Genomic DNA, 115,343 nt, shown 5'->3' with positions numbered 1-115,343 from the left:
CGGACCGCCCTGGGTTTCAGTGGGCAGCAGGGCAACGCCCCAGTCGAACTTGGCATCGGCAGCCATGCGGCCCAGCTCCCACGGGCCGGAAATGGCCATGGCAGCGTTGCCGGCGTTGAAGGTACCGGTGGAATCCCACTGGCCCTGGCTCAATACGTCCTGCGAGGCGAGCTTTTCGTCGATCAGGGTCTTCCAGATCTCGAGCGCCTTGACCGCACCGGGCGTGTTCACTTCCTTGAACGAGCCGCCGCCCATCTGGACCCATGGCAGGAACTGGAACGTGCCTTCTTCGCCGGCGCGTGCCGAGAAGGTGATGCCGTAGACGTTGTTGGCCGGGTCGTTGAGCTTGCGCGCGTCTTCAAGCAGTTCGTCCCAGGTCTGGGGTGGCTCGGTGATGCCGGCCTTGGCGAAAAGGTCCTTGTTGTAGAACAGCGCGATGGTGTTGGTCGCCTTGGGCAGGCCGTACAGCTTGCCGTCCCACATCGCCGAAGCCAGCGGGCCTTCGTAGTAGACGCTGGTGTCGATCACGTCGGAGTTCGCGACGCGCTCGGTGATGTCGAGCATCGCCCCGCGTGACGAGAACAGCGCAAAATCCGGGTTGTCGAGCGAGATGATGTCAGGCGCCTGACCGGTGGCGAAGGCCTTGAGGGCCTCGTTCACCAGATCGTCGAACGCCAACAGCCGGCTCTCGATGACGACCTCGCTCTGGGAGGCGTTGAAGTCCTCCGCGAGCTTTGTGTAGAGCCCGTTATCGCCGTCAATCGACCACATCTTGACTGTGACCTGGGCGGCGGCGGGAAGTGTGAACATCGAAACGCTGGACAGTGCCAGCGTCGCGAGGAAGGCAAGTCTGGATAGGCTCATTTTGGTTTCCTCCCAACAGTGCGGACGATCCGCAAAACCATCGGCCTGCCCTCCCGGCGGGCCGTGGAATTCAGCTTAGTTCTGGCCGCGAGCGTGACTGCTCGCGGCGCCTGGTCAGTTGCGCGCCAGCGACGGGTCGCCGCCCGCGTAGAGTGAGTTGTGATCGACATAGTCGCCGCCCCGGCAGGTCTTGAGATAGTCGAGCGCGCGGACCTGGCCGGTCATTTCGAGATCGCCGCGATAGACCGGGTCGTGCCAGCCTTCGATGTCGATGGAGCCGCTATAGCCGGCCAGCCGGAGCTCGGAAATCACATCGGTCCAGTTGCTGTCGCCGAAGCCGGGCGTGCGCATCCAGACGAACGGCTCGCGGCCGAAAATGCCGTGTTCCTTGATGACTTCCCAGCGGATGGTCGCGTCCTTGCCATGCACGTGGAAGAATTTGTGCGCCCATTTGCGGATCTGCGGCAGCGGATCAATGAGGTAGACGAGCTGGTGGCAGGGTTCCCATTCAAGGCCGATATTGTCCTGCGGCGTCTCGTTGAACATCAGCTCCCAGGCGTCGGGATTGTGGGCGATGTTCCAGTCGCCGGTCTGCCAGTTGCCATCCATGGCGCAGTTTTCAAAAGCGATGCGGACGCCCTTGTCGGCGGCGCGCCTGGCGAGATCGGTCCAGACCTGCTTGTAGCGGGGCAGGCTGTCGGTCAGCGGCTTGTTGCGGACACGGCCGGTAAAGCCGGCGACGCAGGTCGCGCCGAAATGGTGCGCATTGTCGATACAGTCCTTCCAGCCCTGCAGGGTCTGGCGGTCCATCTCCTGGTCTTCCAGCGGATTGCCGAACATGCCGATGGTCGAGATGGTGATGTCGCGATCGCCGATGGCGTCGAGGCTGCGCTTGCCCAGTTCGGCCAGATCCTGCCCGTTGGTGGTCTGCCAGAAAAAGGGCTCGAAACTCTCGAAGCCCAGATCGGCGATGGCGGCGATATTCTCGGCGGCCTGGCCGGCGGTGGCCTGGATCATGGTGCCGATACGGATGGATTTGGCTGGGTTGCTCACGGGCAAATTCCTAAACTGCAATGAGGACGCGCTGGCGGGTTCGGGCGCTTTCGATCGCCGCGAACACCATGGCAAGGCTCTTGATATTGTCGTTGCTGGCCGTCTCGGGGGACCGACCCTCCTCGATGGCGTCGAGGAATTCGGCGATGACGCTGGCATGACCATGGGTCTGGTCGATATCGGCAGGGGCCGGGACCTCGATGGCCTGCAGGTCCCGGAAGAAGCCCGTATCGCCGACCACGGTGCGGGCCTCGAAAGCGTCTGCGCCATCCCAGGTCAGCGTGCCTTTGGTGCCGATGATGCGCCAGGCGCTTTCCCAGCTGGTATTGGCGCCTTCGGCACACCAGGAGCCGCGATAGTTGAAGACGATACCGTCGTCGAACTCGAAGATCGCATTGGCGGCAGCGCCGTGCGCGTACCATGAGCCGCGCGGATTGGTTTCGAGGCAATAGACTGCCCGGGGCGCCACACCGGCCATGAAGCGCGCTGCGTCGAGCGTATGGATGGCCATATCAAGCAGCAGCACGTGTTCCATCTCATCGCGGAAGCCGCCGAAATGGGCGCCGATGAAGAAGTCGCAATGCAGGGCCGTGATCTCGCCCAGCGCGCCGCTCTCGATCAGCCGACGGATGCGGCGAATTCCGGCAATGAAGCGCCGATTCTGCACCACGGCATGGACGCGTCCGGCGGCCTTGGCCTGGGCGATCAGGGCCTGCCCGGCCGCAAGGGTGGCGGCCATCGGCTTTTCGCTCAGCACATGGCACCCGTGCCGCAAGCCGGTCGTCACCACGCCCTCGCGGGCTGAAGGCACGACAACGTCAAACAGCAGGTCAGGCCTGATGGTGGCCAGCACATCATCGAGGTGCGTACCGATAGCGATCTCGCTTAGCCCGAATTCGGCGGCGCGCGCCTGGGCCGTCGGCAGGTGGAGATCCACCAGCCCGACAATGTCGACGCGGCCCTTGAGCAATGGATGTTCGGCAATCGCCGACAACCACCCTTTGGACATGCTTCCGCAACCCGCGAGTACGGCCCTGAATGGCAAAACGAATACCTCCCTGAGCAGGGCGCGGCGGCTTCATCTTTCGTGAAACCTGTCTGCACTTGCTCCGTAAACGTTTACGAAATTAGGTGCGGAAACGGAGTGGAGTCAATAGTCTCCGTAAACGTTTCTGGAGGTGCCCGTTGCTTGTGGACAAGTCCGCTTGCAATGGCGGCGATCGGAGTCCATTGAATGAGCCAGAACTGGCCCCAAAGGGGTGTCGCGAAGGGTGGCGGAATGTCGGTAACATGAAGGGCATTCGGCGCCTTGCCCAAGAGCTCGACATCTCGATCGGCACCGTGTCCCGCGCGCTTAACGGCAAGCCCGACGTCAACGAGCAGACCCGCCAGCGGGTGCTGGAAGCGGCCGCGGCGATGGGTTACATGCCCAACCAGGCTGGCCGTGCCCTGCGCAAGGGATCGACCGGCGTCGTCGGCTTCATGATGCAGTCGGGCTCCCAGATCACCGGGCAGGGCGACGTGTTTTTCATGAGCGTGTTCGATGGCGTGCAGACGGTGTGCGCCCGCCATCAACTCGATCTGGTGGTGCTGCTCTGCTCGTCGGAGGAAGATCCGGACGCCTATCTGCAGCGTGTCGTGGCGCGCGGCTTTGCCGATGCGCTGATCATTTCAGCCACCAAGCGGCACGATCACCGGATCGAGTTTCTCGCCAAGCGGAAAATCCCTTTCATCGCGCTGGGGCGGAGCCTGACCGATGTCGGCCATCCCTGGCTGGACCTCGATTTCGAGGGCATGGCGCAAACGGGTGTTGATCGGCTGGTGGCGCGGGGGCATAGCCGGATCGGGGTATTCGCGCCGAACGACGACACCAATCTTGGCTATGTCTTCATCGACAGCTATCGCGATGCCCTGCAGCGGCATGGCATCGCCTTCGACCCGGACCTGATCTTCCGCACCTATCCCAATGATCGCGGCGGGCACGAAATGGGCGAGCGGATCGCCGCCATGCCGGCAGGCCGCCGGCCGACCGGCTTCATCCTGACCAATGAGATGCTGACCGTGGGGCTTTATCGCGGGCTCTACGATTGCGGCATCAGGCCGGGCGCCGATTTTGCGGTGATCGGCCGGCACAGCACCCATGCACAGTATCTCAACCCCAAGCTGACCTGTTTTTACCTGTCGCTACGCGACCTTGGCATTCAGCTCGCGGAATCCCTGCTGGCCACCATGCCCGCCTATGCGGAGCAGTATCCGCTGGGCGTGGTGCGCAAGGTACTGCCGCTCGAGTTGATCGAGGGCGACAGCGACGGGCCAGCGCCACGCTAGCGCCGTTGCGGGCAGGGACGTCCCGCGGTGTCCCGGCAATTCAATTCAACTGCAAGAGATAATGTTGTCAGTGACAGCATGACCCGACAGCGATGGTGATCGTGGCAAGAATCCGTGGATAAACCGGCTGTTAAGGTAAACTGACCGATAATGCCCACCTGGAAACGGTGTCGTCCCCAAGGTGAGTTTCAGGTCTAATGCGTCTTATTATCGGCATCGTTCTGGTCTTTCTCAGCGTCTTCGGCGGTTATGCGGCGATGGGGGGGCATCTCGAGGTGCTGTGGCAGCCCTTCGAGTTCGTCATCATTCTGGGCGCTGCCATCGGCGCCTATGTCATCGCCAATTCGGGCGCGGTGCTGAAGCAGACGATTGCCATGTTCGGCACGCTGTTCAAGGGATCGCGCTACAACAAGGCTGCCTATGTCGAGCTGCTGGGCATGCAGTTCAGCCTCTACAAGCTGGTGCAGTCCAAGGGCATCCTGGCGCTGGAGCAGCATATCGAAAACCCAAGCGAATCGACGTTGTTCGCGCGGTTCCCGACCTTTGCCAACAACCACCACGCGGTCGAATTCGTCTGCGACTACCTGCGCATGGTGACGCTGGGTTCCAACAACGTCCATGAAATGGAAGCGTTGATGGATGAGGAGCTGGAAACCCATCACCAGGAAAACGAACGCATTGTCAGCGCCATGCAGGCGCTGGCCGACGGCACGCCCGCGCTGGGCATCGTGGCCGCCGTGCTGGGCGTGATCAAGACCATGGGCGCGATCAGCGAGCCGCCCGAAGTGCTCGGCCACCTGATCGGTGGCGCATTGGTGGGTACGTTCTTCGGCGTGTTCGTGGCCTATGGCTTCTTCGGCCCCTTCGCGCAGTCGCTGCGCAGCACCTATGAGGCCGAAGCGAAGTATTTCCTGTCGCTCAAGGTGGGCCTGCTGGCCCATATTTCCGGTCAGGTGCCGGTGATGGCGATCGAATTTGCCCGCAAGGCGCTGTTGTCGGAGGACCGCCCCAGCTTTGCCGAGATCGACGAGGCCACGGCAAACCTGCCGGCCGCGACGTAGTTCGAGCCCGCTCTTAAGACCCAGGAAGCCAGAATGGCGAACTACGACCAGCCGATCATCATCAAGAAGGTCAAGAAGAACAAGCATGCCCACCATGGTGGCGCTTGGAAGATCGCCTATGCCGACTTCGTGACCGCCATGATGGCCTTCTTCCTGCTGCTCTGGCTGATCAGCATGACGACGCCCGAGCAGAAGGAAGGCCTGGCCTCCTATTTCGCGCCGCCCAATATCGCGCCGACCACCAGTGGTTCGGGCGGGCTGATGGGAGGCACGGCGCTGGACAATTCGACCGATGCGCTGATGGCGGGCTCGTCGCCTGACGTGACGGTGGATGCCTCGGTGACGCCCAAGGGCAAGGAATTCGGCACCGTGGAGGGCGCCCTCAGCGGCCGCGACGAGAAGTCGGGCAGCGAGTTCGATGCCGCCAAGGCCTCGCAATATGACCTCAAGGCCACCGACGACCAGGGCTTCCACAGCGCCGCGGCCAGCATCCGCCAGGCATGGCAGGCCATGCCGGACATCACCGAGATCGCCGACAACCTCCTGGTCGAAGAGACCAGCGAGGGCCTCAATATCCGCATCATCGACCAGGAAGGCCGGCCGATGTTCCCCGAGGGGTCCAAGTACCCCAATGAGGTGACGCGGCAGGCCATCGCGGCGATCGCGCCCATCCTGCAGCGGCTGTCGAGCCCGGTGCGCATTGCCGGCCACACGGCGGCAGGCGGTGTCTATGCCAATCCGCGTTATGGCTCGTGGGAGCTGTCGGCAGACCGGGCCAATACGGTCCGGCAGATTCTGGGCGAGTTCGGCCTCAGTGATGACCGGGTCGACTCGGTGGTGGGGCGCTCGACCGTCCAGCCCTTCTTCCCCAACGACCCCTATATGGCGGCCAATGAGCGGATCGAGATCACGCTGCTCTATGAGACCCCCCCGGTCCCGGCGGATCTCAAGCCCTAGCCAGAGGCTCGCGTCTCACCTCTCCCGGCGCGGGAGAGGTTTGCTGTGGCCAAGCTGCTCGATGCATCTGGTATGGCAGGCGATGGCGGTGCATGGTCGGCAGCGAAAAATGCTGTCCGGAGTGTTGCCGTGCCCTTTCCCGATCTCATCCAGCCCGAACTTGGTGCCTATCAGAGCGCGGTGAAGACGCCGGGGGACTTCGCGGCGTTCTGGGAGGCGAGCCTTGCCGAGGCGAGATCGGTGGGCGGGGCCGTCAGCATCGTGCCGGCCGATACGACGCTGCGGGCCGTCGAGGCCTTCGACGTGACATTTCCCGGCTTTGGCGGGCATCCGATCAAGGGCTGGCTGGTCCTGCCGGTACATCGGAGCGGGCGGCTGCCGCTGGTGGTGCAGTATCTCGGCTATGGCGGGGGTCGCGGGTTCCCGCATGAGCAGTTGCACTGGGCGGCCTCCGGCTATGCCTATTTCCGCATGGATACGCGCGGGCAGGGCAGCGGCTGGGCCATGGGCGCGACAGCGGACCCGGTGGGGACGACGCCGTCCATCCCCGGCGTGATGACCAAGGGCGTGCTGGACAAGAACGACTACTATTACCGGCGGCTGTTCATCGACGCGGTTCGGGCCGTGGACATGCTGGTGGCACAGGACTTCGTGGATGCGGACAGGATCGCGGTCTGCGGCGGCAGCCAGGGTGGCGGCATTGCGCTGGCGGTGGCGGGCATCGACCCGCGCGTCAAGGCAGTGATGACCGACGTGCCCTTTCTCTGCGACTATCCGCGTGCCGTGCAGAAGGCCAGCCGCGACCCCTATCTCGAGATCGTGCGCTTCCTGGCGCAGCACCGGGACAAGAAGGCCATGGTCTTCGATACGCTGAACTATTTCGACGGCGTCAATTTCGCGCGACAGGCGAGGGCATCGGCCCTGTTCTCGGTCGCGGTGATGGACGAGACCTGCCCGCCATCCACCGTCTATGGCGCATTCAACGCCTATGCAGGTGGCGACAAGACCATGGTTGAATACGAGTTCAACAACCACGAGGGCGGCGGGGCCTTCCAGGACCGTGCGCAGATGCAATGGCTGGCTGAACGCTTCTGGTAAGGGGATAAGGCGCCTGACCTCTTGCTTTGCTCAAAAAACGCAAATATTGCGTAGATAGCAAAGCGAGGATTTCGTGGTCATCCAGAGACGTGCAAACCAGTCCGACATTGCGGAACGCCTGGGCGTTTCCGTGAGCACGGTATCACGCGCGCTGGCCAATGAAATCGGTATCAGCGATGCGGTGCGGCGCGATGTGCAACGCATGGCACGAACGCTGGGCTACAAGTCCAAGCACAGCACGGCGGCGGTGAGCGGGGACAAGCGGGCCGTGGCGCTGGTGCCGCTCGGGAGCGCGACGAGCGGATTGTCGGGCTTTTATTTCGGCATTCTCGAGGGCATCAAGGCGCAGGCGGCCGAGGCGGGCATGGTGCTCGATGTGCGCCTCGTCAACGAGGCCGTGGTGACGCTGGACATGATCCGCAAGCAGATCGCCCAGGCCGATGCCGGCGGGGTGCTGCTGGCGGGGATCGATGCCTGGGACGAGCTGGCGCAGTGGTGTGCGGCAGAGGAAATCCCGGCCGTACTGGTCAATGGCAGCGACCCCATGATGCGGATCAGCTCGGTATCGCCGGCCAATTTCTATGGCGCCTACCAGGCGACGCAGCGGCTGCTGGATGCCGGGCACCGCCGTATCCTGCACTATACCCACCGCTACCGACCGACGATTTTGCAACGGCAGCGGGGGTTTGAGGCGGCCATTGCCGCGACACCCGGCGCGACGGGCGTCATCGTCAACACGGCGGAGCGCGCTACCGGGGAATTGCTGGCAGACCTTTTGGCCGGCAAGCATGACGTGACGGCCATGTTCAGCTGGAACGATATTGCTGCGGTGGAGATGCTGGAAGGGCTCTATGGTCCGGAAAGCCCGCTGCCGCCCAGCTTTTCCATGATTGGGTTTGACGATCTGCCGATCGCCGGCATGGCGACGCCGCGGCTCAGCACCATTCGGGTGGATCGCGAGGCGATCGGGCGCGGGGCGGTGCGGCTGCTGGCCCAGCACATGGAGGGCGAAATGGCGGTGCAGCAGTTGGAAATCGGCGTGGCCATGGTCGAGGGCGAGACCATATTTGCCGCGAAATCGTCACAAGCCTGAACGGTTAATGAATGAGGCTTGCCGCCTGTTTCCCCGGCCTAGTTCATTGTTCTCACGACGCAATATGAACAAATTTGCGTAATTTGCGTAACTTGCGCAAAATACTTGCGATTGCGCAAAATGTGAACTAGCTTTCCTTCCACTGGCGAAGATCAAGAGACTGTCCTCGCGACAGCATGATCGACTGGCCCGGGAGGAACATTTGGAACTGCGGCGGTGGAATGTCCGGCATGTGCGCCAGGTGCTCGAAGCAGCACCGCATTTCGTGCCCTTCGCCCGCGGCGGGGATGCCGGCCTTGAGGCCATTCGCGCGCAGATCGGACCCGCCAGCATCGCCGACCTGCTGGACCGGGCCCGCGCCGATGCCGTGGCGCCGATCCCGGCGCTGCCGGCTAGCCTCTATCTCGAATTTGCCCGGACCGGACGGCGCGAAGGCTATGAAGATGCCCAGCGCGCGCGCCGCAACATGCTGTACCGACTGACGCTGGCGGAGTGGCTCGAAGGGCAGGGCAGGTTTGTCGATGCCATCGAGAACCTGGCCTTTGCCCGGCTGGAGGAGACCAACTGGGCCTGGCCCGCCCATGCCCGCATGCTCGACATGCCCGATCATCCGACGGTCGACCTGGCAGCCGCCATGACGGCGCTCGACCTGGCCGAGATGTATTACCTGATCGGCGACGCGCTTTCACCATCGCTGCGGGCACGGCTGCGCAGCGAGATCGACCGGCGGACCGTGGCGCCGTTTCTCGAGCGCAATGACCACTGGTGGCTGCATTCGACGCCGGACCGGCAGGTCAATAACTGGACAGCGGTCTGCGTTGCCGGGGTGGTGGGCGCGGCCTGCTATCTCGAAACCGATCCCGACCGGCTGGCCAATATCATCACGCGCGGGCTGCACAGCCTTGCCGACTATCTCGAAACCTTCGACAGCCAGGGCGGCTCGTCGGAAGGGCCGGACTACTGGTCCTATGGCTTTGGCAATTATGTCGTGCTGGCGCAGCTGCTGCACGCCCGGACCGGCGGGCAGATCGACCTGCTGGACGATCCGCAAATCCGCGAAATCGCGCAGTTCCCGGTGCGGACCGTCCTGACGCAGGGACTGTGGGCAAGCTTTTCGGATTCCGACAGCAATCCCACCTTCCATCCGGGCCTGCTGACCCATCTGGCCGAGCGGCTGGAGCTGCCGGCGCTGACCGAGCTGGGCATGCAGAATGACTTCCGCGTCGAGGTCTTCAACCAGTTTGCGTGGCCGCTGCGGCAGTTCGCCTGGCCGCTGCCGGAGCGCAATGTCGCCTTTGGCGGCACGCCGCATGACTGGTTTGCCGACATGGCCTGGATGATCAGCCGGCTCGATCCGGGCGATCCCCATTCGCTGCGGCTCGCCATCAAGGGCGGGCACAATGACGAGATGCACAACCAGAATGACGTCGGTTCGCTGATCGTGGTCAGCAAGGGCAAGGTCGTGCTGACCGATCCCGGGCGCGGGCGCTATTCCAAGGCCTATTTCGGACCCGAGCGCTACAGCAACATCATGGCCTCTTCGCGCGGGCATTCGGTGCCGGTGATCAATGGCCATGAGCAGGCCGAGGGCGGTCAGCATGCGGCAGCCGTGCTGGGCCACAGCCATGGCGAGGGCGCAGACCGGCTGACACTGGCGATGGCGGCGGTCTATCCCGCGGCGGCAGGCATCGCGGCGCTGGAGCGCGATGTGGTGTTCGACCGCGGCGTACCGGGCGGGCGGGTAACGCTCAGCGACAGCTTCAGCTTCACAACGGGTGAGGGCGCGTTCCAGTCCGTGCTGGTGACGCCGCTGGCGGTCGAGGCCGGGCCGGAAACGGTGCGCATCGGCGACGCCGCAGGCGGGGTGTCGGTGCGATTCGATCCGCGCGCGGTATCGGTCAGCACCGAGCGCCATGACGGCGTCGAGAAGCAATATGCCCCATCGGTGGACCTGACCCGCGTGCTGTTCACGACTGTGGAGCCGGCCGCCAAGGGGCAGGTGAATTTGGAAATCTCGCCGCTCTGAACGAGCGGGAGCGCCGGCCGCAATGGCCGGCACAGTGAGGGGCGCGGCGCCAGATCGGCATCCGCCAGAAATCAACCCCGGGCAGGGAGCGCCCGGAAAAGGGAGGACGACAATGAAGCATTCAAGTTTCGGTCTGAGCAGGGGCCAGGGTGGCCTCAGGCTCGCCGGTGCCGTGGCAGTGGCTGCCCTGATGGCAGCCGGGCAGGCGCTGGCAGCGGGCCAGGCGCCCATGCTCGACGCCTTGGTGGAAAGCGGCGAACTGCCGCCGCTGGAAGAGCGCCTGCCGGTCAATCCGATGGTGGTGGAAGCCGATGCCATCGGCACCTATGGCGGCACCTGGCGCATGGGCATGAATGGCGGCGGCGACAACGGGCTGATCGTCAAGACGGTCGCCTATGACAGTCTGGTTCGCTACGACCACGAATGGAAATCGGTGGTGCCGAACCTGGCCGAAAGCTGGGAGGCCAGCGAAGACGCCACGGAATATACCTTCAAGCTGCGCGAAGGCGTGAAGTGGAGCGACGGCACGCCGTTCACCACGGCTGATATCGCGTTCGCCGTCGAAATGTACCAGGACCCCGACTACGCGGCCGGCAGCTGGATCGACAACAAGAACAACCCGGTGACGCTCGAGGTCATCGACGACTACAATTTCAAGTTCATCTTCGGCACGCCCAACGGCATGTTCATGGAGACGCTGGCCGGCGTTGACGGCATCCACATCACCTCGCTGCAAAAGCAGTATTGCAGCCAGTTCCACCCCACCTATAACGAGAATGCCGCTGCTGAAGCGGAAGCCGCAGGCTTCTCGAGCTGGGCGCTCTACCTGCAGGATCGTTGCGCCTGGGGCTGGGAAACCATCCGCTTTGCCAATCCGGACCTGCCGTCCATCTATGCCTGGGTGATCGAAACGCCGCTGACGGCCAATGCCCAGCGCGTCACCTGGAAGCGCAATCCCTATTACTGGAAAACCGACGCCGAGGGGAACCAGCTGCCCTATATCGACGCGCTGGACATGCGCGTGAGCCAGGGCGGCGTCGAGGAGCTGACGCTTGCCGCGCTCAATGGCGAGATCGACTTCCAGGAACGCCATATCGCGACGACCACCAACAAGCCGCTATTCTTCGACGGGCAGGAAGCGGGCGGCTATCACCTGGGTGAAGTGATCCCGTCGGCATCCAACACCCTGGTGCTGCAGCTCAACCTCAACCACCTCGATCCGGTCAAGCGCGAGCTTTACCAGAACAAGGACTTCCGCATCGGCATTTCCCACGCCATCGACCGGCAGGAAATCATCGACGTGGTGTTTACCGGCCAGGGCGAACCCTTCCAGGTCGCGCCGCGCCCCGAGTCCAACTTCTATGACGAGGAGCTGGCCAAGCAGTATACCGAGTTCGACCCCGACCTCGCCGCCGAGCACTTTGCGGCCGCGGGCCTGACCGAGAAGAATGGCGACGGCATCTACCTCGCCAGCGACGGCAACCCGGTCAAGATTACCGTAGACGTGATTTCGGCGCTGCGTCCCGAGTGGATCGACATGCTCGAAATCATGCAGCTGCAGCTGGGCGCTGCCGGTGTCGAGATCGAGCTCAACAATATCGACCGCACGCTGTTCTACGAGAAGCGCCCGGCCGGTGAGTTCGACGCCCAGGTCTGGGCCGGCGACGGTGGCATCGAGGCCCTGCAGGAGCCGCGCTACTACTTCCCGTTCAGCGATGAATCGGTCTGGGCCTACCGCTGGGCACAGTGGTTCAACGGCACCCGCCCGGAAATCGCCGAAGAGCCGGCCGACTGGGCCAAGAAGCAGATGGACCTCTACAACCAGGTGCGTGCCGCTGGCAGCCCGGAAGCGCGTGCCGACCTGTTCAACCAGGTGCTCGCCATCACCAAGGAAGAGTTCCCGGTGATCGGGGTGAGCCTGATGCCGAATTCCTATTCGATCATCCGGGACAACCTCAAGAACGCTCCGGCGACCATGTTCAACGCCTGGCTCTTCCCGACCCCGGCCTCCATGGATCCGACGGTCTGGTACTTCGAATAAGCGGGAACCCTCCCCCCGCTTCGTCCCTCCGCGGCGCTTCAGCGCTGCGGGGGGAACCTAACCTCCCACGGGAACAGGCACCATGGTCGGCTATATCATCCAACGCTTCATCGCCATGCTCCTGACGCTGGTGGCTGTCTCGGTCGTGGCCTTCGCCATCATCCAGTTGCCGCCGGGCGATTACCTGACGAGCTATATCGCAGCCCTGTCCTCCACCGGGGACCAGGTCGACCCGCGCGTCATCGAGAACCTCCGCATCCAGTATGGCCTGGGCGAGCCCTTCTATGTGCAATACTGGAAGTGGATCACCGGGATCCTGCAGGGCAATTTCGGCCACAGCTTCGAGTGGAAGCGGCCCGTGTCCGAGCTGATCTGGGGAAGACTGGGCAATTCGGTCATGCTCGAGGGCCTTGCCGTGATCGTCATGTGGCTGATCGCGGTGCCGATCGGCATCTATGCGGCCGTGCGCAAATATTCGCTGGGCGACTATCTCGCCACCGTGGTTGGCTTCATCGGCCTCGCCGTACCCAATTTCTTCTTCGCGCTTATCGTCATGTACCTGGCCTTCATCTGGTTCGGCACGACGCTGGGCGGGCTGTTTTCACCCGAGTTCGAGAATGCGCGCTGGAGCCTGGCGCGGATCTGGGACTTCCTGACACATGCCTGGATCCCGGTCCTGGTACTGGCCACGGCCGGCACGGCCGAGCTGATCCGCATCCTGCGCGCCAACCTGCTCGACGAACTCAAGAAGCCCTATGTGACCACGGCGCGGGCCAAGGGCCTCACCGAGTTCCGTACCATCATGAAGTACCCCGTGCGGCTGGCGCTCAATCCGCTGATCTCGACCATCGGCTGGCTGCTGCCGGCGCTGGTTTCAGGCTCGGTGATCGTCTCGGTGGTGATGAACCTGCCGACGGCCGGGCCGATGCTGCTGCGCTCGCTGACCACCCAGGACATGTACCTGGCGGGCGCGATCATCCTGCTGCTCAGCGTGCTGACCGTGGTGGGAACACTGATTTCGGACATCCTGCTTGCCTGGATCGATCCGCGCATCCGCTACGGGGGCAAGTGATGACCGTGGATACGATGACACCCATTCGAGCAACGGCCGCGGCCATTGTGCCGGCAAAGCGGGAGAGCCAGTTCGGGCTGATGTGGCGCCGGTTCCGGCGGCACCGGCTGGCGCTGGTGAGCCTGTGGATCGTGGCGGCCTTCTACCTGGTGGCGATCCTGGCCGAGTTCCTGGCGCCCACCGATCCGTCGGCCTATAGCGCGCGCTATACATATGCGCCGCCGCAGGGCATCCAGCTGATCGCCACCGAGCCGGACGGATCGTGGTCGTTCCAGCTGCATGTGAATGGCTACAAGACCGAGATCGACCCGGTGGCGCTGCGCCGCACCTTCGTGATCGACCCCGAGGAGCGCATTCCCGTGCAGTTCTTCGTACCGAGCGAGCCGTACCTGCTGGCCGGGTTCATTCCCATGTCGGTCAAGTTCATGGGCGTGGCCGAGCCGCGGGCGCCATTCTATGTGCTGGGGGCCGACCGGCTGGGACGCGACCTGCTGAGCCGGCTGATCCATGGCACGCGGATTTCGCTCTCCATTGGCCTGGCCGGCGTGACGCTCAGCCTGTTCTTCGGCATCATCATCGGCGGCTTTGCGGGCTATTATGGCGGCACGTTCGACTCTGCGGTGATGCGGGTGGTGGAATTCATCCGCTCCATGCCGACCATCCCCCTCTGGCTGGGGCTGGCGGCAGCCATGCCCAAGGACTGGACGGCGCTGCAGACCTATTTCGCCATCACCGTCATCCTCAGCCTTATCGGCTGGACCGAGCTGGCGCGCGTGGTGCGGGGACGGTTCCTCTCGCTGCGGACCGAGGATTTCGTGACGGCCGCGCAGCTCGATGGGGCCAGCGACTGGCGCATCATCACGCGGCACATGGTGCCCAGCTTCATGAGCCACATCATCGCCGCGGCGACGCTGGCCATTCCCGGCATGATCCTCGCCGAAACCGCTCTGTCCTTCCTCGGGCTTGGCCTGCAGGCGCCGATCGTCAGCTGGGGCACGCTGCTGCAGGACGCGCAGAATATCCGGACACTGGCCACGGCGCCCTGGCTGCTGACGCCGGGCATCTGCGTGGTGATCATCATTCTTGCCATGAATTTCTTTGGCGACGGGCTGCGCGATGCGGCTGACCCCCATGGGCGGTGAGATAATGACCAATGGTGCGCCACTCCAACCAGACCCCTCACCCGTCTCGGCCTTGCGGCCGATCCACCCTCTCCCTCAAGGGGAGAGGGGTGACCCGGCGGAGGTTTGCACACTGAGCCCCCTTCTCCCCTTGAGGGAGAAGGTGCCCCCCCGGGTCGCGTCGCGCCCGAGGGCAGGCTCCGGGCGGATGAGGGGTCCCTTCTTGCAGGCGAAGGTAGCCGTGAAATGACCCAACCCATTCTTACCATTTCCGACATGTCCATCGTGTTCTCGTCGCCCGACGAGGCCGATATCGAGGCGGTGCGGCAGGTCGATCTCACCATGACGCCGGGCAAGACGCTGGCGCTGGTAGGCGAGAGCGGCTGTGGCAAGTCGGTGACCGCGCGCGCCATCCTGCGGCTGCTGGACCGCAATGCGAATATCCCCAGGGGGCGCATCCTGTTCGAGGCGCCGGGGGAGGCGCCGACCGATATCGCCCAGCTCAAGCATGACAGCCTGGCGCTGCGGCGCATCCGCGGCAACCAGATCGCGATGATCTTCCAGGAGCCGATGAGCTCGCTGTCGCCCGTGCATACGATCGGCGACCAGATCGACGAGATGATGACCACCCATGAGGGGCTGAGCCCCAAGGCGGCGCGCGAGCGCACCGTGGCCCTGCTCGACCAGGTGGGCATTCCCGGCGCGCGGGAGCGGGCGGACGCTTATCCGTTCCAGCTATCCGGCGGCTTGCGGCAGCGCGCGATGATCGCCATGGCGCTGGCCTGCACGCCGCAATTGCTGATTGCCGACGAGCCGACCACGGCGCTGGATGTGACGACGCAGGCGCAGATCCTCGACCTCTTGCGGCAATTGCAGGCCGATTTCGGCATGGCAATGCTGTTCATCACCCATGACCTGGGCGTGGTGGCGGAAATCGCCGACGAGGTGGCGGTAATGTATCTGGGCGATGTGGTGGAGCAGGGCAGCGTCTATGACGTGTTCCGGGCGCCCAAGCATCCCTATACGCAGGCGCTGATGAGCTCCATTCCCAAGATGGCGCGCAAGGCGGACCGGGTGCGGCTGTCGCCCATCAAGGGCACGGTGCCGGCGCCCAAGGACCGGCCGGTCGGCTGTGCCTTTACCAGCCGTTGCCCCCATGCCTTCGAGCCCTGCGCGACAGTGCGGCCGGAGCGGACCGATGTCGGCAATGGGCACCATGCGCGATGCCACCTGCTGACGCGCGTGGCCGTGGGAGAGCCGGCATGAGCACGCTGCTGACGGTCAAAAACCTTTCCAAGCACTATTCGCTGAGCGGCGGCTGGTTCGGGCCGGAGCGGCGGCTCGATGCGCTGACCGACATCAACCTGAGCGTGGAGGCCGGCGAGACGCTGGCCATTGTGGGCGAGAGCGGCTGCGGCAAGACCACGCTGGGGCGCTGCATCATCCAGGCGCAGCCGGTGAGCGAGGGGACGGTGACCTACCATCCCAAGTCGGGTGGCGAGGTGGAGCTGACCTCGCTCAACAAGCGGCAGATCAAGCCATGGCGGCAGGATATCCGCATGATCTTCCAGGATCCGATGAGTTCGCTGAACCCCAATATGCGGGTGTTCGACATTGTCGCCGAGCCGCTGCGCATCCACAAGATCTGCAAGGGCAAGGAACTGGAAGAGCGGGTCATCTCGACGCTGGAAAAGGTCGGCATTCCGGCCGAGGCCGTGGGGCGCTATCCGCATGCCTTTTCGGGCGGTCAGCGGCAGCGCATCGGCATTGCCCGGGCCCTGGTGCTCGACCCCAAGCTGGTGATTGCCGACGAGGCGGTCTCGGCGCTGGACGTGTCGATCCAGGCGCAGGTGCTCAACCTGCTCGAGGATCTCAAGGCCGAGTTCGGCCTGACCTATATCTTCATCAGCCACGATCTGGGCGTGGTGAACTACATCGCCGACCGGGTGGTGGTGATGTATCTCGGGCATGTGGTGGAGAATGCGCCCACCGAGATGCTGTTTGAGCGGCCGCGCCATCCCTATACCGAGCTGCTGCTGGAAGCGCTGCCGATCGCCGATCCGCTGCGGCGCAAGGGGCGCAAGACGGAAGTGCGGGGGGAAATCCCCTATCTAGGCAATCGCCCGGTGGGCTGCCCATTCCACACCCGCTGCAAATATGCCGAGGACCGCTGCCGGACCGACCGGCCCGAACTGCGACCGATCAACGGAACGGCGCAGCAGGCGGCGTGCCACTTGGCCGAAAAACTCGATTTGAAGGGCGCCTATGACGATGCGCCTGCGAAGGAATTTGCCTAGATGACCTATGATCCGGTGAGCGCCAATCCCCTGTCGGGCAATCCGCTCAAGACCCGCGCCGATGTGGAAAGGGCGCTGCATGACCTGTTCAACCCACTGCTGCCCTTCTTCTCGGAAGGCGGGGCACGGGTGCGGCTCGACGCGGCGGCGGCGCATTTCGACCGGGCCGCGGCCGACCTCGAAGGCTTTGCGCGGCCACTCTGGGGCCTGACGCCACTGGCTGCGGGTGGCGGGACGTTCGACCACTGGGCGCTCTACCGGCAGGGCCTCGCCAATGGCACCGACCCCGAGCATCCGGAATATTGGGGGCAGGTGAACTCTACCGACCAGCGCATGGTGGAGCTGGCGGCGATCGGCTTCACCATGCGGATGGTGCCGCAGCTGGTCTGGGAGCCATTGTCGCAGCAAGCCAAGAGCAACCTGGCAACATATCTCAAGCATGCTCGCAGCTTCGACTATGCCGACAACAACTGGAAGTTCTTCCGCATCCTGGTCGATCTGGGGCTGGAGGAATGCGGGGTCGAATTCGATCGCTCGCTCACCGAGAGGTATCTCGAGGAACTGGACGGCTTCTATCTGGGCGATGGCTGGTATCGCGACGGCAATATCCGGCGGATCGACCACTACATCCCCTTCGCCATGCACTTTTATGGCCTGATCTACGCCAAGCTGGCGCGGGGCGACGAGAAAAGGGTCGCTGCCTACAAGGAGCGGGCGAGGCTGTTCGCCAAGGATATCCGCCACTGGTTCGACGAGGACGGCGGCACGCTGGCCTTCGGGCGAAGCCTCACCTATCGTTTTGCCTGCGGCGGCTTCTGGGGCGCGTTGGCCTTTGCCGATGTCGAAGCGCTGCCCTGGGGAGAGATCAAGGGACAGTTCATGCGCCACCTGCGCTGGTGGGCGGACAAGCCGATGGCCAATCGCGACGGCATTCTCAGCATTGGCTACGGCTATCCGAACCTGTTCATGAGCGAGAGCTACAACTCGGCCGGATCACCCTATTGGGCGCTCAAGGCCTTCCTGCCGCTGGCGCTGCCGGACGACCATCCATTCTGGACGGCGGAGGAAACGCCGGCCGTAACCAGCAAGAAGCCGATACCCCTCAAGCATCCGGGCATGGTGATGATGCACACGCCGGGCAATGTGGTGGCGCTGTCGAGCGGCCAGCAGAACTGGCAGATGCGCCATGGCGCCGAGAAATACGCCAAGTTTGCCTATGCCAGCCGCTATGGCTTTTCGGTCGAGGTGGACGAGCGGGCCTACACGATGGGCGCCTTCGACGGGGCGCTGGCCTTTTCCGATGACGGGCGGCACTACCGGGTGCGCGAGACCAACGAGGTCGCGCAGATCGCGGAGAACACGCTGTTTGCCCGCTGGAAGCCCTGGAGCGATGTGACAGTGGAGACATGGCTGATTCCGGCCAATCTCTGGCATATCCGGGTCCACCGGATCACCACGTCGCGGGCACTGCACGCGACCGAGGGCGGGTTTGCGATTGGCCGCGCCGACCTCAATGCCGATACCTATATCGACGAGGCGGGCCGGGCCGTGGCCAAGAGCCGGACGGATGTGAGCGCCATTGTCGACCTTGCCGGCAAGCGCGAGGGGCGGGCGCACCGTGCCTATCCCAATACTAACCTCATCGTCGCCAAGACCATCGTGCCGCAATTGCGCGGCGAGATTCCGGCTGGGACGACGCTGCTGGTGACGGCCGCGATGGCGCTGCCGGCGGGAGCAGAGGCCGAGGCGGCACTGGGGCAGGTGCCCCACGCCCCCGACATGGCGGCGCTCGAGGCCCTGTTTGCCCGCGAGGGCGTTGATGTCAGCGCCATTCTGGTGCCGGAGCGGTTCTGATGCGACCCAAACTCGCCTTCGCCATGGCCGCAGACAAGACCAGGCACGTGTTCGACGCCGAGGCGCTGGCACGGCTGGCGCGCGGTTGCGACATCGTTCGGGCCGAGCCACTGGAAGAACTTTCCAGCCCCGAGGCCCGGGCGATACTGGGGCAGATCGACATTCTCGTCACCGGCTGGGGCTGCCCGATGGTGAGCGAGGAGGTGATCCGCTCGGCGCCGAACCTCAAGCTTATCGCCCATGCGGCCGGGACGGTGAAGTTCACCGTGGCGCCGGCGGTCTATGAGGCCGGCGTGCGCGTGACCCATGCGGCCGATGCCAATGCGGTGCCGGTGGCCGAGTTCACGCTGGCCTCGATCATCTTTGCCAACAAGCGCGTGTTCGAGCTGCGCGACCGCTATCGCGCCGACCCGGCGCGGCGCTCAAGCTACGCCTTGATGGATGAGCCGATCGGCAATTATCATCGGACCATCGGCCTGGTCGGAGCCTCGCGCATTGGCCGGAAGGTGGCGCGGATGCTGGAGGGTTTCGACTTCACCGTGCTGGTCAGCGACCCCTTCGTGCAAAAGGGCGATCCGATCACCGCCAATGCCGAACTGGTCGATCTTGACAGCCTGATGACGCGGTCGGACGTGGTGTCGATCCATGCACCATCGCTACCGTCGACGCGGGGGATGATCGGGGCAAGGCAATTGCGGCTGATGAAGGATGGTGCGGCCCTGATCAACACGGCGCGCGGCGCGCTGGTCGACGAGGCGGCCCTGATCGCAGAGCTGATGACGGGCCGCATCCACGCGGTGATCGACGTGACCGATCCCGAAATTCCCGCCAGCGGTTCGCCGCTCTACAGTCTGCCCAATGTGTTCCTGACGCCCCATGTCGCCGGGGCCGTGGGGGCGGAGCGGCTCAGGCTGGGGCAGATGGCGATCGAAGAAATCGAGCGGTTTGTCGCCGGGGAGAAGCTGGAATTCGAGATCGAGCCGGCATTGCTGGAGCGGTTGGCGTGATGAAAGGACATTCGCCGAATCTCCCTTCTCCCCTTGAGGGAGAAGGTGCCCCCCCGGGTCGCGTCGCGCCCGAGGGCAGGCTCCGGGCGGATGAGGGGTCTGTTCCCCAAATGCTGAAGCATGGGACGGCGCAGCACCCCTCACCCGGTTTTCCGCTGGACGCGGAAAGCCACCCTCTCCCTCAAGGGGCGAGGGTGGGCACCGAGAGCGTTGCCGCTACAGACGCCGATCACGAAGCGCGACTGCAGTTCCTCACGTGGGATCGTACGCAGGCAGATATCGATGCGCCCGAACATCGGGCGCGGCAAGCGCATTGGGCGCGCGTGGCCGGAGCGAGCTTTCACCCGACCGCCTATGTGGCGGCGGAGGCGGCGATTTTCACCAGCCACCTGGTGCTGGGCGAAGCGAGCTGGATTGCCGGGCATGCGCTGGTTCGCGGCGACGTGGAGTTCGGCGCCCATACCACGGTCAATCCCTATGCGATGATTTCGGGCAGGGTGCGCTGCGGCGACGGGGTGCGGATTGCCAGCCATGTATCGATCGTGGGGTTCAACCACGGCTTCGACGACCCCAGTGTCCCGATCCACCAGCAAAAGCATGAGAGCCTGGGCATCACCATCGCGGACGATGTGTGGATCGGGGCCAACGCGGTGGTGCTGGACGGGGTCACGGTGGGCAAGGGCGCAGTGATCGCGGCTGGGGCGGTGGTCAGCAAGGATGTGCCGCCGCTGGCCATTGTCGGCGGCGTGCCCGCCAAGGTGGTTCGCTATCGTGGGCAATCAACGACGCGGGACGCGGCAGCGGTACTGGGTCGGCTGGGCGGCGCGGCGCAGGCGCAATTGCCGGACGTGCTGGCGGCCTATCGCGACGGCGCGGACTATGTGTCGCGCGAGGCGGACGGGCAGGTGCGGCGCAGTGCGCGGCATCGCAATGATGCCATCGAGCTGGCGGCGGGCTTCGATGCCCTGCCCGAGGGGCTGGACGCGGCGGAAACGCTCAGGCAGCTCCGAGACCTGCAGGATCCGGAGACTGGATTGTTTCCCGATCCGTACCGGCCCCCGGCGCCGGGCCGGGCCATGCGGGATGACGGGTTGGCGCTCTATAATGTGCTGTCGGTTGGCTATGCCATCGAGGTGCTGGGCGGGCAGCCGAAATATCCGGTTGCGGCCGTGGAGCTGGGGGCGGGGGCGCTGTGTGACTGGCTGGAAAGCCTCACATGGCGCGAGCGGGCCTGGGGCGCGGGTGCAGCTGTCGACAGCATCGGCACGGCGCTCTATTTCAATGCGCGCTATTTTGCGACGGGGCGGACGCGGGAGACGCTGTTCGGCTGGCTGGCCATGAAGCAGGATCGGTCGAGCGGACTATGGGGTTCGACCACGGCGGATGAGGGTTTGCTGCAACCGGTAAACGGGTTCTATCGGCTGACGCGCGGAACCTATGCCCAGTTTGGCCTGCCCGTGCCCAATGCGGAGCGAGCAATCGACTCCGTGCTGCTCAACTATCGCAATTATGGCGGGTTTTCGGGCCCCACCTATACGGCGTGCAACCTGCTCGACACGATCCACCCACTCATGCTGTGCCTGCGGCAGACCGACTATCGGCGTCCTGAGGCCGAGACCATCGCCCGCGCGGTGATTGCGCGGGCGGGGGAGCGCTGGGTGGACGGCAAGGGGTTTGCCTTTGCCGATGGCCAGGCGCCGAGTCTGCAGGGTACCGAGATGTGGCTTTCGGTGGTGCATCTGGCAGCGGAGCTGCTGGGGATTGCCGGGACGTTTGCGTTCGTGCCCAAGGGCGTGCATCGGACACGGGCGGTGGGACTGGGGTTGTGAGCATGACCGGCAAGAAGGCCCTGGTCGTCTGGGGCGGGATGGAACTGCATACGCCCGAGCGGGGCGCACATGTGGTGCGCGAGCTGCTGGAGGCGGAGGGCTTCGCCGTCACCGTAACACCGGACTATGACGCGCTGGGCGCCGAGGATGTGGGCAGCAATGACCTGGTCGTGCCGGTGATCACCGACGGCACGCTCGCCCCCGAGAAGATGGCGAACCTGATTGCGGCGATCCGCGCCGGTACGGGGCTCGCGGGGTATCATATGGGACTTGCGACCAGCTTTCGCAGCTCGGTGCCGTTCCGCTATGCGGCGAGCTGCTACTGGGTGCAGCATCCGGGCAATACCATTACCTACAAGGTGGATGTGACGCGCAGCGACCACCCGATCATGGCAGGGATCGAGAGCTTCGAGCACACCTCCGAGCAATACTACCTCAACTACGATCCCGCAGTTGAGGTGCTGGCGACCACCGTGTTTTCAGGGGAATTCCACCCCTGGCGCAAGGATGTGGTGATGCCGGTGGTGTTCACCACGATGCATGACCAGGGGCGGGTGTTCTATTCGTCGCTGGGGCATACCGCCGATGAACTGGCTGGGGGGCCGGTGCGGGAAATCCTGCGGCGCGGCCTGGTCTGGGCCGCGCGGTAAATCTGGCGGTTGGCGCGTGTGGTCCCACCCCCTCCTACCTCCCCCATCGAGCGAAGGGGTGTGGGAAGCCGTGATGCCAGCGCCTATTGTTGCTGTGCGGCTTCGGCCTGCCGTCGCAGGACCTCCGATTCCGGCAGTGCGTTGGCGTATCTGAGTTCGCGGTTGGCGCGATCCCAGAATGCGGGGTGGACGCGATCCAGCAGAGCCGGATCGGTGGCGGCGAGGCCAAGGCGGGCGGCGGTTTGCGCGTCGAGATAGAGCACGACATTCTGCCGATACCAGGCGGGGATGGCCTCGTCGGTCCAGATTTGCGGACGGATGACATCATGGACGCCATAGCCGTGCGCAGCAAAGCGGGCGGCCCACCAGCTCTGCCATTGTTCGTTCAGATGCCCGACGCCGCCCTGGCCGGGAATGGCGGCGCTGAACAGGATGGCTGGCGCCAAGGCGACGAGGTCGGCGACGAAGCTCTCGGCGCGGTCGGGAGAGAGGTGTTCGGCGACCTCGAGCGACACGGCGAGATCGACGCGGGGGCCGGCGAAGCGCTGTTCGAGGTCCTGCGGAGAAAAAGTGATCGCCTTGTGGTCGAGCATGGCGGGGGTGACCCAATCACCCTCGATGCCGAAAGCGGTGTCGGCGCCGGCCTCGAGCGCGGCGGCGAGCCAGGTACCGGTGCCACAGCCGATATCGGCCACGGCGCGGCGGGAGAGGCCCGAGGGCAGGGCGCCAAGGATGCGCCGCGCCGCATGGGCGGTGTGGGCGCGGCGGTTTTCATAGAAGCCGGCGGGGTAGAGCGGGGCGGTCATGACGGGGCCGATCGGTGGATTCGCTTGGAGCCTATGCTGGCTACGCAGCGGTGGCCATATGGATCATTCGGCACGGAACCATGCGACAGTGGAGCCGTTCTTCGGACAGCGTCACCAAACAACCGGAGACAAAATCATGGCTAGCGAAAAGACCCTCGACGACCTGTTCCTCGATACCCTCAAGGACATCTACTATGCTGAACGCCAGATCCTGAAGGCCCTGCCCAAGATGGCCAAGGCCGCGACTTCGGCAGAGCTGAAGGCTGGTTTCGAGCAGCACCTTGCCGAGACCGAAGTTCAGGTCGAACGTCTCGAGCAGATCTTCGAACTGCTGGGCAAGGCGGCCCGCGGCAAGACCTGCGACGCGATCCTCGGCATTCTCGAGGAAGGCAAGTCGATCATTGAAGACTACAAGGACACCGTGGCGCTGGATGCCGGCCTCGTCGCCGCAGCCCAGGCGGTGGAACACTACGAGATCGCCCGTTATGGCACTCTGAAGACCTGGGCAGCCCAGCTCGGCATGAAGGACGCCGTGGCGTTGCTCGATGCGACGCTGCAGGAAGAAATGGCGACCGACAAGAAGCTCAGCCAGGTTGCCACCGCCAATGTGAACAAGAAGGCGGCCTGATCCGGTCGGCGCGGGCCCAGCCCCGCGCCTTTTCCCACGGTAACGGCAATGCGGAAGAATTCTGAACTGGCCGAGCGCATTCGGCAGACGGCCTATTTCCTCTGGGATCAGGATGGGCGGCCGGATGGTCGTTCATTCGATTACTGGCTCAGGGCCAAGGACATGCACCTGCGCGAGCTGGCCTATGACAAATGGCTGGCCGAGGGGGCGCCGATGGGCCGTGCTGAACTGCACTGGCGCGACGCTGCCGGTGAAATCGAGGGAAAATGAGAACGGGCCCGAAAGGGCCCGTTTTTTTGTTGTGCGCGATGAGAGCCTGGGCGGCCGGCGATCAGTCCTTGGCGCGTTCGACGTAGGAGTTGTCGTCGGTCAGGATAACGATGCGGGTGCCGGCGCCGATATGGGGCGGCACCATGACGCGCAGGCCATTGGTCAGCAGAGCGGGCTTGTAGGAGGAGGAGGCCGTCTGGCCCTTGACCACCGGCTCGGTCTCGACGATTTCGACGGTGACGCGCTGCGGCAGTTCCATGGAGAGCGCCGTGCCCTCGAAGGTCTTGAGATGCACCTTCATGCCGTCGGTGAGGTAGGCCTTCTGCTCGCCGATCACGTCATCGGCGACGGTGATCTGCTCGTAGCTCACCGGCTCCATGAAGTGGTGACCTTCGCCGTCGGAATAGAGGTAGTCATATTCGCGATCATCGACGTCGGCCTTTTCGACCATCTCGACAGTGCGCCAGCGGCCGACGACCTTCACGCCGTCGGAAATGCGGCGCATGTTGACGTTGGTGATGGAATTGCCCTTGCCGGGATGGACGTTTTCCGCCGTCAGGACGACATGCAGATTGCCGTCCTGCTCGACGACGTTGCCCTTGCGCAGCGAAGAGGCGATGACCTTGACCATTATTCTTCCTTGTTCAATCAGAAGACGCGTCGTAGAGGCAGACCTTATGGATACCGCTTCCGGGCGCCGGAATAGACTTTCGTGCGCCAACTACCCTATCTCGGCGAAAATCGCCAGCCCGGCCGTAGTAAAGGTCACATGAGCCAGCTTTCCCAACCATCGCCGTGGTGGTCGCCGTCGGTGCATGCGGACCGGCGGCCGATCCTTTTGGCGCGCGGCCGGATCGAGGCACGGGTGCGGGGATATCTGGCGGATAACGACTTCCTGATGGTCGACCCGCCGGGGCTGCAGCGCTCGCCGGGCAATGAGACGCATCTGCATGCCTTCGGCACCACCATGATCGGCAATGACGGGGAAGGACAGCAGATGTACCTGCATACCTCCCCGGAATTCAGCATGAAGAAGCTGCTGGCGGCGGGGGAGCGGCGTATTGCGAGCCTGGGCCATGTGTGGCGCAACCGCGAGCGCAGCGCGCTGCATCACCCCGAATTCACCATGCTGGAATGGTATCGGGCGGGTGAACCATATGATGCGGTGATCGGGGATTGCGTGGCCATTCTGCGGCTCGCCGCGCAGGCGACGGGGGTGGACAAGCTGGTGTTTCGCGACCGCAGCTGCGACCCGTTTGCGGCGCCGGAAAGGGTCAGCGTCGTGCAAGCATTCTTGCAGCATGCTGGCATTAATCTGCTGGATTGCATGGACTTTGCCGGCGTTCCGGATGGCGAAGCGCTGGCCGCGCAGATGATTGCGGTGGGCCTCGATGTGCCGGAGGATCGCAGCTGGAGTTATCTGTTCAGCCGTGTGCTGGTGGAGAAGGTTGAGCCGCAGCTGGGCATGGGGCGGATCACGATTCTCGACCGCTATCCGGCGGCCGAGGCTGCGCTGGCGCGGCGGGCCAAGGATGACCAGCGCGTGGCCGAGCGGTTCGAGCTTTATGCCTGCGGGGTAGAACTGGCCAATGGCTTTGGCGAATTGACCGATGCCGACGAGCAGCGCCGCAGGTTCGCCGCCGAGATGAACGAGAAACAACGGCTCTATGGCGAGCGCTATCCGCTGGATGAGGATTTTCTCGCTGCGCTCAGGCTGATGCCGGAGGCGAGCGGGGTGGCGCTGGGATTCGACCGGCTGGTGATGCTGGCAACGGCGGCGCCCCGGATCGAGGCGGTGCTGTGGGCGCCGGTGGCGGAATGACCCAGCATCGGCCAATCAAGACTGTGGGCGAGCTGGTCGAGGCAGGGCTGGTGGCGGACGTTGCCGGGCTTGAGGCCGTGGCCGCGAAATACGCCATCGGGATCACCCCGGCCGTGGCCGAGCTGATCGATCGCGAGGATCCCGATGATCCCATTGCGCGGCAGTTCGTGCCGCGGGTGGATGAGCTGGTGACGGCGCCGGAGGAGCGGGCAGACCCCATCGGGGACCTGGCGCATTCGCCGGTGACGGGCGTCGTGCATCGCTATCCCGACCGGGTGCTGCTCAAGGCGGTGCATGTCTGCCCGGTCTATTGCCGGTTCTGCTTCCGGCGGGAAATGGTGGGTCCGGCCGGGCTGGGGACGCTGACCGGGCCGGAACTGGATGCGGCCATCGGCTATATCGCGGACCACCACGACATCTGGGAAGTGATCCTGACCGGGGGTGATCCGCTGGTGCTGTCGCCCCGGCGGCTGCGCGAGATCATGACGCGGCTGGCGGGGATCGATCACGTCAAGATCGTGCGCTTTCACACACGGGTGCCGGTGGTGGAGCCGGAGCGGGTGGACGACGAGATGGTCGCGGCGCTCAAGGCCAGCGGCAAGACGACCTATCTGGCGGTGCATGCCAACCATCCCCGCGAGTTCACCGGCGCGGCGCGCGCGGCGCTGGCGCGGCTGGCCGATGGGGGCATCGTGCTGATCAGCCAGTCGGTGCTGCTCAAGGGCGTCAATGACGATGTCGAGACGCTGGCGAGCCTGATGAGGACTTTCGTCGAGAACCGCGTCAAACCCTATTACCTGCACCACCCCGACCTCGCGCCGGGGACTGGCCATTTCCGGGTGAGCATCGAGGAGGGGCAAAGGCTGGTGACGGCCCTGCGGGGACGGATCTCCGGGCTGGCGCAGCCGACCTATGTGCTGGATATCCCGGGTGGCCATGGCAAGGCAGATATCGGCGCCGCGTCGATTGCCGGTGGCGACGGGTGCTTTACCGTGCGGGACTGGCAGGGTGGCGAGCATCGCTATCCGCCATCCGGTGGAGGCGACTGAGGTGAAGCTGGGGCAGCGGCTGGGCGCCGGACTGGTGGCGGAGGTGTTCGAATGGGGCGCCGACGTCATCAAGCTCTATCAGCGCGGCCAGGGGAAGGAGCAGGTGTTTCGGGAGGCAGCGACGCTGGCCATGCTCGAGCAGGGCCCGCTGCCCGTGCCCAGGGTGCGTGGCGTGCTGGAGACCGACGGCCGCTGGGGCGTGGTGATGAGCCGTGCGCCGGGCCGGCCGATCGCCGCGGAGATGCTGGAGCATCCCGGCGAAGCGCCGGCCATGCTCGATGACGTAGTTCGATTGCAGCTGCGCATGCATGCCGAGCCAGGTCAATTCCTGCCTCGGTTGCGGGATCGCCTGCGCGGCGCGATCGCCCGGGCGGGGCAATTGTCGGCTGACGAAACCAGCGCCACGTTGCAGCTTCTGGCAGGCCTGCCGGATGGCGACCGGCTCTGCCATGGCGACTTCCACCCCTTCAATTTGATGGGGACGGCGGAGGCGCCGATGATCATCGACTGGCTGGATGCGACACAAGGCGCGCCGGAGGCGGATGCCTGCCGGAGCTACCTGCTCTTGCTACACACCGTGCCGGATGTCGCCGCGACCTATCTGGATGCCTATGTGCGGCTCAGCGGGCGGCCGCGCGAGGCGATACTGGCCTGGCTGCCGGTATTGGCGGCGGCGCGGCTGGTGGAACAGGTGCCGAGCGAACACGAAAGGCTGGCCGCCCTGGTTCGCTCGGCTCTTTGAGCAGAGATCAGTTCACGACGCGTGGATCGACGTCCTGGCTGTAGTCGACGCCGCCCACCGCAAAGCCGAAGAGCTTGAGGAATTCCTCGCGATATTTGGGCAGGTCGGCGAGGGCCGGCAGGGTTTCGGTCGTGAGGGCGGCCCAGCGCTTCTTGAGTTCGGCCTGCATCGCTTCGGACAGTTCCCAATCGTCGACGCGGATGCGCTTTTCATCGTCGAGCTTGAGGTTGGTCAGCTTCTCGCGGAACAGGCGGTCGATCTGCTGGATCGGGCCTTCGCCCAGGCCCAGCTCGTCCTCGACCTTGATCAGCAGCGTGCCATAAAGCGGCACGACGGGAATGGCCGAACTGGCCTGCGTGACCACGGCCTTGAGGGCCACGACATGGGCGGCCTCGGCGCCATGGGCGGCGCGGATGGCGGCAGCGGCGCGATCGAGATCGGCCTTGGCCTTGCCCAGGGTGCCCTTGTGGTAGATCGGCCAGGTCAACTCACTGCCCAGATAGGTGTAGTTGAGGGTGGTGAAGCCATCGGCCAGCACGCCGGCCTCTGCCAGTGCCGCGATCCAGAGTTCCCAATCCTCGCCGCCCATCACCTTGACGGTGGCCGCGGCTTCTTCCTCGGTCGCCGGTTCGACGGAAATCTCGGAGACCTCGCCGGTGGCGGTATTGAGGGTCTTGGACGTGACCGGAGCGCCATAGGGCTTGATCACGGAACGATAGGTGACGCCGTCCTTGGGGTCGGTGCGGACCGGAGAGGCGAGGGAATAGACGATGAGATCGACCTGGCCCAGATTGGCCTTGATGGCCTCGATGGTCTCGGCCTTGACCGCATCGGAGAAAGCGTCGCCCTCGATGGTCACGGCCTTTGCGCCGGCCGCGCGGGCGCGGTTTTCGAAGGCGCGGTTATTGTACCAGCCAGCCGAGGCAGGCTTGGCCTCGCCCGGCTCGCGCTCGAAAGACACGCCCACGGTGTCGGCGCCGCTGCCAAAGGTGGTAACGATGCGCGAGGCAAGGCCATAGCCCGTGGAACAGCCAAGGACCAGGACGCGCTTGCGATCGGACGGGATGGGTCCCTTGATCACCACATGATCGACCTGCCGCTGCACATTGGTGGCACAGCCAGTGGGATGGGCGGTGGTGCAGATGAAGCCGCGAATCTTGGGTTCGATGATCATGGGCGAAAGACTCCTCGATTTTGGTCAAGGCAATAGCGGGATTGTGGGCGGAGGGCTAGGGGCTGGCAGGATTGCCAACCGCGAACTGTCGTGAGGGGGAGGTTCGCCCGGTCGTGCCGGGGCCCCGGGTCGGACCCGGGGCAGGTTCTCTGACTGAGGGGAAAGTGGGGCGGGGTCTGCCCATGCCCGCCCTTGTCGGGCAGGCGAGTGGCCGGGGCGACAGCCCCGGCCGGGACGCCAGTGCACTCAGTGCATCGGGCTCTGGCCGTTGATGGGAATGCGCTTGAGCCGGGTCTCGGCTTCAGCGCTCCGCGGCAAGGTCACCGTGAGCAGGCCGTTCTTGAACTGGGCGTTGATCTTGTTCTGATCGACATCATAGCCCAGGGGAATGCGGCGCTCGAAACGGCCATAGTAGCGCTCGGAGAAGCGACGGTCCTTATCCTCGGTTTCGGAGCGCTTTTCGCCCCGCAGAACGAGGACGCCATCGTCGAACATCACCTCGACATCCTTCTCATCGAGGCCCGACATTTCCGCGGTTACCCGCATCTCGTTGCCCGTCTCGGTGATCTCGACGCTGGGCCAGCTGGTCATGGAAGACTGGCCAAGGCCCAAGGGCTGCCGGCCAAAATCGCGGAACACGTCGTCGAACAGCCGGTTCATCTCCCGGTGCAGCGACATGAAGGGGCTGTCGTCGCCACGGCCATAGGTCGCCGGGACATCGCCAGTGCTGCGACCACGAGGGATCAGATCACGAATACTCATTCATACGTCTCCTCTCATGCACTCGACCGGGGCCGGCACAAAATTCCGGCCCGGCCGATGGTTGATCCTGGCTCTCCAGGCTCGCGGCGAGGAAAACCAGTCCGATGCCGGACGGCAGGCGCATGGTTGAAAGGAGCCGAAGCGATGACGTCCGACGCCATTGATCTTGGTCTGCAATCGGGGCGCTTCAAGGGCCGCTGGAGGGTTTTTTCGTCTGCTACTCTGCCGCCCGACCTGCGGGGAAAACTCCCGACATGACCACGAAGCCTGGAATGCGGCGGACGCGGTCGGTCCAGCGGCGGAGGGCCGGATAATCCTGGCGGGAGATGCCGCCTTCCTCGCTCAGCATGACGTAGGGGAAGCAGGCAATATCGGCCGTGGTCGGGTGGGCGGGTGAGCAGAGCCAGTCGCGGCCTTCGCGCTCGCCGAACCAGAGGTGTTCGTCCATGAGGCGGAAAATGCGGTGGGCGCCCTGCTGGGCCCTGGCGATGTCGAAATCGTAGAAGAAGCCGAGGGCGAGACGGGCGGCGGAACTGGTGGCAGTGATGTCATCGGCTACGGCATGCCAGCGGAGCACTTCGGCGGTGATGGCCGGATCGTCGGGGAACCAGAGGCCGGTCGCGTCGTACTTTTTGGCCAGGTAGGCGAGGATGGCGCCGGAATCGGAGAGGACGAGGTCATCGTCCTTGAGGACGGGGAGCTGGCCGAAGGGATTGAGGCGCAGGAACCAGTCCGCCTTGTGCTGGCGGCCGGGATAGAAGTCGACCGGGATGATGTCATAGCGGAGCTTGAGGATGCTCATCAGCAGGCGGAGCTTGTAGCAGTTCCCGGAGAGCTCGAAGTCGTAGAGGGTGATCATTGATGGGTAATCCCCGGAGCGAACTCCCTCCCCCTTGTGGGGAGGGTTGGGGTGGGGGTGGGCCGAGAACGCGGCGCGTGGGGCTCACCCCCACCCTTGATCCCTCCCCACAAGGGGGAGGGAGACGACTGCGACATCCGGTCAGTGTTCATCATCATATATCCAAGACCAGCCGGGCCGACTTCGCCCGGCTAACGCAGGTCATCATGCAGGTGTTGGAGCGCTTTTCGCTGTCGTTGAGATAGACGTCCTGGTGATCGACCTCGCCTTCCATCACGGTGGTGAGGCAGGTGCCGCAGGCGCCCTGTTCGCAGGAGCTGGGGACGGTGAGGCCGGCCTCGCGCATCACCTCCATGATGGTCTTGCCCGAGGGGATGTGGAGCGTCATGGCGGAGCGGGCGAGTTCGACGTCAAAGGCCGAGCTGTCGTCGATGACCTTGTCGTTCTTGAAATATTCGAAATGGATGGCTTCGTCGGGCCAGCCCTGGGCGGCGGCAGTGGCGCGGACGGTTTCGAGCATGGCGCCGGGGCCGCAGACATAGACATGCTGGGCGCGGGACCACTGGCCGAGGGCGGTGGCTATGGTCGTGCCGATTTCGGCGCGGGGCAGGCCGGTGTGGAGCATCACCTTGCCGTGGAGCGCTTCAAGGTCGCCGCGGAAGGCGACCTGTTCGCCGGCGCGGGTGAAGTAATGCAGTTCGTAGGGCAGGTTCGACTTGTCGAGGAAGCGGGCCATGGAGAGCAGCGGCGTGATGCCGATGCCGCCGGCGATGAGCACGGTGCGGGTGGCGTCGCGGCGCAGCGGGAAGTTGTTGCGCGGCTCGGAAATGGCAAGGACGTCGCCCTCGCGTACCGTTTCGACCAGGACCTTGCTGCCGCCCTTGGAGGCGCTCTCCTGCTTGACGCCGATGATGTAGCTCATCAGCTCGCCGGGGCCATTGGTGATGGAATATTGGCGGATCAGGCCATTGGGCAGGTGCACATCGATATGGGCGCCGGGCTGGAAGGTGGGCAGATGCCCCTCGCGCGCGGCCAGCTCGAAGCCGATGACGCCATCGGCGCTGGTCCATTTGCGCCTGACCACGACAGGCAGGGTATTGCCGCGCGGAATGGGAATATCCGGCATGGTGGCGAGATCGGCCGAGACCTTGTCGAAGGCGGGCTGGAGCGGCTCGGGCGCCGGCTTGCGGGCGGCGGCGCGCTCGAGGCGGTCGCGGAGCTTGGTGAGGGTCTCGTTGTATTGGCGGAGCGTGGTGGTGTCGGGTTGGGCGGGCAGAAGGCCGCGGATCACGGCGCGGCCGGCATCGACGGGCTGGACGAAGTAGATGGTGCTGCCGGCGCGGATGGCGAGACCGGGGAGCAGATCGGCGGGCTGGTCATCGGGCGCGAGGCCGGCGAGGGCGGCGCGCACGTCTTCCGGCGCGGCATTGACCGGCATGGGGCGGAGCGGAAACCAGTCGCCGGCCTCGGCGCCGGGGAAGGGCGCGAAGGGCAGGTCGTCATTGGCGGCGGACCAGACGAGGCCAAAGGCCTCCTGGACCGGATAGGTCCGGTTCTCGATGCGGCGGGCGGGCGCGTCGGCGGGGTGGGCCGGAATATAGGTGCAGCCGGCAGAGCGATTGGCATAGCGCCAGCCGTGATACTGGCACTTGAGCTCGCCGCCTTCATTGACGCCGATGGAGAGGCGCACACCGCGATGCAGGCACCGGTTTTCCCAGACGTTGACATTGCCATCATCGGCGCGCCAGACGGCCAGTTCGCGGCCGAGCAGCTGGCCCTGATAGACGTGGCGGAAGGGGAGGTCTTCCGAGCTGGCGATGGGGTACCAGGTGGGGTCGGAAAGGGAGAGGGTCATGCGGTCATCCGAGGAGATTGGGATCGCGCCACGATCGGATGAGGTCGGAGTTGGCGAGCCTTGGCGTACGAGGCTCGCTCCATTTCGTCAGCTCGCCATCGGAATGGTGCCGTAGGTGATGCCCTTCTGGCTCAGCCAGCGGCGATAGGCGATGGCGGATTTGTCGGCGCGGATGGGCGTTTCGGCGCGCGGGTCCAGCGGCAGGCGCTTGGGATACTGGTTTTCGAGGATGGGCTTGTCCTGGCCGAAAATGGTCTGCTGGAAGCGGCGCAGGTCGGTGATGGTGGAGGTGCTGTCGATCATCGATTGCAGCAGGTGGGCGCGGCAGCGTTCCTCGGTCATGGGCTGGAGGAAGATGGCGATGACGTCGCGGCGGTCGGGGGCCTCGGGGGAGGACTTGTAGAGCACCGAGCAAAAGGGGTGGGGGACGCGATAGACATATTCGACCTCCATGCCCTCGGTGGCCGAGAGGGCGGCGCGGGGCTGGAAGAAGCGGCAGCGGGTGGCGAGGACCTCGTCGCGCTCCTCGGAGACCTCGACGTCGTATTCCTTGACCTCGGTATGAGGCTCGGCGCCGAGAATGTCGGTGTGGACGTAGGGGAAGTGGCCCATGTCGAGGAAGTTTTCGACGGCACGGGGGGCCGAGACGTGGATGCCGATCGAGCCGCAGCTCATGTTGACGCGGTCGGGCTCGGCATATTCGGGGATGGGGAAGAGCTCTTTGGGCGGGGTGCCCAGGCTGGTCCAGATATAGCCGTAGCCGGTGATGGCGGGGAGGCGGTCGAGGATGGTTTCGGGATCGATCTCGTCGCCCGGTTCCTCATTGGTGCGCAGCCAGACCACGGGATTGCCGGCGTCGTCGCGGGTGAGGGCGATGCGCCTGTCGAGCAGGATTGTGGTCTCGACCTGGCCGACGGGGATTTCGTCGGTGGCGGCGATGACGTGCCAGAGGTCGCGGGTGACGGGATCGATGGAGGGCATGGGCGGTCTCAACATTTGGGGTGAGCATAATCCGGCGCCGCGCGAGTGCCAGTGGAAAGTTGGCGCGGGGGATATGTGCCGCAGGCATTGCTGGCGGAATCTGGTATGGAACGCGGTGATTGGCGCAGTTGACCTGCCGGCTCATGGAGGAATTTGACGTGGAGAACATGGCTGAGCGGTTTGCGGCGGAGGTGCTGGAGGCAAAGGTGGCCGCGGCATTGCGCGAGGCGGGGGCGAGCGAGGCGTCGCTGCTGGCGGCGACGCGGGCCATGATGCATGCGTCGCTTCTGGGCGTCGACAGCCATGGCGTGCGGCTGACCGAGCACTATTGCAGCATGCTGGCGGGCGGGCGGCTCAACAGGGATCCGCAACTCAAGGTCGATATTCGCGCTGCGGGCAGCGCCATGGTGGATGGCGATGACGGGCTGGGGCACTACGCGGCCTATAAAGCCGTCGAGGTGGGTATCGCGCTGGCGCAGCAGGCGGGCGTGGGGGCGGTGGGGATTGCCCATTCGTCGCATCTGGGCGCGGCGGGGGCCTATGCACTGGCGGGGGCCGAGCAGGGCTTTGTCACCTTTGCCACGACCAATACCGATTCCATGGTGACGCTGTTCGACGGGGCGCAGCGCTTTCACGGCACCAATCCGCTGGCCTTCGCGGCGCCGGTGCCCGACAGCGAGCCGTGGCTGCTGGACATGGCGACGTCGTCGATCCCGATGAACCGGGTGCTGCTGCACCGCTCGCTGGGCGTGGAATTGCCCGAGGGCGTGGCGGCCGATGCGGATGGGCTGCCGGTCACCGACCCGGAGCAGGTGGACATGCTGCTGCCGCTGGGCGGGGCGCAATATGGCTATAAGGGTGCGGGGCTGGCCGGGGTGGCGACGCTGTTCTCGGCGCTGCTGACCGGGACGACGCTCGATACCGATTTCATCCCGATGTATGGCGGCGACGACATCTCGACGCCGCGCAATATGGGGCATTTCGTGCTGGTCATCGACCCGGACAAGTTCATCGGGCGCGACCTGTTCGGGGCCATGATCACGCGCTATCTGGCGGGCCTGCGCAGCGCGCCGCTGCGGCCGGGCGCCGAGCGCGTGATGGCGCCGGGCGACCGGGAATGGACGGAGCGGGCACGACGGCAGGCCGAAGGTGTGCTAGTCGACCCCGATACGGTGCGGTTCCTGGGGCTCTAGGGGAAGGCCGCTCATCCGCCCTTCGGGCACCTTCTCCCACGAGGGGAGAAGGGGAGCGGTGGCCGGATTATTTCTCGCGATGGATGTCGAAGGGGCTGAAGGCCTGCGTGGTCGCCATCAGCTGCAGGCGGTTGACGTTGACATGGGCGGGCAGGGAGGTCGTCCAGAAAATGGACTCGGCGATGTCGTCGGCATTCATCGCCTTGGTGCCTTCATACGGCCTGGCGGCCTTGCCTTCGTCGCCCTTGAAGCGGACCAGGGAAAACTCGGTCTCGGTGAGGCCCGGCTCGATATTGGTGACGCGCACATTCTTGCCCTGCACGTCGGAGCGCAGGTTGAGGGCGAACTGCTTCACGAAGGCCTTGGTGGCGCCATAGACCGAGCCGCCCGGATAGGGGTAGTCGCCGGCGACCGAGCCCATGGTGACGATGTGCCCGCCGCCGCGGGCGATAAGGCCGGGCAGCAAGGCGCGGACGGTATAGGCCAGGCCCGTGACATTGGTGGCGATCATCGTCTCCCAATCGGTGATGTCGGTTTCGGCGGCGGGCTGCAGGCCGAGCGCCAGGCCGGCATTGGCGAGGACGATGTTGATGGCGTTGAAGGGGGGCGGCAGGTCGGCGATGGCGGCATCGATGGCGGCGCGGTCGCGGATGTCGAGCTCGATGATGTGGCAGTTTTCGGCCCCCAGCTCGATCTGCAGGTCGATCAGGCGATCCTTGCGGCGGCCGGTGGCGATCACCTTGCCGCCCGCGCCCACATAGCGGCGCGCCGCCGCGGCGCCGAAGCCGGAGGTGGCGCCGGTGATGAAGACGACGAAGCGGCTGGGATCGAGCAGCTGATACATGGAAGAAATCCTGGGGGTCGCGGGAGTGCGGCAGGGTGGACCGGGGGTGATGCGGCGTCAACCGGTCGATCGGCAGGGATCTGCTGGATCGGGCAAGCATGGGATCGCCATTGGAGCTTAGCTCTCATGCCTTCCCGCCTCAAATCGCTCCAGTGGAGCGATGCGGGACGGCTCCAAGCTTTCCAAACTGTAACGTGATTACCAAGTCCTAACGTGAATGCGGTGACTCCGCGCCCTATGCTGGCGCGGATCAGAATCGGGATGTTGTGGCTTGAAGAGCTTGGCGAAGTGGCTGGCCGTGTTGGTGGTGCTGGGCGGCGCAGGGGGTGCGGCCTGGTGGTATTTCCTCGCGGCCCCGGAGGCCGCGGCGGTGCCCACCACGGTTGCCGTGGGGCGCGGCGATATCGAGCAGACCGTGCTGGCATCGGGTGTGCTGGAGGCCAATTCGCTGGTGAGCGTGGGGGCCGAGGTCAGCGGGCGGATCGAGGCCGTGCATGTGGCGCTTGGGCAGGATGTGCGAAAGGGCGACCTGATCGTCGAGATCGACAGCCTCGACCAGGAGAATGCCGTCAAGACGGCGCAGGCCGTGCTGGCCGGCATAAGGGCGCAGAGGGCCAGCCAGGAGGCCGCGCTGGCGCAGGCCGAGGCGGCACTGGCGCGCAATCAGCAGCTGAGCGCCAATAGCCTGGTGTCGCAGACGGCGCTGGAAACGGCGCAATCGGCGGTGGATTCGGTGCGGGCGCAGATCGACCAGCTCGACGCACAGATCGCGCAGGCGGAACTGAGCGTGGAATCGGCGGAACTGAACCTGGCGCGGACGCGGATCGTGGCGCCGAGCGATGGGACCATCGTGGCGCTGCTGGTGGAGGCGGGCCAGACGGTCAATGCCAACCAGACCATTCCCACCATCGTCAAGATTGCGGACCTCGACACGATGGTGATCAAGGCCGAGATCTCGGAAGCCGACGTGGTGCGGGTGGCCGCCGGGCAGCGGGTCTATTTCACCATCCTGGGCGAGCCGGACGTGCAGATCGACGCGACGCTGCGCGAGGTCGAGCCGGCGCCGACCTCGATCAGCTCGGATGCGGAGGCCACCGATGCCGCGGTCTATTACAACGGGCTGTTCGACGTGCCCAATCCGGACCACAAGCTGCGCATCTCGATGACGGCGCAGGTGACCATCGTGCTCGACGAGGTGGAAGATGCGCTGACGCTGCCCGCGGCACTGGTGACGCGCAAGGACCCGCAGGGCATTGTGATGGTGCCTGTCTATGACCCGGCGAGCCAGCAGGTGCAGCCGCGCCGGATCGAAGTCGGGCTGAACAACAATATCGTGGCGGAAATCCGCAGCGGGCTCAGCGAAGGCGAGCAGGTGGTCAGCGGCGGCGCGACGCTGGCGCGGCCGGCCGGCCAGCAAGGCGGGCCACGCCTGAGCGGACCTGGCGGCGCCGGCATGCTGATCAGGCCGTAACCAATGGCCGATCCGATCATTTCGCTGCGCGGGCTGACCCGGCAGTTCCAGACCGGCGCCGAGACGGTGACGGTGCTCAAGGATGTCGACCTCGATATTCACCAGGGCGAGCTGGTGGCCATCATGGGGCAGTCGGGGTCGGGCAAATCGACGCTGATGAACATTCTCGGCTGTCTCGATCGGGCGACATCAGGCACCTACCAGTTCGCGGGGCGCGAGGTGGGCAAGCTGGGGCCCGATGCGCTGGCGGAACTGCGGCGCGAGCATTTCGGCTTCATCTTCCAGCGCTATCAGCTGCTGCCCGATCTCGATGCGGTCGAGAATGTGGAGATTCCGGCGATCTATGCCGGGGTGGACGGGGCGGCGCGGCGGAAGCGGGCGATTGCGCTGCTGACCCGGCTGGGGCTGGGCGAGCGGCTGACGCACCGGCCCAATGCCCTCTCGGGCGGGCAGCAGCAACGCGTCAGCGTGGCGCGGGCGCTGATGAATGGCGGCGAGGTGATCCTGGCGGACGAGCCGACCGGGGCGCTGGATTCGCGCAGCGGCAAGGAGTTGATGGCGCTCCTGGCCGAGCTGCATCGCGACGGACACACAATCATCATCGTGACGCATGACCCGCTGATTGCGGCGCAGACCGAGCGGGTGATCGAAATATCGGATGGCGTGATCATCGCCGACCGGCGGACGGGCGCCGATACAAGGGTCGACCGGACCAAGGAAACCATCCGCCGGGCTGCCCGCTGGCGCGAGGGGATCGACCGCAGTCTCGAGGCGCTGCGCATGGCGCTGCGGGCGATGATCGCGCACAAGCTGCGCACCTTCCTCACCATGCTCGGCATCATCATCGGCATCGCCTCGGTGGTCAGCGTGGTGGCGCTGGGGCAGGGCAGCCAGGAGACGGTGCTGGCCAATATTTCCTCGATCGGCACCAATACGATCAATGTCTATCCCGGGACGGGATTTGGCGACCGGCGCTCGCAGCGCATCGAGACGCTGGTGCCATCCGATGCCGATGCGCTGGGGCAGCAGGCCTATGCCAACAGCGTCTCGCCCCAGGTCTCGAGCAATGAAACGGTGCTGTTCCGCAATACCTCGTCCAATGCCACGGTGACGGGGGTGGGCGAGGGCTATTTCCAGGTCAATGGCCGCATATTCGATGCGGGCGTGGGCTTCAGCGAGACGAGTATCAGCCAGCGCACGCAGGAAGCGGTGATCGACGGCAATGCGCGCGATGCGTTCTTCGTCAATGGCGAGGACCCGATCGGGCAGGTGATCCTGCTCGACAAGGTGCCGGTGCGGGTGATCGGCGTGGTGGCCAATGTCACCGGTTTCGGGCCGGGCGGCAGTTCGGCCAATGTCTATGTGCCCTATACGACGGCGATGGACCGGATACTGGGCCAATCCCATCTCAGCTCCATCGCCGTGCGGGTGAGCGACGAGTATGACATGGACCAGGCCGAGGCCGAGATCACCGAGCTGCTGACACGGCTGCATGGCGGGGAGGCCGACTTTTTCCTGCAGAATACGGCGACCATTCGCGATACGATCGAATCGACGGCGGCGACGCTGACGCTGCTGATTTCGACCATTGCGGTGATCTCGCTGGTGGTTGGCGGCATCGGGGTGATGAACATCATGCTGGTGAGCGTCTCCGAGCGGACCAAGGAGATCGGTATCCGCATGGCCGTGGGTGCTCGGCGTGGGGATATCCTGCGGCAGTTCCTCATCGAGGCGGTGCTGGTTTGTTTTGTCGGCGGGGCGGCCGGGGTGGCGCTGAGTTTTGGCCTGGGGAGCCTGCTGACGGCATTGGTGGCGGGGGCGAAGGTGAGCTACTCGCCGGAATCGATCGTGGTGGCGATTGCGTCGGCGAGCCTGATCGGGGTGGTGTTTGGCTTCATGCCGGCACGATCGGCTGCACGGCTGGACCCGGTCGAGGCGCTGGCGCGGGAGTAGGCGTGCCCCGATTTCGGGTTGGCGCCGCGCCCCTGACGGGGCGGCTATCGACTGCAACGTCACGCCAAGAGACGTTGCCCATCGGCCACCATGGTCCCGACAATTCGCGGCAAATGTGCAGCAAAGGTTGTCCCTGCCCAGAGACGGCCCTAAACTGGCCACGAAATGGACGCCTGTTGGGAACGCGCAGCGTCGGCGCGATCGGCCACAGGGTGCTTAACTGAATCTTGTTGCCCCGAGGGCAAACTGAGGCTTCTGCCTTCTGGTTGAAGCGTAACGGGCGGGAACTGGTCCACTGCATATCGCGCGTCTGGTAACGAGTTTTGGCGCCTTGTGTGTTGCCCTGGCCGGTTTCGGCATGACGGCGGCGCCTGTTGCTGCATTCGAAATCTTCGGCATGAAGTTTTTCGAGGATGAGAGCGACGCCGATGCGGTGATCGCCGATCCGCAGCCCTATACCGTTGTCATCACCGTCAATGCCACGGGGGGCGTCGAGAGCGCGGTGCGCAATGCTTCGGCGCTGGTGGCCGACCAGAACGAGCCGGCTTCGGGCGCTGCGGGCCTCCTGGCCAAGGCGCGGGGCGATTATCGGCGCATCGTCGCCGCACTCTACAACGAGGGCCATTACGGCGGCACGGTGAGCATTCGCGTGGGCGGGGCCGAGGCGGCCAACCTGGCGCCGGACGTCAACCTGCCCGATCCGGTGGATGTGGCCATTGTGGTCGATCCCGGTCCGCTGTTCCGGTTCAGCAGCGTCAACCTGGTCAATCAGGCCGCGCCGACCAGCGATCCGTTCGACTATGTGGAGCCGCCGCTGAGCGTCGGCTTCGGCACGGGAGAAATCGCCAAGTCATCGGTGATCCTGCGCGCCGAGCAACTGGCGCTCGAGGCGTGGCGACAGCAGGGGCATGCCAAGGCGGTTATCGTCAGCCGCGACGTGGTGGCCGACCATGCGACGCAACTGGTGGATGTGACCATCACGGTCAATCCCGGAGCCAAGGCCGCGTTCGGCGCGGTGACGGTGAGCGGGACGGAGCGGATGGACCCCGAATTCGTGCGGCGGCAGACCGGGCTGACGGTGGGCGAAGAATATGACCCGGACGAGCTTGCGCTGGCGCAGCGGCGGCTCGACCGGCTCGAAGTGTTCCGCGCGGCGCGGCTGGAGGCGGCCGAGGCCATCGGGGCCGACGGATTGCTGCCCTATAACCTGATCGTTCAGGAATTGCCGGGCCGCCGGTTTGGCGTGGGCGCGACCTATTCGACGATAGATGGGCTGGGGCTCGAGGCATTCCACCTGTGGCGGAACCTGTTCGGGCAGGCCGAGCGGCTGCGGCTCGATGCGCGGGTGGCCAGCATTGCCTGGCCGATCGACACGGCGCAGTTCGACTATTTCTTCGGCGGCACCTTCACCAAGCCGGGCATGTTTACGCCTGATACCGACCTTATCGCCGCCATTTCGGCGGAGCGCACCATCTATCCGACTTATACCGAAATCTCGGCGGGGGGACGGGTCGGGCTGACGCATATGCTGTCGGACCAGATCACGCTCGAAGGCGGGACGCAGTTCGAGATCAACCGTTTCGACGACGTGTTCGGGACGCGCGACTTCAAGACGGTGGGGCTCTATGGCGGGGCCGTGCTGGATTTCCGCGATGACAGCGTGGATGCGACCAGCGGCTGGTATGGCGCGGTCAATGTCGAGCCGTTCTACGAACTGAACTACGGCAATGCGGCGGCGCGGCTGACGGTCGAGGGGCGCACCTATTTCGGCTTTGGCGAGGATGATCCCTTCGTGCTGGCCGGGCGGCTGAAGGCCGGGGCACTGGTGGGGCCGAGCCTGGCGGAAATCCCGCCGGACAAGCTGTTCTTTGCCGGTGGCGGCGGCTCGGTGCGCGGCTATGGCTTCAAATCGATCGGCGTCGACAATGGCGCGGGCGTGATCACCGGCGGGCGCTACCTGCTGGAGGCCTCGATCGAGGCGCGGGCCAAGGTGACCGAGGATATCGGCGTCGTCGGCTTCGTCGATGGCGGCTATGTGGCGGCCGACGTGTTTCCGGCGCTGACCGATCTGCGGATCGGGGCGGGCGTGGGCGTGCGCTATTATACCGGGCTGGGGCCGCTGCGCCTGGACGTGGCCGTGCCGCTCAACAAGCGGGCGGGCGACCCCGACTATGCGCTTTATGTCGGCATCGGGCAGGCCTTCTGATGGCCCGGCTGCTGGCATGGCCGAAGCGGCTGATCGTTCTCCTCCTGGTCCTCGTCGGGCTGGCCGTGCCTGCTGCCATCGTGGCGCAGGACGTGCTGACGATGAACAATGAAGAGCAGAAGGACTGGCTGACCAGCTTCGTGCAGGACCGGCTGTCGACGCCGGAGCGGCAGATCAGGCTGTCCAATATCGACGGTGCCCTGGGATCGGACGTCTCGGTGCGCGAGATCACCATTTCGGACACCGAGGGGGTCTGGCTGCGCGTCAACAATGCCACGCTCAACTGGAACCAGGCGGCGCTGCTCACAGGGCGGCTGGAAGTACGCTCGATCAGGGCCGATTCCATCGACTATATCCGCAACGCGGTGCCGGCCGAGGGGGCAGTGGACCTGCCGCCGCCGGAAGCGGGCGGGCTGGCGGTGCCGGAATTTCCGGTGGCGATCATCCTTGAAGAGCTGAGCGTGCCCTCGGTGACGTTCGGCGAGAATGTGTTCGGGCTGGGCTCGGAGATTTCGCTGGCCGGGGCGCTGACGCTGGATGGCGGCAATCTCGATGCCAACCTGGATATCGTGCGGCTGGATGGACCGGGCGGGACACTTGATCTCGATGTGGCCTATCAGCGGGCGGACAATGTCGTCGATGTCAGCCTGTCGCTGGTGGAGCCGGAAAACGGCGTCATCGCCAACCTGCTCAGCATCGAGAACCGGCCGGCGGTGACGCTGACGCTGGTGGGCAATGGGCCGGTGACCGAGTTGCGCGGCGAGATGGTGCTGCAGGCCAATGGGCAGACGGCGCTGTCCGGGCTGGCTACGGTGAGCCAGCAGGCGGAGGGCATTGCCATTGCCGCCGACCTGCGCGGGCCGCTGTCGACGCTGATCGCGGAGCCCTACCGGCCGTTCTTCGGCAGCGAGACGGCGTTGACGGCCAATGCGCTGGTGCGGACCGAAGGCGGGATTTCCATCACCGGGCTGCGGTTGACGGGCGGGCAGCTGTCGCTCGAAGGCGCGGCCGAGACGACGCCGGACAATTTCCTGCGGTCACTGACGCTCGACGCCGTCGTGGCGGACGCGGCGGGTGGGCAGGTGATCCTGCCGGTGCCGGGCAGCGCGACGCGGCTGGGCTCGGCGCAGCTGAGCATCGACTATGGCGGGGATGCCGGCGACAGCGCGACCAACTGGTCGGCCAACTTGGCGGTCAAGGATTTCGAGCAGCCGGGCTTTGCCGCGGAAACCGTGGCGCTGACGCTGGGCGGGGTGGCATCAGCGCTGGACGATCCGGCGGCGCGAAGGCTGACCTTCAATGGCGATGGCGCGGTTTCGGGCATTGCGGGGTCCGACGAAGTGCGGGCGGCGCTGGGCGACAGCATTGGCATCGGCATTGCAGGACTGTGGAATGCGGGCGAGCCGGTGCAGCTGGCCGAATTCCGGGTGGAAGGCGCGGCGCTGACGGCGGCGCTGGCCGGACAGCTGGACGGGTTCGACTTCACCGGTGACATCAATCTCGAGACGTCGAGCATTGCGCCGTTCTCGGGGCTGGCGGGACGCGAGCTGGATGGCGGGCTGGCGCTGCAGGCCAATGGCTCGATCATGCCGCTGAGCGGCGGTTTCGACCTGACGCTGGATGGCGCGGGCAGCGATCTGGCGATCGATGACGAGATTGCCGACCGGCTCCTGGCCGGAACGGTGGCATTGAGCGGCCGGGTGGCGCGCACCGAGGCGGGGCTGACGGCGGAGAATTTCCGCATTGCCAACCAGCAGCTGCAAATCCTGGCGGATGGTACCTATGCCAGTGCGCTGGCCGATTTCACCTTCAACCTGGACCTGAGCGACCTGGCGCTGCTGTCGGACCAGGCGAGCGGCGCACTCGCCGTGGTGGGCACGGCCAAGGGCGCCGAGGGCGTGATCGACCTCAATCTCGACGCACGCGTTGCGAGCGGAGAGCTTGCCGGGCGGGCCCTGCGCGATGGCCAGGTCGGCTTTGTCGGGCGCTACAATGTCGACCGTCTCGATGGCGACATTACCGGCGCCGGGTCGCTGGATGGGTTCCGCACCACGCTGGCCGCCGGTGTCAGCCTGACGCCGAGCCAGCAGGCGCTGGAGAGCATAGACTTCCAGGCTGCAGGGACGCGCATTACCGGCGATCTGACGCGGACCGTGGTGACCGGGCTGGTCAATGGCGGGCTGACCATGGTGTCGCCCGATGTGTCCGTGCCGGCGGCGCTGGCGCTGCTGGATGCCGAAGGCGCGGTCAATGCCGAGGTGACGCTGGCGCCGGCAGAAGGCAAGCAGGGTGCAACGATCCGCGGCGATGTGCGTGGCCTCGTGGTCAATGACATCCGCGTCGGGGCAGCCGATATCAACGCGACGGTGGAGGACCTGTTTGGCGTGCCGGCGGTGGATGGCGCGGCCAATGCCAGCGACGTATCGGCGGCGGGTGTCGATATCGAGAGGCTGACGGCACGGGCGACGCAGAGTGGCGCCACGACGGCATTCGACGCACAGGCGGCGCTGGCGACGGGCACCGATGTGGCCATTGCCGGGTCGCTGACGCCAGTGGGTGACGGGTACAGTCTTGCGGTGGACCGGGCGGAGCTGCAGCAGGGCACGCTGTCGGCGCGGCTGGCACGACCGACCGTGCTGCAGGTGACCGGGTCCAGCGTGGCGCTGGAGGCCGTCCGCTTCGATGTGGGCTCGGGCTCGATCACCGCGACCGGTTCGGCGGGCGAGACGCTGGGCATTGCGCTCGAGATCAATGCTCTGCCGCTGTCGATCGCCAATGCGGTGGTGCCTGACCTGCAACTGGCGGGCACGCTCAATGGCCGGGCCGATATATCGGGCACGGGCAGCGATCCGCAGGTGAGTTTCGAGGCGCGGGCCGAGGGCGTCAATGCGGCCGCGATCAGCGAATTCGGTATTGCCCCGCTGACGGCATCGGCCAATGGGACATTCCGCAACGGCACGGTGACACTGGCCGGGCTGAGCGCCAATGGTTCGGGCGGCCTGACGATCAGTGGCTCCGGCACGGTGCCGCTGGAGGGCAATGGGCTCAATCTGTCGCTGCAAGGCTCGGCGCCGCTGGCGCTGGGCAACCGCTTCGTTGCCGACCGCGGCGGGCAGTTGAGCGGCGTCCTGACGCTGGATGCGCGGGTGACGGGGAGCCTTGCGAGCCCGCAATTTGGCGGGCGGATATCGACCAGCGGCGCTGGATATGTCGATCCGGAACTCAATCTGCGGCTGCAGGGCGTGAGCGGCTCGGCGAGCCTCAATGGCGACAACCTGGTGATCGACAGCCTGGCAGGGAGCCTGGCGACGGGTGGCTCTGTGTCGGCCTCGGGGTCGATCGGCCTGTCGGGTGGCTTTCCGGCCAACCTGCGCGTGGCGCTCAACTCGGCGCGCTATGCGGATGGCAATCTCTTCGTCGCGACGGTCTCGGGCAGTCTCGCACTGACGGGCAACCTGACCGGCTCGCCTTTGCTGAGTGGCGATGTGTTCGTCGAGCAGGCCAATATCACCGTGCCGGAAAATTTCGGCGGCGGGGCACAATTGATCGATGTCGATCATGTGCGCACGCCCCCCGCGGTGGAGCAGACACTGGCGCGGGCCCGGATCGACGAGCGCAGCGGCGCGCCCATTCCGCAGTCCCGGCCGGCAGGCGTGGTGCTCGATATCAATCTCAGCGCGCCCAACCAGATCTTCATCCGCGGGCGCGGGCTGGATGCCGAAATGGGCGGCACGGTGCGGCTGACGGGTCCGCTCAACGATATCCAGCCGGTGGGCGGCTTCTCGCTCAATCGCGGCCGGCTGTCGATCCTGGGACAGCGGGTGACGTTCGAAAGCGGCACGGTGACGCTGGTGGGCGATCTCGATCCATTCCTGAACCTCGTCGCGCGCACCGAAGGCGAGGGGATCACCGTCTTCGTCACCGTCTCGGGCCGCGCGTCGGACATCAATGTGACCTTCAGCTCGAGCCCAGCATTGCCGCAGGATGAAGTGTTGAGCCGGCTGATCTTCAACCGGTCGATGGGGGAGCTATCGCCCCTGCAACTGGCCCGGCTGGCCGGGGCTGCGGCGGAACTGGTGGGCGGCGGCGGCAATGGGCTGGTCGACAGCCTGCGCGGTGCGGCCGGGCTGGCCGATCTCGACATCGTCACCGATGACAGCGGCAATGTGGCGGTGCAGGCCGGGACCTATATCCAGGACAATGTCTATCTGGGTGTGCAGGCGGGCGCCGGCGGCCAGAACAAGGTGACGATCAACCTCGACGTGACCGATGACCTCAAGGTGACGGGCGCGGCCGGGCAGGACGGAAATTCGAGCCTCGGCGTGTTTTATGAGCGGGACTATTAGGGGCCGAACTACACGTTGCATGTGTGGCCCCACCCCCTCCTACCTCCCCCATCAAGGAGGCGGTTCGCTCCACTCGTGTGGCACGATCCAGTCCAAATCGCTGGGCAGCACCTCCCCCTTGATGGGGGAGGTTGGGAAGGGTGTGAGAGCCGCGATGACCGAGTGTCAGACTACTGGCTCGCCCCACCTGTCCTGGCCGCCTTGGCCTCATCAAACCACCAGATGGTCGGAAAACCGCTCGAAAATTCCGGCAGCGGTTCGGGGTGGCTGAAGCGGTCCCAGCGGGCAATGCGGGAATTGCGCAGGGTGTAGCTGGGAACGACATAATGGCGATGCAGCAGCACGCGGTCGAGCGCCTTGGTGGCGGCTTCCTGGGTGGCGCGGTCGTCGGCGCCGATGATCTTGTCGATGAGGGCATCGACGCCCGGGTCGGCAATGCCGGCGTAGTTCTGCGAGCCCTGCTCGTTGGCGCTTGATGAACCGAAGAAATAGCGCTGCTCATTGCCGGGCGAGAAGGATTGGCCCCAACCGGAATAGATCATGTCATAATCGAAGGAGCGGGCACGGTTGATGAATTGCGGGCTGTCGACGGTGCGCACTGTTACCGCAACGCCGATCTGAGCCAGGTTGGTCACGAGATTGGCCGCAACCGGTTCGATAGTGGGGCCATTGAGCAGAATTTCGAAGGCAAACTGGGTGCCATTGGCATCAACGAGCCGGGTGCCATCGAGCGTGTAGCCGGCCTCGTTGAACAGGGTCAGCGCCTGGCGCAAATTTGCCCGTAGCTTGGCCGGATCGCCACTGACCGGGTTGGTATAGGGCTCGGTAAAAACGCTTGGCGGGACAAGATCCTTTACCGAATTGAGGATGTCCAGTTCCTCACCCTCCGGCAGGCCGGTCGCCCTGAAGGGCAGTCCGAAGAAATAGCTGTCGATGCGCTCATACTGGTTGAAGAAAACAGTGTTGCTCAGCTCTTCGAAATCGAAGGCGTAGTTCAGCGCCCGGCGGACCCGTTCGTCCTGGAACTTCTCGCGGCGCAGATTGGGCACGAAGCCCACCATTAGGCCGTTATCGGCATAATCCTGCGGGAACAGTTCCTTGATGACGCGGCCTTCGGTGACGGCGGGGAAATCATAGGCTGTGGCCCAGCGGCGGGCCTGGTTCTCGCTCCACCAATCGAATTGGTCGCCCTTGAAGGCCTCGAACTGCACAGTCAGATCCAGGAAGTACTCATAGCGAACCTCCTCGAAATTGTTGGTGCCGACGCGGGTAGGCTGGTCGACGCCCCAGTAATCCTCGACGCGCTTGTAGCTGAGGGTGCGGCCGGCCTCGAAACTGGAAAGCGCATAGGGCCCCGAGCCCATGGGCGGCTCGAGGGTGGATTGGGCGATATCGCGCTTGTTGCCCTCGGCATCGGTGCCCTCCCACCAGTGCTGCGGCAGCACCAAGAGCTGGCCCAGGATCAGCGGCAGCTCGCGATTGCCGGTCTGGTCGAAGGTGAAGGTCACCTCGCCGGGTGCGGTGACCTCAGCTTTGGTGACGTTGGCGTAATACTGGGCCGAGTTGGGGTTAATTTCCTTGCTGATATCGAAGGACCAGGCGACGTCCTCGGCCGTCACTGGTTGGCCATCATGCCATTTGGCGTCGGGGTCGATGCGGAAGGTCACCGCGCCGTAGTCCGGAGCGATCATGAGCTCTTTGGCAAGCAGGCCATAATAGGTATTCACCTCGTCCAGCGAGGGCGTCATCAGCGTCTCATAGACGAACCCCAGGCCAGCGGCGGCCTCACCCTTGGGCAGGATGGGATTGAAGGTATCAAAGCCCCCCATGTCGCCGAGCCGGACGACGCCGATTTTCGGAGCATCGACATTGACGTAGTCGAAATGGGTGTAGTCGGCGGGATATTTCGGCGGCTCGCCATTGGTCGAGAAGGAATGGGTCCAGACGCCGGTCTGGGTTTGCGCCAGCGCCGGAGCAACGAAGGCGAGCAGCAGGCCGGCGGCGGCGAGGAGGGGCGCGAGTTTCATCGGACGGCTCCGGAATTGCGGTTTGATGACAGCAGACTAGGCGCAATCGTCACGGCGTGACAGAGGGCGCCGGATCAAGACTTTGCGGGCGAACCACGGCCAGATCGAAGGCGGCAGCCATGAGCGCGCGAGTATAGTCGGACTGCGGCGCCGCGAAAATATCGGCAGCGGGTCCCTGTTCGACGATGCGGCCATTGCGCATGACGATGAGCTGGTTGGCCATGGCCCGCACGACCTTGAGATCGTGGGAGATGAACATGTAGGTGAGGCCCCGCCGCTGCTGGATATCGCGCAGCAGATCGACCACCTGGGCCTGGATGGAGACATCGAGCGCCGAGGTGGGCTCGTCGAGCACGACGAATTTGGGCTCGAGCACCATGGCGCGGGCAATGGCGATGCGCTGGCGCTGGCCGCCGGAGAATTCGTGGGGGTAGCGGAAGCGGGTTTCGGGGGCGAGGCCGACTTCCTCCAGTGCCTTCACGACGCGGGCATCGCGTTCCCTGGCGCCGATCTGTGGCGCGTGGACGGCAAGGCCTTCGCCGATGATGCGATCGACCGAGAGGCGGGGGCTCAGCGAGCCGAACGGGTCCTGGAAGACGATCTGCATATCGGCGCGCAGCGGCCGCATGGCTTTCCAGGAGCGGGACTGAACCTCATTGCCGAGGACGACGATGCGGCCGTCAGAGGGCAGGAGGCGGAGGATGGCATAGCCGAGCGTGGACTTGCCGGATCCGCTTTCGCCGACAACGCCCAGGGTCTCGCCGCGGCGGATGGAAAGATCGACGCCGTCCACCGCCTTGATGTGGCCGACGGTGCGCCTGAGGATGCCGCGCTTGACGGGAAACCAGACCTTCAAATCGGCGACGTCGACTATGGCGGGGGCGGTGGGGTCGGAGGCGGGCGGGGTGCCGCGGGGCTCGGCGGCCAGCAGGTGGCGCGTATAGGCGTGCTGCGGAGTGGCGAAAAGTGGTGCGACCGGGCCGGTCTCGACGATCTCGCCATCGGTCATGACGCAGACGCGGTCGGCGATGCGGCGGACAATGCCCAGATCGTGGGTGATGAACAGCATGGCCATGCCGAGGCGGCCCTGGAGCTCCTTGAGCAGGGTGAGGATCTGCGCCTGCACGGTGACGTCGAGAGCGGTGGTGGGTTCGTCGGCGATCAGCAGGTCGGGCTCGTTGGCGAGGGCCATGGCGATCATGACGCGCTGGCGCTGGCCACCCGAGAGCTGGTGCGGATAGGCGGAGAGGCGGCTGGCTGGATCGGGGATGCCGACGGCATCGAGCAGTTCGAGCGTGCGCTTGCGGGCGGCGGTGGCGCGCAGGCCGCGATGAATGGCGAGGACTTCGCCGATCTGCTTTTCGACGGTGTGGACCGGATTGAGCGAGCTCATCGGCTCCTGGAAGATCATCGAGATGTCATTGCCGCGCACGGCGCGGAGTTCCTCAGGTGGTGCCGCAACGAGGTCCTGGCCCTTGAACAGGATCTGGCCGGTGACATGGGCCGTGGGCGGCAGGAGCCGCAGGATGGACAGGGCGGTGACCGATTTGCCGGAGCCGCTTTCGCCGACCAGGGCGACGGTCTCGCCGGGGGCGATATCGAAGGAGATATTGCGGGTGGCGGGCTTGGCGCCGAAGGCGATGGTGAGGTCGCGGATGGAGAGGAGGGGGGCGGTCATGCGATCGACTTCCGCGGATCGAAGGCATCGCGGACAGCTTCGCCGACGAAGACCAGCAGGGTCATCATGATGGCGATGGTGAAAAAGCCGGTGAGGCCGAGCCAGGGGGCCTGAAGGTTGTTCTTGCCCTGGGCCAGCAATTCGCCGAGCGAGGGCGAGCCGGGCGGGAGGCCGAAACCGAGCAGGTCGAGCGAGGTGAGGGTGACCACCGAACCGGAGAGAATGAAGGGCATGAAGGTGAGCGTTGCCACCATGGCATTGGGCAGGAGGTGGCGGAACATGATGGTGATGTTGGAGACGCCGAGGGCGCGGGCGGCGGCGATGTATTCGAAATTGCGGCCGCGCAGGAATTCGGCGCGCACGATGCCCACCAGCGACACCCAGGAGAAGAGCAGCAGGATGCCGAGGAGAACCCAGAAATTGGGCGCGATGACCGAGGAGATGATCAGCAGCAGATAGAGCGCGGGGATGGAGGTCCAGATCTCGATGAAGCGCTGGAACAGCAGGTCGACCCAGCCGCCGAAATAGCCCTGCACCGCGCCCGCGACAACGCCGATCACCGAGGAGAGGATGGTCAGCGTCAGGCCGAACAGGATGGAGATGCGGAAGCCGTAGAGCAGGCGGGCGACGACGTCGCGGCCGCGATCGTCGGTGCCGAGCCAGTGGAAATTGCCCCAGTGGCAATTGGGATCGGCGACCTGCAGCGGATAGCGGGCGCAGTTCTCGGCCTGGGTCATGGTCCAGCTGGGTGCGACGGCGCCGGAATAGGGCAGGAAGCCGTCGACCGTGCCATAGCTGAAGCGGATGGGCGGCCAGATGGCCCAGCCATTGGCCTCGATCTCGGCGGCGATGAAATCGTCGCGGTAATTGGTGATGGCGAGGAAGCCGCCGAACCTGGATTCGGGATAATCGACAAAGGCGGGGAACAGCAGTTCGCCCTGGTAGGAGGCGACAATGGGCCTGTCGTTGGCGATGAGTTCGGAGCCGAGGGTGGCCAGGAACAGCGCAAGGAAGATCCACAGCGACCAGTAGCCACGGCGATTGGCGCGGAAGTTGGCGAGCCGGCGCGCATTGAGCGGGGAGAGGAAGCGGTTGCGTGGCGCCTCGATGGCGGCGGCCTGGCCTGCCATCTCGCTCATACTTCCCGGCTTTCGAAATCGAGGCGGGGATCGACCCACATATAGGCGAGGTCGGAGATCAGCGAGATGACCAGCCCGAGCAGCGAGAAGATGTAGAGCGTGGCAAAGACCACCGGATAGTCGCGGCTGACCACGGACTGGAAGCCGAGCAGGCCCAGGCCATCGAGCGAGAAGATGGTTTCGATCAGCAGCGAGCCGCCGAAGAAGGCGCCGATGAAGGCGCCGGGAAAGCTGGCGATGATCAGCATCATGGCGTTGCGGAAGACGTGGCGGTAGAGCACCTGGTTTTCCGTCAGCCCCTTGGCGCGGGCGGTGGTGACATATTGCTTGCCGATTTCGTCGATGAAGGAATTCTTGGTGAGCAGGGTCGTCGTGGCGAAGGCGCCGAGACCCATGGAGATGATGGGCAAAGCGAGGTGCCAGAAATAGTCGAGCACCTGGCGCCACCAGGGGAAGCTGTCAAAGCCGGGCGAGGTGAGGCCGCGCAAGGGAAAGACCGACCAGAAGCTGCCGCCGGCAAAGAGCACGATCAATGCGATGGCGACAAGGAAGCCCGGGATGGCGTAGCCGATGATGACCACGGTCGAGGTCCAGACGTCGAAGCGCGAGCCATCGGTGACGGCTTTCTTGATGCCGAGCGGGATGGAGATGCCGTAGGCGATGAGCGTCATCCACAGGCCGAGCGAGATGGAGACCGGCATCTTCTCCAGCACCAGGTCGATGACGGAGATGTCGCGATAGTAACTGTCGCCGAAATCGAAGCGGAGATAGTTCCACAGCATGAGACCGAAGCGCTCGAGCGGCGGCTTGTCGAAGCCGAACTGCTTTTCGATGCGCGCGACCAGGTCGGGGGAGAGGCCCTGGCTGCCGCGATAGGTCGAGGTCGTGCCACCCTGCTGGGTCTGGGGAGCCTGGCCGGCGAGGTCGCCCCCGCCACCGCCCGTGATGCGCTCGGCAATCGAGGAATTCTGGCCGGACAGGTTGGCGAGGGCCTGCTCGACCGGGCCGCCGGGGGCGAACTGGGTGATGAGAAACGAGATGGCCATGATGCCGAATACGGTCGGGATCATCAGCAACAGGCGGCGGAGGATGTAGGCGCCCATCGGGTCTCCGGGCAGTCAAGTTTGCGTGGAGCTAAGCGCTGGGTCGTTCCGCCAGCAAATCACCATGCGGTGAAACGACTTGCGCCAAGTGCAACACTTTGATGAAGGCTTGGCAAGCTTGGAAGCGCCCCCTGGGCAAGCACTGAGCAATAACCCCTTGCCCATCCAACCCACTCCCTGCAGGATCAGGGCATTACGAGGAGCCTGCATGGCCTATCAGATCATTGCCCGAGCCAAGAATGCGTCCATGGCAAGAGCGCTCGAAGTGGCGCTGAGGGCCTATGGGTTTCATCCGCTGGAGCAGGGCGAGGGCGGCCTGCCGGGAGTGCCGAATTTGTTCGGCGCCGAGGGTGTGCCGGTGCAGGTGCCCGAGGAAGAGGCCGGCGATGCAACTGTTCTGGCCGCGGAGCTGTTGAAGGAAATGGCGGCACCGGGCCCATAATGGCCATATTGCTGTGCCTTTGCTCGGATGCGGACCGGGCGGTTGAACGCAGCGCAGGCTTTGGCTATAAGCCAGCCCAGCTGTTAACCTTTATTAAGCCTTAGGGCAGGAGCGAACCCATGACGGTTTGGATGCGCGGATCATTGTCCGCGGTGGGCGTGGCGGCAATTGCCGTTGTGCTGGCGGCGTGCCAATCTACCGGTTCTAATACAGCCAATCTCAATACGATCGGGGCCCCGGCCCAGCTGCAGCCGGTGCAGACGTCGACTGTGCAGCAGGGTACGCTGCCGGCAATCGGCGCCACCGGCACCGCTGCGCCCGGCCTTTCCGGCCAGCCCGTGCTGGGCGGCGTCCCCGCCACGCAGACGGCAATGGCGACACCGACCGCTACGGCGAGCACAGGTGGCTCCATCGTGTCGCTCGACCCGCTGGCCCAGCCCGTTGCCGGCGGCATGAGCTCCGGCCCCGAAGGCGTGTGGAATGTGGCGGCGGGTGCCGCGACCTGCCGCATCAACCTGCCGATGACCGCCAAGACCGGCACCAGCTACTACCGTGCGTCGGCTCCGGGTTGCACCGTGCCGCAGATCGCTTCGGTGACCGGCTGGCAGCAGGTCGGCAGCCAGCTTCAGCTCTATGATGACAACGGCAATATCGCCGCTTTCCTCGCCCCGAGCGCTGGCCGCTATATCGGGACGATGGGTGGTGGCCAGGCCATCTCCATGTCGCGGTGATTGCCGTCGGGTGATGCCGGTCTGCAAACCGTGATCTTGTGCGCTTCCGGTGCTCACGTATCCTAAGATACGCTGCGCGCCGGTTCTCCAAGATCGCGGTTCTCGACTCGGCCTGACCCGACTACCGAGAGTTTTGGCGCTTGTCTGCCGCTCACTCCAAGCACAAGAATACCGGACCCGTCACCTCCGCCTATGCGGAGCTGGTGGGTCGTGGTGTTCTCATTGCCGACCCGGCGCAGCGCAAGGCGGCGGGGCTGCTCGATGGCGTGCTGGCGGGTCTGGAAGCAGACCGGCCCAAGGGGCTGTTCGGCAAGCTGTTCGACAAGGGCGAGCCAGTCCGTGGGCTCTATCTCCACGGCGAGGTGGGACGCGGCAAGACCATGCTGATGGACCTGTTCTTTGCCGCCGTGCCGACCAAGCACAAGCGGCGGGTGCACTTCCACGAGTTCATGGACGAGATCCATGCGGGAATGGCCAAATTCCGCAAGAGCGCCAAGGGCAAGGATGCCGATCCGGTCGAAGCGGTGGTCAAGCCGATCGTCAAGTCGGGTTTGCGGCTGCTGTGTCTTGACGAATTCCATGTGCACGACATCACCAATGCGATGTTGCTGTACCGGTTGTTCGACAAGCTGTTCGCCCAGGGTGTGACGCTGGTGGCAACCTCGAATGTGGTGCCGGACGAGCTCTACAAGGACGGGCTCAATCGCCAGCTCTTCCTGCCTTTCATCGCCCTGCTCAAGCAGCATGCCGTCGTGGCTTCGCTCGAGGCGGAGCGGGACTATCGGCGGATGAAATTTGCCGGCCAGCATGTCTATGCGTTTGGCTCCGGGCCAGAGGCAAAGGCGGAGATGGACCGGCTGTGGCTGCGCATCACGGGGGGAGAGCCCGGTGCGCCAGGTGTGGTCGAAAGCACCGGGCGGAAGATCCATGTACCTCTGGTGGCCATGGGTGCGGCGCGGTTCGGCTTTGCCGACCTCTGCGAGAAGCCGCTGGGCTCGCGCGACTTCGTGCGGATTTCCCACCAGTTCGATTCGATCATCATCGACGGCGTGCCGCAGATGGACCGCAGCAAATCGGACGCGGCCAAGCGGTTCATCCTGCTCATCGACAACCTCTATGATCGCGGGGTCAAGCTCGGCGCAAGCTTTGCCGTGCCGCTGGAGCAACTGGGCAAGGACGACAAGACGGCGTTTGAATTCCAGCGCACGGTGTCTCGCCTAGTCGAGATGCAGTCCGAGGAATACCTGGCCAAGGCGCTGCGGGACGAACCGAGCGAGGGTGTGCAGGCCCCGGCAGAACCGGGCTGAAGCGAGAGGTGCCCATCCGGCACCACCCCTTCACCCATCAGCAAGGGCCAAAACGCCTTTACGACGAAGGGTTCACTTGCCCGTGCCGACCGACAGGGTTAAGACGTGCGCCAATTCAACGCAGTCTGGGATGAGGACTAATGGCGCGCAAGAAGATCGCTCTTATCGGCTCGGGTCAGATCGGCGGGACGCTCGCCCATCTGGCGGCTCTCAAGGACCTCGGCGACATCGTATTGTTCGATATCGTCGACGGCGTGCCGCAGGGCAAGGCGCTCGACATCTCCCAGTCGGCCCCGGTGGAAGGCTATGATGCCAAGATCACCGGCACATCCAAGTATGAAGACCTCAAGGGCGCTGACGTCGTCATCGTTACTGCCGGCGTGCCGCGCAAGCCGGGCATGAGCCGCGACGATCTGCTGGAAATCAACCTCAAGGTGATGGAGCAGGTGGGCGCGGGCATTGCAAAGTATGCACCCAAGGCCTTCGTCATCTGCATCACCAACCCGCTCGACGCCATGGTCTGGGCGCTGCAGAAGTTCAGCGGCCTGCCCACCAATCAGGTGATCGGCATGGCCGGCGTACTGGACAGCTCGCGCTTCGTCCATTTCATCGCAGATGAACTCAAGGTATCGGTCGAAGACATCAATGCCTTCGTGCTGGGCGGCCATGGCGACACCATGGTGCCGTTGGCCCGCTATTCGACGGTTGCCGGCATTCCGCTGACCGACATCGTCAAGATGGGCTGGATGAGCAAGGAAAAGCTCGACGCCATCATCCAGCGTACCCGCGACGGCGGCGCCGAGATCGTCGGCCTGCTCAAGACCGGCTCGGCCTTCTATGCTCCGGCGACCTCGGCGATTGCGATGGCCGAGAGCTATCTCAAGGACAAGAAGCGCGTGCTGCCGGCCGCGGCCTATCTCGACGGCCAGTATGGCGTGAAGGGCACCTATGTGGGTGTCCCCGTGGTCATCGGCGCCGGTGGTGCCGAGAAGGTCATCGAGATTTCGCTCAATTCTGCCGAGCAAAAGGCGTTCGACAAGTCGGTCGGCGCCGTCGAGGGGCTGATCGAGGCCTGCAAGAAGATCGCGCCGAAGCTGGCCTGATCGCGCTCTGAAAGGCCCCGCCGTCATCTGGCGGGGCTTTCTGCGCTTCCGGCTCCGGCTCTCGAAATCCACGCCATCCGTCGCGGCGGATGGCTCCCAGAGCACCACCAGGTGCCTCACAAAGGGTCAAGACAATGAATATCCATGAACACCAGGCCAAGGAACTGCTCAAGGGCTATGGCGCGCCGGTCGCCGCAGGCGTGGCGATCTTCTCGGCAGATGAAGCCGAGGCGGCCGCCAAGTCGTTGCCGGGGCCGCTCTATGTGGTCAAGAGCCAGATCCATGCCGGCGGACGCGGCAAGGGCAAGTTCAAGGAACTCGGGCCCGATGCCAAGGGCGGCGTGCGGCTGGCCAAGACCATCGACGACGTCGTGGCCTTCTCCAAGGAAATGCTGGGCAATACGCTGGTGACCAAGCAGACCGGCGATGCCGGCAAGCAGGTCAACCGCCTCTATATCGAAGACGGCGCCGACATTGCCCGCGAGCTCTATTGCTCGCTGCTGGTCAACCGTGAAAGCGGCCGGGTGTCCTTCGTGGTTTCGACCGAGGGCGGCATGGATATCGAGGCGGTTGCAGAGCACACGCCCGAGAAGATCATCACCGTCGATATCGACCCGACCACCGGCGTGACCGAGGCCGATGTGGCCACCATCGTGTCGGCGCTCAAGCTCGAGGGCGATGCCAAGGCCGATGCGGCCAAGCTGTTCCCGATCCTCTACAAGGCGTTCACCGAAACCGACATGAGCCTGTTGGAAGTGAACCCGCTGATCGTGATGACCGACGGCCACCTGCGCGTGCTCGACGCCAAGGTGAGCTTCGACAACAATGCGGCGTTCCGCCACGAAGAGCTCAAGCCCCTGCGCGATCTCAGCGAAGAAGACGCCAAGGAAATCGAAGCGTCCAAGTATGACCTCGCCTATGTGGCGCTGGATGGCAATATCGGCTGCATGGTGAACGGCGCGGGCCTGGCCATGTCGACCATGGACATCATCAAGCTCTATGGCGCCGAGCCGGCGAACTTCCTCGATGTGGGCGGTGGCGCCTCCAAGGAGAAGGTCACGGCAGCGTTCAAGATCATCACGGCCGATCCGGCGGTGAAGGGGATCCTGGTCAACATCTTCGGCGGCATCATGCGCTGCGACGTGATCGCCGAGGGCGTGATTGCCGCGGTCAAGGAAGTGGGCCTGCAGGTGCCGCTGGTGGTTCGCCTCGAAGGCACCAATGTCAAGGAAGGCAAAGCCATCCTCGACCAGTCCGGCCTCAACGTGATCTCGGCCGACGACCTCGACGATGCCGCCCAGAAGATCGTCAAGGCCGTGCAGGGCTAGCGCCATGCGCGCCGGCTTCGCACTCATCGTCGGCCTGGCCCTGTGCACCACCCCGGTGGTGGCGCAGGGCAAGGTCAAGGCAGCTGCCACGCCGCAAAGCGTGCAGGTGCTCGAAATGTGCGAGACCTTTGCTGCCGGCGACGTGCTGGCCGTGGAAGCGGCCATTGCCAAGGGCTGGGATGCCTATGACCAGGAGAGCGAAAGCCCCTTCGTCAAATCCTATGCCGGCAGCAAGGACGTGCCGGGCCTGGGCTATGCGAACATGTTCGCGCTGGTGGAAAGCTATCCGCAGAATACGTTCGGCTATTGCCGGGTGGATGTGGCGGAGCCGGCCGGCGACGGGCAGAGCCTGATCCAGGCCATCCAGCAGCTCGATCGCTATGAAGGCGAAGCCATCCAGAACGGGGATGGCAGCTTTGCCAGCCTCACGGGCGCCGATGGCGCCACCGACCGGCTGCTGCTGGCGCATTGGAGCCAGGAGGCTTTCGTGGTGCAGCTGTCGATAAATACAGTCAAGGCCGCAGCGGCCGAATGAGTTTAACGGCGCCTTGCTCCGGCAGGCGGAAGACGGCGCCGAGCGCCCAAACGACGGAAGAGAAGTAGATGTCCATCCTCGTCAACAAAGATACCCGCGTACTCGTACAGGGCCTGACCGGCAAGACCGGGACGTTCCATACCGAACAGGCGCTGGCCTATTACGGCACCAAGATGGTGGGTGGTACTCATCCCAAGAAGGGCGGCGAAACCTGGTCGTCGGGTGTCGATGGCACTGAATTGCCGATCTTCACCTCGGTGGCCGAGGGCAAGGAACGCACGGGCGCCAATGCCTCGGTGATCTATGTGCCGCCGGCTGGTGCCGCCGCGGCCATCGAGGAAGCCATCGATGCGGAAATCCCGCTGATCGTCTGCATCACCGAAGGCGTGCCGGTGCTCGACATGGTGCGGGTCAAGGCAAAGCTCGAAAAGTCCAAGTCGCGGCTGATCGGGCCGAACTGCCCGGGCGTGCTGACGCCGGAAGAATGCAAGATCGGCATCATGCCCGGTTCGATCTTCTCGAAGGGTTCGGTGGGCATTGTTTCCCGCTCGGGCACGCTTACCTATGAAGCGGTGTTCCAGACCACCAATGAAGGCCTTGGCCAGACCACTGCCGTGGGTATCGGTGGTGACCCGGTCAAGGGTACCGAGTTCATCGACATGCTCGAAATGTTCCTTGCCGACGAAGCGACCAAGTCGATCATCATGATCGGCGAAATCGGCGGTTCGGCCGAGGAAGACGCGGCGCAGTTCCTGATCGACGAAGCCAAGCGCGGCCGCAGCAAGCCGATGGCCGGCTTCATCGCGGGCCTGACGGCTCCCAAGGGCCGCACGATGGGCCATGCTGGCGCCGTAATTTCGGGTGGTAAGGGCGGCGCCGAAGACAAGATCGCGGCGATGGAAGCGGCAGGCATCCGCGTCTCGAAGTCGCCGGCCCGCATCGGGCGGACGCTGGCGGAAGTGCTGAAGGGCTGAGTAAGCCCAAAGTCGGTCGCGCTTCGGACACAGAACGGTGTTACGCCAAATGTGCCCGAAGCTTGTATGTTTTACATGAGCCACGGCCCTGCTCAGGGGCCGTTACACTTAACAGGATACTAAGGATAAGCGGTCAGTATCCGATCAAATCAGGGACCGCATGAGACTGGCCTTACCGCCGGTCCGTTCAGAAGGATGGCGGGGCGTGGGCCTCGCATGAAAACGCGATGACACGACAGGAAAAGAACGACACGTTCTTGCTGACCTCGTTCCTCTATGGTGGGAACGCCGACTACATCGAACAGCTCTATTCCCGGTACAAGACCGATCCGGCAAGCGTCGATGAGACGTGGAAAAGCTTCTTTTCCAAGCTCGATGACGCCGAGGGCGTCGCCCAGCAGAATGCCGAGGGCCCAAGCTGGGGCCGCACGGACTGGCCGCAGAGCGCCAATGGCGAGCTGGTCAGTGCGCTGGACGGCAACTGGGGCGAAATCGCCATCAAGACCGAAAAGGCCGTGTCCAAGAAGGCCGAGGCCCTGGGCGTCCCCAAGAGCAGCGTCGCCGACGTGCTGCAGGCCACGCGGGATTCCATCCGCGCCATCATGATGATCCGTGCCTACCGCATGCGCGGGCACCTGCACGCCGATCTCGACCCGCTCAAGATGAAGGCCGACGAACCGGCGCCCGAGCTCGATCCGAAGAGCTACGGCTTCACCGAGGCGGACTACGGTCGCAAGATCTTCATCGACAACTATCTCGGCCTTGAATACGCGACCATTCCCGAAATGCTGGCGATCCTCAAGCGCACCTATTGCGGTACGCTTGGCATCGAGTTCATGCATATCTCCGATCCTGAAGCCAAGCAGTGGATCCAGGAGCGCATCGAGGGGCCGGACAAGGAAATCACCTTCACCAAAGAAGGCAAGAAGGCGATCCTGAGCAAGCTTGTCGAAGCCGAGGGCTTCGAGAAGTTCATCGACGTCAAGTATACCGGCACGAAGCGCTTTGGCTTGGATGGTGGTGAATCGACCATTCCGGCGCTCGAGCAGATCATCAAGCGCGGTGGCGCGCTGGGCATCAAGGACATCGTCTTGGGCATGGCCCATCGCGGGCGCCTCAATGTGCTGACCCAGGTGATGGGCAAGCCGCATCGCGCGCTTTTCCATGAATTCAAGGGCGGGGCATTCTACCCCGAGGACGTCGAGGGATCGGGCGACGTCAAGTACCATCTGGGTGCATCGTCGGACCGTGAGTTCGACGGCAACAAGGTGCATTTGTCGCTGACGGCCAATCCCAGCCATCTCGAGATCGTCGATCCCGTGGTGCTGGGCAAGTCGCGCGCCAAGCAGGACCAGCACATCTCGCCAGACGGAAAGCTGGTCAATATCGCGGTGGATGGTCGTCCGGATCGCTCCATGGTGCTGCCGCTGCTGATCCATGGCGATGCGGCCTTTGCCGGGCAGGGCGTGATCGCCGAATGCCTGGGCCTCAGCGGCCTCAAGGGGCACCGCACGGGTGGCTCGATCCACTTCGTCATCAACAACCAGATCGGCTTCACCACCAGCCCGATGTATTCGCGCTCGTCGCCATACCCGACGGACGTCGCCAAGATGATCGAGGCGCCGGTCCTGCACGTGAATGGCGACGATCCGGAAGCGGTGGTCTTCGCGGCCAAGGTGGCGGTGGAATATCGCCAGAAGTTCGCCAAGCCCGTCGTCATCGACATGTTCTGCTATCGCCGCTTCGGTCACAACGAAGGCGACGAGCCGAGCTTCACCCAGCCGCTGATGTACTCCAAGATCCGGTCGCACAAGTCGACGCTGGAGCTCTATTCGGAGAAGCTGGTGGCCGAGGGACACCTCACCACTGCCGAGATCGACAAGCTCAAAGCCGACTGGCGTGCCAAGCTCGAAAGCGAGTTCGAGGCCGGGCAGGACTATCGCCCGAACAAGGCCGACTGGCTGGATGGCGCCTGGAAGGATTTCAAGCCCGCCGACCAGGAAGGTCCGCGTCGCGGCGATACGGGCGTTGAAATCGAGCAGCTGGCCAAGATCGGCACGGCGCTGACGCGCATTCCGGAAGGCTTCAACGTCCACAAGACGGTCAAGCGTTTCATGGACAATCGCCTGGCGGCCATCGAATCGGGCGAGGGCATCGACTGGGCCACGGCCGAGGCCCTGGCTTTCGGCACGCTGGTGACCGACGGCCACCCCGTGCGCCTCAGTGGCCAGGATGTGGAACGCGGGACGTTCAGCCAGCGCCACTCGGTGCTGAATGACCAGCTCGTCGACAACAAGAGCTATACCCCGCTCAACAACCTCGCCGAGGATCAGAGCCGCTACGAGGTCATCAACTCGATGCTCTCGGAAGAAGCCGTGCTCGGGTTCGAATATGGCTACTCGCTGGCGGAGCCGAAGGCTTTGACCATCTGGGAAGCCCAGTTCGGCGACTTCGTGAACGGTGCCCAGGTGGTGATCGACCAGTTCATCAGCTCGGGCGAGCGCAAGTGGTTCCGCATGTCGGGCCTCGTGATGCTGTTGCCGCATGGCTATGAAGGGCAGGGGCCTGAGCATTCCTCGGCCCGTCCCGAGCGGTTCCTGCAGCTGTGCGCCGAAGACAATATGCAGGTTGCCAACTGCACCACGCCGGCCAACTATTTCCACGCCCTGCGCCGGCAGGTGACCCGCGACTTCCGCAAGCCGCTGATCCTGATGACGCCCAAGAGCCTGTTGCGCCACAAGCGCGCCGTCTCGGGCCTTGTCGAGATGGGTGTCGATTCCTGCTTCCATCGCCTGCTTTGGGACGATGCCGAAGCGCCGGGCGTGCCCAAGACCACGATCAAGCTGGCCAGCGACGACAAAATCCGTCGCGTCGTGCTGTGCACCGGCAAGGTCTATTATGACCTGCTGGAAGATCGCGAGAAGAAGGGCATCAACGATGTCTATCTGCTGCGCATCGAGCAGCTCTACCCGTTCCCGGCCAAGGCGCTGCTGGACGAGCTGAGCCGCTTCAAGAATGCCGAGATCATCTGGTGCCAGGAAGAGCCCAAGAATATGGGTGCCTGGGCTTTCATTCAGCCCTATGTTGAATGGGTGTTCGACCAGATGGGCCGGACCGGCCAGCGTGTCCGCTATACCGGGCGCCCGGCATCGGCCTCGACTGCCACGGGTCTGATGCGGACCCATCTTGCTCAACTGCAGGCCTTCCTCGACGAAGCGCTCGGCCAATAAAGGACAGAACAATGTCGACTGAAATCCGCGTCCCCACACTTGGCGAAAGCGTCACCGAGGCCACGATCGGCCAGTGGTTCAAGAAGGTGGGTGACACCGTTTCTGCCGATGAGCCCATCGTCGAGCTTGAAACCGACAAGGTGACCATCGAAGTCCCTGCGCCTGCTGCGGGTGTGCTCGAAGCCATCTCGGCCCAGCCGGGCGAGACCGTGGATGTGGGCGCACTGCTCGGCGCCATCGGTGGCGCCGGCGCTGCAGCTGCCGCCAAGCCGGCCGAGGTCAAGGAAGACGTGCCTGCCGCCAACGCCGCCGGCCCCGAGCCGGTAAAGCCGGAGGCCGCGCCGGCCGCTGCGACCAGCATGGCGCCGGCGCCGTCGGCACAGAAGCTGATCAACGAGAGCGGTCTTGCTGCTTCGGAGATCGATGGGTCCGGCAAGCGTGGCCAGGTGCTCAAGGAAGACGTGCTGTCCGCCATGGCCAAGCCGGCTCCGGCCGTGGCCCAGGCAGCGCCTGCCGCGGCCCCGGCCGCCAAGCCCGCCGAAGCGCCCAAGGCGCCAGCCGCGCCGCGTGCGCCGGTTTCGGCGGACGATGCCAGCCGCGAAGAGCGGGTCAAGATGACCCGGCTGCGCCAGACCATTGCCCGCCGCCTCAAGGATGCGCAGAACACTGCCGCGATGCTGACCACCTTCAACGAGGTGGACATGGCTCCGGTGATGGAACTGCGGACCCAGTACAAGGAGCTGTTCGAGAAGAAGCACGGCGTCAAGCTGGGCTTCATGGGCTTCTTCACCAAGGCCGTGGTTCACGCGCTCAAGGAAATCCCCTCGATCAATGCCGAGATCGATGGCGACGACCTGGTCTACAAGCAGTACGCCCATATCGGTGTGGCCGTGGGTACCGACAAGGGCCTCGTCGTGCCGGTGATCCGCAATGCCGACCAGATGTCGATTGCCGAAATCGAGAAGGGCATCAACGCCATGGGCAAGAAGGCCCGTGACGGCCAGCTCTCCATGGCCGACATGCAGGGTGGCACCTTCACCATTTCCAATGGTGGCGTCTATGGCTCGCTGATGAGCACGCCCATTCTCAATGCCCCGCAGTCGGGCATTCTGGGCATGCACAAGATCCAGGAGCGTCCGGTGGTGGTTGGCGGGCAGATCGTCATCCGCCCGATGATGTACCTGGCGCTGAGCTACGACCACCGGATCGTGGACGGCAAGGAAGCCGTGACCTTCCTGGTGCGCGTCAAGGAGAGCCTTGAAGCACCGGAACGCCTCGTGCTCGACCTCTAGATCGCCGCATTGTCCTGCCTATCTGGAAGGCCCGCTCCGGCGGGCCTTTCTTTTGGTCACGTTCGCGTGGACCGGGGGGCCGGTTAAGGATTTGGTAGGACGTTGGACCGCTATGAAGGCGGCCTTGTAATGCGTGGCCGGGAGCGACTTGTTGAAGCGATTGATGGTACTGATGATGTGTCTGGTTTCTCCTGCCGCCTGGGCGCAGGAGACGGGTGACGCCGAACTGATCGGCGAACTCATGGCCTTTCACGGCTCGCGTGCCATTGTCTCGGCCATGACGACGCATTGCTACGAGACCACCGGGCTCGATGCCGCCTATCAGAGCGCCAACGACAACTGGTATCTGCGCAATATCGGCTTTCTCGACCTTGCCGACCGGGTCATCGCCCGGTTGGGTGGGGGCGCGGAAGGGCAGAAGCAGAGCGCCGAGACCTATGGCGGCGAGCAGATCATGAGCGCCTATAACCAGGCGTCGGACAAGGACACCTTCTGCCGGGCCTTTCTTGAGCAGGTGGAGGGCGGGGCGCTCGATATCGACAAGCAGCTCCCGGCCACGCTGGAGAAAGCGCAGGCGATCGCTTCGGAATGATTTTCGGCGCGACGTGGCGAGCTGCGTTGCCGGGGGCGGCGCGCTGGTGTAACGGATTAGCCGCAATAGAGTAGCGGTGGCCCGATGGACTTTCCCTGGCTTGAATTTGCCGGACTTATGCTGGCCTTCGGCATCAATGCCGTCATTCCGGGCGCCGACTTTGCCATGGTGCTGCGCCAGTCGATTGCCCATGGGCGGCGGGCCGCATTGTTCACCTCGGCGGGTATCGCGACCTCGATCCTGGTCCATGGCAGCTATACGTTGCTGGGGCTTGGCGTGATCGTGGGGCAGTCGCTGCTGCTGTTCAACATTCTCAAGTGGGCCGGCGCGGCTTACCTAGTGTGGCTGGCCATTTCGGCGCTGCGCAGCCCGCCGCCGCAGCCACCAGCCGAGGGTGACCTGGCCGCGGCACGACGTGGCGACTTTGCCGCCTTTGCACTGGGTTTCCTGACCAACCTGCTCAATCCCAAGGCCGTGCTGTTCTTCCTCGCGCTGTTCACCACGCTGGTTTCGGTGCGGACCGGGGGCGACATCAAGGTGCTCTACGTGGCCTGCATGAGCATCATGCTTTTTGCCTGGTTCGCATTGGTCTCGGTTTTCTTTACGACACCCTCCGTGCGGCAAGGTTTTTTCCGCTTTGGCCGGTGGTTTAATCGCGTCACCGGCATTACGTTCATCGTGCTGGCGGTCCGCGTGGCGATCGCGCAGCAACACTAAACAGGTTTCGGGGCTCCTATCATGGCAGACGTTTTCGACCTCACCATCATCGGCTCGGGTCCGGGCGGCTATGTCGCGGCGATCCGCGCGGCACAGCTGGGGATGAAGGTAGCGGTCGTGGAGAAGTGGTCCACGCTGGGCGGCACCTGCCTCAATATCGGCTGCATCCCGTCCAAGGCGCTGCTGCATGCCTCCGAAATGTTCGAAGAGGCCGGGCATGGCTTCAAGGCGCTGGGCATCGATATTCCGGCGCCGGTGCTGAACCTGCCGCAGATGATGACCCACAAGACCGAGACGGTGGCGGCCAATGTCGGGGGCGTCGACTATCTGTTCAAGAAGAACAAGATCACGACGCTGCGTGGCATCGGCACGATTACCGCGCCGGGCAAGGTGCTGGTGACGCCGCAGAGCGGGGCGGCTACCGAGGTCGAGACCAAGAATATCGTCATCGCCACGGGTTCGGTTTCGGCCGGCCTGCCGGGGATCGAGATCGACGAGAAGACGGTGGTGACCTCGACCGGGGCGCTGCTGCTGGAGAAGGTTCCGGGCAAGCTCCTGGTGATCGGCGCCGGCGTGATCGGGCTCGAGCTCGGTTCGGTCTGGGCACGGCTGGGTGCGCAGGTAACGGTGGTCGAATATCTCGACCGCATCCTGCCCGGCATGGACAGCGAAGTGGCGCGGCAGTTCCAGCGCATGCTGCAGAAGCAGGGCATGGAGTTCAAGCTGTCGAGCAAGGTTGCCGGCATCGACAAGCAGGACGATGGCTCGCTCAAGGTGCGGGTCGAGCCGGCCAAGGGCGGCGACATGGAAATGCTCGATGCGGACGTGGCGCTGGTGGCCATCGGCCGCAAGCCCTTCACCGAAGGGCTCGGGCTCGACATTGTCGGCGTGGCGCTGGATGAGCGCGGCCGCGTGCGGGTCGACCAGCACTACAAGACCTCGGTCGATGGTATCTATGCCATTGGCGACGTGATTGCCGGCCCGATGCTGGCGCACAAGGCCGAGGATGAGGGCATCGCGGTGGCCGAAATCCTCAATGGCCAGGCGGGCCACGTGAATTATGCGGCCATTCCGGCGGTGGTCTATACCAATCCGGAAATCGCCTCGGTCGGCAAGACCGAGGATGAGCTCAAGGCCGAGGGCATCGACTACAAGATCGGCAAGTTCCCCTTCACCGCCAATGGCCGGGCCAAGGCGATGCTGGCGACGCAGGGGTTCGTGAAGATCCTCGCCGATGTCGAGACCGACCGGGTGCTGGGCGCCCATATCGTGGGCAAGAATGCCGGCGAGATGATCCACGAACTGGTGGTTCTGATGGAATTCTCCGGCGCCGCCGAAGACCTGGCGCGCTCGACCCATGCGCATCCGACGCTGTCGGAAGCCGTGCGCGAGGCGGCCCTGTCGCTGGGTGACGGCGCGATCCACATCTGAGGCGCAAGCCTTTGAAGACAGGAGGGCTCCGGCTTTGGCCGGGGCCCTTTTTCGTTTGGGCATGCGCATGCGCCGCAAGGTCGGTCAGGGTGATCGGGGCAATCCGGTCGGCGCTCTAATGACCTCTGCCAACTCCTAGGCCAAAGTCATCATACAACATGACATTCATTGTATGTTGACTTATCACTTGCCCTTCCATACCAGTTTCATCACCAAGGCTGCCAAGAGTCCATAGGGATGGCGGGTGGGCTTGAGCGGCGGGACGGAAGACCCCGACCGCGCATCGAGGGCATGGGTAGCAACGGCACGAGGACGGGCCGGACCCAAGCCACCACATATTGGGAGGACACCAATGTTTCATCTGCCTAAGTTGGCAGCGACCGCGCTTGTCGCTGCATCCCTGATGGTTTCGACCGCCAGCGCCCAGACGGTGCTGCGCTCATCGGACACCCATCCTGATGGCTATCCGACCGTCGAGGCGGTCAAGCATTTCGGCGAGCTGCTGAGCGAGAAGACGGATGGCCGCTATTCGGTCGAAGTATTCCACTCCGCCCAGCTTGGCCAGGAAGCCGATACGATCGAACAGACGCAGTTCGGCGTGATCGACCTCAACCGCATCTCGATCGGCGCCTTCGGCACGCAGGTGCCCGAAGCCACCGTGACCCAGCTGCCCTATATCTTCCGCTCGACCGACCACTTCCATGCCGTGCTGGATGGCCCGATCGGCGAGGAAATCCTGGCCGCGTTCGAGGCAGTGGATGTCGTCGCGCTGGCCTATTACGATGGCGGCGCCCGCTCGTTCTACAACAGCCAGAAGCCCATCACCACGCCGGCCGACATGGCCGGTATGAAGATGCGCGTCATGCAGTCGGACATCTTCGTGGACATGGTTGCGGCCTTTGGCGGCAATGCCACCCCGATGCCCTATGGCGAAGTCTATTCGGGTATCCAGACCGGCGTCATCGACGGCGCCGAAAACAACTATCCGAGTTTTGACACCGCCGGCCACGCCGAAGTTGCCAAGTACTACTCGCTGAACGAACACCTGATGGTTCCGGAAGTGCTGGTCATTTCCAAGATCGTCTGGGATGGCCTGACCCCCGAGGACCAGGCGCTGTTCCGCGAAGCGGCCAAGGAATCGGTCGCCAAGCAGCGTGAGCTCTGGGCCGCCAAGGAAGTGGAATCCAAGGCTGCCGTTGAAGCGCTCGGCGCGGTGATCAACGAAGTCGACAAGGCGCCCTTCATCGAGGCCATGAAGCCGGTCTACGAGAAGTATGTGACCGACCCCAAGCTGCAGGACCTGGTTGCCCGCATCCAGGCGACCGAGGGCTAGTTGGCGCAAACGAGGGCGAGGTCCAATCTCGCCCTCACACCGGACGGCTGGGAGGGGGTGGAAGAACCCCGATATCGGGGCCAAACCTCCCCCACCCTTGATCCCTTCGCCACAAGAGGAGGGTGTCGACTGAGAGTCATGCGCCACGCCCTCGTGGTCGACAGGCTCACCATGAGGTCTACCGAGAAATGAAAACTTGGCTTCTGCCCATCAGCCGCGTGCTGGGAAAGCTCTCCAATGCCATATTGTGGCTGGCCGGGATCGGCCTGGTGAGCATGACCGTGCTGGTCGCCTATCAGGTGTTCATGCGGTTCGTGATCAATGCCTCGCCGTCCTGGACGGAAGCGGGCGCCATCATGCTGATGACCTGGTTCATCTTCCTGGGCGCCGCAGTGGGCGTGCGCGAGAATTTCCACATGGGGTTCGACGTGCTGCTCTATGTGCTGCCCCCGAGCGCCAAGCCATGGCTGCGCGGGATCAGCGATGTCGCCATTTTCGGCTTTGCCTTCGGCATGGTCTGGTATGGCGGGGAACTGGCCATCCGGTTCTGGTCGACCCGCATACCGGTGCTCGGGCTGCCGACATCCTTCACCTATTTCCCAATCGTGGTTTCGGGCGCGCTGATGTGCCTGTTCGCCCTCGAGCGCTTCCTGCTGCGCCTGGCCGGCGAACCGGTCGATGAAATCGCCGCCGACCCGACGATCACCGAGGCCTGACGCGCATGGAATACTGGATTCTCTTTGGCGTATTCACGGTGCTGATGCTGATCGGCACGCCGATCGCCTATTGCCTGGGCATTGCCAGCTTTGCCACCATTGTCTATCTCGGCCGCCCGGCCATCGTGGTGTTCCAGCAGCTCAATTCTGGCGTCTCGGCCTTTAGCCTGCTGGCCATTCCCTTCTTCATATTTGCCGGCGACCTGATGATGCGCGGCGGCATTGCCAGCCGGATCATCTCATTTGCCGGATCGCTGATCGGGCATGTCCGAGGCGGCCTGGGACAGGTCAACATCGCCGCCTCGACGCTGTTCGGCGGCATTTCCGGCTCGGCCGTGGCGGAAGCCGCGGCGGTGGGCGGCATCATGATCCCGCAAATGAAGGCGCGCGGCTATGGCGCCGACTATGCGGTGAACGTGACGTCGATGGCGGCGCTGATTGCGCTGCTGCTGCCGCCCAGCCACAACATGATCATCTATTCGCTGTCCGGCGGCGGCAATATCTCGATTGCCGACCTGTTCACGGCGGGCATCATCCCCGGGCTGTTGCTGGCGCTGGCGCTGAGCATCACGGCCTATCTCGTCGCCATCAAGCGCGGCTATCCGACCGAGCCGTTCCCGGGCTTCCGCAAGGCCGGCTATTTCTTTGTCGTGGCCATTCCGGGCCTGATGCTGATCGCCATCATCTTCGGCGGCGTGCGCTCGGGCATTTTCACGGCGACGGAAAGCTCCTGCATCGCGGTGTTCTATGCGCTGCTGGTGACGCTGCTGGTCTATCGCTCGCTGAGCTGGGGCGAGTTCGTGCATTCCGTGCTGGGCGCAGTGCGGACGACTGCCATGGTGCTGTTCATCATCGGCGCCGCGGCCTCTTTCGGCTGGCTGATGGCCTATCTCAAGGTGGCGATCATTCTGACCGACGGCATTGCCGCGATCTCGAGCGATCCGCTGCTGGTGCTGCTGATGATCAACGCGCTGCTGCTGCTGCTCGGCACCTTCATGGATATGGGGCCGCTGATCATCATCACCACGCCGATCTTCCTGCCGATCGCCAAGTCATTCGGCATCGACCCGGTGCATTTCGGCGTCATCATGATCCTCAACCTGGGCATTGGTCTCAATACGCCACCGCTCGGGCCGGTGCAGTTCGTGGCAGCGGCGGTGGGCAAGATTTCGGTCTGGGAGGCGATGAAGAGCATCTGGCCATTCTATGGGGCCGGGTTGGTCGTGCTCGGGCTGGTGACCTATATCCCGGCGCTGTCCCTGTGGCTGCCGGCACTGTTCCGGGGCTGACGATGAGCCTCAGCGAAGAGTTTGTCGCGACCGGGCGGAAGCCCAAGCTGGCCGACCTGGTCATCGGCACGCTGCGCAAGCGCATCAGTGCCGGCGAATACCGTGCCGGCGCCAAGCTGCCGACCGAAAGCCAGATGACGTCGATCTTCGGCGTGAGCCGCACGGTGGTGCGCGAGGCGATTGCCGCGCTCGCCGCCGACGGGCTGGTGCAGTCGCGCCAGGGTGCCGGCGTCTTTGTCGTCGCCAATGCGGCGGCGCCGTTCAATGCGATCGGGGCCGACCGGTCCAACAAGATCTCGGTGGCGATCAACGTGCTGGAAGTGCGCATGGGGATCGAGATCGAGTCGGCGGGGCTGGCCGCGCTGCGGCGCAGCGCCAGCCAGGAGGCGGCGATCCAGGAGGCGTGGAACGAGTTCGACCGGCTGATGAAGCTGGGTACGCCGACCGGCAAGACCGACTTCGCCTTTCACCGCGCCATCGCCGCGGCGACTAACAATCCATTCTATATCGAGGTGCTGGATGGGCTGGGCAGCCGCACCATTCCGTGTGACGTGGCTTCGCCATGGGGCACGGAAAGCGTGCTGACCTACGAATACCAGGCCGGACTGCAGCAAGAGCACCTCAGAATTCTGCAAGCTATCTCGGCGCAGGACGCGGACGCTGCGCGCGAGGCCATGCGCCAGCACCTGTCGCTGAGCCAGGAGCGCTATCGCCAGCGGCTGCGTGAACAATCGACGGCCAACCAGGAATGACCATGAGTACCGATTTCGACATCCGCTTCGCCATTGATCCGGTCAGCGCCTCGACAATGAATACCGAGGAACTGCGCGACCATTTCCTGATCAACGACCTGTTCGTGACCGGCGCGGTCAACTGGACCTATACCCACTATGACCGCATGGCCGTGGGCAGCGCGGCCCCGGGTGCCAAGTCCCTGGCGCTGGAAACCATCAAGCCAACGGGTACGGCCAATTTCCTCGATCGCCGCGAGCTGATCGCTGCCAATATCGGGGAGGCTGGAACGATCACGGTTGATGGGACCGACTATGCGGTCGGTTCGCGCGACATGCTCTATGTCGGCATGGGCGCCAAGGATGTGCAGTTTGCCGGGGCGGGCGCAAAATTCTACCTGCTGAGCGCGCCGGCCCATGCCAGCCACCCGACGACACTGATCAAGCAGAGCGACGCCAAGCGGCTGGACCTGGGAAGCCAGGAGACCGCCAACGAGCGCAGCATCTTCCAGTTCGTCAATGCCGACAGCGTCAAGACCTGCCAGCTGGTGGTGGGGCTGACCAGCTTCGCGCCGGGCTCGGTGTGGAACACCATGCCGGCGCATGTGCATGACCGGCGCATGGAGGCCTATCTCTATTTCGACCTCAAGTCCGACGCCTTCGTGGTGCATCTGATGGGCGAACCGGACGAGACTCGGCACCTGATCGTGCGCAACGAGGAGGCGGTGATCTCGCCGCCCTGGTCGATCCATTCGGGCGCCGGCACCGGCTCCTACACCTTCATCTGGGCCATGGCTGGCGACAATGTCGACTATACCGATGTCGAGAAGGTCGGGATGGACGAGCTGCTGTGACCGATCTCACCGCATTCAGCCTCAGTGGCAAGACTGTGATGGTCACCGGCGCCAATACCGGGATCGGGCAGGGCATTGCCCTCTCGATCGGCCGGGCCGGCGGGCGGGTGATCGGGGTCGGGCGTTCGAGCATGGAAGTGACGGCGTCGCTGATGGCGGGGCAGGGGGCGGACTTCGTCGAGGTGCATGCCGATCTGGGGTCGACCAGCGCTGCGCAGGCCATGTTTGACGAGGCCTGGGACGCGCATGGACCGATCGACGGGCTGGTCAACAATGCCGGCATCATCAAGCGGGTCGACGCGGTGGACTTTACCGAGGCGGACTGGGACGCGGTGATGGACATCAATCTCAAGACGATGTTCTTCCTCTGCCAGTCGCTGGGCCGGCGTGCGCTGGCAGCGGGGCGGGGTGGCAAGATCGTCAACATCTCGTCGATGCTGAGCTTCCAGGGCGGTATTCGCGTGGCCAGCTATACGGCGTCCAAGAGCGGCGTATTGGGCATTACGCGGCTCCTGGCCAATGAATGGGCGGCCAAGGGCATCAACGTCAATTCCATTGCGCCGGGCTATATCGAAACCAACAATACCGAGGCGCTGCGGGCCGATCCGGACCGCTCGGCCTCGATCCTGGGGCGTATTCCGGCGGGACGCTGGGGCATGCCCTCCGACATTGGCGACGCGGCAGTGTTCCTGCTGTCGGGCGCCTCCAACTACATGCATGGCGCTGTCATCCCCGTGGATGGCGGCTGGCTGGCGAGGTGAACCAGAATGACTGAACAGAAACTATTTGCGCAAGCCGACGAGGGCGAGACCGTGGTGCTCGCGCCGGGCAATACGCGGCGGGTGCTGATCCATACGCCCGAGCTGATGCAGGTGGAATTCGGCTTCGACAAGGGCGCGGTGGGCGCGCTGCACAGCCATCCGCATGTGCAGGTGAGCTATGTGGCCGAGGGGAGCTTCGAGGTGACGATCGACGGCAAGACCGCGGTGGTCGGCACCGGCGGGAGCTTCATCGTGCCGTCGGGTCTGGTGCATGGCGTCCTGGCGCTGGAGAAGGGGCGGCTGGTGGATGTGTTCACGCCGCTGCGGGCGGACTTTCTGTAGACCGTTGTCTTTCAGGTGATGCCGGTCTGCAAATGGCGGTCATCTGCGCTTCCGGTCCTCACGTACCGACGTACGCTCCGGTCCGGTTCTCGACGACCACCATTTTCGCCTCGGCCTGACCTGAAATCCTTCCGGTCTACGCCCCGAGTTTGGTGAGCATCGCCGCATAGGCCGCATCATGTGTTCCCGTCCAGTTGTCCATGCCCGGTTTGGTGAGCACGCCCCGTCGGGGCGGGATGAAGCTGTGGATGCGGCGGACGGGATCTTCGCGCCATTGCAGGTTGAAGGCGGCCAGCCTGGGGAAGAATTCCATATCGGAATAGGGCAGGTGGTCGTGGATCCACCAGGCCATGGCTTCCCAGTCGCCGGTGCGCTCGTACCAGGGGACGAAGCGGTTGACGGCGATGCAGGCGGTGGCGCCCATGCGGCCCTGGGCGTCGCGGCGGTCCCAGATATGGCCGGCATGGTTGGTTTCGTTGCGGCCGCAATTGAGCTTGTTGATATTGCCGAAATGGTTGACCGCCGAGGAGCGATAGGCCGAGCGGATGGAAACCTTGCCGAAGCGGGCCTGCAGGGGTTCGAGCAGGTTCTGGCACAGCGCGCTGCCGGCGGCGATGGCCAGGTCCGGGTCGTCGGGGATGTTGGGAAAGCCGTGGATGACGGCGATTTCGGAATAGAGAAAGTCGCGCAGGAAGAAGTTTTCGCTGAGGCGGACGCGGCCGAGGTCTTCGAGGCTCTTGACGGATTTGGGCTGGCGCATGGCGGCTCTCGCTGGACGCGGCAATCTCGTGCGATAACGTCGGCGCCACAACCCGGTTTCGACGTCAGGACCTCAGCATGCTGGACGTGATCTTCTATATCGCTACCGCCGCCGAGGCGATGACGGCGGCGCTCGCGGCGGGGCGGCGCAAAATGGACTGGTTTGGCGTGTGCCTGCTGGCCTGCGTGACGGCGCTGGGCGGGGGCACGATCCGCGACCTGTTTCTCGACCACTATCCGCTCTACTGGGTCAGGAACCCCTATATCCTGCTGCTGGTCTGCGGCGCGGCGCTGGCGACCATCGCCATGGCGCGGGTGGTGGACAAGTTGCGCTGGCCCTTCCTGCTGCTCGACGGGCTGGGGCTGGTGGTGTTCACCATCATCGGCTGCCAGGTGGCGATCGAGATAGGCGCCCATCCGCTGATCGTGCTGGTCGCGGGCATGGTCACCGGCATTTTCGGCGGCATATTGCGCGACGTGCTGTGCAATGACGTGCCGCTGGTGTTCCGGGGCGAGCTCTATGCCACGGTCTCGCTCGTTACCGGGGCGATCTATTATTTCGGGCTGATGGCGGGCATCCCGTCCGACGTGGTGATCCTCGCGGCCATTGCCGTAGGCTTTCCGCTGCGCATGGTGGCGATCATCAGGAAGTGGGAAATGCCCAAGTTTGTCTATGACAGGGATTGGCGATGACGCCGGCGCGCATCGTATTGTCGCGGCGTGCGGGGTTTGACCTGCAGGCGGTTTCCCAGGCGCTGAACGGGCTGCCGGCGCAATCGGTGGCGCGGCCGGGGCCCTGGGGCAATCCCTTCACCATTGCCGATGTGGGCGCCGAGCTGGGGCTGGAGAAAGACATGGCGCAGGCCGAGGCGGTAGCGCGCTACGGGCAATGGATCAACGGCGCCATCGAAGGGCCGAGACCGCCGCCGAGCAAGGAAACGATCCGCGCCGCGCTGGGCGGCAAGAACCTTGCCTGCTGGTGCCGCGCGGGCTCGCCCTGCCATGTCGATACCCTGCTCAGGCTGGCGAACGACTAGCGGAAGCCAAGAAAGGCTTTTCGCCCGACCAGTCCTGTGGCAGGACTACCATACAAGAACTGGAGTGCCTGATTTGCGACAGACGTGGCGATGGTTTGGTCCCAAGGACCAGTGCAGCATAGATGACATTACCCAGGTGGGTGCGGCAGGGGTGGTCAGTGCCCTGCATCACGTGCCCAATGGGGTCGTCTGGTCGCCCGAGGAGATCGCCAAGCGCCATGCCGAGGTGGCCACGCGCAAGGACGGCACGCCGTCCGGGCTGACCTGGGACGTGGTGGAAAGCCTGCCGGTGTCGGAAGACATCAAGAAGCAGAAGAACGACTGGCGCGAGCATATCGAGAACTACAAGATTTCCATGCGGAACCTGGCCGACAGCGGCATGGAAGTCATCTGCTACAATTTCATGCCGGTGCTGGACTGGACGCGGACCGACCTGCGCTGGACCGTGCCCAATGGCGGCTCGTGCATGCGGTTCGACATCAATGATTTCGCCGCCTTCGACATCCATGTGCTGGAACGGCAGGGGGCGGCAACCGACTACAGCAATGCCATTGCCGATGAGGCGGAGCGGCGCTTTTCGGGCATGGACGAGACGGCGCGCAAGCAGCTGGCCCGCAATGTGACGATGGGGCTGCCGGGCTCGACGGAGTCCATGTCGCTGGATGACGTGCGTGCGCATCTGGACGAATATGGCGCCATCAGCCGCGAGCGGCTGCGGGCCAATTTCGTGGACTTCCTCGATGCCGTGGTGCCGACTGCCGAGGATCTGGGGTTGCGGCTCTGCTGCCACCCGGACGATCCCCCGTTTGCACTGCTCGGCCTGCCGCGCGTGATGTCGACCGAGGCGGACTACAAGTACATCCTCGACGCGGTCGACAGCCCGGCCAATGGCATGACGCTGTGCTCGGGCTCGCTGGGCGCACGGCCCGACAATGACCTGCCGGGGATGATGGAGCGGCTGGGCGACAAGGTGCACTTCCTGCACCTGCGCAACGTCAAGCGCGACAACGACGACATCGTCGGCTCGTTCTACGAGGCCGAACACCTGGCGGGCGACACCGACATGGTGGCGCTCATCGCGGCGATCGTGCGCGAGGAGACCAGGCGCAAGGCGGCGGGCCGCAAGGACCACACCATTCCCATGCGACCCGACCATGGCCAGGACATTCTCGACGACCTGGGCCGGCGCTCGCAGCCGGGCTATCCCACGATCGGGCGGATGAAGGGGCTGGCCGAACTGCGCGGGGTGATGACTGCGCTGGAACATGCGCAACTGGGCCTGGTCCGATAAGAATCTGGGGGTAGCGGCGACGCTGCCCCCGTTGTCTCCACGTTTGGACCATTAATTTACGACTCGTCAAAGTGTTGGGGCCAGTGTCGAACCTCGTTTGGTGCGAGGCGGTCGTGGTTGCTTTGACGTTTTTTCAGCGGGTGATGAGCCGGTTGGTGCCGGCGCTGGTCGATGAAATCGAGCAGCAGCAGCGCACAATCGCCGAATTGACGCGGGCCAGGGACGAAGCCGAGCGCGCCAACGCCGCCAAGTCGGAATTCCTCGCCAGGATGAGCCATGAGTTGCGCACGCCGCTCAACGCCATCATGGGCTATTCGGAAATGCTGCTTGCCGACCCTGAGCTCAAGGGGCGCGACAAGCCGATGGCGGACCTGCAAAGGATCCATGCCGCCGGCCAGCACATGGCGGCCATGGTCGGCGATATTCTCGACATTTCCAAGATCGAAGCCGGCAAGATGACCCTCCATGTGGAGGAGGTGGATCTCGACTGGCTGATCGACGAGGTGGAAGAGGTCGCGGCGCCGATGGCGGCCAGGAACAATAACCGCTTCGTGGTGGAGCGCGGCGCTGACCTCGGCAGCCTGCGCGCGGATGTCGCCAAGCTGCGACAGGCCATTGGCAACCTGCTCTCAAATGCCGCCAAATTCACCCACGACGGGACAATCACCCTTTCGGTGAAGCGGCGCGGCGACTGGATGGATATCGCCGTGGCCGACACGGGCATTGGCATATCTGCGGCGCAGCAGAAGCTGCTGTTTGCCGATTTTGCGCAGGCCAGCCCCGGATTTGCGGCGGTCTATGGCGGGACCGGGCTGGGACTTTCGCTCAGCCAGGATCTGTGCCGCCTGATGGGCGGGCAGATCGCGCTGGAGAGCGAACCGGGCAAGGGCAGCCGCTTTACCATCAGCCTGCCGGCGCCGGCCGAGAGCCACGAGCACGGGGCTGCCCCCTCGGTGAGCGCTGATGAGCCGGAGGTCGAGGGTGACGGAGAGACGTTGCCGTCCACGGCAGCCGAGCCGGCAGCTGTCGATGCGGATCATCGCCCGCGCGTGCTGGTGGTGGACGACGACCAGAATTTCCTCGCACTCGCCGAGCAGATGTTCAGCAGGGAAGACTACGTGCCGATCTGTACCGATGCGCCGCAATCGGCGCTGCAGATCGCCCGCACCATCAGGCTGGATGCGATCTTCCTCGACATCCTGATGCCGGGCTTTGACGGGTGGGATGTCCTGGCTGCGCTCAAGGCGGACCCCATGACGTCGGATATCCCGGTATTCATGATCTCGGTGCCCAGCGAGCGGAGCAGGGCTCTGGCGGCAGGCGCGGATGGCATTGTCGTGAAGCCATTCGATGCCGGCAGGATCAAGGCGGCGCTTGCGGGCCTGCGGGCCACGCGCGGTCCGAGGCGCAAGATGGCCGGCAACCGATAGGACGGCAAAGGAAATGAGCGTCATTCCTGGCAGGGACCTGGTGTCCACGATCAACCGACTGTTCGATCGCAGCATTGGCGCTGCGGACCTGTCACCGCATGTGCGTGGCAAGCTGCTGCGCCAGCAACTAGATTCGGTGGGCCGCATGATGCCCGCGCTGGTGGTGGCGTCGCTGGTGGTGATGGTGACCGTGCTGGCGCTGACCTGGCAAACGGCCATGTTCCTGCCGCTGCTGGCGGTGGGCGGCGTGATGGCGCTGATCGGTCTGCACAGTGTCTCGCTGACAGTGGACTGGCGCCGCAGACAGGTCTCGGTGCGGCCGCCTGCATCGGCAAGCCGCAGCGTGATCTATGCAGCGGTGCTGGGCACTTTGTGGGGCGTCGTGCTCACCGTGCTGCCACTCGAACAGGACGGGACGATGCGGGGCGTCGCGGCCCTGGGTGTCAGCGGACTGCTGTGCATCGCCATGATGGCGCTGGTCAATTATCCACAAGCCCTGGCGGCCCTTGCCGTCCCCATGGTCCTTGGTGGGCTCGCCGCCATGTTGGGGTTGAGTTCGACGCTCGACACCTGGATGCATAGCGCATTGCTGATCGGCCTCACGCTCGTCATGGGCGTGATTGCGCGCCACCACGCCGCGGCATTCGTGGCGCATCGGGGCGCCGAGGCGCTGGTGCGGGAAAAGGGCGAGATCATCGGCCTGCTGCTGCGGGAATTCGAGCAGGGGGCCACGGAGTGGATCTGGGGCTTTGATGCGGCTGGCGCCATCAACAGCATGTCGGCTGGCTTCACCGCGGCGACCGGGGTATCCGAGGCGGCGCTGAAGGGTGCCGATTTCGTCGATTTCCTGCGCTGCATCACCCCGCCCAATGATCCCCTGCTGATCCATCTGGAGCGTGACATTGCGGGACGGCAGGCATTCCACAATGTGGAGCTGCGGGTGACGGCGGATGGACGGGAATGCTGGTGGAGCCTGACGGGCAAGCCGGCTTTCGACGAGGCGGGAAACTACACCGGCTATGTCGGCGCGGGAGCGGACGTGACCGAACGAAAGGCGGCCGAGCAGCGCATTGCCCTGCTGGCACATCATGATGCCATGACGGCCCTGCTCAATCGCACCAAGTTCACCGAGCAGCTCAACAGTTGCGTGGCGCGGCTGGAGCGCTATGGCACCGCGTTTTCGGTGCTGTTCATCGACCTCGACCAGTTCCGCGCGGTCAATGACAAACGGGGCCATATGGCGGGTGACCGGCTGCTGGTGCAGGTGGCCAAGCGCATGCAGGCCATGGTGCGCGGCACCGATTTCGTGGCGCGGCTGGGTGGCGATGACTTTGCCATCATCCTGCCCAATGACGGCAATGTCGACAGCGCGAGCGGATTGGCGACGCGCCTGATCGAACAGATCGGCCATCCCTATCTGCTCGATGGCGAGCCGGTGAGCATCGGGGTCAGCATCGGCATAGCTATCGCGCCGCTCAACGGGAGCCGGCCAGACCAGATCCTGCGCCATGCCGACATGGCGCTCAATCGGGCCAAGGCGGAGGGCGGCTCGGTCTTCCGCTTCTTCGAGAACCAGATGGATGCCGAGGCACGGCAGCGCCGCGTGCTGGAAGTGGAGTTGCGCGATGCGCTGCACAAGCATGAACTGGTGCTGTATTACCAGCCGGTGGTGTCTGCGAGCGATGAAAGCCCGATCGGCTTCGAGGCGCTGATCCGCTGGAACCACCCCAGCCGCGGGCTGGTGCCGCCGGCCGAGTTCATCCCGATAGCCGAGCAGTCCGGCCTTATCGTCGAGATTGGCGACTGGACGATCCAGCAGGCCTGCATGGCGGCTGCGAGCTGGCCCGAGCATCTCGGCGTGGCGGTCAATGTTTCCCCCAACCAGTTCCACCGCTCGGACATTGCCATCATCGTGCAAAGGGCGCTGGCGGTTTCAGGGCTCGCCCCCGAGCGGCTCGAAATCGAGATCACCGAGGGGCTGCTGCTGGAAAAGCCCGACGAAGTGATCGAGAAGCTGAGCGAGATCAGGGCACTCGGCGTGGCCATTGCGATGGACGATTTTGGCACGGGCCAGGCAAGCCTGGCGCACCTGACGGCGTTCCCCTTTGACAAGATCAAGATCGATCGCGCCTTTGTCGGCGCTTCGGACGACGATGCCGTGACGCGGGATATTCTCAAGGCCATCGCGGCACTGGGCAAGACGCTGGGGCTCACCATCGCGGCGGAGGGCGTCGAGACCAAGGCGCAGGCGGACTTCCTTTCCGCCATTGCCTGCCAGCAGCTGCAGGGCTTCTACTTTTCCCGCCCGCTCGACAGCATGGACCTGCCGCACTACCTGCTGACCCATGTGCTGACGCAGGCGCCGGCGCTCAAGGCGGCTGCGGAAGCCAAGCTGGCGGGGCTGGCCGGCTAGTCTTCCAGCAGGTAGGCGCCGGCGCGGGCCGGCAGGACATCTGTGCCGACGATCTTGGCGATGCTCGCCCCGCGAACCACGTATTTACCCGATACGCGCGACAGCACGAAGCCATCGGTGCCGGCCAGGATGGGGCGGCGGGCGATGAAGGCGTCGGGGCCATCCATGGCAATGAGATCGGCGATGGGCTGGCCCTTGCTGACGCGATCACCGAGTCCGACGTGGTAGGCGAGCAAGCCGGGTGCATCGGCCCGGAGGACTTCCGTGGCCTCGAAAGGTGTGGGCGCCGGAGCCGGCGACGGGCGCTGGCCCGGCTCGGCGGCGATGAGGCCGCGGCTGGCGAAGAAACCGTAGAGCCCCGCTGCATCCTCCTGGCCCATGGCGTCGAAACTGTCGGCACGGCCGCGATATTCGAGCGTCGCCGTTTCCGCGCCGGTCGGAATGGGGTGGCCGGGATGGGCGAGACGCGCCTTGCGGTAGAGCATGGGCAGGACTTCGTCGAAGGAGCCGCCGCCGCTGTCCTCGGCCGTGAGGGTGGCCGCGACACCCGTCCAGTCGGCAAGGTCCTGCAGGCCGGGCATCAGCTCGGGCGAGGTAAAGATGTGCTTGAGGCTGTCATCGTCGCAGTGGAGGTCGAGCACGATATCGGCGGCGACGGCGGATTTGAGCACCAGGAGGCGGAGCTGCTGGATGGCGGTTGCCGGGCGCTGGGAGTCGATCCAGGCCAGGACGGCCGCGCGGATGGTGGCAAGATTGGCGGCAGGATCGGCGGTGAGCTTGCCGGCGATGGCAGCGGCGATGTGCGGATAGAGGTCGGGCCAGCGGCGGTTGTAGTTGACGCCGGTTTCGATGTCGTAGCGGCCGATGTGATGGCGCAGCGAGAAGTTGGCGAGGCCGAGCGGATTGACCGACGGGAAGATGGTGAAATGGGCCTTGAGCTGGCCGGCGGCATCGGCATCGCGCAAGCGGGGCAGCAGATGGTGCAGGGCCATGGTGCCGGGCTGTTCGTCGGCATGGAGCGCGGCCTGCAGGTGGACGCGCGTGGGGGCGTCGGCGGGGCCGGCCGTGTAGCAATAGAGCTCGGTCGCCGCGCCGGGCGTATCGCCGGCCAGCACCGTGCGGTGCAGTTGGAACGTCATGTCAGATCCTCAGCGCAGCCATTTGGGTGCGTAGCGCAGGCCCGGCGCCGCCGGCATATGGCGCATCAGTCGGCGATAGACCAGCCCGAACAGGAAAAAGATCACCAGCGACACGACGAGGAAATAGAGCGCGGCGACGGAGAAATGCAGGAAGGCATTGTAGTCGCGCTCGAACAGCTCCTTGGCGGTGATCATCAGGTCCTTCTGCATGCCGATGACCGGCAGGGCGAAATAGACGATGCAGGTGGCGTGGAACAGGAAGACGACTTCGTTGGTATAGGCCGGCCAGGCCAGGCGGATGAGATTGGGCCAGATGACGTGGCGGAACTGCTGCCGCCCGGACATGCCATAGGCGCGGGCGGCCTCGATTTCACCGCGCGGCACGGCGCGCAGGGCGCCGTAGAAGATTTCGGCGGTATAGGCGGCGGTGTTGAGGGTCAGCACCAGCGGGCCGATGAACAGCGGGTGCAGCACGAACCAGGATATGCCCCAGGGTTTCCACACGGCAACGTTGAAAGACAGCGCCAGCGAATAGAGCATGAAGAACTGGATGAAGAGCGGCGAGCCGCGGAAGGCATAGACATAGCCGCGGCTGAGCCGGGAAATCAGCGGATTGGACGAGGCCTTGCCCAGCGCCAGCAGGACCGCAAAGACGAAGCCGAGCGGGATCGAGGCGGCGGCGAAGTAGATGTTGAACAGAACCGCCGGGGCGAAAAGCCCGAGTTCGTTGAGGAAGGTGTCCATCAGCGCGCCTCGCTCAATATGCCGCGGCCGGCGCGGCGCATGATGGCGTTGAAGGCCTTTTCGGAGAGCAGGGTCACGAGGATGTAGAAAACAAAGAGCACGAGATAGTAGCGCCAGCGCCAGTCATCATGGACCAGGCCCACGGCAGGCAGGAAATTGGGGGCCCCAAGCCGATCGGCCCAGAGCACGATGTCGGCGATCTGCAGCAGCGACAGCAGCGAGGTCGCCTTGACGATGAGCATCCAGACATTGGACAGGCCGGGCAGGGCATAGACCCACATCTGGCGGATATGGACGCGCCAGAGCACTTGGCTGGCGCTCATGCCATATGCGCGGGCGGCCTCGAGCTGGCCTTTGGGCACCGATCGCAGGGCGCCATGGATGACATTGGTGGCAAAGGCGCCATAGACCAGGCCCAGCGAGACGGACGCGAGGATGAGATATTCGGGCGTGCCGAGGAACCAGTTGGCCTCCTTGCAGGGTGGCCAGGCGGCGGATTGGGCCGCAATGGTTTCGGGCGTGCAGACCTGGCCGGCGATGAACCATTCCACCGCCTGCTCGAAGGCAAGCGGGAAAAACAGGAAGAACAGCACGTCCGGCACGCCGCGCACGATGGACGAATAGATCGTGCCGATGAGGCGCAGGGGCAGGAAGCGGGAATTCTTGAGCGTCGCACCAGCAAGGCCGAAGATAACCGCCAGCATGCCGCCGGCAAGTGCTGCGAAGATGGTGAACTGAAAGCTCGCATACCAGGTGAGATGCTTGCCGTTGGTGATGTAGCTCAGCCAGAAGGCGAGGTCTTCGCTCATGGGCTGAGGGCCTTGTCGGCGTGCATCAGGGCAAGTCCTTCGAACGGCATAGGGGCTCCCGTCACCCCCTCCCAACCTCCCCCATCAAGGGGGAGGTGCTGCATCGGGGATGTGGCACGATACTGCCGAGCCCACTGCTCCGACACCTCCCCTTTTCAAGGGGGAGGTTGGGAGAGGGTGGGCGGCAGGCTCAATGCTTGCGGCTAGTCAGCGAAATACGGCCCGCGGCCTTCGAACCACTGGGCGATCAGCTTGTCGACGGTGCCGTCGGCCTTCAGAGCAGCCAGGGCGTCGTCGAACTTGGCCTTGAGCTCGGCTTCATCCTTGCGGAGACCGGCGCCAACGCCATTGCCGATCATCACGTCTTCGCCGACGAATTCCAGCGCGCCGCTGGAAGCACCGACGACGGGCTCAAGATAGGCGCCATCGGCGAGGATGGTGTCGAGATTGCCGGCAGCGAGGTCAGCCATGGCCTGATCGGCTGTGCCGAAGGAGACCACGGTGTTGGTGGCGCCGAGATTTTCTTCGGCATAGGCGGCCTGGATCGTGCCGCCCTGGACGCCGACGCGCTTGTCTTCGAGGGCGGACGGGTCAATGCCAGCGCCGGCAGCGGCGACGAACTTGGACGGATCGGGCGGGAAGTAGTTGTCGGAGAAGTCGATAGTCTCGAGACGCTCCTCGGTGATCGACATGCCGGCCATGATCACGTCGTAGTTGCCGGCCAGCAGGTTGGGGATGATTGAATCCCAGTCATTGGTGATCCACTCGCAGGTGAGCGCGACCTGGGCGCAGATGGCATTGCCCAGATCGATTTCGAAGCCGGCAGGTTCGCCCGCATCGTTGAGGAAGTTCCAGGGTGCATAGGCGCCTTCGGTGGCGATGCGCACCGTTTCCTGCGCCTGGGTGGCGGAACCGAGGGCCAGGATGGCCGCTGCCGCGATGATGAGCTTCTTCATCTGTTTCTCCGTTTGCTTATTCTTGTCGTTGTGCCCGTTGGCTGGGCCTGGTCATCAACGCTGCCTAGGTGTGGCTGGCCGCGTTGAGGAATTGCTTGAGGCGCGCCGACCGGGTGGCGCCGAATACCTGTTCTGGGGGGCCTTCTTCCTCGATGAGACCTTGGTGGAGGAAGATGACCCGGTCACTCACCGAGCGGGCGAATTCCATGTCGTGGGTGACCAGAACCATGGTGCGGCCCTCGTCGGCCAGGACCTTGATCACGCGCAGCACCTCGACCTCGAGTTCGGGATCGAGGGCGGACGTGGGCTCGTCAAAGAGCATGACGCGAGGATTGATGCAGAGGGCACGGGCGATGGCGGCGCGCTGCTGCTGGCCGCCGGAAAGCTGGGCCGGATAGCTGTCGGCCTTTTCGCGAATGCCGACCTTGGCCAGCATGGCGAGAGCCTCTTCCTCTACTTCGTCCCTGGCCCGGCGCTGCACGACGAGTGGCGCTTCCATGACGTTTTCGAGGATGGTCATGTGGGCCCAGAGATTGAAGCTCTGAAACACCATGCCCAGTTCGGAGCGAATGCGCCGGATCTGGTTTTCGTCGGCAATCTGGCGATGGGGCGCCGTGCCGCGCAGCTTGATCTCCTCGCCGTCGATGGCGACGACCCCGCTGTCGGGCACTTCGAGCATGTTGATGCAGCGCAGCAGGGTGGACTTGCCCGAACCGGATGAGCCGATCAGCGATACGACCTCGCCCTCACGGGCGGAAAAGGAAATACCCTTGAGCACGTCGAGGGCGCCGAACGATTTGTGCAAGTCGCGAATTGCCACGACGGGCAATGTGTCCGCAATTGCAGGGGCAGTTTGCGCCATACTCACCATGGTCCGCCGAAGCGGGCACCTTCCTGAACGGCGACTGCCTTTTTTTGAGGCTGGCAGTCTTGACCGCCGTCAAGAAAAGCAAAAGCGCATCAGATAGCAAGCGGAAATGATGGTAGCCCACGGCCAAGCGCTGCGATATCGAAGCGCAGTCGTCGGCGGGAGCGGGCATGTTCTATCTATTGGCCAAGCTGTTCTGGGTGGTTGCGCAGCCACTGAGCATCATCGCCCTGCTGATGCTGATCGGCCTTGTGCTGTTCGCTTTGGGGTGGCGGCGGCTGGGCTTTGCCGCGCATGCCGGGGCGCTCGCGGTGCTGGTCCTGTGCGGATTTACCTCGATCGGCGTGCTGCTGATCCGGCCGCTGGAGGAGAGGTTCACCCGGCCGTCACCGATGCCGGAAACGATCGACGCCATCATCGTGCTGGGTGGCTCGACACTGGCGCGCGTCAGCACCGCGCGCGGCGTGGCCGAACTCAATGATGCCGGGGACCGGCTGACTGACGCGGTCGTGCTGGCCCGACGATATCCGGAGGCGCGTATCGTTTTTTCGGGCGGGGGCGGCTTGCTGGAGCCCAGTGGGGAGCCCGAGGCGGCGACGGCCGAACGGCTGCTGCTGGCCATGGGGATCGCGCCGGAGCGGCTGGTGCTGGAAGATCAGTCGCGCAATACGGATGAGAATGCCGACCTTACTGCAGCCCTTCTGGGCGATGATACCGGAACCGCGTTGCTGGTGACGTCGGCCTTCCACATGCCGCGGTCCGTGGGGCTGTTCCGGCGGGTCGGGCTCGAAGTCATCCCCTGGCCGACGGACTACCGCAGTTCGGGGCAGGAGCGATTCGGGTTCGATCTTGCCAATCCCGTGCACAACCTCAACACGGTCAGCATCGCGATGAAGGAATGGATCGGGCTGGCCGTCTATCACTGGACAGGACGGATCGATTCGATCCTGCCGGCTCAGACCTCGAACTGATCGGCGGGCACGACCAAACGATAGCGCACGCTGTCGGGTTCGATGCGGAATTCGGCGGTGCCGCCCACTGACAGAGGGACAATGCGCTCAAGCACCAGGGTGCCGAAGCGCGGCTCAAGGGCCGCCTTTTCGGCGTCGATGCCGGCTTCCTGCCACTCGATGACGAGGTCCGCCTCCTGACCCTCATGGGCGACGATCTGCGCATCCACCCAGACATGCCCGGCCTTGCCGTCAGCCAGGGCACCATGCAGCACTGCATTGGCCCCGAGCTCGTGGATTGCCAGGCCAATATGCAGGGATGCGTTGGGACCCAGCAACGGGTTGGCCCCGGTTATGCGCGCCTCGGCCAGAAGTGACGAGCCGACGCGGGTGAGCTGCGAGGTCACGAGGGTATGCAGGTAAGTGCCTCGCCAATTGCTGTCGGTAACAAGATCCTGCGTGCTGGACAGAGCATGCAGGCGGCCGCGGAACTTGTTGAGGAAATCCTGGATGCCGCCACTGTGGTGGGCCGTCTGCATGGCCACGGACTGCACGATGGCCAGCAGATTCTTGGAGCGGTGGCTGACCTCGCGCAACAGGGAGGCGACTGCCAGTTCACGAGCCCGGGTCTCGCTGATATCGGCGATGACGGCGATGATCCCGTCGTCGTCGGGGATGAGACGCGCTTCGAAGATGCGGCGGCGCAGCCCATCCTCGAGGCTGAATTCAATCAGCTGTTCGGTGCGGCTGGTGCGCACGCGGTCATGGGCAGCGGCAAACTGGCTGGCGGTGTCAGGTGGAAATATATCGGCCTCGCGGCGGCCGACCAGGTCTTGCTTCGGCCAGTCCGGGGGCAAATTTTCCACAAGGTCAAAGCGGTGCTCGTTGTCCTGGTGCAGGACGCACACACCTCTGCCCCGCAACCCTGCGGACAAGGCGCGCAACCTCATCGGCGATGGTGGTTCTGGAAGGGGCGGCATGAACAATACTCGTTACATTTGGCTCGCGAGCCGGAAAAAACATGGCCCCGCCACTGGCGAGGCCATGGGTAGAAGCCCGATCGGCAAAGCTCCACTCAAGTCCGTCTGATGAAGCCAATAACCAGCGAGATAACCAGAAAGGCGAGAAACAGAAAGAACAGGATTTGCGCGATGCCAGCCGACGCACCGGCTATGCCGCCGAAGCCGAGCACGCCCGCAATCAGGGCAATCACGAGGAAGACCAATGCGTAGTAGAGCATGTCATTCTCCATGTTGAAAATCGCTGCCCGGACAACGGGCTGCACGGTGGCTGGTTCCTGTCCGGACAAGAAAAAGGCCGGGAAAACCCGGCCTTGGAAGCGATGTGATTGAAACGACGGACGCGATGTCAGGCGGCTGCGCGCGAACCTTCGTCGAAGAACAGCGCCTGGCTGATCAGTGCCTTGACCATGTCCGGGTTGAACGGCTTGGTGACAAGGAAAGTCGGCTCGGGGCGTTCGCCGGTCAGCAGGCGTTCGGGGAAAGCGGTGATGAAGATCACCGGCACGGAATGGCTGTTGAGAATGTCGTTGACCGCATCGATGCCCGAGCTGCCATCGGCAAGCTGGATATCGGCGAGGATCATGCGGGGCTGGGTCTGGGCGAAGAGATGGACCGCTTCCTTGTGGGTGCGGGCAACGCTGACAACCTTGTGGCCAAGGCTCTCCACCAGCTGCTCGATATCCATGGCGATGAGCGGCTCGTCTTCGATGATCATGATCTCGGTCGCCACCTGGCGGGAAATCTCGATCGACGCCTCGTCGAGGAGGGAAGCGAACTCGGCTTCGGAAACTGAGAGGATCTCGGTGGCCTGGGCATGGGTGAAGCCTTCGACCGCTACAAGCAGAAATGCCTGACGGGGGCGGGGAGCGAGGTTGGCCAGATTGCTGGCGGCGCGCATTTCCCATGCGAAGGACGACGTGGGCTGTGGCACCTTGACGGCCGAACTCGAAAAGAGTGCGGAAAACAGCTTGTAGAGCGCAATGCGATCATTGCTCGCCTCGGGAAACAGCGAGATGTCGGCTATGAGAGCTTCCAATGTGGCTGCCACGTAGGCATCGCCCGAGGTCTGGGACCCGGTTACAGCGCGAGAAAACCGCCGCAAATACGGCAGGTGCGGAGCAATCCGCGTGGACAAAGTCATTAGTATGAACTCCCAGTGACGCTTGAGGCTCGTGGATAGCACGAAACCACAAAACTCCGTTTCTCAAACAAAGTTCCTGACTGTGCGGAACTTTTTTTCAGGCTATGCATTCTCTCGGCCAATGTGGGCAATCTACAATTCGATGGTCTAGACACGGCATGATGAAGGACAAACTGGTGACCCAGCAACGTATGCGGACGCAGGCGGGGCGGGCAGATGATGGGCTGGGTCCGAATACGGATATCGGCGCACGACTGCGCGCGCTTTACGGGGCGGTTCAGGACGAAGGCGTACCGGAGCAGCTGCTCGACCTGCTGGAAAAGCTCGACAATGCCGAGCAGGCGCAAAAATCGAAAAGTGCCTCGCGTGACGGAGAATAGCGGCATGAGTGCCGAACCGACTTCGTTCAAACGCGAAATGCTGGCAACCCTGCCAAGCCTGCGCGCCTTTGCCGTGTCGCTGACCGGCAAGCATGACAAGGCCGATGACCTGGTGCAGGACACGGTCATGAAAGCCTGGGCCAAGCAGTCCAGCTTCGAAATGGGCACCAATATCAAGGCGTGGCTGTTCACCATCCTGCGCAACGAGTTCTATAGCCAGATGCGCAAGCGCGGCCGCGAGGTGCAGGACAGCGACGGTGCATTTACCGAGCGCCTGTCGGTGCATCCCGCCCAATATGGCTCGATGGACATGCAGGACTTCAAAAAGGCCCTGTCGCAACTGCCCGACGACCAGCGTGAGGCAGTGATCCTGATCGGCGCATCCGGCTTTTCATATGAAGAGGCTGCCGCGATCTGCGATTGCGCTGTCGGTACGATGAAGAGCCGCGTGAGCCGGGCGCGCACGCGCCTGCAGGACATCCTGCAGATCAGCGGCGAGGCCGACTATGGGCCGGACGCAGTGTCTGCCCAGGTGACCACGACCAACCATAGTTTCTAGCAACGGCTGGCGAGTGCCCTTTGTACGGCGCTCGCCAGATCCTCCTCCGGTATCGGCTTGGTGACGAAGACACCCGGCGCGGAGGAATGCAGGCTCAGGTCTGCGGTGGTCAGCACCACGGGTATGCCCGCGCCGACCAGCGTTTGGTGCAGCTGCTGGCCTAGCGGATCACCGGCGCGCAATTCCACGATTGCGAGTGCGATATCGGGCCAGCTGGCCTTCAACTGATGAGCCTCGGCGGCGTTGCGGGCGAACAGAGTCTGCCCGGCGCCCAGCGTCTCCAGCATCCGCTGAATGTCGAGTGCGATCAGGAATTCGGCCTCGACGATGAGAGCGGGCCGTCCGTTGAGCATTGTGTTATCCGCAACCATGCGCGCACTCATGCTGCCAGCGGACGAGTCTGTCATTTAAGTTTGACATGTGCGGGAACGGGTTCTTCCCGGCTGCGTTGCGCAGTTTCCTGCCCTCCAGCGTCAAGCGGTGAATCTTGAGTCTCGTGCTGCCAAGTTCCGGGCGAAGGGTGCCATGCGAGCAGTGCCCGTTGCGGGCCATGCCCAGCTTCCGTGAGTTTGAACCGCAGGAATTGCGGTTTGTGTCCTCCTTCAAGACCGGTGAACTGGTGGCCGAAACCGGCACCACACTGCTTTCGGAAGGTAGCCATAGTGCGCATCTCTACACGCTGCTGTCGGGCTGGGCCTTCCGCTACAAGACGCTGCCGGACGGGCGGCGGCAAATCCTCAACTACATGCTGCCGGGAGACCTGGTGGGGCTGCAGGGGTCGGTGATCGGCGAGATGCAGCATTCGGTGGAAGCACTGTCTCCGCTGGTGCTCTGCGTGTTCCAGCGAGACCGGCTGAACGAGCTGTTCCGCAACCATCCCGGACTGGGCTTCGACATTACCTGGCTGGCAGCGCAAGAAGAGCGGATGCTCGATGATCACCTGCTCAGCCTCGGCCGGCGGAGCGCCGTGGAGCGGGCTGCCTACCTGATTGCATTTCTCTATCAGCGCGCGGCCGCAGTGGGCCTGTCGACGACGCGCGTGGTCTATCTGCCCATCACGCAGATGCATGTTGCCGACACGCTGGGGCTCTCCATCGTTCATACCAACAAGACGCTGCGCAAGCTGGCCGACCGGCAGCTCATCCGCTGGCTCGACCGATCCTGCGAAGTACTCGATGTCGAGGGGCTGATGGAGCTGGCGAAGTGGGACGGGCCACCGGAACGAAAGCGGCCGCTGATATGAGCCAGGCTGCAGCCTCAAATCTGCCACCGGCTTCGGCCATGTGGGGGACGCAAGTGAACAGCGTGCCGCGGGCGCCCAACAGATGACGGTGATGAATATAACAGGACCGATCAGCTACAGGCCGGACGTGACATCGAGGCGGCGTCTGCTGCATGGCCTTGCCGTGTTCGTTTCGCTCGCCCTGGTCATGCTGGCGGCTCTTGCTGCGTTGATCCTGGTGGAGGGTATCAACCGCCAGATCAACGACGTGCTGCACACCTATGAGGTGCGCAACCAGGCGCGCGAACTGACCATTGCGCTCAGTGAGGCGGAAAGCAGCGAACGTGGGTTTCTGCTGACGCGCGACCAGACCTATCTCGAGCCCTATCGGCGGTCTGCCGCCTCGATGGGCACGCGGCTCTTGTCGCTGACCAGCATCATCCAGGACGATCCCGCACAGGCGGCCCGGGTGCGCAGCATTGCCGCCGGCGTCGCGGCCCGGACTGAGGAAATGGCGCGCACGATCGAACTGGTCGAGGCGCAGCGCATGGGCGAGGCGCGCACGCTGATCGAGACAGGCGAGGGTGAGCGGCTGATGGACAGCCTGCGGTCGATGCTGGGGCAGTTCATCACCGAGGAAAACCAGAAGCTGTTCGAACGCAACCAGCAGATCGACGAGTCGCGGCGCTGGCTGGTCGGGGCGATCATCGCCGCCCTGGCAGGGGCGGTGCTGCTGGCCTACATGCTCTTCATCCGGGCGCAGCGTGAGATGCGCTCGCTGGCGCGCAGCAAGGATCAGCTGGCGAGCGAGAACGAAGTGCTGGAAGCCCACGTGCTGGACCGGACGCAGGCGCTGGAAGAAGCGCGCGCCCATGCCGAGCGGGAGCGGCAGCGCGTCGAGGCATTGCTGCAGGATGCCAACCACCGGATCGGCAACTCCCTGGCAACCGTGTCGTCGCTGCTGGGACTACAGCTGTTGCGCAGCAAGTCCGAGGAAGTGCGCGCGGCGCTCGAGGCGGCGCGCTCGCGCGTCCATGCCATCGCTTCGGCCCACCGCCGGCTGCGGCTGGGAGATGATCTCGAGACGGCCAGCGCGGACGAGTTTCTGGAGGCCGTACTCGAGGACATCGCGTCGACCGCAACCGACGCCAAGGCCGTTTCGATGGTGGGGCGGTTCGAGCCCATCGTGGTCAGCGCCCGTGATGCCACGACCCTGGGCATCCTGGTGGGCGAACTGGTGACCAATGCACTCAAGCACGCGTTTCCCGACGGGCGCAGCGGCACGATCGAAGTGACACTCAACCGCGACGCGAGCGGTGTGCCGACGCTGAGCGTGGTGGATGACGGCGTCGGGCTGGCTGAAGCGCATGGGCTGGACGAGAGCGGCCTCGGGTCGGTGATCGTCAAGCAGCTGGCGAGCCAGTTCGGTGGCCAACCTCAATATGAGCGGCGTGCAAAGGGCGGGCTGAGCGTCAGCGTGCCGCTGCCCGGCATTGAAGCCGTTTCACACACAGCGGTCGAGTGACCCCGGAGGCCATATGCGCTTCATTGCCGTTCTCAACCGCGACGGTGGCACCTTGCGGACCATGGATCTCGACGCGTTCTGCGCCAGCGCCCGTGCCATTTTTGAGAGACATGGGCATGTGCTGGATTGCCAGGCCGTGCCGGGGAGCGAGGTAGAGGCGAGGCTGCGCGAGGCCGCAAATGCCGAGACTACGGATGCGGTGCTGGCGGGGGGAGGAGATGGGACCATCTCGACAGCCGCGGGCATTGCGTTCGAGAGCGGCAAGCCACTGGCGATATTGCCGGCCGGGACGATGAACCTCTTCGCGCGGGCCCTCAAGGTGCCACTGGAGCTGGACAACGCGCTTGAGGCGATAGCAGCGGGCCAGATCGGCAGCGTGGATGTTGCCACGGCCAATGACCGCGCCTTCGTGCATCAGTTCGGGGTGGGTATCCATGCCCGGCTGGTGCGTATCCGCGATAACATGAACTACCGCAGCCGCGTGGGCAAAATGCTGGCGAGCCTGCGGGCGATCGGCGCGGCTGCGATCAATCCGCCGCAGTTCGAAGCGGAGTTTCGCACGAGCAAGGGCGTTGAAAAACGACGCGTCTCCGGGATCGCTATTTCCAACAATCCGCTCGGCAACCGGCAGATTCACGCCGAGGGGCTCAATGCCGGGGTGTTGGGCATCTACGTTGCGGCGCCAATGTCCACCTGGGCATTGCTTCGCCTGACGCTGGATCTGTTCATGGGGACATGGCGGGACAGCCCCATGGTGTCCGAGCGGGAGATCGAGGAGGTGACCTTGCACTTCCCCAAGCGAAAGCGCGGCGCGCAAGCCGTTATCGACGGCGAACTCATCAAACTGGATCGCTCGGTGACGCTCAGGGTGCATCCGGGCAAGCTGAAGGTGGTGCTGCCGAATGTTCTGGCTGCAGCAGAATAGGGGGGAACCAAGTGCGCATTGCAGCGTTACCGGCAATTAGCCGGCACGTTCAGTGTCGCCAGGACACTGTGTAGCGTCAGGACGAGAAGTGACAGACAAGAGCCACCCCCTCCCGGAACCGGTTCGGGAGATCGTGGATGACCCAGCGCGCCTGGAAGTGCTGGAAAGGTTGGACGTACTCGACAGCGGGCCCGATGCCGATTTCGAGCGCCTGAGCCGGATTGCCGCCCATATTTTCGGTGCCGACGTCTCGCTTATCACGCTGGTCGACAAGGAGCGGCAGTGGTTCCGCGCATGCGTCGGCATTGACGGCCTGACCGAGACCTCCACAGAGGTTTCGTTTTGCGCACATACGATCTCGCTGCCAGGGGATGGCGAGACAATGGTCGTGCTGGATGCCAAGCAGGACCCCCGCTTTGCCGACAATTCCCTCGTCACAGGCTGGCCCCATATCCGCTTCTATGCCGGCGCACCCATCGTGGTGGCGGGCCAGAAGCTGGGATCGCTCTGCGTGATCAGCGACAAGCCGCGTGGAGCCGTCGGCGACGAGGTGCTCAAGCAATTGGTTGAGCTGGCCGGTCTGGCGTCAAGCCTGTTTGCCCTCAAGGATGAAGCGCGGGTGCGGGCCCGCACCGCCGCAGCCCTGGTGCGCGAGGAGTGGCGCCATGCGCTGACGCTCGAGGCGGGCAAGGTGGGCAGCTGGGTGTGGGATGTGCGGACGGGCGAGATCACCTGCAATGATACGTTCCGGCGCATGTACGCACTCTCCGATACCGACGCCATCCATGTCGGTGACGTGCTTGCGGCGACCCACCCGGCGGACCGCGCCGCGGTGCAGGCCGGCATCGATGCCAGTTTTGACGATGGCGTGGACTACAGTGCGGAGGCGCGGGTGGCGGCCTCCGGGCGCTGGCTGACCATGCGCGGCCGCGTTTATCAGCGCGACGCCGAGGGTAAGCCGCTCGTGATGATGGGCGCCAGCATCGATATTTCCGAGAGCAAGCAGACTGCCGAACATACGCGGCTTCTGCTGCGCGAACTCAATCACCGGGTGAAAAACACCCTGGCGATGATCCAGTCGGTGGCGCGCCAGACGATCCGGCAGAACCCTGACCCGCAGGACTTCATCGAGGCCTTCTCGGGCCGGCTGCGGACAATTTCGGACGCGCATGTGCTGCTGGCGGATCGCGACTGGTCGGGCGTGCAGCTCTATGAGGTGATCGCCTCGCAATTGGGTCCGCGTTTCCGGACGCATCCGGATCGGGCAGAGGTGCGTGGCGAAGACCTGACCTTGCCGGCCGACCATGCGCTGGGACTGGGGCTGATCCTGCATGAGCTGACCACCAATGCGCATCGGTATGGCGCCTGGTCCGACGAGCGAGGTACGGTCAATATCGCCTGGGAAGTGATGCGCGAGCCCATCCGCGGCCTGTCGCTGACATGGCGCGAGACCGGTGGACCCAAAGTGCTGCCGCCAGAGGAATATGGCCTGGGCACGCGGCTGATCGAGCGGAGCCTTGCCAAGGTACTCGACAGCGAAGTCAAGCTGAGCTTCGACCCCGAAGGCGTTGCCGCCCGGGTGTGGATGCCGTTGCCATCAGAAGAGCAAGTGTGAGGCCGCCTTGCGGGCGGCCTCGCTTCAGTCGTCGGATTTGTCGCTGCCGCCCCGCATGAGCAGGTAAGCGGCCACCGCCGCCGCAGGCAAGCCCAGCGTGCGGAGCATGGGCGAGCGCAGAAGAACGGGCAGGGCGGTAATCGCCGCGGTGGTGACGAAAGCGCTGGTCTCAGTCGACCGCCGCTTTTCCGCCAACTCACGACGCCGCCTGCCTTCGCCGATCTGGCTGCCGAGATAGACAGCCAAGGCCAGTGCCAGGAAGGCTCCCGCCAGGATCAAAGCGGCATAGATCGGGCCAAGTGCCTGGGCCAGGGCGATGAAGCCCGCTGCCACCAGGAAGCTCACCCCGGCCAGCCCGAACACCACGATCAACGCATTGACGATGATGGTGTTGCGGACCCGTTCGGTGATCGAGTTGACCTCGATGCCCAAAAGGGCCGCGAGCGGAACCAGGAAATTCATGGCGCTTAGCGACGCGACAGCAATGCGAGGATGAAGCCGATGCCGATTGCGCTGGCCACTGCGGTCAAGGGCTTTTCGCGGATGGTGTCCTTGAGCTGCTTTTCCATGGCGCTTGCCTGGTCCTGGACGTCATCGATGACGTGCTGACCCTGGCGCTGCAGGTGCCGGGCCTCGCTCTTGGCGACTTCGCGGACTTCGCTCACCTTGTCATTGCTGAGCCGGGCGAGGGTGGACGCAATCGCCTTGAGATCATCCTGCAGCTGGGAAACCTGATCCTCGAGCTGGGCTTCGCGTGCCTTGCCGCTGGCACGGCTGGCGGCAGCGCGGACGCGCGGCGCGGCAGATGGTTTGCGGGTCGGGGCAAGATCGGGGGTGGTAGCCATGGAGACGCTCCTGTGAATGTGTGGGCTAAACGCCTAGAAAACATGGGGGTTCCCTAATCCCTGCAAGAAGACACCCCAATACGCGATCAGGCGTATTGGGGTGACAGGGGGCGGGCGAAAGGGGGGCGACTTTCAACCCGCGGGCGCTTCTCATGATGTGAGAACCAGGGGACTGGTTGCGCCCTTTTTGGTTACTGGATGGCTAGATGCGTCCCATCAATACGAGGATGAGAACGACGACCAGCACGACACCCAGGATGCCGGAGGGGAAGTAGCCGAAGCCGCGCGAGTAACCCCAATTGGGCAGCGCGCCGATCAGCAGCAGAATAAGGATGATGATGAGAATTGTACCCAAGCCCATGGTAGCTCTCCTTGTTGTTCTTGTGACGCTTAGTGGCCGCTAAAGCACGGCAACCAGGAGACCGGCGGCGGTAGCCAGGATGAACAGGGCAGGGGTGAGAGCCTTGAACACGTCGCCATAATGGGTCTGCCCATCATAACCTTCAGTCCACACCACTGCGGTGGGGCCCTTGTTCGCCAGCGCCTTGATCTGCATGTTCGTCATGACGGTCTCCGCTTGGTCCGGCGCTATAGTGCGCGTGACCAAGAAACGGGCGCCAATCAACTTGGTTCCCTTGTCGTCATTGATTCAGTTTGAAGATGTTATTCGACGCGCAGCACATCCACCGACTGGGTGGTCTCGTGCGAGCCGTGCGTCCTGAGGACACCGACGATGGGCGAGATATCGGCATAGTCGCGGCCATGGCCGATGGAGATGTGGTCGGGTCCGGCAATCATGGCATTGGTGGGGTCGAACTCGACCCAGCCGACATGCTGGCCGCACCAGGCGCGCACCCAGGCATGCATGGCATCGGCACCTTCGAGGCGGGGCTTGCCTTTGGGCGGGTTGGTGCGCAGGAAGCCGGAGACATAACCGGCGGGAATGCCTATGCCGCGCAGCCCTGCGATCATCACATGCGCGAAGTCCTGACAGACCCCCTTGCGCAGGGCGAAGGCTTCGGCGGGCTTGGTCTCGACGTCGGTGGCCTTGGGGTCGTAGGCGAAGTCGCGATGGATCGCCATGCAAAGGGCGGTTGCCGCCGCCATGACGGAGGGTGCATCGGCCGCGACAGCCTCGACATATTCGGTGATGGCAGGGACAAGCGGAACGCGGGGCGAGGCGGCGAGAAAGTGGTGCGGGCTATCGGGCTCGACCGACCAGTAGCGGGCGATCTCAAGTCGTAGCCCCTCGCGCGTCGGCGAAAGATCGGCCGGCGGGTGCAGATCCTCCATCTGGACGCGCGCCGTCAGGCGAATGGCCAGGTGATCATGGGGGGTGAAATAGGTGAGCGTGGTGACCGAATTGCCGAAGAAATCGGTGAAGGTGCTCTCCCGCTGCGGGCGGGGTTCGAAGGAGAGCCCGGCCGCGACGACGCGCTGCACACCGGGAATGGTGATGGGGGCGACGCGGATGAGGTGACGGCCGCCATGGACGGTGGCGTCATAGTCGTAGTGCAGTTCCAGGCGTACATCGTAGAGCATCACGTCACACGAAATAGGCTGCGGCCACGAGGCCGGCCAGCACGCCGATATCGGCCGCCAGCTTGTCGAGACGTTGCGGGGTCATGTCCGCGGGTTCGGCGATGCGCAGCTCGGTTTCGATCTCGAGCGCGGCCTTTGCTGCGGGCGAGAGCTGACCATCGTCAATGCCGCCGGGCAGCATTTCGATCTGGGCGCGCAGCTCGCTGAGCTGGAAGATGACCGAACGCGGGTTGAGGGGATCGAGCGCCAGCAGGTCGATGGCGCTCTGGGTGCCGGCGCTGACCGAATAGCGCCGGCGATGCGACATGACGCTGTCGCCGATTTCGAGCAGCATTTCGAGCGAGCCATCGGGTGCGGTCTTGCTGGTGAGCCAGCTCAGGATGCGGGCAATCTGGATGGCGCGCTCGAGGCGGCGGCCCAATTCGAGAAAGCGCCAGCCGGCGAAGCGATACATGTTTTCGTGCACGAGGCCGGAAAAGCCGGCCAGCTTGCGCAGGAGCACGGTCATGGCGCGGGTGGCGTCATCGCCCGGCCCGATGCGCGCGGCAAAGCGCTGCGCGGTCTTTTGCAGGTCGTTGAGCGCCAGCCAGCCATCAGGCGAGAAGCGGTCGCGGATCTGGCCGGCGCTGTGCACGGCGCTGTCGATCGAAGCCAGCAGGCCCTGCGGCATGGCCTCGGAAGCGTCGACATCGATAGTGTCGAGGAAAGCGGCGCAGTGGGTCAGGATCGGCAAATCCGCCTTGCTGAGTTCGGCAAGCCGCGCATTGTAGGCGCGCAGGATGCGCACGGTGGCTTCGCAGCGCTCGGCATAGCGGCCCAGCCATATCAGATTGTCAGCGGCACGGCTTGGCAGGCTGCCGGGCGAATTGCGGACCAGCTTCTGGCCATCGCGCGGCAGGAGGGAGACGCGCTCCACCGGCTTGGAGGACAGAACCCAGACGTCGGCCGCCTGGCCGCCGCGCTGCATGGCGATGGCGCTGGTGTCGAGGGTAGACGCGACGCGGGCGAAGCCGCCGGGCATGATGGTCCAGCCTTCGGCGGTGCGGGCGGCATACACCCGCAGGGTGATCGGGCGCGGTTCCAGCTTGCCGTTGACATAAACCGGTGCGGTGGAGAGCTGCACGGGCTCCTGGCCGACATAGTCGGCGCCATTAGCCCGGATGCGCTCGAGCAGCGCTGCCTTCTGGTCGGGCGGAACGGTGGAGCCCAGCGCGGTGCCGCGCAGGTCGTCAAAGGGCAGGGTGGTGGCGAAGGCCGGGCCGATCAGCAGGTTGTCGAAATTGGCGAGGACGTGGCGTTGTTCCCGGGGCTGACCGCACCACCAGGTGGCGATTTCGGGAAGCAGCAGGTCGGCGCCCAGGAGCTTCTGGGCAAGGCGCGGCATGAAGGCGGCCAGCGCGCGGGTTTCGAGCAGGCCGGTGCCCAGGGCATTGATCATCGAGATGGAGCCGTGGCGCAGGGCATCGACCATGCCCGGCGTGCCGATGCGGCTATCATAGCGCAGTTCGAGCGGATCGACGAAGGAGGCATCCATGCGGCGCCAAAGAACGCTGATCGGCTTGGGCCCGGCGACGGTGCGCACCATGACCTTGCCGTCCTCGACGATGAGGTCTTCGCCTTCAAGCAGCATCAGGCCGAGATAGCGGGCGATATAGGCGTGTTCGAAATAGGTTTCGTTGAGCTGGCCGGGGGTGAGGATGCCGACACGGCCACCATCCCGCTTGGCATCGGCAAACAGCGTATCGCGGAAGCTGCGGAAGAAGCCGGCGAGGCGCTGGACATTCATGTCTGCGAAGACATCGGACAGGGCGCGGGTGGTGGCAACGCGGTTTTCCAGCGCGAAGCCGGCGCCGGAGGGGGCCTGTGCCCGGTCGCCCAACACCCACCAGGCGCCATCGGGGCCCCGACCCAGCTCGAAGGCGCAGAAGTGGAGATAGTTGCCGCTGACCGGCTTGACGCCCACCAGCGGCCGCAGGAATTCGCCGTTGCGCGCTACCAGTTCGGGCGGCAAAAAGCCCTGCTGCACCAGGGTGTTGTCGCCATAAATATCGGCGATGACGGTTTCGAGCAGTTCCGCGCGCTGGATAAGGCCGGCGCTGATGCGCGACCAGTCGGCTTCGCCGATCAGCAGGGGCACATGGGCCAGGGGCCAGTCGCGCTCCTTGCCTTCGGCGCCGTCATACTTGCGGTAGAACACGCCGGCATCCCGCAGATACTGATCGGCCCGCTCGAAGCGGGCCGCCAACTCGTTGGGACCGAGCCTGTCGAAAGCGGACATCAGCTGTGACCAGCCCGGACGGATATTGCCGTCCGCATCGATCATCTCGTCGGGAATGCCCGGCTGCAACCGATAGTCGGCAATAATGCTGGGTCCGGCCGGTGGCTTGCCCTTTGACTTCTGATTCCGCATTTCCATGCGTTACCAGAAGCGTGGGGGGCGTCGCAGGTCAAGCGTCAGCGGGAATTCGTCCGCAGGCTTTTCCTCGCGCAGGACGTAGCCACCTGCCGTATAGTTCTGCGGCACGAAGCGGGCGAGGCGGCGGGCCTCGGCTTCGTTGCCGTTGACCGGGAACGTATCGTAGCTGCGGCCGCCGGGATGAGCGACGTGATAGACGCAGCCGCCGACCGGGCGCTGGGTCCAGCGATCGTAGATATCGAAGACCAGTGGGGTGTTGACCGGCAGGGTGGGGTGCAGGCCCGAGGCGGGTTGCCATGCCTTGTAGCGCACGCCGGCGACAGAAATTCCCTTGGTTTCAGTTGCCCTTAGGGGCACGGGACGCTGGTTGCAGGTGACGGCGTAGCGCTCGGGATTGATGCCTTCGAGCTTGACCTGCAGGCGCTCCACCGAGGAGTCGACGAAGCGGACGGTGCCGCCGATGGCGCCCTGTTCACCCATGACATGCCAGGGCTCAAGGGCCTGGCGCAGTTCGAGTTTCATGCCCTCGTATTCGACTTCGCCGCAGAAGGGGAAGCGGAATTCGAGCTGGGCCTTGAACCAGGCGGGGTCGAGCTTGAAGCCGTGGCGTTCCAGATCGGCCAGGATATCGAGGAAGTCCTGCCACACAAAAGCCGGCAGCATGAACCGATCATGAAGGGTGGTCCCCCAGCGCATGAAGGGGCCATCAAGCGGGTCGGTCCAGAAGCGGGCGATGAGGGCGCGGATCAGCACCTGCTGGGCCAGCGACATGCGCGCATTGGGCGGCATTTCAAAGCCACGGAACTCGACGAGGCCCAGACGGCCGGTGGGGCCATCGGGGGAATAGAGCTTGTCGATGCAGATCTCGGAGCGGTGGGTGTTGCCGGTGACGTCGACGAGCAGGTTGCGGAACAGGCGATCGACCAGCCAGGGCAGCGGTGCGGGCTCGAGCGAGGCCGGATGGGGCACCTGCGCCATGGCGATTTCGAGTTCGTAGAGGCTGTCGTGGCGCGCTTCGTCGAAGCGCGGCGCCTGGCTGGTAGGGCCGATGAACAGACCCGAGAACAGGTAGCTCATGGCCGGATGGCGCTGCCAATGCAGGACCAGCGACTTGAGCAGGTCGGGGCGGCGCAGGAAGGGGCTGTCATGCGGGGTGGCGCCGCCGACCACGACATGGTTGCCGCCGCCGGTACCGGTATGACGGCCGTCAATCATGAACTTGTCGGCGCCGAGGCGCGACTGGCGTGCCTCTTCGTAGATGGCGGTGGTGGTCGCCACGCAATCATCCCAGTTCGAGGCGGGATGGATGTTGACCTCGATGACGCCCGGATCGGGCGCGACGCGGATCACGTTGAGACGCGGATCGTGCGGGGGAGCATAGCCTTCGAGGTGGACCGGCTGGCCGACCACTTTGGCCGCGGCCTCGGCGGCTGCGATGAGCTCGAGATAGTCCTCGAGCTTTTCGACCGGCGGCAGGAAGACGCAGAGGCGGTGGTCGCGGATCTCGGCGGTGACGGCGGTGCGGACCTCGCCCTCGATTTCGCTGATTTCCTGCTCGACGCGGTCCTGCTGTTCTGTGGCGGCGGTGAAGTCGGCGGTGGCCTGGGCGCGCGGATCGGCCTCAAGGCCGGTCTTCTGGCGGGCCAGCAGCTCGACCGGATCGGGCAGGGCGCCGCGCGGCGCGCCGGGATCCTGAGCCACGACATGGGGATATTCGGTGGGCTTGAGATGCTTGAGCGAACTCAGCGGCAGGCGATAGCCTGCCGGGCTGTCGCCGGGGGCGAGGAAGAGCTTGCCGCGGCGGGTCTTCCACTTTTCGGTGAGCCAGGGGCTGGAGGCGGCGGCATTCCAGCGCTGCACCGGCAAGACGTAGCCGGTGGGGGTGGTCAGGCCGCGTTCGAACACCTTGGCGATGCGCGAGCGGGCTTCGGGATCAGCCAGTTCGGAATTGGCGGGATCGACATTGGCCGGGAGGTTGGCTTCCTTGAGCAGCCACTCGCCCGGGTCCTCATAGGCCTCGTCGATGGTTTCGCCGGTGAGACCCAGATTGTGCGAGAAAACCTCAAGAAATCTGCGCGCATCGGCATGGGTTGCTGACGTCTTGACGCCTTCGCGGGCGATGAGGCTTTCATCGGTCCAGACCGGCTTGCCATCGAGACGCCAGTAAAGCGAGAAGGTCCAGCGCGGCAGGGTTTCGCCCGGATACCACTTGCCCTGGCCGTAATGCAGCATGCCATTTGGGGCAAAGCGGCTGCGCAGGCGGCGGATCAGGTCATCGGCCAAGGTGCGCTTGGTGGGTCCGACAGCGCCGGTATTCCACTCGTCGGCCTCGAAATCATCAATGGAAACAAAGGTTGGCTCGCCGCCCATAGTGAGGCGAACATCATTCTCGACCAGCACCTTGTCGACCTGCTTGCCGAGCGCATCGAGCTCGTCCCAGCTTTCGTCGGCAAAGGGCTTGGTGATGCGCGGATGCTCGGCAACGCGGGTCACGCGCATGTCAAAGGCGAAATCGACCTCGGCATAGGAGGCAAAGCCGGAGATCGGCGCTGCATTGCGATAATGCGGCGTGGCCGCCAGCGGCACGTGGCTTTCGCCCGTCAGCAGGCCCGAAGTGGGGTCGAGCCCCACCCAGCCGGCGCCGGGCAGATAGACCTCGCACCAGGCGTGCAGGTCGGTGAAATCATGATCGGTGCCGGCGGGCCCGTCGAGTGAGACGAGGTCGGGCTTGAGCTGGATCAGGTAGCCGGAGACGAAACGGGCGGCGAAGCCAAGATTGCGCAGGGTCTGGACCAGCAGCCAGCTGGAATCGCGGCAGCTGCCCCTGGCATTGCCCAGCGTTTCCTCGGGCGTCCAGACACCGGTTTCCATGCGCACGATATAGGCGATGTGCTGCTGGATGGAGGCATTGATGGCGCTGACGAAGTTCACCGTATTCATCGGCGTCTTGTCGATGCCGTCGAGGAATTTCTGCAGCAGGGGACCCACGGGCTCGGGCTGCATGTAGATGGAGAGATCGGCGCGGACATCTTCGGGATATTCGAAGGGCCAGATCTCGGCGCTCTCCTCCACGAAGAAGTCGAAAGGATTGTAGACCGTCATGTCGGCAACTAGGTCGACTTCGATCTTGAGCTCGGTGACCGGCTCGGGAAAGACGAAGCGCGTCAGGAAATTGCCATAGGGGTCCTGCTGCACATTGACGAAGTGCAGCGCGGGCGAAACCTTGAGCGAATAGCTCAGCACCTTGGTCTTGGAATGCGGCGCCGGTTGCAGCCGGATAATCTGGGGCTGCAGATAGACCGGGCGATCGTACTTATAGTGCGTCAGATGATAGACAGCGGCTTTGATCGACATGCGTTCCAGTCGCTCGCTTCAGACCACAAAATTCGGCTTCCCGGAAAAGAGCTTACCGGTGTTTGTCGGCCGGGGATAGGCGAATGGTGGATAGGGTGGGTTGCAAAGGCATATCGGGATGCCTCTCCTCAACGTATCCTCGTTCAGTGGTCCGCCATCATGCAGTCGACACCCCACACGGGCGGGGAGGGATCAAAGGTAGCCCGCATGTGTGCCAACCCGACAACCCCTCCAGGCCTCCAGGCCTTCAGTCCATTCTACATTGCACCGAGAGGGAGGCGCGACGTGTCGGCTACACCATCTCGTCGATGACCTGACGCTGGCGCAGCATTTCGAGGAAGATGCGGTAGTCCTTGTCGAATTGCGGGCGCGCGGTAGCGTCGGGGGCGCGTTCGCGGCCGCCTTGCTGCATGGCAACGCAGGCGGCCTGGAGGGTGGGATAGAGGCCAGCAGCGGTCGCGGCGACCATGGCCATGCCGAGCAGGGTGGCGTCCTTGGCCGAGGATTCGACCACAGTGCAGCCGGTGGCATCGGCATAGAGTTCCATCAGCACCGCGTTGCGAGTGTGCCCGCCGGTGACGTGCAGGGTATCGATGGCGTAGCCGCGGGTGTTGAGCGTTTCGAGGATGTGCCGGACGCCGAGGGCGATCGAGACGGCGGCGCGCCAGTAGAGGCGGCACAGGGAGTCGAAGTCGCTGTCGAGCGTGAGGCCGGAAATGACGCCTAGCGCAAAGGGATTGCCAAGGGGCGAGCGATTGCCGTGGAAATCGGGCAGGACATGCAGCCGGTCGGCCAGCGCACGCCCTTCGCGCATGCGCAACTCCATGATGCGCTGGGCGATGTCATAATGCATCTGCGGACCGGGTTCGCCCCCGGCGCTGTGCCAGCGAATGATGTGGTCGAGCAGGGCACCAGTGGCCGACTGGCCGCCTTCGTTGAGCCAAACGTCCGGCAGGACCGCCCCGAAATAGGGGCCCCAGACACCGGTGGTCGGGCGATCCTCGGCCGACAGCGCCATGACGCAACTGGAGGTACCAGCGGCGAGTGCCAGGTGATGATCGATGGTGTCGATATCGTGGGCAAAGGCGCCGAGAACCCCGAGCGCACCGGCATGGGCGTCGATCAGGCCGGCGCCGACGCGGCAGGCGGTGGTGAGGCCAAGCGCTTCCGCCGCCGTCGCGGTCAGCGGGCCGAGGTCCGTGCCGACCGGGCTGGCCTGCTGGGGCAGGGCAGCTTTGTCGATGAGGTCTTCAAGGCCGATGGTGGCGAGGAAGTCGTGCTGCCAGCCCTGTTGCTCATGCGCCAGATAGGTCCACTTGCAGGTCAGGGTCGACTGCGAGCGGGCGAGGGACCCAGTGGCTTTCCAGGAGAGAAAGTCGGCCAGGTCGAACATCTGGCCGGCGCGAGCCCAGCTCTTGGGCATATGGCGCTTGAGCCACATGAGCTTGGGCGCTTCCATCTCCGGCGACATGACGCCGCCGGCATAGGCCAGCACCTTGTGGCCGGTCGAGGTGCATTCATCGGCTTCGGCCAGAGCGCGGTGATCGAGCCAGACAATGGTGTCCCAATTGTCTTCGCCATTGGTCGAGACGGTGACCGGCTGGCCCTGGGCATCGCGCACCACGAGCGAACAGGTGGCATCGAAACTGAGGCCAACGACATTGACGGGATCGGCGCCGGCGGTGGCCAGAGCCTCGCGTACCGCTGTGCACACGGCCAGCCAGATCTGCTCGCTATCATGCTCGGCATGATTGGCGTCGGTACGGTTCATGACAATGGGATGTTCGGCGCGGCTGACCAGCGATCCCCGGGCCGTCAGCACGCCTGCCCGGGCACTCCCCGTACCCACATCCACTGCTACCAGGAGGCTTTGCGTCAAAGATCGAGCGCCTTCTTCTCGGTTCGGGCGCGAAGGTAGCTGAAGGCAAGCGGGTTGGCTACATGGCTAGAGCTGGTCGGCAAGATAGCGCTGCAGGGTCGCCCTTGTGCCGATGGACCACAGCGTGGTCAGGGCGTGGGAAAAGGCAGCGATGAAGGTCTGGTTGCGGGCCAGGTCGCCATAGATGTCGGTCATGGCGAGCCAGGCCTTTGGATCGTCCTTGGCCAGTTTGGCCTGGGCGGTGAGGCGATCCCAGCTCGGATCATTTGCCTCGATGACGGCGCCAGATTCGGTGGTGCCGTGGCAATAGCGGCACCAGAGGGCCGATACGAGCGCCAGGCCATTGACCGAGTTGCCGGCACTGACGCGGTCGAGGGCCGAGGGAATGATGAACTTGGGCTGGCGGTTGGAGCCGTCCAGCGCCAGGCGGCGGGTGGTGTCGCCGATCTTGGGATTGGCAAAGCGGCGCTGGCAGAGGGCGAAATAGTCGTCGAGATCGGTATCGGGGACCGGGGGGACGACAGGGATGATCTCGTCGTTTTCCACCTTGGCCAGGAAGTCGCTGACCAGCCGGTTGTTCATGGCGTCATGCACGAAATGAATATCGAGCAGGGCCGCCGGATAGGCGATGGTGGCGTGACCGCCATTGAGGATGCGGATCTTCATATGCTCGTAGGGCGCAACATCCTTGACGAACTGCACGCCCACCTTTTCCAGCGCCGGACGACCAGCGGGGAAATTGTCTTCCAGCACCCATTGCTTGAAGCTCTCGCAAAAGACCGGCCAGTTGTCATCGATACCGAAGTTTTCGGCGAGGAGCGCCTTTTCGCGGTCAGAGGTGGCGGGGGTGATGCGGTCGACCATGCCATTGGGGAAAGCGACATTGGTTCGTACCCATTGCGCCAGGCCCATATCGACCAGTTCGGCAAGGCCGACGACGGCATTCTCGGTGACATGGCCATTGCCCGGGATGTTGTCGCAGCTCATGACGGTGAAGGGCGCGATGCCGGCGCCGCGGCGGCGGAGCAGGCCAGCCAGGATCAGGCCGAAAGCGGTTTTGGGCGCGTCCATATGGGCTGCGTCCCAGGCGATGTCGGGGTGAGCCGGATCGAATTTCTGGCTCGCCGGATCAATGTAGTAGCCGCCCTCGGTGATGGTCAGCGAGACGATGCGAATGGCAGGATCAGAGAGACGGTCGATGACGGCCGCGGCGTCGCCGGGCTTGAGGTAATCGATCATCGCGCCGGTAATGCGGGCAGAGCTGGCATCTGCTTCCTGCTCGACCACGGTGGTGAGCCAATCCTGCGCCAGCAGCTTCTGGCGCATGGCTTCGTCGGCTTCGCGTACGCCGGCGCCGACCAGGGCCCAATCGTGGTCGGAACCGGTGGCGAAGAGATCATCGAGATAGACGGCCTGGTGGGCGCGGTGGAAGTTGCCGACGCCGAAATGCACGATGCCGGCCTTAAGGGCACTCCGGTCATAAGCGGGGACTGACGCCGTGGTGATGGAGTCGAGAGCCTGAGCCGAGAGCTTGGTGGTCATGGTGGATCGTTCCTAGAGTGCGATGCCGGCGGCATCGAACCTGTAGATGCGGGTGGGGTCGGGCGTGAGGTAGACGTCGTCGCCATGGCTGAAGGTCTGGTCGCCATCGGTGCGAATGGTCATGAGGCCAAGGCCCTCGACATGGACGTGAAGGAAAGTGTCGGAGCCGAGCTGCTCGGCGACGCCGACCTTGCCCTTCCAGGCATTGGCGAGCGGATCGCGGCTGAGCTTGAAATGCTCGGGGCGGACACCGATGGAATGGGCGTTGTGCTTGGCGGCCTCCGGGCCATCGACGAAATTCATGCGGGGGCTGCCGATGAAGCCGGCGACGAAGCGATTGGCGGGCTTCTTATAGAGATCGAGCGGGGAGCCGAATTGCTCCACATTGCCGGCATTGAGCACGACGATGCGGTCGGCCATGGTCATGGCTTCGACCTGATCGTGGGTGACGTAGATCATCGTTGTCTTGAGCTGCTGGTGCAGCTCGGTGATTTCCAGCCGCATATTGACGCGCAGGGCGGCGTCGAGATTGGACAGGGGTTCGTCGAAGAGGAAGGCCTTGGGCTCGCGCACGATGGCGCGGCCGATGGCGACGCGCTGGCGCTGGCCGCCGGACAGGGCGCGTGGGCGGCGGTCAAGGTAGGACGAGAGGTTGAGGGTGCGCGCGGCGTATTCGACCTTCTGGTCGATCACTTCCTTGGGCGCCTTGGCCATCTTGAGCGGGAAGGCGATGTTGTCGCGCACGGTCATGTGCGGATAGAGCGCATAGGACTGGAACACCATGGCGAGGCCGCGCCGGGCGGGCGGGGCCTTGGTCATGTCCTGGCCATCAAGCAGGATGGTGCCGCTGGTGGTGTCTTCGAGGCCGGCGATCAGGCGGAGCAGGGTGGACTTGCCGCAGCCGGAGGGGCCGACGAAGACGACGAATTCGCCATCCTTTATGTCGAGGGAGATGTCCGGGATGATCTGGACTTCGCCGAAGGACTTCTTGACGTGTTGCAGGGAGATAGAACCCATTTTGTAGTCCTTACTTAACAGCGCCGAAGGTGAGGCCGCGGACGAGTTGTTTCTGGCTGAACCAGCCCATGAGCAAGATCGGCGCGATGGCTAGCAGGGACGCCGCCGAGAGCTTGGCGAGGAAGAGGCCCTGCGGGCTGGAGAACGAAGAGATGAAGGCGGTCAGGGTGCCGGCGCGTCCCGAGGTCAGGGTGATGGACCAGAAGGCCTCATTCCAGGCGAGGATGACGTTGAGCAGCAGCGTCGAGGCAATGCCGGGGACGGCCATGGGGACGAGGACGTGGACGATCTCGTTGTAGAGCTCGGCCCCATCCATGCGGGCGGCCTCGAGGATGTCGACCGGGATTTCCTTGAAGTAGGTATAGAGCATCCAGATGATGATCGGCAGGTTGATCAGGGTCATGATCAGCGTCAGGCCATGCACGGTGTCGAGCAGGCGCAGGTCGCGGAAGATCAGGTAGATCGGGATCAAGACGCCGACGGCAGGCATCATCTTGGTGGAGAGCATCCACATCAGGACATCCTTGGTGCGCTTGGTGGGCGCGAAGGCCATGGCCCAGGCGGCAGGGATGCCGATGGCAAGGCCGAGCAGGGTCGAGCCGACCGAGACCAGGATCGAATTGGTCGCGTGCTTGACGTAGTCCGAGCGGTCCTGCACCGCGGAGAAATTCTCCAGGGTGAAGTTCTGCGGCAGGAAGGTCGGGCTGTTGGCGATGGCCTCGGCCTCGGTCTTGAAGGCCGTGAGCAGCACCCAGAGGATGGGCGAGAATAGCAGCAGGGCGATGGCCCAGGCGGCGAAGGTGAAGCCGATCTTGGTGCCGGTGGAAACGTTGCGTGCCATTGGTCTGCTCCCTACGCGTCGAGGTTCTTGCCGACAGCGCGCATCAGGAAGAATGCAACGATGTTGGCGATGACGACGGCGACCACGCCACCGGCGGAACCGGCGCCGATGTCGTTGGAGAGAATGCCGGTGCGGAAGACGAGGAAGGCAATGTTGGTGGAGGCATAGCCGGGGCCGCCGCCGGTGGTGACGCGGATCTCGGCGAAAATGCCGAGCAGGAAGATGGTCTGGATCAGGATCACGATGGTGATCGAGCGGGCCATGTGCGGCAGGATGATATGGTAGAAGCGGTTGATGGCATTGGCGCCATCCATCTCGGCGGCCTCGCGCTGCTCTTCGGAGAGCGACTGCAGGGCGGTGAGCAGGATCAGCGTGGCGAAGGGAAGCCATTGCCAGGCGACGATGATGACGACCGAGAAGAGCGGATACTGGTTGAACCAGTCGACCGGCTCAAGGCCGAAGAATTCGAACAGATGCGCCAGCACGCCATAGCCGGGATGCATGAAGCCGTTTTTCCAGATCAATGCCGCCACGGGGGGCATGACGAAGAAGGGCGAGATGACGATGATGCGCAGGATGCCCTGGCCCCAGATGGGCTGATCGAGCAGCAGCGCCAGAAAGGTGCCGCCGATGACGGTGATGGCGAGCACGCCGCCGACCAGGATCAGCGTATTGACCAGCGACTGGGTGAAGCTGGGATCGCCCAGGACATAGATGTAATTGGCCCAGCCGGCAAAGCCGGTCATCATCGGGTTGATGAGGCTGTAGTTCTGGAAGCTGAACCAGAGCGTCATGACCAGCGGCACGATCATCCAGATCAGCAGCACGATGACGGCGGGCGCCATCATGATGCGAGAGAGTGTACGGGTCTGTGCGGTGGCCATGCTGGTGATCCGTTCCTGAAACAGAACTTGGAGCCGTCTTCCTCAAGGGGGAAGAAGGGAAGCCGCCCGGTCGCCAGAGGGGACCTTTGACCGGGCGGCTTGTCTCGGGAGGAGACCTACTTGATGTAACCGGCGCGGGTCATGTCGCGCGTGGTGGCATCCTGAGCCTGGGCCAGGGCATCGTCGGCCGACATCTGGCCGGCCAGGGCCGCGGAGAAGAGCTGGCCCACATTGGTGGCAATGCCGGCGAACTCGGGGATGGCCACGAACTGCACGCCGACATAGGGCACCGGCTGAACGGTCGGTTCACTTGGATTGGCGGCGTTGATGGAGTCCAGTGTCATCTTGGCGAAGGGCGCGGCAGCCTGGTACTCGGCATTCTCGTAGAGCGAGGTGCGGGTGCCCGGGGGAACGTTGGCCCAGCCTTCGGCTGCGGCGACGGTTGCCAGGTATTCCTTGTTGGTCGCCCAATCGATGAACTGCTCGGCAGCTTCCTTGTTCTGCGAGGAGTTCGGGATGGCCAGGGACCAGGCCCAGAGCCAGTTGCCGCGCTTGCCCAGGCCGTTGTCGGGCGCCAGGGCGAAACCAACCTGATCGGCGACGGTAGAATCAGCGCCGGTCACGAAGGAAGCGGCGACGGTGGCGTCGATCCACATGCCGCACTTGCCCTGCTGGAACAGGGTCAGGTTTTCATTGAAGCCATTGGACGAGGCGCCGGACGGGCCGGCATCGGCCATCAGCGACAGATAGGTGTCGAGCGTGTTCTTCCACTCGGGCGTGTTGAACTGGGGGGTCCAGGTCTCGTCGAACCAGCGGGCGCCAAAGGAGTTGGACATGGCGGTGAGGAAGGCCATGTTCTCGCCCCAGCCGGCCTTGCCGCGCAGGCAGATGCCGTTGATGTCATTGTCGCGGTCGGTCATGGCACGAGCCGCTTCGCCGATGAATTCCCAGGTGGGGGCGTCGGGCATGGTCAGCCCGGCCTTTTCCATCAGGTCCTTGCGGTACATGACCATCGAGCTCTCGCCGTAGAAGGGCGCGGCATAGAGCTTGCCATCGACCGACAGGCCGTCGCGGATGGCTGGGAGCAGGTCGTCCACGTCGTAGTCGGCGTCGGCGGACAGGCCGTCGAGCGGGGCCAGCCAGCCCTGCTTGGCCCAGATCGGGGCCTCATAGGTGCCGATGGTCATCACGTCATACTGGCCACCATTGGTGGCGATGTCGGTGGTGACGTTCTGGCGCAGCGTATTTTCTTCGAGCACGACCCAGTTGAGTTCAATGCCGGTTTCTTCGGTGAATGCAGTGGACAGGCCCTGCATGCGGATCATGTCGCCGTTGTTCACGGTGGCAATGGTGAGCGTCTGCGCAGAGGCGGAAGCCGCCAGCGCAAGGGTGAACGCGCCCACGAGAATGGGTGTCAATTTCATCGATATACCTCCCAGAAACCGAAACGGGCATTTGTTCCGGCAATGGGCAAATACTCACAACTTATGCGGCAGAGTCAAGCGTGCCATGCGCTGGCGGTCTGACGTGCGTACGTCAGTGCACGCTGTAGCGGCCGGAATTGTTCTGATAATCCAAGTGGTTACTAGAGGTTCAGCAGGCCTTCTGCGGTCCGCTCGTCGGTGATCAATCCGTTAACCAGCCGGCGGTTGAGCGTTGCCTTGATGCCGGGCAATTTGCGCTTGCCCATGGCGATTGCCACGACAAGCGAGCGTTCGCGCGACGGTAAAGGTGCCGATGCAACGCGATCGTTGATGATGCCATCGACCAGCTTGCCTTCGGCATCGAAGCTCCAGCCGCAGATCTCCCCTATGGCGCCGGCCTTCTGCAGGCCCTTGAGCTCTGCGTCGGTGATGAAGCCGTCGAGATAGAGCGGTGCATCGGGACCGATATCGCCGACGCCGACAAAGGTGACGTCTGCCTTGGCGGCCAAAGCGAGGGTTTCGCGAATCATGGGCTGGGCATGCAGCAGCTCCCGCTCGCGCGCCGATGAGGCGATGACGGGCAGCGGCATGGGAAAGCTGCGGGCCTTGACCGTATCGGCCATGTTGAAAATGACGTTGTAATAGGCTGCAGAGCCGTCCGGGGCGATGTTGCCGGTGAGCGAGACCACCTTGTGGTGCGGGCACTCCATGGGCATGAGCTGCTCGACGGCCGCCTTGAGCGTGCGGCCGGTGCCGATGGCCATGACGATGGGATCAGGACGCTTGAGCCAGCGTTCGATTTCGGCCGCGCCCGCCTCGGCCACGCCGATGGTGGTGGATTCGCTGCTTGGATCGGACGGGACGACCTCGACAAGGTCGAGGGCAAAGCGCGCCTTGAGGCGGCTGGCCAGATCCATGCAATGGCCGATCGGATGATCAAGGCGAACCTTGATCAGGCCCTCGCTGACCGAGAGCGAAACCAGGCGCTGCGCGGACTGGCGGGAAATGCCCAGCTTGGCAGCGATCTCCTCCTGGGTATTGCCGGCAACATAATAGAGCCAACCGGCGCGGGCGGCATCGTCCAGCCGATTGATCGAGGTGTCTATTCGCTGCGCCATGGCCTGCCCTGCACGTTTGCGCGGATTATTCGGCCATGGCGCGCGCCGCCGCAAGGCGTTTATGCATCAGGTGCCCGGGCCCTGCCGGGCCAGCTGCCGCATGGCGACGCGGATATCGCGCTCGGTATCCTTGAGGTGGACACGCATGGCCTCGGCTGCGGTGCGGCCATTGCCGGCCTTGATGCAGTCGAGGATGCGCTGATGGGCCTCGATGGTGTCATGCAGGGAATGGCCGCGCTGCTCATGGCCGCGCCGGCTGATGAAAAATCCCTCGCGCAGGGGCCTTGCCATGGCCTCGAACAGAAAGCCCAGGACGCGGTTGCCACTAGCCAGGGCCACGGCCTCGTGGAAGCCGACATCATGGGTGTGGAAGCCGACCTCCTGCTCATGCGTCATGGGTTCGCCGGGAATGCCGACCGTATCGCGCATGCCCTGCAATTCGCTCTCGATGGCGGCGATGCCGGCACGGGTGGCGCGCTTGGCGGCGAGGGTTGCCGATTGCACTTCAAGTGCCAGGCGCACCTCGACGAGATCGAACAGGCCCTTGGAATCATATCGGATGACCGAGGTGAGAAAATCGGCGAAAGCAGCGCCATCAGGTTCGCGCACCACGGCCTTGCGACCGCGCGCGATGGCGAGCAGGCCGCGCCCCTCCAGAAGCTTGACTGCCTCGCGGATGGTCAGGCGGCTGACATCGTAGCGGGCGGCCAGTTCCGCCTCGCTGGGCAGGCTGACGCCCGGGCTCATCTCGCTCAAAATCTCGCGCGCCAGAGCATCGGCAATGGTCATGGCAGCGGTGGGTTGGTCGGTGCGCTGGTCACCTTCGGCAGTGGTCACGGCTCCTCCAAGGTATCTGATACCTTTGACATTCCGGGGTCGCTTTGCGATCTTCTCCGGGTACGTACCTCAACAATGTGAACATGATAGCGGCTGAGGGTGTGTGCCGCAATCGCCCCGAAAACAAGCAGTATCGTTAATATTCGATAGTCGAAAAAATTCGGCATCTGCGGGAAAGCGCCTTTACACCGATATCTGATTATCCTAGTTTCCGCGCCGTGGGCTTGGGAGGGCTCCAGGCAGCAACAGCAGCCATGATGCTGGAGGATTTCTTGCAGTACGGACTGGACGAGTGCCCTGCGCGCTCGATCGGTTTCCGTGGTCGGCCTGGGGCAGGTTTGTTTTGCGAACCGCCCTTCGACAGCTGGACTTGCTCGCCGGGGCCTCTCCCCTGAAGACCATCCAAACTTCTGAACTCGAAGTACAAAAGGGAGTCGAGACGTGAAGATTTTCAAGACGCTTGCCACCGTGCTGGCCGTCGGCGCAATGGCGCTGACCGCTTCCACCGCAGCCTTCGCCCAGGACAAGGGCCAGATCGGCATCGCAATGCCGACGCAGTCGTCGCTGCGCTGGATCTCGGACGGCAATGAACTCAAGGCGGCTCTGGAAGCCAAGGGCTACACCGTCGACCTGCAGTTCGCAGAAGACGATATCCCGAACCAGCTCGCGCAGATCGAAAACATGGTCACCAAGGGCGTCAAGGCACTTGTGGTCGCTTCGATCGACGGCACCACGCTCAGCGCCGTGCTGCAGCAGGCTGCCGATGCCGGCATCAAGGTTGTCGCCTATGACCGCCTGATCCGCGACACCGCCAATGTCGACCTCTACACCACCTTCGACAACTTCCAGGTGGGCGTGCTCCAGGCCAACTCGCTGGTCAAGGGCCTCGAGGCAAACTTTGCCGACCAGAAGCCGTGGAATGTCGAGCTGTTCGGCGGTTCGCCGGACGATAACAACGCCTTCTTCTTCTACGATGGCGCCATGAGCGTGCTGCAGCCGATGATCGACGCCGGTGACGTCGTCGTGAAGTCGGGCCAGATGGGCATGGACACCGTCGGTACGCTGCGTTGGGACGGTGCTGTCGCACAGGCCCGCATGGACAACATCCTGTCGGCCAACTATTCCGACGGCACCCGCGTCCATGGCGTGCTGGCTCCCTATGACGGCCTGTCGCGCGGCATCATCTCGTCGCTCCGCGGCGTTGGTTATGGCTCGGCCGACCTGCCCTGGCCTGTGATCACCGGCCAGGATGCGGAAGCTCCCTCGGTCAAGGCGATCGTTGCCGGCGAGCAGTACTCGACCGTCTACAAGGATACCCGCGAACTGGCCAAGACCACTGCCGACCTCGTCGACACGCTGGTTTCCGGCGGTACGCCGGAAGGCCTCGACACCACCACCTATGACAATGGCGTCAAGGTTGTGCCTTCGATCCTGCTGACCCCGTATGAAGTCGACCTCAGCAACTACCAGGCTCTGGTCATCGACTCGGGCTACATCAAGGCCGAAGACATCCAGTAAGCTTCGGCTTCTGCAATCGGGGCCCCGCGGTGACGCGGGGCCCTTTCCCGTCACCGGGTCAGAGCGCTACAATGCGACGCTTGGTGAGTACGAGAAGGCGACGAATGAGCAATACCATTCTGGAGATGCGCGGCATCACCAAGACCTTCCCCGGCGTCAAGGCGCTGTCGGATGTGAACCTCGAGGTCCGGGAAGCGGAAATCCACGCCATCGTGGGTGAGAATGGCGCCGGCAAATCCACCCTGATGAAGGTGTTGAGCGGGGTCTACCCGTCTGGCAGCTATGACGGCCAGATCATCTACAAGGGCGAAGAGCAGCACTTCAAGTCGATCCGCGACAGCGAGCACAAGGGCATCGTCATCATCCACCAGGAGCTGGCGCTGGTGCCGCTGCTGTCGATCGCCGAGAACATCTTCCTCGGTAACGAGCAGGCGACGGCCGGGGTGATCGACTGGGACGAGACCCGCGACGGGGCGCGCAAGCTGCTCGGCATGGTGGGACTGACCGAAGATCCCGATACGCTGGTGACCAATATCGGCGTGGGCAAGCAGCAGCTGGTGGAAATCGCCAAGGCACTCAGCAAGGAAGTCAAGCTCCTGATCCTCGACGAGCCGACGGCCAGCCTGTCGGAAAAGGACAGCGCGGCGCTGCTTGAGCTGCTGATGGAATTCCGCAAGCAGGGCATTACCTCGATCCTGATCAGCCACAAGCTGAACGAGATTTCCAAGGTCGCCGACCGGATTACGGTGATCCGCGACGGGCGCAGCATCGAGACGCTGAACAAGGAAGACATTACCGAGGACCGCATCATCACGCTGATGGTGGGGCGCTCGCTCGACGACCGCTATCCGGCGCGCGTGCCGCAGATCGGCGAAGTTGTGTTCGAGGTCAAGAACTGGAACGTCTTCCACCAGCTCCACCGCGACAGGCAGGTCATCAAGGATATCTCGCTCAATATCCGCAAGGGCGAAGTGGTGGGCATTGCCGGGCTGATGGGCTCGGGCCGCACCGAATTTGCCATGAGCGTCTTCGGCAAGTCCTATGGCCAGAAGATCACCGGCGAGGTGTTCATGCATGGCCAGAAGGTCGACACGTCGACTGTGGGCAAGGCCGTGGCCAGCGGGATTGCCTATGCTACCGAAGACCGCAAGACCTATGGCCTGAACCTTATCGACCATATCAAGCACAATACCACGATCGCCAATCTGGCGGGCATTTCCAAAGTGGGCGTGATCGACGACATGGCCGAGATGGACGTGGCCAATGAATATCGCAAGAAGACCAATATCCGCTCGTCCAGCGTCTTTCAGGTGACCGGCAATCTCAGTGGCGGCAACCAGCAGAAGGTCGTGCTCAGCAAGTGGCTGTTCTCGAATCCGGATGTGCTGATCCTCGACGAGCCGACGCGCGGCATCGATGTCGGCGCCAAGTATGAAATCTACACGATCATCAACCAGCTCGTGGCGCAGGGCAAAGCCGTCCTCGTCATCTCCTCGGAGATGCCGGAACTGTTGGGCATTACCGACCGCGTCTATGTAATGAACGAAGGCCGCATCGTTGGCGAAATGCCGACCAGCGAAGCCAGCCAGGAAAAGATCATGCGCGCAATCGTCCGCGCTGAAGGGAAGGCATCATGACCACAGAAACCGCCCAGCCGGGCATTACGCCGACCGGCGAACAGGCCACCAATCAGCAGCTCAGCGTCTGGGGTGCATTGCAGGCCAATCTGCGCGACTATGGGCTGCTGCTGGCGCTGATCCTGATCATGCTGTTCTTCCAGTGGTCCACCGGGGGCGTGCTGTTCAAGCCGCTGAACCTGACCAACATCATCCTGCAGAACAGCTATATCATCGTGATGGCGCTGGGCATGCTGCTGGTGATCGTGGCTGGCCATATCGACCTCAGCGTCGGCTCGGTCGCCGGCTTTGTCGGCGCGCTCGCCGCCATGCTGATGGTGGGCTGGCGCTTTCCTCCCGAACTGGCTTTCCTGGCCCATCCGCTCGTGGCCGGCGCGATCTGTATCGTGGTTGGCGCTGCGATCGGCGCGGCGCAGGGCTATCTCATCGCCTATCACAAGATACCCGCCTTCATCGTGACGCTGGCCGGCATGCTAATCTTCAAGGGCCTGTCGCTGGCGATCCTGGCCGGCAAGTCGGTCGGTCCGTTCCCCGCCGAGTTCCAGCTGCTGTCTGCCGGTTTCATCCCCGACATCATCGGGCCGACCACGCTGATCCCGGCCAGCGAAGGCGTGCAGCCGCTGGTGCTGCACACGACCACAATGGTTATCGGGCTGGTAGCCATCGTCGCCATGCTGTTCATGGCGATCCGTGGCCGCGCCCGGCGCCTCGCGCGCGGCTATGAGAACGAGCCCTTCGGCCTGTTCGTCGTCAAGAACCTGGTGATTGCGGCGCTGGTGCTGTTCTTCTGCTACATGCTGGCCTCCTATCGCGGCCTGCCCAACGTGCTGGTGGTGATGGGCCTGCTCATCGCGCTTTTCGTGTTCGTCACCAAGCGCATGACCTTTGGCCGTCGCATCTATGCACTGGGTGGCAACCTCAAGGCGGCGTCGCTGTCGGGCATCAAGACCGAACGGCTGACCTTTTATGTCTTCGCCATCATGGGTGCGCTGGCGGCTCTGGCCGGCATGATCTACGCGGCGCGGCTGAATTCGGCGACGCCGAAGGCCGGGCAGGGTCTCGAGCTCGACGTGATCGCGGCCGTGTTCATCGGCGGCGCCTCCGCGCTGGGCGGCGTGGGTGCGGTGGCCGGCGCGGTGATCGGCGCCTTCATCATGGGCGTGATGAACAACGGCATGTCGATCATGGGCATCAACATCGACCTGCAGCAGATGATCAAGGGCGTGGTGCTGCTCGCAGCCGTGTTCTTCGACCTCTACAACAAGAACCGCTCGGCCTGACAGCGCGTGGTTGAATGCTCAGGCCGCCGGGGTGACCCGGCGGCCTTTTTGTTTGTGAGGACGTCTGACGGGTTGCGCCGCGAAATGTCGGAATTCTTCAATCTCTCAGGGAGCCTTGGCCCTAGAGCTAGACATCAACCGCACACCTTCAAGGAGACGTTCGATGTCGATGTCCAGGCTTGCCGCCAAACCCGCCGTCACCGCGCTCGCCTTCACGCTGTTGGGTATCGCCACCCCCGGCGCCGAAACGGTGGTCGACCTGCCCGGCGGAATAAAGGGAACTCTTGCACTTCCCGATAGCGGCGCGACTGGCGCGGCCGTTGTCATGCTGCATGGCTTTGGCAGTTCCCGGGACGAAGTCGGCGGGCTCTTTGCCATACAGGCGGCGGATCTCTCGGAGAAGGGCATCGCCTCGCTGCGCATCGATTTTCGCGGCTATGGCGAGAGTTCTGGCGACATGGCTGATACCACGCTCGAAGGGCTGGTTAGCGACGCAAGTACCGCCCGCGGCTTCCTCGCCGGGATCGATGGCGTGGATGCGGCCCGGATCGGTGTGATCGGCTATAGCTTCGGCGCGGCCGTGGCGATGCTGGAGCCCGATGAATTCGCGTCGGTCGTGGTCTGGGGGCAGATGGGCGACCTTCAGGCCGAATTCCTCGAATTCCTGGGACAGGACTTCTATGACAAGGCGGCGGCCGAGGGGGTGGCCAGCGTCGACCTGGGATGGCGGACGATCTCGCTCAAACAGACTTTCTTCGAGAGCCTAGCCCAGCACGATCTGGCAGATCGTTTCGCCGGCTATGCCGGGCCGTTCCTCACCATTGCCGGGGACGCCGACCCGGCCGCGAGTTACTTCGAACAATATCTGGGTCTTGCCATCGGCCCGACTGAAGCGGTGGTCATTCCCGGGGCGGACCACATGCTGGGCGTCTTCAGCGACCAGCCGGAGATCGGCCAGCAGGTCATCGACAAGACTACCGACTGGCTGCGCGAGAGGCTCTAGCCGCACTCGTTCAGTGAAGATGGGTCGAGATTGTTTCTCGGCCCATCTTTGCTTGCGGATTGCACAAATTCACAATCGTGTCAGAGTTGCCGCAGCGCATCTGGGCCAGCGGCATGCATCGCATTGTGAAACTGGAAGGGTGGACGTCTCCACTTGTGGAGTCGGTGACCCACACCACGTTCGGGGAGAATGGCAGCACACTGATGCAGCCCGATGGCTGCTGGGACTTCGTGATGATGAAGACAGCGGCGGGCGTCATGGTACTGCGCACCGGGCTGACCACGACCGCCGTGACGCATGAATTCGCGGCCGGTGACGAAATCCTGGCCATAGCCTTCAAGCCGTCCAGCTATATGGCGCTGATGCCAGGAGAGCAGATGCGGGACGAAGGTGTTGTTCTCCCCGGGATCGGTCCGGACCGCTTCTGGCTGGGCACGGACGTGCTGGAGATACC

101 protein-coding genes (2 of these 101 only partly in view) are annotated in these 115,343 nt (G+C 64.2%); 61 read left to right on the top strand and 40 right to left on the bottom strand.

Going from position 1 to position 115,343, the window contains the following annotated elements; all coding sequences use genetic code 11:
- The 3 genes from ACLI1C_RS15265 to ACLI1C_RS15255 form a co-directional block, all read right to left on the bottom strand.
- Positions 1-864, bottom strand: partial view of an ABC transporter substrate-binding protein gene (locus ACLI1C_RS15265; RefSeq protein ID WP_411398093.1) — the 5' portion only. It extends 360 nt beyond the left edge of the window; only the first 864 of its 1,224 coding nucleotides appear in the window; its start codon is at positions 862-864; its stop codon lies off the left edge, out of view.
- A gap of 114 nt (positions 865-978) precedes the next feature.
- Entirely contained in the window at positions 979-1,917 is a 939-nt protein-coding gene (locus tag ACLI1C_RS15260; RefSeq protein WP_411398091.1) for a sugar phosphate isomerase/epimerase family protein, read from the bottom strand.
- A 10-nt stretch (positions 1,918-1,927) separates the two neighbouring features.
- Positions 1,928-2,962: a Gfo/Idh/MocA family protein gene (locus tag ACLI1C_RS15255; RefSeq protein ID WP_411398090.1), complete on the bottom strand. Its 1,035-nt coding sequence runs from the start codon at positions 2,960-2,962 to the stop codon at positions 1,928-1,930.
- Between the two features lie 245 nt (positions 2,963-3,207).
- Between ACLI1C_RS15255 and ACLI1C_RS15250 the strand changes: the two genes are divergently transcribed.
- The 15 genes from ACLI1C_RS15250 (at position 3,208) to ACLI1C_RS15180 (ending at position 22,351) form a co-directional block, all read left to right on the top strand.
- Entirely contained in the window at positions 3,208-4,245 is a 1,038-nt protein-coding gene (locus tag ACLI1C_RS15250; protein ID WP_411398089.1) for a LacI family DNA-binding transcriptional regulator, read from the top strand.
- 197 nt (positions 4,246-4,442) lie between these two features.
- Positions 4,443-5,306, top strand: coding sequence for a flagellar motor stator protein MotA (gene motA / locus ACLI1C_RS15245; protein WP_411398087.1), 864 nt, complete (start codon positions 4,443-4,445; stop codon positions 5,304-5,306).
- 33 nt (positions 5,307-5,339) lie between these two features.
- A complete protein-coding gene (locus ACLI1C_RS15240) occupies positions 5,340-6,263 on the top strand; it encodes a flagellar motor protein MotB (protein ID WP_411398085.1) in 924 nt (307 codons plus the stop codon).
- 129 nt (positions 6,264-6,392) lie between these two features.
- The gene (locus ACLI1C_RS15235) at positions 6,393-7,361 is read left to right on the top strand and encodes an acetylxylan esterase (protein ID WP_411398084.1); all 969 of its coding nucleotides are present in this window, start codon (positions 6,393-6,395) and stop codon (positions 7,359-7,361) included.
- A 73-nt stretch (positions 7,362-7,434) separates the two neighbouring features.
- Positions 7,435-8,454: a LacI family DNA-binding transcriptional regulator gene (locus ACLI1C_RS15230; protein WP_411398082.1), complete on the top strand. Its 1,020-nt coding sequence runs from the start codon at positions 7,435-7,437 to the stop codon at positions 8,452-8,454.
- A gap of 202 nt (positions 8,455-8,656) precedes the next feature.
- Entirely contained in the window at positions 8,657-10,480 is a 1,824-nt protein-coding gene (locus tag ACLI1C_RS15225; RefSeq protein ID WP_411398079.1) for a hypothetical protein, read from the top strand.
- Between the two features lie 112 nt (positions 10,481-10,592).
- Positions 10,593-12,521 carry an ABC transporter substrate-binding protein gene (locus ACLI1C_RS15220; protein WP_411398077.1) on the top strand — a complete coding sequence of 643 codons (1,929 nt, stop codon included), beginning with the start codon at positions 10,593-10,595 and terminating at the stop codon, positions 12,519-12,521.
- Positions 12,522-12,603: 82 nt separating this feature from the next.
- Positions 12,604-13,593 (top strand): ABC transporter permease, encoded by a 990-nt coding sequence (locus ACLI1C_RS15215; RefSeq protein WP_411398075.1) that lies wholly within the window; start codon positions 12,604-12,606, stop codon positions 13,591-13,593.
- 14 nt (positions 13,594-13,607) lie between these two features.
- Positions 13,608-14,735: an ABC transporter permease gene (locus ACLI1C_RS15210; protein ID WP_411398073.1), complete on the top strand. Its 1,128-nt coding sequence runs from the start codon at positions 13,608-13,610 to the stop codon at positions 14,733-14,735.
- Between the two features lie 225 nt (positions 14,736-14,960).
- A complete protein-coding gene (locus ACLI1C_RS15205; protein WP_411398072.1) occupies positions 14,961-15,980 on the top strand; it encodes an ABC transporter ATP-binding protein in 1,020 nt (339 codons plus the stop codon).
- Positions 15,977-17,011 (top strand): ABC transporter ATP-binding protein, encoded by a 1,035-nt coding sequence (locus tag ACLI1C_RS15200; protein WP_411398070.1) that lies wholly within the window; start codon positions 15,977-15,979, stop codon positions 17,009-17,011. The genes ACLI1C_RS15205 and ACLI1C_RS15200 overlap by 4 nt, the downstream gene beginning before the upstream one ends.
- Positions 17,012-18,865, top strand: a complete 1,854-nt coding sequence (locus ACLI1C_RS15195; protein WP_411398068.1) for a DUF2264 domain-containing protein — start codon at positions 17,012-17,014, stop codon at positions 18,863-18,865.
- Entirely contained in the window at positions 18,862-19,872 is a 1,011-nt protein-coding gene (locus ACLI1C_RS15190) for a hydroxyacid dehydrogenase (RefSeq protein WP_411398348.1), read from the top strand. The genes ACLI1C_RS15195 and ACLI1C_RS15190 overlap by 4 nt, the downstream gene beginning before the upstream one ends.
- Positions 19,873-20,066: 194 nt before the next feature.
- Positions 20,067-21,701 (top strand): acyltransferase, encoded by a 1,635-nt coding sequence (locus ACLI1C_RS15185; protein WP_411398066.1) that lies wholly within the window; start codon positions 20,067-20,069, stop codon positions 21,699-21,701.
- 2 nt (positions 21,702-21,703) lie between these two features.
- Complete coding sequence (locus ACLI1C_RS15180; RefSeq protein WP_411398064.1) at positions 21,704-22,351, top strand: ThuA domain-containing protein; 648 nt, start codon at positions 21,704-21,706, stop codon at positions 22,349-22,351.
- Positions 22,352-22,434: 83 nt separating this feature from the next.
- Here ACLI1C_RS15180 and ACLI1C_RS15175 read toward each other — a convergent pair whose 3' ends face one another.
- Positions 22,435-23,157, bottom strand: a complete 723-nt coding sequence (locus ACLI1C_RS15175; RefSeq protein WP_411398062.1) for a class I SAM-dependent methyltransferase — start codon at positions 23,155-23,157, stop codon at positions 22,435-22,437.
- A 136-nt stretch (positions 23,158-23,293) separates the two neighbouring features.
- Between ACLI1C_RS15175 and ACLI1C_RS15170 the strand changes: the two genes are divergently transcribed.
- Together ACLI1C_RS15170 and ACLI1C_RS15165 are read left to right on the top strand one after the other, a co-directional pair.
- Positions 23,294-23,785 carry a ferritin-like domain-containing protein gene (locus ACLI1C_RS15170; RefSeq protein WP_411398061.1) on the top strand — a complete coding sequence of 164 codons (492 nt, stop codon included), beginning with the start codon at positions 23,294-23,296 and terminating at the stop codon, positions 23,783-23,785.
- Between the two features lie 48 nt (positions 23,786-23,833).
- A complete protein-coding gene (locus tag ACLI1C_RS15165) occupies positions 23,834-24,055 on the top strand; it encodes a DUF2934 domain-containing protein (protein WP_411398059.1) in 222 nt (73 codons plus the stop codon).
- A gap of 61 nt (positions 24,056-24,116) precedes the next feature.
- Here the strand turns inward: ACLI1C_RS15165 and efp are convergent, their stop codons facing one another.
- Positions 24,117-24,686, bottom strand: a complete 570-nt coding sequence (gene efp, locus ACLI1C_RS15160) for an elongation factor P (RefSeq protein ID WP_411398057.1) — start codon at positions 24,684-24,686, stop codon at positions 24,117-24,119.
- Between the two features lie 138 nt (positions 24,687-24,824).
- Here efp and epmA point away from each other — a divergent pair, with 138 nt between their 5' ends.
- The 3 genes from epmA to ACLI1C_RS15145 are packed head-to-tail and all read left to right on the top strand — an operon-like array spanning position 24,825 to position 27,668.
- Positions 24,825-25,877, top strand: a complete 1,053-nt coding sequence (gene epmA / locus ACLI1C_RS15155) for an EF-P lysine aminoacylase EpmA (RefSeq protein ID WP_411398055.1) — start codon at positions 24,825-24,827, stop codon at positions 25,875-25,877.
- The gene (locus ACLI1C_RS15150) at positions 25,874-26,926 is read left to right on the top strand and encodes a lysine-2,3-aminomutase-like protein (RefSeq protein WP_411398053.1); all 1,053 of its coding nucleotides are present in this window, start codon (positions 25,874-25,876) and stop codon (positions 26,924-26,926) included. Before epmA ends, ACLI1C_RS15150 begins: the two co-directional genes overlap by 4 nt.
- Positions 26,886-27,668 (top strand): phosphotransferase family protein, encoded by a 783-nt coding sequence (locus ACLI1C_RS15145; protein ID WP_411398052.1) that lies wholly within the window; start codon positions 26,886-26,888, stop codon positions 27,666-27,668. The genes ACLI1C_RS15150 and ACLI1C_RS15145 overlap by 41 nt, the downstream gene beginning before the upstream one ends.
- A 7-nt stretch (positions 27,669-27,675) precedes the next feature.
- Here ACLI1C_RS15145 and fabV read toward each other — a convergent pair whose 3' ends face one another.
- The 5 genes from fabV to ACLI1C_RS15120 all read right to left on the bottom strand — a co-directional run bounded on the left by fabV (position 27,676) and on the right by ACLI1C_RS15120 (position 33,299).
- Positions 27,676-28,842 (bottom strand): enoyl-ACP reductase FabV, encoded by a 1,167-nt coding sequence (fabV, locus tag ACLI1C_RS15140; protein WP_411398051.1) that lies wholly within the window; start codon positions 28,840-28,842, stop codon positions 27,676-27,678.
- Between the two features lie 246 nt (positions 28,843-29,088).
- Positions 29,089-29,604: an Hsp20/alpha crystallin family protein gene (locus ACLI1C_RS15135; RefSeq protein ID WP_411398050.1), complete on the bottom strand. Its 516-nt coding sequence runs from the start codon at positions 29,602-29,604 to the stop codon at positions 29,089-29,091.
- Between the two features lie 217 nt (positions 29,605-29,821).
- Positions 29,822-30,463 (bottom strand): glutathione S-transferase family protein, encoded by a 642-nt coding sequence (locus ACLI1C_RS15130; RefSeq protein WP_411398048.1) that lies wholly within the window; start codon positions 30,461-30,463, stop codon positions 29,822-29,824.
- Between the two features lie 154 nt (positions 30,464-30,617).
- Positions 30,618-32,318 (bottom strand): Rieske 2Fe-2S domain-containing protein, encoded by a 1,701-nt coding sequence (locus tag ACLI1C_RS15125; RefSeq protein WP_411398046.1) that lies wholly within the window; start codon positions 32,316-32,318, stop codon positions 30,618-30,620.
- A gap of 87 nt (positions 32,319-32,405) precedes the next feature.
- A complete protein-coding gene (locus tag ACLI1C_RS15120) occupies positions 32,406-33,299 on the bottom strand; it encodes an aromatic ring-hydroxylating dioxygenase subunit alpha (protein WP_411398044.1) in 894 nt (297 codons plus the stop codon).
- A 167-nt stretch (positions 33,300-33,466) separates the two neighbouring features.
- Here ACLI1C_RS15120 and ACLI1C_RS15115 point away from each other — a divergent pair, with 167 nt between their 5' ends.
- Positions 33,467-34,492 carry an Ldh family oxidoreductase gene (locus ACLI1C_RS15115; protein ID WP_411398042.1) on the top strand — a complete coding sequence of 342 codons (1,026 nt, stop codon included), beginning with the start codon at positions 33,467-33,469 and terminating at the stop codon, positions 34,490-34,492.
- 67 nt (positions 34,493-34,559) lie between these two features.
- On the opposite strand, the gene ACLI1C_RS15110 is transcribed toward ACLI1C_RS15115, so the two are convergent.
- Positions 34,560-35,336 carry an SDR family NAD(P)-dependent oxidoreductase gene (locus ACLI1C_RS15110; RefSeq protein WP_411398040.1) on the bottom strand — a complete coding sequence of 259 codons (777 nt, stop codon included), beginning with the start codon at positions 35,334-35,336 and terminating at the stop codon, positions 34,560-34,562.
- Positions 35,337-35,607: 271 nt separating this feature from the next.
- Here ACLI1C_RS15110 and ACLI1C_RS15105 point away from each other — a divergent pair, with 271 nt between their 5' ends.
- The 4 genes from ACLI1C_RS15105 to ACLI1C_RS15090 all read left to right on the top strand — a co-directional run bounded on the left by ACLI1C_RS15105 (position 35,608) and on the right by ACLI1C_RS15090 (position 45,312).
- Entirely contained in the window at positions 35,608-36,807 is a 1,200-nt protein-coding gene (locus ACLI1C_RS15105; protein WP_411398038.1) for an efflux RND transporter periplasmic adaptor subunit, read from the top strand.
- Between the two features lie 3 nt (positions 36,808-36,810).
- The gene (locus tag ACLI1C_RS15100) at positions 36,811-38,760 is read left to right on the top strand and encodes a MacB family efflux pump subunit (RefSeq protein ID WP_411398037.1); all 1,950 of its coding nucleotides are present in this window, start codon (positions 36,811-36,813) and stop codon (positions 38,758-38,760) included.
- A gap of 331 nt (positions 38,761-39,091) precedes the next feature.
- Positions 39,092-40,966 (top strand): autotransporter assembly complex protein TamA, encoded by a 1,875-nt coding sequence (locus tag ACLI1C_RS15095; RefSeq protein WP_411398035.1) that lies wholly within the window; start codon positions 39,092-39,094, stop codon positions 40,964-40,966.
- Entirely contained in the window at positions 40,966-45,312 is a 4,347-nt protein-coding gene (locus ACLI1C_RS15090) for a translocation/assembly module TamB domain-containing protein (RefSeq protein WP_411398033.1), read from the top strand. The genes ACLI1C_RS15095 and ACLI1C_RS15090 overlap by 1 nt, the downstream gene beginning before the upstream one ends.
- 170 nt (positions 45,313-45,482) lie before the next feature.
- On the opposite strand, the gene ACLI1C_RS15085 is transcribed toward ACLI1C_RS15090, so the two are convergent.
- Genes ACLI1C_RS15085 through ACLI1C_RS15070 form a run of 4 tightly spaced genes read right to left on the bottom strand, consistent with a single transcriptional unit; the run spans position 45,483 to position 51,259 of the window.
- Positions 45,483-47,339, bottom strand: a complete 1,857-nt coding sequence (locus tag ACLI1C_RS15085; protein WP_411398032.1) for an extracellular solute-binding protein — start codon at positions 47,337-47,339, stop codon at positions 45,483-45,485.
- A gap of 49 nt (positions 47,340-47,388) precedes the next feature.
- The gene (locus ACLI1C_RS15080; RefSeq protein ID WP_411398031.1) at positions 47,389-49,017 is read right to left on the bottom strand and encodes an ABC transporter ATP-binding protein; all 1,629 of its coding nucleotides are present in this window, start codon (positions 49,015-49,017) and stop codon (positions 47,389-47,391) included.
- Positions 49,014-50,156: an ABC transporter permease gene (locus ACLI1C_RS15075; RefSeq protein WP_411398029.1), complete on the bottom strand. Its 1,143-nt coding sequence runs from the start codon at positions 50,154-50,156 to the stop codon at positions 49,014-49,016. The genes ACLI1C_RS15080 and ACLI1C_RS15075 overlap by 4 nt, the downstream gene beginning before the upstream one ends.
- Positions 50,153-51,259: a microcin C ABC transporter permease YejB gene (locus ACLI1C_RS15070; RefSeq protein WP_411398027.1), complete on the bottom strand. Its 1,107-nt coding sequence runs from the start codon at positions 51,257-51,259 to the stop codon at positions 50,153-50,155. The genes ACLI1C_RS15075 and ACLI1C_RS15070 overlap by 4 nt, the downstream gene beginning before the upstream one ends.
- Before the next feature lie 208 nt (positions 51,260-51,467).
- Here ACLI1C_RS15070 and ACLI1C_RS15065 point away from each other — a divergent pair, with 208 nt between their 5' ends.
- The 19 genes from ACLI1C_RS15065 (at position 51,468) to ACLI1C_RS14975 (ending at position 70,967) form a co-directional block, all read left to right on the top strand.
- Entirely contained in the window at positions 51,468-51,701 is a 234-nt protein-coding gene (locus ACLI1C_RS15065) for a hypothetical protein (RefSeq protein ID WP_411398026.1), read from the top strand.
- Positions 51,702-51,820: 119 nt separating this feature from the next.
- Positions 51,821-52,432, top strand: coding sequence for an AprI/Inh family metalloprotease inhibitor (locus ACLI1C_RS15060; RefSeq protein WP_411398024.1), 612 nt, complete (start codon positions 51,821-51,823; stop codon positions 52,430-52,432).
- A gap of 140 nt (positions 52,433-52,572) precedes the next feature.
- The gene (gene zapE, locus ACLI1C_RS15055) at positions 52,573-53,739 is read left to right on the top strand and encodes a cell division protein ZapE (RefSeq protein WP_411398023.1); all 1,167 of its coding nucleotides are present in this window, start codon (positions 52,573-52,575) and stop codon (positions 53,737-53,739) included.
- A gap of 140 nt (positions 53,740-53,879) precedes the next feature.
- The gene (mdh, locus tag ACLI1C_RS15050; RefSeq protein ID WP_411398022.1) at positions 53,880-54,842 is read left to right on the top strand and encodes a malate dehydrogenase; all 963 of its coding nucleotides are present in this window, start codon (positions 53,880-53,882) and stop codon (positions 54,840-54,842) included.
- A 134-nt stretch (positions 54,843-54,976) separates the two neighbouring features.
- Positions 54,977-56,170 (top strand): ADP-forming succinate--CoA ligase subunit beta, encoded by a 1,194-nt coding sequence (gene sucC, locus ACLI1C_RS15045; RefSeq protein ID WP_411398020.1) that lies wholly within the window; start codon positions 54,977-54,979, stop codon positions 56,168-56,170.
- A gap of 4 nt (positions 56,171-56,174) precedes the next feature.
- Positions 56,175-56,705, top strand: a complete 531-nt coding sequence (locus ACLI1C_RS15040) for a hypothetical protein (RefSeq protein ID WP_411398019.1) — start codon at positions 56,175-56,177, stop codon at positions 56,703-56,705.
- 68 nt (positions 56,706-56,773) lie between these two features.
- Complete coding sequence (sucD, locus tag ACLI1C_RS15035) at positions 56,774-57,679, top strand: succinate--CoA ligase subunit alpha (protein ID WP_411398017.1); 906 nt, start codon at positions 56,774-56,776, stop codon at positions 57,677-57,679.
- A gap of 227 nt (positions 57,680-57,906) precedes the next feature.
- Entirely contained in the window at positions 57,907-60,909 is a 3,003-nt protein-coding gene (locus ACLI1C_RS15030; protein WP_411398015.1) for a 2-oxoglutarate dehydrogenase E1 component, read from the top strand.
- An 11-nt stretch (positions 60,910-60,920) separates the two neighbouring features.
- On the top strand, positions 60,921-62,201 hold the full coding sequence (gene odhB / locus ACLI1C_RS15025) for a 2-oxoglutarate dehydrogenase complex dihydrolipoyllysine-residue succinyltransferase (RefSeq protein ID WP_411398013.1): 1,281 nt from the start codon (positions 60,921-60,923) through the stop codon (positions 62,199-62,201).
- Positions 62,202-62,352: 151 nt separating this feature from the next.
- Entirely contained in the window at positions 62,353-62,793 is a 441-nt protein-coding gene (locus ACLI1C_RS15020) for a hypothetical protein (protein WP_411398012.1), read from the top strand.
- 84 nt (positions 62,794-62,877) lie between these two features.
- The gene (locus ACLI1C_RS15015; protein ID WP_411398010.1) at positions 62,878-63,510 is read left to right on the top strand and encodes a LysE family translocator; all 633 of its coding nucleotides are present in this window, start codon (positions 62,878-62,880) and stop codon (positions 63,508-63,510) included.
- A gap of 21 nt (positions 63,511-63,531) precedes the next feature.
- On the top strand, positions 63,532-64,941 hold the full coding sequence (gene lpdA, locus ACLI1C_RS15010; RefSeq protein ID WP_411398008.1) for a dihydrolipoyl dehydrogenase: 1,410 nt from the start codon (positions 63,532-63,534) through the stop codon (positions 64,939-64,941).
- 352 nt (positions 64,942-65,293) lie between these two features.
- Entirely contained in the window at positions 65,294-66,274 is a 981-nt protein-coding gene (locus tag ACLI1C_RS15005; RefSeq protein ID WP_411398007.1) for a TRAP transporter substrate-binding protein, read from the top strand.
- Between the two features lie 188 nt (positions 66,275-66,462).
- A complete protein-coding gene (locus ACLI1C_RS15000; RefSeq protein ID WP_411398005.1) occupies positions 66,463-66,990 on the top strand; it encodes a TRAP transporter small permease in 528 nt (175 codons plus the stop codon).
- 5 nt (positions 66,991-66,995) lie between these two features.
- Positions 66,996-68,279: a TRAP transporter large permease gene (locus ACLI1C_RS14995; RefSeq protein ID WP_411398004.1), complete on the top strand. Its 1,284-nt coding sequence runs from the start codon at positions 66,996-66,998 to the stop codon at positions 68,277-68,279.
- Positions 68,280-68,281: 2 nt separating this feature from the next.
- Positions 68,282-69,031 carry a FadR/GntR family transcriptional regulator gene (locus ACLI1C_RS14990; protein WP_411398002.1) on the top strand — a complete coding sequence of 250 codons (750 nt, stop codon included), beginning with the start codon at positions 68,282-68,284 and terminating at the stop codon, positions 69,029-69,031.
- Entirely contained in the window at positions 69,028-69,864 is an 837-nt protein-coding gene (gene kduI, locus ACLI1C_RS14985) for a 5-dehydro-4-deoxy-D-glucuronate isomerase (protein ID WP_411398001.1), read from the top strand. The genes ACLI1C_RS14990 and kduI overlap by 4 nt, the downstream gene beginning before the upstream one ends.
- Positions 69,861-70,625: a 2-dehydro-3-deoxy-D-gluconate 5-dehydrogenase KduD gene (gene kduD / locus ACLI1C_RS14980; RefSeq protein WP_411398000.1), complete on the top strand. Its 765-nt coding sequence runs from the start codon at positions 69,861-69,863 to the stop codon at positions 70,623-70,625. Before kduI ends, kduD begins: the two co-directional genes overlap by 4 nt.
- Before the next feature lie 6 nt (positions 70,626-70,631).
- Complete coding sequence (locus ACLI1C_RS14975) at positions 70,632-70,967, top strand: cupin domain-containing protein (protein ID WP_411397998.1); 336 nt, start codon at positions 70,632-70,634, stop codon at positions 70,965-70,967.
- 136 nt (positions 70,968-71,103) lie between these two features.
- On the opposite strand, the gene ACLI1C_RS14970 is transcribed toward ACLI1C_RS14975, so the two are convergent.
- Complete coding sequence (locus ACLI1C_RS14970) at positions 71,104-71,727, bottom strand: hypothetical protein (RefSeq protein WP_411397997.1); 624 nt, start codon at positions 71,725-71,727, stop codon at positions 71,104-71,106.
- A 77-nt stretch (positions 71,728-71,804) separates the two neighbouring features.
- On the opposite strand from ACLI1C_RS14970, the gene ACLI1C_RS14965 reads away from it, so the two are divergent.
- From ACLI1C_RS14965 to ACLI1C_RS14945, 5 genes are all read left to right on the top strand, one after another.
- Positions 71,805-72,419, top strand: coding sequence for a trimeric intracellular cation channel family protein (locus tag ACLI1C_RS14965; RefSeq protein ID WP_411397995.1), 615 nt, complete (start codon positions 71,805-71,807; stop codon positions 72,417-72,419).
- Positions 72,416-72,763, top strand: a complete 348-nt coding sequence (locus ACLI1C_RS14960) for a DUF4326 domain-containing protein (RefSeq protein ID WP_411397993.1) — start codon at positions 72,416-72,418, stop codon at positions 72,761-72,763. Before ACLI1C_RS14965 ends, ACLI1C_RS14960 begins: the two co-directional genes overlap by 4 nt.
- A gap of 73 nt (positions 72,764-72,836) precedes the next feature.
- Complete coding sequence (uxuA, locus tag ACLI1C_RS14955) at positions 72,837-74,054, top strand: mannonate dehydratase (protein WP_411397992.1); 1,218 nt, start codon at positions 72,837-72,839, stop codon at positions 74,052-74,054.
- A gap of 122 nt (positions 74,055-74,176) precedes the next feature.
- On the top strand, positions 74,177-75,484 hold the full coding sequence (locus tag ACLI1C_RS14950; RefSeq protein WP_411397991.1) for an ATP-binding protein: 1,308 nt from the start codon (positions 74,177-74,179) through the stop codon (positions 75,482-75,484).
- 13 nt (positions 75,485-75,497) lie between these two features.
- The gene (locus ACLI1C_RS14945) at positions 75,498-77,897 is read left to right on the top strand and encodes a putative bifunctional diguanylate cyclase/phosphodiesterase (protein WP_411397990.1); all 2,400 of its coding nucleotides are present in this window, start codon (positions 75,498-75,500) and stop codon (positions 77,895-77,897) included.
- Here the strand turns inward: ACLI1C_RS14945 and ACLI1C_RS14940 are convergent.
- The 5 genes from ACLI1C_RS14940 to ACLI1C_RS14920 all read right to left on the bottom strand — a co-directional run bounded on the left by ACLI1C_RS14940 (position 77,894) and on the right by ACLI1C_RS14920 (position 82,407).
- On the bottom strand, positions 77,894-79,036 hold the full coding sequence (locus tag ACLI1C_RS14940; RefSeq protein WP_411397989.1) for a succinylglutamate desuccinylase/aspartoacylase family protein: 1,143 nt from the start codon (positions 79,034-79,036) through the stop codon (positions 77,894-77,896). The two genes, ACLI1C_RS14945 and ACLI1C_RS14940, sit on opposite strands and share 4 nt — an antisense overlap.
- Before the next feature lie 9 nt (positions 79,037-79,045).
- The gene (locus ACLI1C_RS14935; protein ID WP_411397988.1) at positions 79,046-79,780 is read right to left on the bottom strand and encodes an ABC transporter permease; all 735 of its coding nucleotides are present in this window, start codon (positions 79,778-79,780) and stop codon (positions 79,046-79,048) included.
- Positions 79,780-80,589, bottom strand: a complete 810-nt coding sequence (locus ACLI1C_RS14930; protein WP_411397986.1) for an ABC transporter permease subunit — start codon at positions 80,587-80,589, stop codon at positions 79,780-79,782. Before ACLI1C_RS14930 ends, ACLI1C_RS14935 begins: the two co-directional genes overlap by 1 nt.
- 203 nt (positions 80,590-80,792) lie before the next feature.
- Positions 80,793-81,545, bottom strand: coding sequence for a transporter substrate-binding domain-containing protein (locus ACLI1C_RS14925; protein ID WP_411397984.1), 753 nt, complete (start codon positions 81,543-81,545; stop codon positions 80,793-80,795).
- Positions 81,546-81,609: 64 nt separating this feature from the next.
- Positions 81,610-82,407 (bottom strand): ABC transporter ATP-binding protein, encoded by a 798-nt coding sequence (locus ACLI1C_RS14920; protein WP_411397983.1) that lies wholly within the window; start codon positions 82,405-82,407, stop codon positions 81,610-81,612.
- A gap of 176 nt (positions 82,408-82,583) precedes the next feature.
- On the opposite strand from ACLI1C_RS14920, the gene ACLI1C_RS14915 reads away from it, so the two are divergent.
- Positions 82,584-83,384, top strand: a complete 801-nt coding sequence (locus ACLI1C_RS14915) for a YdcF family protein (protein WP_411397981.1) — start codon at positions 82,584-82,586, stop codon at positions 83,382-83,384.
- Here ACLI1C_RS14915 and ACLI1C_RS14910 read toward each other — a convergent pair.
- The 3 genes from ACLI1C_RS14910 to ACLI1C_RS14900 form a co-directional block, all read right to left on the bottom strand.
- Positions 83,369-84,271, bottom strand: coding sequence for a sensor histidine kinase (locus ACLI1C_RS14910; protein ID WP_411397980.1), 903 nt, complete (start codon positions 84,269-84,271; stop codon positions 83,369-83,371). The genes ACLI1C_RS14915 and ACLI1C_RS14910 overlap by 16 nt on opposite strands.
- Positions 84,272-84,438: 167 nt before the next feature.
- Positions 84,439-84,603 (bottom strand): DUF1328 domain-containing protein, encoded by a 165-nt coding sequence (locus ACLI1C_RS14905; RefSeq protein WP_411397978.1) that lies wholly within the window; start codon positions 84,601-84,603, stop codon positions 84,439-84,441.
- Positions 84,604-84,731: 128 nt separating this feature from the next.
- Positions 84,732-85,526 carry a response regulator gene (locus tag ACLI1C_RS14900; RefSeq protein WP_411397977.1) on the bottom strand — a complete coding sequence of 265 codons (795 nt, stop codon included), beginning with the start codon at positions 85,524-85,526 and terminating at the stop codon, positions 84,732-84,734.
- Positions 85,527-85,684: 158 nt separating this feature from the next.
- Here ACLI1C_RS14900 and ACLI1C_RS14895 point away from each other — a divergent pair, with 158 nt between their 5' ends.
- The gene (locus tag ACLI1C_RS14895) at positions 85,685-85,906 is read left to right on the top strand and encodes a NepR family anti-sigma factor (protein WP_411397976.1); all 222 of its coding nucleotides are present in this window, start codon (positions 85,685-85,687) and stop codon (positions 85,904-85,906) included.
- A gap of 4 nt (positions 85,907-85,910) precedes the next feature.
- On the top strand, positions 85,911-86,465 hold the full coding sequence (locus ACLI1C_RS14890) for an RNA polymerase sigma factor (protein ID WP_411397974.1): 555 nt from the start codon (positions 85,911-85,913) through the stop codon (positions 86,463-86,465).
- On the opposite strand, the gene ACLI1C_RS14885 is transcribed toward ACLI1C_RS14890, so the two are convergent.
- A complete protein-coding gene (locus tag ACLI1C_RS14885) occupies positions 86,462-86,836 on the bottom strand; it encodes a hypothetical protein (RefSeq protein ID WP_411397972.1) in 375 nt (124 codons plus the stop codon). The two genes, ACLI1C_RS14890 and ACLI1C_RS14885, sit on opposite strands and share 4 nt — an antisense overlap.
- Before the next feature lie 116 nt (positions 86,837-86,952).
- Between ACLI1C_RS14885 and ACLI1C_RS14880 the strand changes: the two genes are divergently transcribed.
- The 4 genes from ACLI1C_RS14880 (at position 86,953) to ACLI1C_RS14865 (ending at position 91,752) form a co-directional block, all read left to right on the top strand.
- Positions 86,953-87,708 carry a Crp/Fnr family transcriptional regulator gene (locus tag ACLI1C_RS14880; protein WP_411397970.1) on the top strand — a complete coding sequence of 252 codons (756 nt, stop codon included), beginning with the start codon at positions 86,953-86,955 and terminating at the stop codon, positions 87,706-87,708.
- Between the two features lie 91 nt (positions 87,709-87,799).
- On the top strand, positions 87,800-89,212 hold the full coding sequence (locus tag ACLI1C_RS14875) for a sensor histidine kinase (RefSeq protein ID WP_411397969.1): 1,413 nt from the start codon (positions 87,800-87,802) through the stop codon (positions 89,210-89,212).
- A 13-nt stretch (positions 89,213-89,225) separates the two neighbouring features.
- On the top strand, positions 89,226-90,137 hold the full coding sequence (locus ACLI1C_RS14870; RefSeq protein ID WP_411397967.1) for a diacylglycerol/lipid kinase family protein: 912 nt from the start codon (positions 89,226-89,228) through the stop codon (positions 90,135-90,137).
- A gap of 133 nt (positions 90,138-90,270) precedes the next feature.
- Complete coding sequence (locus ACLI1C_RS14865; protein WP_411397966.1) at positions 90,271-91,752, top strand: sensor histidine kinase; 1,482 nt, start codon at positions 90,271-90,273, stop codon at positions 91,750-91,752.
- Between the two features lie 24 nt (positions 91,753-91,776).
- Here ACLI1C_RS14865 and ACLI1C_RS14860 read toward each other — a convergent pair whose 3' ends face one another.
- From ACLI1C_RS14860 to ACLI1C_RS14790, 15 genes are all read right to left on the bottom strand, one after another.
- Positions 91,777-92,214, bottom strand: a complete 438-nt coding sequence (locus ACLI1C_RS14860) for a hypothetical protein (RefSeq protein WP_411397965.1) — start codon at positions 92,212-92,214, stop codon at positions 91,777-91,779.
- 5 nt (positions 92,215-92,219) lie between these two features.
- Positions 92,220-92,597 (bottom strand): YqjD family protein, encoded by a 378-nt coding sequence (locus ACLI1C_RS14855; protein ID WP_411397963.1) that lies wholly within the window; start codon positions 92,595-92,597, stop codon positions 92,220-92,222.
- A gap of 202 nt (positions 92,598-92,799) precedes the next feature.
- Positions 92,800-92,958, bottom strand: coding sequence for a DUF3309 family protein (locus tag ACLI1C_RS14850; RefSeq protein ID WP_201661439.1), 159 nt, complete (start codon positions 92,956-92,958; stop codon positions 92,800-92,802).
- A 39-nt stretch (positions 92,959-92,997) separates the two neighbouring features.
- A complete protein-coding gene (locus tag ACLI1C_RS14845) occupies positions 92,998-93,162 on the bottom strand; it encodes a hypothetical protein (protein ID WP_411397961.1) in 165 nt (54 codons plus the stop codon).
- A gap of 98 nt (positions 93,163-93,260) precedes the next feature.
- The gene (locus ACLI1C_RS14840; RefSeq protein ID WP_411397960.1) at positions 93,261-94,139 is read right to left on the bottom strand and encodes a transglutaminase family protein; all 879 of its coding nucleotides are present in this window, start codon (positions 94,137-94,139) and stop codon (positions 93,261-93,263) included.
- Between the two features lie 4 nt (positions 94,140-94,143).
- On the bottom strand, positions 94,144-96,555 hold the full coding sequence (locus ACLI1C_RS14835; protein ID WP_411397958.1) for a circularly permuted type 2 ATP-grasp protein: 2,412 nt from the start codon (positions 96,553-96,555) through the stop codon (positions 94,144-94,146).
- Between the two features lie 3 nt (positions 96,556-96,558).
- Positions 96,559-99,909: a DUF2126 domain-containing protein gene (locus tag ACLI1C_RS14830; protein WP_411397957.1), complete on the bottom strand. Its 3,351-nt coding sequence runs from the start codon at positions 99,907-99,909 to the stop codon at positions 96,559-96,561.
- Between the two features lie 292 nt (positions 99,910-100,201).
- Entirely contained in the window at positions 100,202-101,788 is a 1,587-nt protein-coding gene (locus ACLI1C_RS14825) for an FGGY-family carbohydrate kinase (RefSeq protein ID WP_411397956.1), read from the bottom strand.
- Between the two features lie 66 nt (positions 101,789-101,854).
- Positions 101,855-103,330, bottom strand: coding sequence for a mannitol dehydrogenase family protein (locus tag ACLI1C_RS14820; protein WP_411397955.1), 1,476 nt, complete (start codon positions 103,328-103,330; stop codon positions 101,855-101,857).
- A gap of 12 nt (positions 103,331-103,342) precedes the next feature.
- A complete protein-coding gene (locus tag ACLI1C_RS14815; protein WP_411397953.1) occupies positions 103,343-104,347 on the bottom strand; it encodes an ABC transporter ATP-binding protein in 1,005 nt (334 codons plus the stop codon).
- Positions 104,348-104,357: 10 nt separating this feature from the next.
- Positions 104,358-105,188 carry a carbohydrate ABC transporter permease gene (locus ACLI1C_RS14810; RefSeq protein WP_411397952.1) on the bottom strand — a complete coding sequence of 277 codons (831 nt, stop codon included), beginning with the start codon at positions 105,186-105,188 and terminating at the stop codon, positions 104,358-104,360.
- Between the two features lie 11 nt (positions 105,189-105,199).
- A complete protein-coding gene (locus ACLI1C_RS14805) occupies positions 105,200-106,072 on the bottom strand; it encodes a carbohydrate ABC transporter permease (protein ID WP_411397950.1) in 873 nt (290 codons plus the stop codon).
- A 116-nt stretch (positions 106,073-106,188) separates the two neighbouring features.
- Positions 106,189-107,496 carry an ABC transporter substrate-binding protein gene (locus tag ACLI1C_RS14800; protein WP_411397949.1) on the bottom strand — a complete coding sequence of 436 codons (1,308 nt, stop codon included), beginning with the start codon at positions 107,494-107,496 and terminating at the stop codon, positions 106,189-106,191.
- 161 nt (positions 107,497-107,657) lie between these two features.
- Positions 107,658-108,614 (bottom strand): sugar-binding transcriptional regulator, encoded by a 957-nt coding sequence (locus ACLI1C_RS14795; protein ID WP_411397947.1) that lies wholly within the window; start codon positions 108,612-108,614, stop codon positions 107,658-107,660.
- Positions 108,615-108,680: 66 nt separating this feature from the next.
- A complete protein-coding gene (locus ACLI1C_RS14790) occupies positions 108,681-109,451 on the bottom strand; it encodes a FadR/GntR family transcriptional regulator (protein WP_411397946.1) in 771 nt (256 codons plus the stop codon).
- A gap of 441 nt (positions 109,452-109,892) precedes the next feature.
- Here ACLI1C_RS14790 and chvE point away from each other — a divergent pair, with 441 nt between their 5' ends.
- The 5 genes from chvE to ACLI1C_RS14765 all read left to right on the top strand — a co-directional run.
- Complete coding sequence (gene chvE, locus ACLI1C_RS14785; protein ID WP_411397945.1) at positions 109,893-110,969, top strand: multiple monosaccharide ABC transporter substrate-binding protein; 1,077 nt, start codon at positions 109,893-109,895, stop codon at positions 110,967-110,969.
- A gap of 104 nt (positions 110,970-111,073) precedes the next feature.
- Positions 111,074-112,606, top strand: a complete 1,533-nt coding sequence (gene mmsA / locus ACLI1C_RS14780) for a multiple monosaccharide ABC transporter ATP-binding protein (protein ID WP_411397943.1) — start codon at positions 111,074-111,076, stop codon at positions 112,604-112,606.
- On the top strand, positions 112,603-113,886 hold the full coding sequence (gene mmsB / locus ACLI1C_RS14775; protein WP_411397941.1) for a multiple monosaccharide ABC transporter permease: 1,284 nt from the start codon (positions 112,603-112,605) through the stop codon (positions 113,884-113,886). Before mmsA ends, mmsB begins: the two co-directional genes overlap by 4 nt.
- A 163-nt stretch (positions 113,887-114,049) precedes the next feature.
- Positions 114,050-114,889 carry an alpha/beta hydrolase family protein gene (locus ACLI1C_RS14770; protein WP_411397940.1) on the top strand — a complete coding sequence of 280 codons (840 nt, stop codon included), beginning with the start codon at positions 114,050-114,052 and terminating at the stop codon, positions 114,887-114,889.
- Positions 114,890-115,053: 164 nt separating this feature from the next.
- A protein-coding gene (locus ACLI1C_RS14765; RefSeq protein WP_411397938.1) for a helix-turn-helix domain-containing protein crosses the window boundary here: on the top strand, positions 115,054-115,343 show its 5' end (the start). Its footprint extends 325 nt past the window's final position; only the first 290 of its 615 coding nucleotides appear in the window; the start codon lies at positions 115,054-115,056; its stop codon lies beyond the right edge, outside the window.

The organism is Devosia sp. XGJD_8 (assembly GCF_046614475.1).
Classification (GTDB): Bacteria; Pseudomonadota; Alphaproteobacteria; order Rhizobiales; family Devosiaceae; genus Devosia.
This window is presented reverse-complemented; position numbering and strand designations above follow the sequence as displayed.

Coding starts and splice junctions, on each gene's coding strand:
- ACLI1C_RS15240 (WP_411398085.1), top strand. CDS start 5,340: ATGGCGAACTACGACCAGCCGATCATCATCAAGAAGGTCAAGAAGAAC.
- ACLI1C_RS14820 (WP_411397955.1), bottom strand. CDS start 103,330: ATGACCACCAAGCTCTCGGCTCAGGCTCTCGACTCCATCACCACGGCG.
- ACLI1C_RS14925 (WP_411397984.1), bottom strand. CDS start 81,545: ATGAAGAAGCTCATCATCGCGGCAGCGGCCATCCTGGCCCTCGGTTCC.
- ACLI1C_RS15195 (WP_411398068.1), top strand. CDS start 17,012: ATGACCTATGATCCGGTGAGCGCCAATCCCCTGTCGGGCAATCCGCTC.
- ACLI1C_RS15085 (WP_411398032.1), bottom strand. CDS start 47,339: ATGAAACTCGCGCCCCTCCTCGCCGCCGCCGGCCTGCTGCTCGCCTTC.
- ACLI1C_RS14830 (WP_411397957.1), bottom strand. CDS start 99,909: ATGTCGATCAAAGCCGCTGTCTATCATCTGACGCACTATAAGTACGAT.
- mmsA (WP_411397943.1), top strand. CDS start 111,074: ATGAGCAATACCATTCTGGAGATGCGCGGCATCACCAAGACCTTCCCC.
- ACLI1C_RS15015 (WP_411398010.1), top strand. CDS start 62,878: ATGGACTTTCCCTGGCTTGAATTTGCCGGACTTATGCTGGCCTTCGGC.
- mmsB (WP_411397941.1), top strand. CDS start 112,603: ATGACCACAGAAACCGCCCAGCCGGGCATTACGCCGACCGGCGAACAG.
- epmA (WP_411398055.1), top strand. CDS start 24,825: ATGAGCCAGCTTTCCCAACCATCGCCGTGGTGGTCGCCGTCGGTGCAT.
- ACLI1C_RS15205 (WP_411398072.1), top strand. CDS start 14,961: ATGACCCAACCCATTCTTACCATTTCCGACATGTCCATCGTGTTCTCG.
- ACLI1C_RS15030 (WP_411398015.1), top strand. CDS start 57,907: ATGACACGACAGGAAAAGAACGACACGTTCTTGCTGACCTCGTTCCTC.
- ACLI1C_RS15170 (WP_411398061.1), top strand. CDS start 23,294: ATGGCTAGCGAAAAGACCCTCGACGACCTGTTCCTCGATACCCTCAAG.
- ACLI1C_RS15130 (WP_411398048.1), bottom strand. CDS start 30,463: ATGATCACCCTCTACGACTTCGAGCTCTCCGGGAACTGCTACAAGCTC.
- ACLI1C_RS15220 (WP_411398077.1), top strand. CDS start 10,593: ATGAAGCATTCAAGTTTCGGTCTGAGCAGGGGCCAGGGTGGCCTCAGG.
- ACLI1C_RS15210 (WP_411398073.1), top strand. CDS start 13,608: ATGACACCCATTCGAGCAACGGCCGCGGCCATTGTGCCGGCAAAGCGG.
- mdh (WP_411398022.1), top strand. CDS start 53,880: ATGGCGCGCAAGAAGATCGCTCTTATCGGCTCGGGTCAGATCGGCGGG.
- fabV (WP_411398051.1), bottom strand. CDS start 28,842: ATGATCATCGAACCCAAGATTCGCGGCTTCATCTGCACCACCGCCCAT.
- ACLI1C_RS14930 (WP_411397986.1), bottom strand. CDS start 80,589: ATGAGCGAAGACCTCGCCTTCTGGCTGAGCTACATCACCAACGGCAAG.
- ACLI1C_RS15115 (WP_411398042.1), top strand. CDS start 33,467: ATGGCTGAGCGGTTTGCGGCGGAGGTGCTGGAGGCAAAGGTGGCCGCG.
- ACLI1C_RS14815 (WP_411397953.1), bottom strand. CDS start 104,347: ATGGGTTCTATCTCCCTGCAACACGTCAAGAAGTCCTTCGGCGAAGTC.
- ACLI1C_RS14845 (WP_411397961.1), bottom strand. CDS start 93,162: ATGACGAACATGCAGATCAAGGCGCTGGCGAACAAGGGCCCCACCGCA.
- ACLI1C_RS14940 (WP_411397989.1), bottom strand. CDS start 79,036: ATGACGTTCCAACTGCACCGCACGGTGCTGGCCGGCGATACGCCCGGC.
- ACLI1C_RS15165 (WP_411398059.1), top strand. CDS start 23,834: ATGCGGAAGAATTCTGAACTGGCCGAGCGCATTCGGCAGACGGCCTAT.
- ACLI1C_RS15120 (WP_411398044.1), bottom strand. CDS start 33,299: ATGCCCTCCATCGATCCCGTCACCCGCGACCTCTGGCACGTCATCGCC.
- ACLI1C_RS15135 (WP_411398050.1), bottom strand. CDS start 29,604: ATGAGTATTCGTGATCTGATCCCTCGTGGTCGCAGCACTGGCGATGTC.
- ACLI1C_RS14870 (WP_411397967.1), top strand. CDS start 89,226: ATGCGCTTCATTGCCGTTCTCAACCGCGACGGTGGCACCTTGCGGACC.
- ACLI1C_RS14875 (WP_411397969.1), top strand. CDS start 87,800: ATGAATATAACAGGACCGATCAGCTACAGGCCGGACGTGACATCGAGG.
- ACLI1C_RS14855 (WP_411397963.1), bottom strand. CDS start 92,597: ATGGCTACCACCCCCGATCTTGCCCCGACCCGCAAACCATCTGCCGCG.
- ACLI1C_RS14975 (WP_411397998.1), top strand. CDS start 70,632: ATGACTGAACAGAAACTATTTGCGCAAGCCGACGAGGGCGAGACCGTG.
- ACLI1C_RS15060 (WP_411398024.1), top strand. CDS start 51,821: ATGACGGTTTGGATGCGCGGATCATTGTCCGCGGTGGGCGTGGCGGCA.
- ACLI1C_RS15125 (WP_411398046.1), bottom strand. CDS start 32,318: ATGACCCTCTCCCTTTCCGACCCCACCTGGTACCCCATCGCCAGCTCG.
- ACLI1C_RS15075 (WP_411398029.1), bottom strand. CDS start 50,156: ATGAGCGAGATGGCAGGCCAGGCCGCCGCCATCGAGGCGCCACGCAAC.
- ACLI1C_RS14810 (WP_411397952.1), bottom strand. CDS start 105,188: ATGGCACGCAACGTTTCCACCGGCACCAAGATCGGCTTCACCTTCGCC.
- ACLI1C_RS15065 (WP_411398026.1), top strand. CDS start 51,468: ATGGCCTATCAGATCATTGCCCGAGCCAAGAATGCGTCCATGGCAAGA.
- ACLI1C_RS15080 (WP_411398031.1), bottom strand. CDS start 49,017: ATGACCGCCCCCCTCCTCTCCATCCGCGACCTCACCATCGCCTTCGGC.
- ACLI1C_RS14905 (WP_411397978.1), bottom strand. CDS start 84,603: ATGCTCTACTACGCATTGGTCTTCCTCGTGATTGCCCTGATTGCGGGC.
- ACLI1C_RS15070 (WP_411398027.1), bottom strand. CDS start 51,259: ATGGGCGCCTACATCCTCCGCCGCCTGTTGCTGATGATCCCGACCGTA.
- ACLI1C_RS14835 (WP_411397958.1), bottom strand. CDS start 96,555: ATGGAAATGCGGAATCAGAAGTCAAAGGGCAAGCCACCGGCCGGACCC.
- ACLI1C_RS14915 (WP_411397981.1), top strand. CDS start 82,584: ATGTTCTATCTATTGGCCAAGCTGTTCTGGGTGGTTGCGCAGCCACTG.
- odhB (WP_411398013.1), top strand. CDS start 60,921: ATGTCGACTGAAATCCGCGTCCCCACACTTGGCGAAAGCGTCACCGAG.
- ACLI1C_RS14935 (WP_411397988.1), bottom strand. CDS start 79,780: ATGGACACCTTCCTCAACGAACTCGGGCTTTTCGCCCCGGCGGTTCTG.
- motA (WP_411398087.1), top strand. CDS start 4,443: ATGCGTCTTATTATCGGCATCGTTCTGGTCTTTCTCAGCGTCTTCGGC.
- ACLI1C_RS15005 (WP_411398007.1), top strand. CDS start 65,294: ATGTTTCATCTGCCTAAGTTGGCAGCGACCGCGCTTGTCGCTGCATCC.
- efp (WP_411398057.1), bottom strand. CDS start 24,686: ATGGTCAAGGTCATCGCCTCTTCGCTGCGCAAGGGCAACGTCGTCGAG.
- ACLI1C_RS14900 (WP_411397977.1), bottom strand. CDS start 85,526: ATGACTTTGTCCACGCGGATTGCTCCGCACCTGCCGTATTTGCGGCGG.
- ACLI1C_RS15200 (WP_411398070.1), top strand. CDS start 15,977: ATGAGCACGCTGCTGACGGTCAAAAACCTTTCCAAGCACTATTCGCTG.
- ACLI1C_RS14895 (WP_411397976.1), top strand. CDS start 85,685: ATGATGAAGGACAAACTGGTGACCCAGCAACGTATGCGGACGCAGGCG.
- ACLI1C_RS15000 (WP_411398005.1), top strand. CDS start 66,463: ATGAAAACTTGGCTTCTGCCCATCAGCCGCGTGCTGGGAAAGCTCTCC.
- kduI (WP_411398001.1), top strand. CDS start 69,028: ATGACCATGAGTACCGATTTCGACATCCGCTTCGCCATTGATCCGGTC.
- ACLI1C_RS15180 (WP_411398064.1), top strand. CDS start 21,704: ATGACCGGCAAGAAGGCCCTGGTCGTCTGGGGCGGGATGGAACTGCAT.
- ACLI1C_RS14885 (WP_411397972.1), bottom strand. CDS start 86,836: ATGGTTGCGGATAACACAATGCTCAACGGACGGCCCGCTCTCATCGTC.
- ACLI1C_RS15250 (WP_411398089.1), top strand. CDS start 3,208: ATGAAGGGCATTCGGCGCCTTGCCCAAGAGCTCGACATCTCGATCGGC.
- ACLI1C_RS14800 (WP_411397949.1), bottom strand. CDS start 107,496: ATGAAATTGACACCCATTCTCGTGGGCGCGTTCACCCTTGCGCTGGCG.
- ACLI1C_RS14960 (WP_411397993.1), top strand. CDS start 72,416: ATGACGCCGGCGCGCATCGTATTGTCGCGGCGTGCGGGGTTTGACCTG.
- lpdA (WP_411398008.1), top strand. CDS start 63,532: ATGGCAGACGTTTTCGACCTCACCATCATCGGCTCGGGTCCGGGCGGC.
- ACLI1C_RS15100 (WP_411398037.1), top strand. CDS start 36,811: ATGGCCGATCCGATCATTTCGCTGCGCGGGCTGACCCGGCAGTTCCAG.
- ACLI1C_RS15150 (WP_411398053.1), top strand. CDS start 25,874: ATGACCCAGCATCGGCCAATCAAGACTGTGGGCGAGCTGGTCGAGGCA.
- ACLI1C_RS15215 (WP_411398075.1), top strand. CDS start 12,604: ATGGTCGGCTATATCATCCAACGCTTCATCGCCATGCTCCTGACGCTG.
- ACLI1C_RS15175 (WP_411398062.1), bottom strand. CDS start 23,157: ATGACCGCCCCGCTCTACCCCGCCGGCTTCTATGAAAACCGCCGCGCC.
- ACLI1C_RS14945 (WP_411397990.1), top strand. CDS start 75,498: ATGAGCGTCATTCCTGGCAGGGACCTGGTGTCCACGATCAACCGACTG.
- ACLI1C_RS14965 (WP_411397995.1), top strand. CDS start 71,805: ATGCTGGACGTGATCTTCTATATCGCTACCGCCGCCGAGGCGATGACG.
- ACLI1C_RS14805 (WP_411397950.1), bottom strand. CDS start 106,072: ATGGCCACCGCACAGACCCGTACACTCTCTCGCATCATGATGGCGCCC.
- ACLI1C_RS14995 (WP_411398004.1), top strand. CDS start 66,996: ATGGAATACTGGATTCTCTTTGGCGTATTCACGGTGCTGATGCTGATC.
- sucD (WP_411398017.1), top strand. CDS start 56,774: ATGTCCATCCTCGTCAACAAAGATACCCGCGTACTCGTACAGGGCCTG.
- ACLI1C_RS14860 (WP_411397965.1), bottom strand. CDS start 92,214: ATGAATTTCCTGGTTCCGCTCGCGGCCCTTTTGGGCATCGAGGTCAAC.
- ACLI1C_RS14770 (WP_411397940.1), top strand. CDS start 114,050: ATGTCGATGTCCAGGCTTGCCGCCAAACCCGCCGTCACCGCGCTCGCC.
- ACLI1C_RS14850 (WP_201661439.1), bottom strand. CDS start 92,958: ATGGGCTTGGGTACAATTCTCATCATCATCCTTATTCTGCTGCTGATC.
- ACLI1C_RS15040 (WP_411398019.1), top strand. CDS start 56,175: ATGCGCGCCGGCTTCGCACTCATCGTCGGCCTGGCCCTGTGCACCACC.
- ACLI1C_RS14840 (WP_411397960.1), bottom strand. CDS start 94,139: ATGCTCTACGATGTACGCCTGGAACTGCACTACGACTATGACGCCACC.
- ACLI1C_RS15110 (WP_411398040.1), bottom strand. CDS start 35,336: ATGTATCAGCTGCTCGATCCCAGCCGCTTCGTCGTCTTCATCACCGGC.
- sucC (WP_411398020.1), top strand. CDS start 54,977: ATGAATATCCATGAACACCAGGCCAAGGAACTGCTCAAGGGCTATGGC.
- ACLI1C_RS14990 (WP_411398002.1), top strand. CDS start 68,282: ATGAGCCTCAGCGAAGAGTTTGTCGCGACCGGGCGGAAGCCCAAGCTG.
- ACLI1C_RS15090 (WP_411398033.1), top strand. CDS start 40,966: ATGGCCCGGCTGCTGGCATGGCCGAAGCGGCTGATCGTTCTCCTCCTG.
- ACLI1C_RS14970 (WP_411397997.1), bottom strand. CDS start 71,727: ATGCGCCAGCCCAAATCCGTCAAGAGCCTCGAAGACCTCGGCCGCGTC.
- ACLI1C_RS14920 (WP_411397983.1), bottom strand. CDS start 82,407: ATGGCGCAAACTGCCCCTGCAATTGCGGACACATTGCCCGTCGTGGCA.
- ACLI1C_RS14890 (WP_411397974.1), top strand. CDS start 85,911: ATGAGTGCCGAACCGACTTCGTTCAAACGCGAAATGCTGGCAACCCTG.
- ACLI1C_RS14795 (WP_411397947.1), bottom strand. CDS start 108,614: ATGGCGCAGCGAATAGACACCTCGATCAATCGGCTGGACGATGCCGCC.